Source organism: Gordonibacter pamelaeae (assembly GCF_003340385.1).
In the GTDB taxonomy this organism is placed as follows: domain Bacteria; phylum Actinomycetota; class Coriobacteriia; order Coriobacteriales; family Eggerthellaceae; genus Gordonibacter; species Gordonibacter pamelaeae.
On the sequence record NZ_PPTS01000001.1, the window covers coordinates 403227 to 517321 of the forward strand.

Genomic DNA, 114095 nt, shown 5'->3' on the forward strand with positions numbered 1-114095 from the left:
ACTATGATGCTGCAGCCTGGTCTGGGCGGGCACTTCACGTTGCCCGACGTGGTGGAGGGCCTGTTCGTGTCGCTGGCCTTGGCGCTGCTGACCACGTTCATCGGGGCGGTGATCGCCTTCGTCCTGGGGCTTCTGGCCGCGTCCAACCTGTCGAACCGCGCCGCGAGCAACGCCATCAAGGTGTTCATGAGCGTGGCGCGTGCCGTGCCCACCATCCTGTGGGTGCTCGTGTTCAGCGTAGCCATCGGGCTGGGGCCGGAGGCGGCCGTGATCGGCCTGCTCTTCCACAGCGTGGCGTACCTGGTGAAGGCGTACTCGGAGAGCTTCGAGGAAGTGGACCCCGGCGTGATCGAGGCCCTGCGCGCCAGCGGCGCATCGTGGTGGCAGGTGGTGTTTCAAGGCGTCGTGCCCGAGAAGGTGAACGAGATGCTGTCGTGGACGTTCATCCGCTTCGAGATCAACTTCGTGAACGCCGTGGCCGTGGGCGCCGTGGCGGGCGCGGGCGGCATTGGCTACCAGCTGTTCTTGGCAGGAAGCTTCTACTACAACATCCACGAGGTGGGGCTGATCGTGTACCTGTGCTTGGCGGTGGCCGTGGTGCTGGAAGTCGTGGCCACGAAGCTGCGGAAGCGGTACTTGGTGCAGCGTTAGCTCTGCCCGGACGTGACAAGGGGACGGTTCTCTTGTCACGGCGAACTAGAGAAGTTGGTTTTGCGACGGAGAGGATTGTTGTGAGCTTGAGACGATACGAGCGGACGCGGGCGTTGGTGGACGGGGACCCGTCGCTGGCGCGCGAGATCGTGCGGGAGGTGGAGGACGAGCTGGGCGCGGAGGCGCTCAAGGTGCTCGACGAGCCGCGCGAGGAGCTGGTGATGGTGCAGGTGCGCGAGACGGCGCAGGGCGGCTTGTTCTATCTGGGCGAGACGCTCATGACGTCGTGCCGGGTGCGCGTCGGCTCGTTCGTGGGGCTGGGGCTCGTGCTGGGCGGCGATCGCTGCCGCGCCTACGAGCTGGCCGTGGTGGATGCGGCGTTTGCGGGAGAGGCGGGCACGCCGCGTGCGGAGTGCTGGGACGGGCGGCTGCGGCAGGAGCTCGCGCACATCGAGGAGCGCGAGGCAGCCGAGGCGCGTCGCGTCGCGACGACGAAGGTGGACTTTTCGACGATGAAGGTGGAGGCATGATGATCAGGGAAGACGCAGGGCTGCACCGGGCGCAGCGGGCGTTCCGCAGCGTGCTGGACGCGTTCGCCCGCCCGGGCACCGTGCACGTTGTGGATCCGGCGGCGAACAGCCCGGCGCGGCCGGTGGCGCTCGGCGCCTCCCTCGAGGCGGTCGTGCGGCTGTTCGTGGACCAGGCGGTGACGTTTTGCGTGGCAGACGCCGAGTCCGACGCGACGGCGGCGTATCTGACGGGCGAGACGCATGCGCGCCGGTTCCCCGTGCGCGAGGCTGACTTCGTGGTGGTACCGGCGCGCGCGGACGCGCAGACGGCGGAAGAGGCTGTGGCGCAGGCGTGCCGCGGCACGCTCGTGTCGCCCGAGAAGGGCGCGACGGTGCTCGTGGGGTGCGCGCGCCTCGCCCCGGCCGACGAGGCGGCCGGGGAGTGCGGCGGCGAGCCCGCGCTCCACGTGGTGGAGGTGCGCGGGCCGGGCGTGGCCGACGTGAACCGCTTCGCCGTCGACCGTGTGGACTGGGTGCGCGCCCGCGACGCGCGGCGCGACGAGTTCCCCTGCGGCATCGAGATCGTGCTGGTGGACCCGGCCGGCCGCGTTGTGGCCGTGCCACGCAGCTCCAGGGTGACGTGCCCGAGCGCGCCCGCCGCGCCTGCCGCGAAGGGGGTGCGCTAGATGGGCTACGTAGCCGTCCGCGGCGGAGCCAGGGCCATCGAGGAGAGCCTCAAGCTGCTGGAATACGAGCGTGTGAGCGCGTCGTCGGCCTGGGGCACCGATGACATCGAGGGCACGTTCCCCGAGCTGGTGGACCAGGTGATGGGCGAGGCCTCGCTCTACGCGCCGCGCCTGGCCGCGCTTGCGCTCAAGCAGGCGCAGGGCTCGCCCGACGAGGCCGTGTTCCTGCTGCGCGCGTTCCGCTCCACGCTCGAGCGCCCCTACGTGTCGCGCCCCGTGGACACCGGGGAGATGCACGTTACCCGCCGCGTGTCGGCTGCGTTCAAGGACGTGCCCGGCGGCCAGCTGCTCGGCGCCACGCGCGACTACAGCCACCGCCTGCTCGCGTTCGATCTGGAAACGGAAGGCATTGGGGAGCTTGCCGAGAAGCGCGCCGAGCTGGCCCGCCACTTCGCCGACGCCGCTGACGCTCCTGCGCCAGCAACCACCCTCCCGCGCGTCCTCGACTACCTGCGCGCCCAGGGGCTCGTCGCGCACGTGCCCGCCGACGACGCGCAGCCCGTGGACGCCACCATGGTGCCGCTCACGTTCCCCGCGCCGCGCTCCGTGCGCCTGCAGACGCTCGCGCGCGGCATGACGCAGGCCGTGGAGGCGCTCGGCTACGCGGCCATCCGCGGCTTCGGCCCGGCGCATCCCACGGTGGGCGAGCTGCGGCAGGGCCGCGTGGCCGTGGCCGTGGACCATCCGGTCGAGCCGGGCGGCCCGGACGACGCCTACTACCTGGGCTCGCTTCCCGTCACCGAGGTGGAGAGCGTGTTCATGGACGAGGGCGGTTCCGGTGAGGACAGCCTCTCGCTCGCCGTGGGCTACGGTTGCGTGATCGGCCGCGCCGAGACGAAGGCCATCGCCATGAGCGTGCTCGACCGCTGCCTGGAGCTGGGCGACAAGAGGTTCCCCACCGAGGACGAGGAGTTCGTGCTCTACCACGTGGACGGCGTGGAGGCTACCGGCTTCATCTCGCACCTCAAGCTCCCGCACTACGTGACGTTCCAATCGAAGCTTTCCAGCGTGCGCGGTACGCGCGGCGGGACCCCTGACGACGACCGATCCGCCGACCAGGCCGCCGCTGCGGCGCTGGAAGCGAAGGAGGCGACCGATGCAGCAACGTTATAACTACGCCTTCTTCGACGAGGCGTCCAAGCGCGAGATCCGCCGCGCCATCGTGAAGGGCGTTTCCATCCCCGGCTACCAGGTGCCCTTCGCCTCCCGCGAGATGCCCATCGGCCGCGGCTGGGGCACGGGCGGCCTGCAGATCACGCTGGCCGTCATCGGGCGCGGCGACGTGCTCAAGGTGATCGACCAGGGCTCGGACGACAGCGTGAACGCCGTGAACATCAAGAAGCTCGTGGCCGACACCACCGACGTGGAGGTGACCGACGCCACCGAGGACGCCACGCTCATCCAGTCGCGCCACCGGATTCCCGAACGCCCCTTGCGCGCCGACCAGGTGCTCGTGCTGCAGGTGCCCACGCCCGAGCCGCTGCGCGGCTTCGAGCCGAGCGAGGCCGCCACGCGCCGCCTGCATGCCGAGGCGGACTACACGGGCGCGTGGCTGGAGCTGTTCGACCAAATCGTGCGCTTCGACGCCACTACCACCGGGGCCGACCACCCCGTGCTCGTGAACGGGCGCTACGTCATGGCCCCCTCTCCCATCCCGCGCTTCGACAACCTGAAGCTCAACCAGGCCGAGCACCTCACGCTCTTGGGCGCGGGCCGCGAGAAGAAGATCTACGCCGTGCCGCCCCACACCGACGTGGTTCCCCTCGATTTCGAGGACTATCCCTTCGCGGTGGAGCGCTTCGACGGCAAACGCTGCCGCCTGTGCGGCGCGACGGGCGTCTACCTGGACGAGCTGGTGGACGAGGCAACCGGCGAGACGTACTACCAATGCAACGACACCTCATGGTGCGCGCAACATGTCCCAAATGGGGACAGTCCCGATTTGGGACACTGGACTCTACGAACGACCGGCGACCCATCTTCTGACCGGGAAGGAGCCTCCCATGCTCGATGACCAGCGGTTCGGTGCGGACGAGGCGGCGTGCCTCTCCGTGCGGAACCTGTCGAAGCGCTTCGGCGCGGGCTGCCCGCACTGCCTTGAGCCCGACGCGCGGCTCGAGCGCAACGTGTGCCCGCGCTGCGGCACGGTGCACGCCGTGCGCGACGTGAGCCTGGACGTGTACCCGGCCGAGATCGTGGGCATTGTCGGGGAGTCGGGCAGCGGGAAGTCCTCGCTCATGAAGTGCCTGTTCTTCGACGAGGAGGCCACGTCCGGCGACGTGCGCGCCCGCCCGTTCGACGGGGGCGCGGCCAACCTGCTGGCGCTCTCGCCCCAGCAGCGGCGCGCCATCCGCAACACGGTGTTCGGCATGGTGTACCAGAACCCCTACCTGGGGCTGCGCATGGACTTCTCCAGCCTGTCGAACATCGCCGAGCAGATGATCGCCTCCGGCAGCCGCAACGTGGGCGCCATGCGCTCCCGCGGCGAGGACCTGCTGGGGCGCGTGAACATCCCGCTCTCGCGCGCCACCGAGCCGCCGCGCAACTTCTCCGGCGGCATGCAGCAGCGCGTCCAGATTGCCAAGGCCCTGTCGAACAACCCGCCCATCCTGCTGCTGGACGAGGTGACCACGGGCCTCGACCTGTCCGTGCAGGCCGCCGTGCTCGACCTCGTGCAGCAGATCAGGCGCGACTTCAACGTGAGCATGCTCGTGGTGAGCCACGACCTGGGCGTCATCCGCATGCTGGCCGACCGCACGCTGGTCATGCTGGACGGCCGCGTCATAGAAAGCGGCCTGACCGACCAGATATTGGAAGACCCCCAGCATTCTTATACCCAACAACTTGTCTATTCGCTCCTCTAGGCGTTCCGGCGGCCTGGCGGCCGTCGGAACTGCTCGACGCTGCGGGCTCTTCCGGCACCCGACCTTGGCGCTCCAAGCCCTCGTCGCGTACCAAAGTACGCCTCCTCGGTCTTTCACGCCAATCTCGGGCACCGGAAGAACCCTCGCTGACTTACTACGCCAACCTATGACTCCTCGAAAGGACCCTCCCGTGAACGACAACTCCTGCATCATCCGCGGCGGCACGGTGGTGTGCGCCGACCGGGTGCTTCCCGACCACGACGTCGTGGTCATCGACGGGCGCATCGCGGCCATCGAGCCGGCCGGCGCGCGCGAGTTCGACGCGCAGCCCGACGCCACGGTGGGCGTGCTGCCCGTGGTGGATGCGCGCGGCGCGTTCGTGGCCCCCGGCCTCATCGACATCCACTCGGACTACGTGGAGAACGTGGCCTCGCCGCGTCCGAGCGTGGTCATGGACCTGAACACATCGCTGTACAAGGCCGACCGCGAGCTCGTGTCGCATGGCATCACCACCATCTTCCACTCCCTGTCGGTGTACGGCGCGCACATCTTCGATCACAAGCCCATCCGCGACTTCGGCAACGTGAGCGGCCTCATCGAACGCGTGGCCGGCCTGCGCGCGGGCGAGGAGCGCGACCACCTCATCCGTCATCGCCTGCACATGCGCGTGGAGCTGGACTCGGTCGACCTCTACGACGACATCGAGGAGTTCCTGCGCTCCGGCAAGGTGGACCTCGTGTCGTTCATGGACCACACGCCCGGCCAGGGCCAGTACCGCGATCTCCTGCTGTTCGGCGACACGCTCAAGGGGTATCGCGACGTCACGGACGAGGAGGTGCGCGACATCGTCCGCATGCAGCAGGAGAGCAGTAAGATGACGTACGCCCAGATCGCAGCGCTGGCGTCCATCGCGCGCGAACGTGGCATCTCCATCGCGTCGCACGACGACGACAGCGCGGAGAAGCTCGCGTTCATGGACGGCCTCGAGGCGTCCATCTCCGAGTTCCCCATCTCGCTCGACGTGGCCCGCGAGGCGCGCGCCCGCGGCCTGCACACGGTGGCCGGCGCGCCGAACGTGATGTTGGGCCACAGCCATTCCGGCAACTTGAGCGCACGCGAGGCCGTGGAGGCGGGGGCCATCGACGTGCTGTGCAGCGACTACTACCCGGCGGCGCTGCTCGACGCCGTGTTCACGCTGCGCGACGAATGCGGGCTCGACATCGCGCGGGCCTTCGCGCTCGTGTCCGTGAACCCGGCGAAGGCCGCCGGCATCGCCGACGAGGTGGGCTCGCTTGCGGTGGGAAAGCGCGCCGACGTGCTGCTCGTGCGCGAGATCGCCTGTGGCGAGGCGGGCACGCGCACGATGCCCGTGGTCACGCGCGCGTTCGTGGGCGGGCATTCCGTGTTCCGTTCGCACTACCCCGACCAGCCCCTCGGCTACGCCCGCGACCTGGGCGAGCGGATCGACGCCGCCCGAGCCGACGCCGCCCGAGCCGACGCCGCCCGCGCTCTCTTTCCCGAGGCGGTGTAGCATGGCGCTCCTGGAAATCGACGATCTCTCGAAGTCGTTTTTGCTGCACCGCGTGGACCGGCGCATCCAAGGATGCCAGCACGTGAGCTTCGCCCTTGAACCGGGGCAGTTCGTGGGCATCACGGGCCGAAGCGGCAGCGGGAAGTCCACCATCCTGCGCTGCATCTGGCGCACGAACCTTCCCGAGCAGGGACGCATCCTGTACGATTCCGCGCGCTTCGGCCTGCTCGACCTGGCGCAGGCCACCCAGCGCCAAATGCTCTACCTGCGCGCCTACGAGCTGGGCTACGTCTCCCAGTTCCTCAACGCCCTGCCGCGCCAAACGGCCCGCGACATCGTGCTGAAAAGCGCGCTCGAAGCCTACGGCCCCGACGAGCGAGCCCGCGCCGAGGCGGAGACCGAGCGCATGCTGCGCCACTTCGACCTGGACGAGGGCCTGTGGGAGCTCTACCCGCGCACGTTCTCCGGCGGCGAGAAGCTGCGCCTGAACATCGCCGCCGCCATGATCAAGCGCCCGCGCCTGCTGCTTCTGGACGAGCCGACCGCCTCGCTCGACAACGCGTCGAAGCTCAAGGTGCGCACCCTCATCGAGCAGCTGAAGGCCGAGGGCACCACCATGCTCGGCATCTTCCACGACCTCGAATTCATGGAAGGGTTGTGCGATCATGAGTTCAACATGCAGGAAGGGATGATGGCGTGAGGAACGGGCAGGCGAGCTCCAAACAAAAGGGAACGGATGTTTCACGTGAAACATCCGGAGACGCGGCGGCGACCCCAAAGCGGGCAGACGCCGTCGCGCCCGTCGCCGACCTCCACGTGCACACCACTTTGTCGGACGGTTCGGACACCTTCGAGGAAGTGCTCGCCCAGGCCCGCGAGCGCGGCATCGGGCGCGTCGCGTTCACGAACCACGACACCACGCGCGGCCTGGACGGTGCCGTTGTGCTCGGCGAGCGCTTCGGGGTGCAGGTGACGGGCGGCATCGAGGTGAGCGCCTACGACTTCAAGCGCGACCGCAAGGTGCACGTGCTCGGCCTCGGCCTCTGCGAGGACGCCCCCGCGCTCGTCGCCCTCTGTGGCCCGCTCCTCGAGCGCCGCAACGCGAACAGCCTCTGGCAGCTCGACCGCCTGGTGGAGGCCGGCTACCCCGTCGACGCCGAGCGCGCCCTCGCGCTCGGCCGCGCCTCCACCTGCCTCTACAAGCAGCATCTCATGGCCGCGCTCACCGACGAGCCCTACGTGAGCCCCGCCTACCGCGCGCTGTACCGCAGCCTGTTCAAGGACGGCGGCATCTGCGATCGCGACATCGCCTATGTGGACGTCCGCGATGCCGTGCGCGCCATTGCGGAAGACGGCGGCATGCCCGTGCTCGCGCATCCGGGCCAACAGGACAGCTACGATCTGGTGCCCTCGCTGGCAGCCTGCGGCCTCGCCGGCATCGAGCGCCATCACCCCGACCATACGCCCGCCGACCACGCGCGCTGCACCCAGCTGGCCGAGCGCTACAACCTGGTTTGCACCTCCGGCTCGGATTACCACGGTCGCTTCGGCTCCATCCCCCACGTGGGCTACCGCGTTCCCCAAGCCTGACCGCGGCGCCGTCGAGCTTTGCCGGTGCAGGTTTGCCTCCCGCCCGGATGCCGGTTCGTCGGAAAAGCCGTCTTGCGGCGAAAAGTTGAATCGTCGTGGCCGGCCTGCGCCTGCCGTTCGCGCTACACTTACCACCTATGGAAAAGCAAACCTCGCATATTGCTCGGCGCGCCCGGCCCCGCGGCCCTGTCGGCCGCCTTCCCGACGATCCCGTCATCCTCGGACTCGACGTGGGCGGAACGCATACGAAGATGGCGGCGTTCGATTTCGACGGCGAGCTGCTGGGCGCCCACGCGTTCGACTCGCAGCGCGTGCTGGCCGCCGGCTCGCAGGGGAGCATCGCGCACGAGGCCGAGGCGGCGCTGGCACGCGCGGGCGTCGAAGCCGGCCAGGTGGCCGCCGTGGGCCTGGCGATTCCGGGATCGGTTTCCGAGGGCGGCTCTCTCGAGCTGTGCCCGAACATCGACCTCGACCTGGAGGCCTGCACGTCCCTCCTGCGCGCTCGGTTCCCGCAGGCGCGCCTTGCGGTGCTGAACGACGCCGACGCCGCCGTGCTGGGCGATTGCTGGCGCGGCTCTGCGAGCGAGCATGCCGGCGGCAACGTCGCGCTCGTCACGCTGGGCACGGGCGTGGGGGCCGGCTTCGTCTTCCGGGGCGTGCTCTACGGCAGCGCGCACGGTGCGGCGGGGGAGGTGGGCCATCTGTGCGTCGACCCGCGCGAGCAGGAGCCCTGCTCGTGCGGCAGGGCGGGCTGCCTTGAGCAGTACGCCTCGGCCAAGGGCCTCGTGCACACCGCCCGCCGCGAGCACGCCGCCCGCCGCGAGCTGGCTTCCCGTACTGCTGCGTCGCCCTCTCTCGAAGACGCTGCCCGCGCCGCCGCCGAGGCGTTCCCCGACGCGCGGGCCGTCCTCGATGCCGCGGCACGCCGCGATCCGTCGGCCTGCGCGGCGCTCGAGCGCTTCTCCGAAGCGCTCGGCTTCGGGCTGTCCCAGATAGCCTGCGTCGTCGACCCGGACGTGCTCGTGCTGGGAGGCGGCCTGTCCGAGCGCGCCGACCTGTTCCTGGGCGCCGTGCGCGCCCGCTACCGTGCCTGCGCGCTGCCACCGTGCCGCAACACGCCTATCGTCGTCTCGAAGCTGGGCAACGCCTGCGGTATGTACGGCGCGGCATCCCGCGCGCTCGACCTGCTTGCGCGCGGCGAGTGCTCCGGCACGGGGGAGCGCCTGCTATGACGAGCGCACGCCGCGGGCGCGCTTCCGTGCGCCCGCTTGCCTCGCGGATCGCCCGGTTCGCGCGCGAGCGCACGGTGCTGCTCGTGTCGGCCCTGGCCGCCTTGGCAACCGTGGCCTTCGTTCCGCCCGACGAGGCGTACCTCGGCTATTTCGACGTGAAGACGCTCGCCTGCCTGTTCGGCATCCTCGCCGTGGTGGGCGCGCTGCGCGGCATCGGCCTGTTCGAGCACGCGGCGCGCCTCATCGTGGCGCGCTTCGCCACCTGCCGGTCCGCCGTGGCGGCGCTTGTGGGGTCAACGCTCGTGCTGTCGATGTTCGCCACGAACGATCTGGCGCTCATCATGATGCTGCCGCTGTCCGCCGCCACGCTGCTCAAGGCCGGGTGGGAGCGCTCGCTCCCGTTCGCGTTCATCATGCAGAACCTCGCGGCGAACCTCGGCGGCATGATCCTGCCGTTCGGCAACCCGCAGAACCTCTACCTGTACGAGTGCTTCTCCATCCCGCTGGGCGATTTCCTCTCCGTCATGACGCTGCCCTTCGCCGTCTCGGTCGCGCTCATCGCGCTCTGCTGCGCCCTGTTCGCGAAGCCCGAGCCCCCGCAGCCAGCGAAAAAACGAGCAGCAGAGAAGGGGGCGGCGGAAAAAGGGGAGATGAAAGAACGAATGCAGGAAGAGCGAATTCGGGGGAAGCGGTCGGCGGTAAAAGGAGCAACGGGTATACGGGCAACGGAAGAGGGAGCGGCGGGAAAGCAGGTAGCGGGAACACGGGCAACGGAAAATTCGCTTGTGGACGAGGGCCGGCAGCAGGTAGCCTTCCCCGCATCCGGCGAGCCCCTCCAACGAACGGATGTTTCACGTGAAACATTCGGGCCCTTCGCCGTTTCCAGTGGGTCGCCTCGGCAAACCGCTAGAAACGGCGAAGGACCAACATCCGCCTTCGAACAAGGGAGAGGTGCCGATACCGCCGCGCCACGCATCGTCTCGGCGCGGCGGGCGCGGGCGCTCGGCTATGCGGCGCTCCTGGTGCTGGTCATTGCCTCGGTGTTTCGGGTCGTGCCCTATCCGGTGGCGGTGGGCGCCGTCGTTGCCGTGCTCGGCGTGCTGGACCGCCGCGCGCTGCGCACGGTGGACTGGGGGCTGCTGCTCACGTTCGCCTGCTTCTTCGTGTTCGCGGGCAACCTGGCGCGCATCCCGGCCGTGGAGGGCTTCTTCTCGTTCTGGATGGGCGAGAGCGCCCTGCTCGTTGCCGCCGGTGCCAGCCAGATCATCAGCAACGTCCCCGCCGCCGTGCTGCTGTCGCATTTTGCAGACGGCTACCAGGCGCTGCTCGTGGGCGTGAACATAGGCGGCGCCGGCACGCTCGTGGCATCGCTTGCCAGCCTCATCACGTTCAACGAGTACCGCCTCGTCCGCCGCGGTTTCCCCAGCCGCCCCGCGCTCGCCCGCGTCACGCCCGGCGCCTACCTCGCGCGCTTCACCGCGTACAACGCGGCCTTCCTCGTCGTGCTCCTGCTCGTGTGCGCCCCCTTCGTGTAGGGCCCCGGCGTTCGCTCTCGAAGCCCCTCCCGTCGCTCCACCGCTTTAGCGCGCTAAACCACACGCACGCCAAAACACCCCGTTCGCGGGGGCCCATTCATCGAAAACGTCGGTCGGCGACGGATAACTGTTTGAAAAGAGGGGGCCGGCGCTTTATAGTAGTGCGACTGCATCATACTTCATGACGTGAAAGCGAGATGCAGAGGAAAGGGGAGAGACCAATGAACATCAAGAAAATGGTTGCGCTCGTTGCAACCGGCGCCCTCGCGGCATCGCTCGCGCTGTTCGGCTGCTCGTCGGGCGACGGGCAGGACTCCGGCGCGAAGGACGACAAGGCGGCCGGCAACGAGTCCGGCTACACGCTGGTGAACGACGGCAAGCTGACGGTGGCGGCTTCGCTCGACTTCCCGCCGTTCGAGAACCTGAACGGCGACACGCCCGAGGGCTTCGAGGTGGAGCTCATGGGCCTTCTGGCCGAGGAGATGGGCCTGGAGATCAACTACCTGCCGTCCACGAAGTTCGACACCATCGTTCCGCTCATCCAGACCGGCGGCAAGGCCGATGTGGGTGTTTCGGGCATCACCATCACCGACGAGCGCCTGGACCAGGTCGACTTCACCGACGCCGTGTGCGACGTGAACCAGAGCATCACCGTGCTCAAGGATTCGGGCGTCACCGACGTGGCGCAGCTCGAGGGCAAGAAGGTGGGCGCCCAGACCGGCACCACGGGCTACGAGTGGGCTGCCGAGAACATCAAGGACGTGGAGATGGTGGGCTTCGACGAGATGACCGCCGTGTTCCTGGCGCTGCAGTCCGGCCAGATCGACGCCATTGCGGTGGACCTGCCGGTGGCGAACTACTACGTGAAGACGGCCTACACCGACTGCCAGGTCATCAAGGAGATCCCCACGGGCGAGCAGTACGCCATCGCGGTGAGCAAGGACAGCCCCGAGCTGACCAAGGCGCTCAACACGGCGCTCAAGGCCGTGCGCGAGAACGGGAAGTACGACGAGCTTGCCGCCAAGTGGTTGCAGTAACGCACAGATAGGGTGAGCATGCAGATCGCATTCGCATTTGCGCGGAAACACCTCGCAGGCGCCGCGGCGGTTCTCTTCGCCGCGGCGCTGGCGGTCTCGTTCGTCTTGCCGGTCCAAGCGCACGCGCTCGACGTGGAGCGCTGGACCGCCAAGCCGAACAAGGACGGCGACAACACCACGGTTCTGGGAGCCACGGCGACGCGCGTCACGTGGCAGGGCCAGACGGCGGAGGACGAGTCCCTTGCCTCCGTGACCATCGAGATGCCCGAGGGCACCACCGTCGGGGCCGAGAACGTGAAGACCACCGTGCTCGTGGGGCTCGATCGCCTGGATGCGGCGTCCGAGGCCGTCGTGGACGGCAACGACGTCACGGTGACGCTCGCCGAGCCTGCGCCGGCCGGTGCGCTCGTCATGGTGGAGTGCAACCGCACGCTCCTGCCGGGCGGCGGCGGGTCGTTCGGCCTGGCGGGCAGTTACACCACGGCCGACGGGCAGCGCCACGACATGCCGGCCACGGACCAGGTCATCAACGTGACGGGCACCTCGCCCGCCGAGCAGCTGTCCAGCTGGCTCAACCAGCAGGACTGGGTGAAGGCGTGGAACTCCAACAAGTTCCTGCACCTGTTCTTCGACCCGGCCATCATCGTCACGTCCGTGCCGGCGCTGTTCGCCGGCTGGCTCGTGTCGATCGGCGTGGTGGTGGTGAGCTTCCCGCTGGCCATCCCCCTGGGCCTTCTGCTGTCGTTTTTACGCATGGCGAAGCACCGCCTTCCGCGCGCCATCGGCGCCACGTACATCAACATCGTGCGCGGAACGCCGCTGTTCCTGCAGCTCTACATCGCGTTCTTCGGCCTGCCGCTCATGGGCGTGCAGATGGACAACTTCACCATGGGCGCCATCGTGCTGGTCATGAACTCCAGCGCGTACCTGGCCGAGATATTCCGCGCGGGCATCCAGTCCATCAGCCAAGGGCAGTTCGAGGCGGCGCGGTCGCTGGGCATGAACGGTGCGCAGACCATGTTCTTCGTTATCATCCCGCAGACGGTACGGCGTGTGATTCCCACTATGACCAGCGAGTTCATCCTCATGTACAAGGACACCTCGCTCCTGGCCGCCGTGGGCGTGACCGAGCTCATGATGTACGCGAAGACCATCACGGCCGCCACGGGCAACGTGACGCCCTATATCGTGGCCGCCGGGTTCTACCTCATCGTCACCATTCCGCTCACGAAGCTCATCAACACCATGGAAGCGCGCATGTCCAACGGGCGCCGCAAGCATAAGAAGGGCCCCGCCGACCGCAGCATCACGTCGGCCGCCTCGGTGGTGCCTGATTCCGACGCCGGCGTGGCGCGCAGCATCCGCCTGTCCGAGACGTTCGCCGGGCCCGCCTCGCAGACCGACGCGGCAACGCGCATCTACGAGGATGCGAAGCGCAACGGCAACCATATCAGCCATTAAGGAGGTGCGGATCATGAGCGAAGCGAACAACGGCGCGGCGGGTATCGGGGCGGCAGACATCGCCGGCGCGGACGCTGCGGACGAGACGGTCATCCGCATCGAGGACCTGCGCAAGACGTTCGGCGACAACGAGGTGCTGCGCGGCATCGACCTCGACGTGCGCCGCGGCGAGGTAGTGGTGATCCTGGGCCCGTCCGGCTCGGGCAAGTCCACGCTGCTGCGCTGCGTGAACCTGCTGGAGAAGCCCACGGGCGGCCGCATCTTCTTCGAGGACACCGAGATCACCGCGAAGAAGACTGACATCAACAAGGTGCGTGCCAAGGTGGGCATGGTGTTCCAGAACTTCAACCTGTTCCCACACCTCACGGCCAAGAAGAACGTTATGCTGGCGCAGCAGAAGGTGCTGCACCGCAACAAGGAGGAGGCCGCGCGCATCGCCGAGGAGCAGCTAGAGAAGGTGGGCCTGGGCGAGCGTATAGACTACCGGCCCTCCGAGCTCTCCGGCGGCCAGCAGCAGCGCGTGGCCATCGCCCGCGCGCTCGCCATGGACCCGCACGTCATGCTGTTCGACGAGGCCACGAGCGCGCTCGACCCCGAGCTCGTGCGCGACGTGCTGAGCGTGATGAAGGAGCTCGCCCGCGGCGGCATGACCATGATCGTGGTGACGCACGAGATGGGCTTCGCCCGCGACGTAGCCGACCGCGTCATCTTCATGGACGGCGGCCACATCGTGGAGCAGGGCACCCCCGAAGAGGTGTTCGACCATCCGACGTCCGACCGCACGAAGGACTTCCTGGGCCATATCTCGTAGGGGCTCCTCTTTCAGCCGGCCAAAGGCGCGTCACCTGCATAGCCGGCCGAAGATGTGTCGCCGCATAACCGGCCGAAGGCGTGCCGCCGCATAGAGCCGGCTGGGGGCATGCGTATCGGGGGAGCCGTCCGGCGCATGGAGAAACCTCCGAGGTTGACCACATGCGCCGGACGGCCTCCCCTGCACGCGTGGTCCCTGCCGGCTGGATGGAAAGGCGGCATTGCCGGCGAATGGAAGAGCGGCGTATGGCCCGCCGGAAGGAAGAGCGGTGCAGGGGCTGGAGGGGAGCGTTGCGCGGCCGACTGAATGGAAGCGGCGGCGGATGCTTGCAGGGGGAGGGGGTCGATGAGCGGCAAGATATGTTTTTTCCCGCCCCCTCTATCCCGGCGATTCTTCGGAGCCCCTCGTTTTGTGCAAAACGCCGCTGTTTTTCCTACGGCAACCGCGGGCAGCCCCCCCTGCATGAGGTTACGATTTGATTCCTTTTTATGCAGAACTATGGAAACAAAGAAGAAGAATATCCAATATGGTCATGATCTCGTTTCGCGCAAAGCTTCACCAAACCGTAATATTTTTGTGCATATGAACAAGATCATTGTTTTTTTGTTAAAAATCATTCGAAAATTTGTGTTGCAGGTGAACAAAAAAGATGGTATAACTTCCTCAACGGCAAATCTGGTAAGCATGCGACGGTAGGAAAACCGGGAGCGTCATGAACCACCAGTCTCCCAGCACTCTGAGTTGCAGCGCAAAAACCAGCAAGCTGCAGTAGTATGTAGTGTGCCACCCAACGGTAGCGAAGAGCGCTGCCACAGAAAGGAGACTGTCATGGCGAAGATAGTCAATTCTTGGAACGACTGGGATCCGCTGAAGCGCGTCATCGTGGGTCGTTGCGACAACTCGATGATCCCCCCCGAGGAGCCCGCGACTTCCGAGAAGGTGCCTGTCGACTCCGAGATGCGCGGCATGTGGGGCCTGCGTCCCCTCGCCACCGTCGAGCGTGGCAACGAGTGCCTCGAGAACCTCGTGAAGATCCTCGAGGACCGCGGCGTCGTCGTCGACCGTCCTACCCCGCTGCAGTGGAACCAGGCCATCGGCACGCCGGACTTCCGCAACGACTCCATGATGACCTGCATGCCTCCGCGTGACATCCTGCTCACCGTCGGCAACGAGATCATGGCCTCCGCGAACTCCTTCCGCTGCCGCTACTTCGAGTACCTGGCCTACTGGCCCCTCATGAAGCAGTACTTCGACGAGGATCCCGACTTCCTGTGGACCCAGGCCCCCCGTCCCCGCCTGACGGACGCCTCCTACAAGCACAACTACTACGACGAGAAGATCACGCTGGAAGAGCGCCTCGTCCGCACGGCCAACAAGGACTTCGTGACCACCGAGGTCGAGCCGATGTGGGATGCCGCCGACGTGATGCGCATGGGCAAGGACCTGTTCATCCAGCACGGCCTGACCACGAACCGCACGGCCATGGACTGGTTCCAGCGCTACTACCCCGAGTACCGCGTGCACGCCGTGAACTTCCCCGGCGACCCGTACCCGATCCACATCGACGCCACCTTCGTGCCGCTGCGTCCGGGCCTGATCATCAACAACCCGCACCGCAAGCTCCCCGAAGAGCAGCGCGCCATCTTCGAGGCCAACGATTGGCAGATCGTCGAAGCCGCCCAGCCGGCCCACGACGAGCCGCCGGCGCTGTGCTACAGCTCCGTCTGGCTGTCCATGAACTGCCTCGTGCTCGACCCGAAGACGGTCATCGTGGAGGCTTCCGAGGTTCACCAGCAGGAGCAGATGGACAAGCTCGGCATGAACGTCATCCCCTGCGACCTGCGCGACGCCTATCCGTTCGGCGGCGGCCTGCACTGCTCCACGGCTGACGTCTACCGCGAGGGCGACTGCCTCGACTACTTCCCGAACCGCGTCAAGGATCCCACCCTGGTGCGCCCGGAGATGTGGAACGACTAGTCGCTTAGCCGCCTAGCACAACAAGCCACTTGCTGAAAGCAAGCGTCGATTAACAGAAGAAAGGGGATCTGGCAGGGTTTATCGCTCCAGATCCCCTTTCCTGCTCTTCAACCTATACCACCGCATGCACGATTCGGCCCTGTGAGGCCGACTAGGTACCCGTATACCCATTCGGCCTCACAGGGCCCGATTTGCGGCTGGCAAAGGGGATTTCCTTTTTCTTGCTACTGGTTTTAAGGAGGACCAATGGCAGATACCAACAAAACCACCAACACGCCGGATCTGGGTGACAAGCCCGAGCTCGGCAACGGCAAGGACGGCTCCGGCAGCTACCAGATGAGGGTGGGCTTCGGCACCATCGCCATGCTCATCTCGGCGACCGGCATGGGCCTCGTGCCGCTGTTCAGCCGCTGGGCTACGCGCACCGACATGTTCAACGGGGCGGCGGGCCTGAACGCCGGCGATTCCATCGGCGCCCTCATGGCCGTGGGGCGCATGGGCATGGGCGTCCTCTTCTTCGTCGTCCTGCTTCTTGCCACGCACAAGGTGCATGTGTTCAAGAAGCTCAAGCTCACGCCGGCTATCGCGCTCGGCGGCCTCATGATCGGCATGTCGCTGGCGTGCTACGTCACGTCCACGCTGCTCACCACCGTGTCGAACGCGGTTCTGTTCATCTACATAGGCCCGGTGGTCTGCGTATTGCTCGCGCGCATCTTCCGCAAGGAGCCTATGTCCAAGCTGCAGTGGATCTGCCTGGGGGCGGTGTTCATCGGCATGCTGTTCGGCAACAACCTCATGGGCTTCGGCGACAACGGCTTCTTCGTGGACTTCAACCTCGTGCCGTCCACGCCCGAGTTCCCGCAGAAGGGCATCGGCGATGCGTTCGGCCTCGCTTCCGGCTTCTTCTACGGCGCCTCGATGTTCTTCAACGGCTATCGCAAGGACGCCGACACCACGGCGCGCGGCGTGTGGAACTTCATCTTCGCCGTCATCGGCGCCGGCTCCATCACCATCGTGCTGAACTCGCTCGGCAGCATCGACCCGAGCATGGCCAACTGGGCGCTCAACATCCACTTCACGCCGTTCAACTGGATTGGCACCGTGCTCCTGTGGATCATCTGCGGTCCCATCGCGCTCGGATTCCTGCTGGTTGCCGGCCGTAACCTGCCTGCCGCAGACTACGGCACCATCGCGTACTGGGAGGTGCCCGTCGCCATCTTCGTGGGCCTCGTGGTGTTCGGCGAGGCGCTCACCATCAACACCATCATCGGCGGCCTGCTCATCATCGGCGGCGGCGCAGTGCCCTCCATCAGGGGCATGATCGTCGGCCGCAAGCAGAAGCAGCAGGAGGAGATCAGCGAGAACCTGGCTGCCCGCCTGGAAAAGGCCGAGGAAGACGAGCATCTGCAGTAGGCCGAGCGAGAAGAAAGGAACGGTGTGTCATATGAAGATCACGACCAATCTGACCCACATCGCCACCGAGGTCGAGTTCGAGCCTGCCCTGACCGAGGAGCAGCTCAAGGAGGCGTTCGGGGCAGTCGGCCTCAAGGGCTTCCCCGCCGAGCTGGACATTGCAGAACGCACGGAAGAGCATGTGCAGATGATGGCGCTGGACTCGTTCCTCGGGTTCGCCCAGACGTCGGGCGTGGCGGCCGTCACCTACGATGTGACGTATTTCCCGCATGCCGATGACGCCGAGGTGACCTACCAGCTCAAGCAGCTTGCACGCGAGCTGGAGATCAGCGCCGACGTTATCCGCGACGTATGCGCCGACGAGATCCGCGAGTACCTGGAGCTCGACGCGAAGCGCGATGCCAACGCCCCCGTGCACAGCATCGTGGAATGCTACGTGGGCGGCACGGCGTTCGCCTGGTACGGCATGAACGAGTACCCGCGCTTGAAGCGCATCATCCTGCGCAAGCTGGCCCAGGGCGGTCAACGGGCCAAGCACAACTTCATCATGCGTGCGAGCAAGGAGCAGGTCGACCTGCTCGAAGATTACTGATAGCCGACTGGGCACGACAGGGGTTCTGAAAACGCGGCGGCTCGGTTCTGCCGGCCGCCGCGCCTCGGGCATCGCAGCGTCGGGGTTCTCGCTGCGATCTTCCCTTGCCGCCGCTTGCTCCAGCTGGTTTCCGCGCGTTCCGCGCCTTCTCCCAGACCCCGGTCGCGGAGCGCTGCCTGCCGGGTAAACGTTACATCTTGGTGGTAGGCCGAGTTTTGGCGTTATCATAACGGTTGCTGGAAGCGTATCTCCCCATTTTTGTCAGGAGGGCTCCACATGAAGCGAAGGCTTGCCAAGCGGTTTTGTCCCCGGCTCCACAAAGCCGCGCATTTCTTAGGGGGCTATCATGAATGTTGAAAGCGGTACTGCCAACGCTGTTCCTCCCCGGTCGTTCTCGGAAGAAGAGCAGCATAAAACCCTGAAAAAGGTCACGTTCTCGTCGTTCCTGGGCAATTTCATCGAATGGTTCGACTACGCGAGTTATTCCTACCTGGCCACGGTCATCGCGCTCGTGTTCTTCCCGGGCGAGGACCGCTTCGTGGCGGTGATGAGCACGTTCGCCGTGTTCGCGCTCTCGTTCCTCGTGCGCCCCATCGGTGCGGTGTTCTGGGGGAACATGGGCGACAAGAAGGGCCGCAAGTGGGCCTTGTCCATCTCCATCCTCATGATGAGCGGTGCGACGTTCCTCATCGGCTGTCTGCCCGGCTACGCCCTCCTCGGCGTGGGCGCGCCGCTGCTGCTGCTTGCGCTGCGCATGGTGCAGAGCTTCTCGGCCGCCGGCGAGTATGCGGGTGCGGCCACGTTCATCGCCGAGTACGCGCCGAAGAACCACCGCGGCTTCTACTGCTCCATGGTGCCGGCGTCCACGGCCACGGGCCTGCTCGTGGGCTCGCTGTTCGCCACGTTCATGTTCAACACCTGGGGCGCCACGTCGGACTTCGTCGTGGACTGGGGCTGGCGCATACCGTTCTTGCTCGCGCTGCCGCTGGGCTACATCACGCACTACATCCGAACGTATCTCGAGGATTCCCCGGTGTACGAGGAGATGCAGGAGCACCTGAAGCAGCAGGGTTCCAGCGTGAAGCATCCCATCCGCACGCTGTTCAAGAAGCACCTGCGCGTGCTCATCATCTCGTTCGGCGCCTGCGTGTTGAACGCCGTGGGCTTCTATGCGGTGCTCACCTACCTGCCGAACTACCTCGAGACCACGCTGAACTACGATCCGAGCGCGGCATCCATCATCACCACTATCGTGCTGGTGGCCTACATCGGGTTCATCTTCGTGTCCGGCCGCATCTCCGACCGCTTCGGCCGCAAGAAGATGCTCATCATCGCCTGCGTCGGGTTCATCGTGCTCACCATCCCGGCGTTCATGCTGCTGGGTACGAAGAACTTCTGGATCATCCTGCTGGTCGAGCTGGTCATGTGCCTCATACTCACCATCAACGACGGCACGCTGTCCAGCTACCTGACCGAGACGTTCCCCACCGACGTGCGCTACTCCGGGTTCGCGTTGAGCTTCAACCTGGCCAATGCCATCTTCGGCGGCTCGGCGTCGTTCATCTCGTTCTGGTTGATCGATATGACGGGCAACGACATCGCGCCCGGGTTCTACATGGTGTTCATCGCCGCGCTGGCGCTGGTGGCCATGATCCTGTCGCACGAGCACACGGGCAAGGACTTGTCCGAGGTGTAGGCGGGGTGCGTGCGCCGCGCGCTGCGAGGCCTGCCGGGAGCCGCTCCGTTGGGGCGGCTCCTTCTTTCGGCGGCCGTCCGGGCCGCGGCGGCGGGCCGTCTCGGCACCGGCGCGTATTTCATCGTATAATGGGGCGGTTGCAACAGCGGCAGGGAGCAGGTTGGAGGGGTCTATGAGCGAATCGTCAACGCCGAAGTCATTGAAGGCTCAGATCACGCGCACGTCGCTCGTGCTCGCCGCCGCCGCGCTCCTGCGCGAGGAGGGTCCCAAGGCCGTCACGTACCGCAAGGTGGCGAAGTGGGCCGGGGCGGCGTCCTCGTCGGTGGGCTACTACTTCGACTCCGTCACCGAGCTCTTGCACGAGGCGGGCATGTACAACATCCAGCTGTGGGCGCAGCGCGCCGAGCGGGTGGCGGATTTGTGCGAGAAGCTGGAGCCCGAGGAATGCCGCGCGCGCATTACCGAGCTTCTGACGCGCGCGTGCCTGCCGGACGACTCCATCGTGCCCAAGGCGCACTACGCGCAGCTCATCGGCGCGGCTGATTCGAGCGTGGTCACGGAGGCCTACCGCAAGGGCCGCGTTCTGCTGGATGCCGCCATCGCGCGCATCCTCGAGCGGGCGGGCGTTCCCATGACGCCGCGCATCGTGGTGGCCATCGTCGATGGTGCCGCCGTGACCTCTATCTCCGAGGGTCTGGACGTGCGCGAGACCACCGGCAAACTGCTCGACGAGGCTATCGAGGCCTACACGAAGGCCGCTGGCTGCTAGCTGCCTGCGTTCCGCTTCGGGGCGTCCGCGCCCTCTTTCATATCCCGAACCTCACGCTTAAGCGACGGGAGGGTGAACCTTCTCCCCTCCGTCGTTCTCCCTTTCCTGCGTCTGATAGAACGGACGGACGCAAGCAAACGCGACGGCATCCATCTGCCTTTTGGGATGGCGGCGTCGCCCGTCTAGGAAAGGAGTTGGAGCATGAGCGAAACCCGTCAGCAGGCGGTCGCGCCCTCGGCCGATCCCGGCCCCGTGGGCAAGGTGAGCCGTCCGTCTTTCAAGCGGTCTTTGACGTTCTTCGGGTTCTTCGCCATCACCGCGTCCATGGTGATGACGGTGTACGAGTATCCCTCGTTCGCCTCGTCCGGGTTCCAGCTGGTGTTCTTCTTGATCATCGGCGGTATCCTGTGGTTCTTGCCCGTCGCCATGTGCGCGGCGGAGATGGCCACGGTGAAGGGGTGGGAGTCCGGCGGCATCTTCTCGTGGGTTGGCAACACGCTGGGGAGGCGCTGGGGTTTCGCCGCGCTGTTCTTCCAGTGGTTCCAGATCACGGTGGGCTTCGTGACCATGGCGTTCTTCATCTTGGCGGCGTTCGCCTACGTGGTGAAGTGGGACGCGCTGTACAACAACCCGCTCGTGATGTTCTTCGGCGTGGCCGCCATCGTGTGGATCCTCACGCTCACGCAGCTCGGCGGCACGAAGTACACGGCGCGCATCTCGAAGGTGGGCTTCGTGGGAGGCATCATCCTGCCCGTCATCGTGCTGCTGGTTGGCCTGGTCTACTACTTCGCCACGGGCGGCGTGTCGCAGATCAACATGACGCCGGCCACGTTCGTGCCCGACTTCGGCAAGGTGGATACGCTCGTGATCTTCGCGTCGTTCATCCTGGCGTACATGGGCGTGGAGGCATCCGCCTCGCACGTGAACGAGCTGAAGAACCCGAACCGCAACTACCCGCTGGCCATGATCATCCTGGCAGTGCTCACCATCGCGCTCGATGCGCTGGGCGGCCTGGCCGTGGCCACGACGCTGCCGGCGTCGGTGCTCGACGGCAACCTGTCGTTCGGCGTGATCGAGGCGTTCCGCGCCATCTTCGTGCAGCATATCGGCCCCGGCCTCAGCTGGATCGTGTTCGCGGTGGCGCTGCTTCTGGCGCTGGGTGTGCTGGCCGAGATCTCGGCCTGGATCGTGGGCCCGTCCCGCGCGCTGCTCGACACGGCGCACGACGGCATCCTGCCCCCCTCCTTCAAGAAGGTCAACAAGCACGGCGTGTCGGTGAAGACCGTGGTCATCCAGGCCTGCATCGTCACGGTGTGGGATGCGGTGCTCTGCGGCTCCATCGCGCTGTCCGGCGGGTCCAGCTCGTCGGTGGGCTACCTCACGGCCATCGGCCTGACGGTGGTCATCTACCTGGTGGGCTACGTGCTGTTCTTCCTCGGGTACTTCTACCTCATCTTCAAGAAGAAGGACCTGCCCCGTTCGTTCCAGCTGCCGGGCGGCACGCCGTTCAAGGCCATCGTGGCGGGCGCCGGCCTGTTCATGACCGTGGCAACGCTCATCATCTCGTTCTTCCCGTCGTCGAACCTCGATGCGCAGTCGAACATGGTGTACCAGGCCACGCTCGGCATCGCGTTCGTGATATCCGTGGCCATCCCGTTCGTCATCTACGCGCTGCGGCATAGGTGGGCTCCCCAGGGCCCGACCAACCGTGCGGCGGTCGGCGCGGCAGCTGGCGCGGGTGTCGGCACTGCGAGCGGCGCGCACGTTGCCGGCGCGCATGCCGGCAAGGGCGCCCCGGTGGGCACGGCGGCGCGTGCGGTGCCCCTGGGCCCGAATGCGCGCAAGGCGGCCCAGCCGTCCGACCCGGTGGCGGTTGACCCGAAGAAGGGCGCGGCCCCGGCGGCGAAGTCCAGCACGCTCGGCGACAGCGGGCCCATCAACAAGCGCACGCGGGCGACGGACAACCTCCGTGGCGGCGCGAAGCCGAGCGGCGCGGGAGCGGCCGGCATGTCGGCCGGGGGCGGGCCCGGCTCCGATTTCGGCGCCACGGTCGCGCGCGGCATCTCGGCGGCGGTGGTCAGCGTGACCAGCCGTCCCTCGGGCCCCATGGCGGTTGACTCCGGTCCCACGGTCAGCACGGACGACGTGCCGGCCGAGCCCCAGCCCGTCATGCGCGACGAGGTGGCGGTGCGCGAGATCGACCTCGACACGGGCGCGGGCGCCCATGAGGCACCGCCTGCCTGCGAGGCTCCCGTCGCGGCGCATGCGCGCAAGGACGACGTCAAGGACGCGGGCGAGGTGCGCGACGATCTGCTCGACCGCACGGCCGAGGGCGACCCCTCGCTGCGTGCGAGCGTCACCGAGGCCGTGGTGGGCGAGGGCGTTCCCCGCGCCGACCCGGATACGCCCGACCCGCGGCGCGAGACGGGCGTCGACACCAACAAGCCCGCTCGGTAGCGCGCGGCGACAACGTAGGTATCACACTTCGAAACAGGAGGTTTTCATGAAGGAACAGACATCTACCAGCAAGATCCTCGATAGCATGGACGAAGGCACCAAGTACTCGACGCCCATCTTCGGCTCCGAGGCATCCGATGTGGCCATGCCGCGCCTCAAGATGAACGACCAGCCGGTCGAGCCGCGCATCGCCTACGAGATGATCAAGGAGTACCTGTCCATCGAGGGCAACGCCACGCAGAACCTCACCACGTTCTGCCAGACCTACATGGAGCCCATGGCCACGAAGATCATGGCCGAGACGATGGAGAAGAACGCCATCGACAAGGACGAGTACCCCATGACGGCCGACCTCGAGAACCGCTGCGTCGCCATGATCGGCGATCTGTGGCATGCCGACCCGGCCGAGGAGCCCATGGGCACGTCCACCGTCGGCTCGTCCGAGGCCTGCATGCTGGGCGGCCTCGGCATGCTGTTCCGCTGGAAGAAGCTGGCGAAGGACGCCGGCATCGACATCTACACCGAGCAGCGCCCGAACCTGGTGATCTCCGCAGGCTACCAGGTGTGCTGGGAGAAGTTCTGCCGCTATTGGGACATCGAGATGCGCCTCGTGCCGCTTGAGAAGGACCATCTGTCGCTGAACATGGACACGGTCATGGACTACGTGGACGACCACACCATCGGCATTACGGCCATCCTCGGCATCACCTACACCGGCAAGTTCGACGACGTGCAGAAGCTCGACGAGCTGGTGGAAGCGTACAACCAGGAGCATCCGAAGCTGCCGATCCGCATCCACGTCGACGGCGCGTCGGGCGGCATGTTCGCCCCGTTCGTGGAGCCCGACCTGGTGTGGGACTTCCAGCTGAAGAACGTGTGGTCCATCAACTGCTCCGGCCATAAGTACGGCCTCGTGTACCCCGGCATCGGCTGGGTGGTGTGGCGCAGCAAGGAAGCGCTGCCCGAGGACCTGATCTTCTGGGTGAGCTACCTGGGCGGCGAGGAGGCCACGATGGCCATCAACTTCTCGCGCAGCGCCTCGCAGATCGTGGGCCAGTACTACGTGCTCATGCGCAACGGCTTCGAGGGCTTCAAGGAGATCCAGGAGCGCACGCTCGACGTGGCGCGCTACCTGGCCGCCGAGCTCAAGGAGATGGGCATCTTCGAGATCTACGAGGATGCGTCGCACATTCCGATCGTGTGCTGGGGCCTGAAGGACGACGCCGACGTGGAGTGGTCGCTGTACGACCTGTCCGACCGCCTGCGCATGAGCGGCTGGCTGGTGCCCGCGTACCCGATGCCCGCCGATATGCAGGACACCACCGTCCAGCGCGTCGTGGCGCGCGCCGACTTCTCGATGCAGCTGTGTATCAAGCTGGTCGAGGATATGAAGAAGGAGATGGACACGCTGAACAAGGCGAAGTTCGTCACCGGCAACACCCAGGGCGTCATCCAGACCGGCTTCAACCACGGCGGCCGCTCTGCCGTCGACAAGGGCGAGAAGGTCCAGACGAAGGCGAAGACCACGCAGAAGTAAGTGCGCCGACCCCACCCCGACCTCCCCGGTCGGGGCGCTTTTTCGGTGCTGGAGGAAAGCAGAAGGGCCTCTTATTTAGATTACGGTAATAGAATTGAAAAGAATTTCTGATATTTTACCGTAACGGGCAATCAGGCCCCCGAAATCCCCTCCGAAGGCGAGAAAACCGCCCAAAACAGCGGGAAGAGCCGCACGTTGGATGCCCAAAAGCGGGCTTCGGACAAGAATTCCCGCGATTCGGTAATATATCGATAAAAAATTCCAAATCCATTACCGTAGCCGAATATTCGATATCGTGAACGCGATCAACTTGCTTCTGATCGACACACGACGTGCGTTTTGCTCGCTGCGACTCTACCCGAAGAGCTGGTAGCCGAAGTAGCCTAGAACGGCGCCTACCGCGGCGGCTGCGAGGGTGAGGAGCACGCCTCTGAGCACGGGATGCCGCCGTGCGCGCAGGCTTTTGGCGTTGTTGCGGTCGATGGGCTCACCTTTCGAGAAGGCCACCAGCTCGCGGTACGTCACCACGTCGTGCTGCTTCTTCAGGTGCTCGACCACCGTGAGCATGACCAGGCCGATGCCCCACACCAGCAGCCCGATGATGGCGGACGGCACGAGCCCCCAATCCCAGAAGGTGAACCCTCCGATGAAGAGCGCACATCCGACGACCACGACTGCGGTCCCTCCCCACGCCAGGTAGATCATCTTCCGGTAGTCGTTCTCGATTGCTTCCTTCATGGCTTCCACGTCTCCTTTGATCAGTTCGTCGACCGTTACGTCGAAGAGGACGCTAAGGAGCAGCAGGCTTTCCACGTCAGGGTAGGTCTTGTCGTTCTCCCAGCTTGAGACGGTCTGGCGCGAGACGTAGATCTTCGCGGCGAGGTCGTCTTGCGAGAGTCCGCGTTCCGTTCGGTGGCGTTTGATCTGGCTGCCGAGCTCCATGCGTTTCCCTTCGTTGATCCAAGGTTGCCATGACGCAGGGAAGTGTACCATCAAAGGGCTTTGACACGTCTCGCTTCGCGACCCTTTTCTGTGTCAAAAGTGCTTTACAATACGTTTGAACAGGTGTTATTTAGAATGACGCAGGACGTTGCCGGGAGTGCGCATGCGGGGCGGCGTCTCCAGCTGTACAGAGAGAACGCCCCCTGCGCTGAATCCGGTTCTCGTTCGCCATTTGGGACCGGATTCAGCGCAGGGGGCGCAGGGGGAAGAGGTGGCCACGCGGAGCGCGTCGCGCGCGACCACCGGTGATAGCGGAAGAGCTTAGTCCTCGCGCTCGATGGGCATGCTCATGCAGCGCGGGCCGCCACGGCCGCGGGACAGCTCGGCGGAGGGCACGATGATGAGGTCGAGGCCCTTGTCGCGCAGCACCTTGTTCGTGACGTCGTTGCGCTCGTACACCACGATCTTGCCCGGGGCGATGCACAGCGTGTTCGAGCCGTCGTTCCACTGCTCGCGCTCGGCCGCGATGCGGTCGCCGCCGCCGCAGGGGATGAGCTCCACGGGATGGCCGACGTAGGTCTCCAGGATGCTCTCCAGCGTGCCGTTCACTTCCTTGACCTTGATGCCGTCGCCTTCGGCGGTGATCTCGAACACCGTCAGCGGGCCCATGATGCCGGGGTGGATGGTGAACTTGTCCGTGTCGATCTGCGTGAACACGGTGTCGAGGTGCATGAAGGCGCGGGAGTTCGGGATGTTGAACGCCAGGATGGTCTCGATGGGGCTCGTCGGATCGCCGAAGATGTTCTTCGCGATAGCGTCGATGGCATCGGGCTCGGTGCGCTGGGAAATGCCGATGGCCAGCACCTTGTCGTTGATGTTGAGGATGTCGCCGCCCTCGATGTGGAACGTGTTGTAGCGGCTGTAGTACTCAGGCGTGCCCTTGAGCATCGGATGGTACTTGAAGATGTACTCGCCGTAGATGGTCTCGCGGTTGCGGGTCTCGGAGTACATGCGGTTGATGGACACGCCGTTGCCGATCATCGCGAACGGGTCGCGGGTGAAGTACAGGTTCGGCATGGGCTTGACGACCATCTTGGAGGACTCGGACACCAGGTCCACCAGCGAGTTGGACTTGTCGGTGTGGAGCTCGGTGAGGTTGATGCCCTCCATCGTCTTCAGCACGAGGTCCTTGGCGCCGGGGTAGTTCTCCTGCAGGTAGTCGAAGATGATCTTCTGGTAGCGATCCGTGCGGATGCCGGCTTCTTCGATCCACTGCTTGAGGAACTGCTCGCGCAGCTCGGGGTTGGCCTCGAGAACCTCAGCCATGAGGTCTTCCAGGTAAAACACTTCGACGCCGTTGTCGCGCAGAGCCTGCGCGAACGCGTCATGCTCCTCCTGGGCGACCTTCAAGAACGGGATGTCGTCGAACAGCAGCTCTTCGAGCGTGTTCGGCGTCAGGTTCAGAAGCTCTTTGCCCGGGCGGTGCAGCAGGACTTTCTTCAAGGGCTTGATCTCGCTCTTGACGTTCACTCCTGACATGTGCAACCCTCCTTCGGTTTGTCGGCCCGCGCGTCCTTTAAGCGCGCCGGCCTTTCTTCGCCAAGTGCGTCCGCGGCGCGATGCCGTGACGCGTTGGTCTCACCATGCGCCCTCCGCTGCGTGAAGGAAAGATGTAAAGCGGGTTTACCGGTGCATCGATCGGGGTGTACCCGGCCGGGAAAGACGCTAAACCTCAAATAAACCGCAGGTGGGAGCAGTGCGCATCCTGCAACCATACACTGCGGCCGCGCGCGTTCGGCTCGGATGCCGCAGCCTTTTCCGAAACGATGCCGATTCGTGTATCATGGGTCATGTTGCAGGCGGCCGTGCGCAAGCGAGGAAAGAGGTGCTCCTTCGTGGGATTCGTGCTCTTCCACTACACGCTCTTCGTGCTGTTGGGTTCTATCATGGCATCGGCAGCATGCCTTTCCGCCTACCTGGTATCGCGCAAGCGCGCCATGCGGTACGCCTTCGCTGGCTTCCTGTTCTACTTCTTCGACGTGGCGTGGGTGTTCCAAGACGACTTCTTCACCGGCGCCGACGCGGGGCTGGGCGCGGCGTACGCGGTGGTCATGTCGCTGGTGCTCGTGGTGACGGGCGGCGGGTTCCTCACGTCGTTCTGGCTTTTGGTATGCGATTACCTGGGCGAGGAGCGCCGTGTGTTCAAGGTGGCGCCGGCCGTGCTGTTCGTGGCGGCGAGCGTGGCCGTGCTGGCGCTGCTGCCCGAGGGCGATTTGCGCAGCTTCCTGTTCTACTTCCCGCGCGAGCTGTACCTGTTCTGGATGCTGCTGTTCGCCGGGTTCCGCTTCCTCGTGACGAAGGACGAGTCCGGGCGCAACCGCCTGCGCCGCCACCGCTTGCTCTACGTGTTGCTGTGGGTGTTGGGCCTGATGATCGTTGCGGAGGACGTCTGCGTGTTCCTGCTGCCCGACCCCGTCCTGCTCGGGCCGCGCGCCTATGCACCCGAGCGCAACTTCGCCGAGAACGTGCTCATGCTGTGCTGCGCGTTCTTCGCCTGCCGCGATGCCTTCCGCGTGCTGTCGCTGCGCTTCGAGCGGCCTCCCATGCACGAGGGCGGCCGGCAGGAGGAGCTCATCGACGACAACCTGCTCCTGTACGGCAAGCGCTACCGCCTGTCCGAGCGCGAGTGCGAGGTGCTGCGCTACGTGCTGGTGGGCAAGGACAACCAGAACATCGCCTCCGCTATGCACCTGGCCTTGAGCACCGTGAAGGTGCACGTGCACAACATCCTGCAGAAAACGGGCCAGCCGAACCGCCAGGCCCTCGTCCAGGATTTCTGGAAGACATCGTAGAACGGCCTAGAGCGTGCCAAAAGCCCGGGGGTAATGGCGCATCGGAAAATGTGCCATTACCCCCGGGCTTTTGGCACGCTCCCCTGTTGCGTTCGCTCTACTGCTCCGCCAGCCATCTTCTCAACATGATCACGATGCCGCTGACCAGGAAGTCGAACTGGTGCACAGCGCCTCGCCCAGGGCGGAGTCCGCGCGCGAGCGGCCTTGGCCGATCCCGCTTCGATGCCGGATTCGATAGCGATGGCGATGCAGGCGTGCGTTCGGCGCGGTGTCGCTGCCAACCGGCGACACCGCGCCGTTCTTCCATATACGCGTGTCCTCCGTTCTGCTAAAGTAGACGAATCTGCGCGGCGCACCGCGCCGCAGGTTTCGCGCAACCGAGGCGAAACATGCAAGGGGGATCATTGGGGAGGCAAGAAGGTCGGCCCCAACGTGAGAAGGGAAAGGAGAGGGTATGAGCAGTACATTGGTACAGAAATTCAAGAACGTGGGCCCCGGCGCGCTCGTGGCGGCCGGCTTCATCGGGCCCGGCACCGTCACCACGTGCACGGTTTCGGGTGCGAGCTACGGCTACACCATGCTGTGGGCGCTGTTGTTCGCCACGGTGGCCACCATCATCTTCCAGGAGATGGCGTCGCGCGTGGGCATCGTCTCGGGCAAGGGACTGGGTGAAAACATCCGCGATCGTATTCCCAACAAGGCGCTGATGTGGATTGCGATCGTGATTGTTATCATCGCCATCTTCGTGGGCAACATCGCATACGAGACGGGCAACATCACGGGCGGCATCCTGGGCATCCAGGCGGTCCTGCCCGACGTGCCGATGATCCCCATCGTCATCGTGCTGGGCGTGCTGGCGTTCATCGCCATGTGGATCGGCTCGTACAAGGTGGTCGAGGTCATCCTCACGGCCATCGTGGTGTTCATGGGCGTGGTGTTCTTCGTCACGGCCATCGCGTCGTCGCCCGACTGGGGCGCCATCGCCACGGGCCTCTTCGTGCCGACGTTGCCCGAAGAAGGCTCGAAGGGCATCCTCACGGCTGTGGGCCTCATCGGCACCACCATCGTGCCGTATAACCTGTTCCTGCATGCGTCCGGTGCCTCCGAGCGCTTCAAGGACCCCGAGCAGGTTTCCGACGCCCGCTTTGACACCATCCTGAGCATCGGCCTGGGCGGCATCATCTCCATGGCCATCCTCATCTGCGCCGCCGCCAACATCTACGGCACCGATGCCGTGGTGGCGAACGGCAAGGACATGGCGTTGGCGCTGCAGCCGCTGCTGGGCTCGTGGGCCACGTGGATGATCGGCCTGGGGCTTCTGTGCGCTGGCTTCTCGAGCGCCATTACGGCTTCGTTCTCCGCCGCGTATGCCGTGAACGGCGTGCTGGGCTGGAAGAAGACGACGAAGGACCTGCGCTTCAAGCTCATCTGGATCATCGTGCTGGTGGCCGGCTGCGTGATGGCCGTGGCGCTGGGCAAGAGCCCCACCGAGCTGATCCTGGTGGCGCAGGCGGCGAACGCCATCCTGCTGCCCATCATGGCGTTCTTCGTCATCTACTGCGCGAACGGCAAGGACCTGGGCAAGTGGCGCAACCACCTCTTCGCGAACTGCGCGGGCGTGGTGATCATCGTGATCACGCTGTTCATGTGCTACCGCAACATGTCCAGCTTCTTGGCATCGCTCCAGGCGCTCATCGGGGGCTAGGGCTTTCGCTATTGCAGAAGCGCCCGTTTCGCTCCAACGCAAGACGCCCGCCGTTTCGGCGGGCGTCTTGCGTTGGAGGGGGCGGCGGGGCGCAGTCAGGCAGAGCGTCGAGCCCCTGCGTCGCGAACGGGCAGCGCGGCTGCTGCCTAGCGCGCGCTCACGGGCTTGATGGCAATGCTGTCCTGCTCCAGGGCCTCGCGGATGCGGCGCACGAAGGCAAGGGCGGAAGGGGAGTCGCCGTGCACGCAGATCGTGTCGGCATGCAGGTCGATGAGCTTGCCGTTCACGGAGAGGATGGCGCCGTCGCGGATGGCGTTCTTCACCCGCTCGATAGCCTCCTCCTCGTTGCGGATGAGCGCGGCGGGGTCGTTGCGGCTCACCAGCTTGCCCTCGTCCGTATAGTTGCGGTCGGTGAAGAACTCCTCGGCGGTGACCAGGCCGATCTTGCGCCCCTCGTCCACGAGCGCGCTGTTCGCCAGGCCCACCAGCACCAAACGGTCGTCCACGTCGCGCACCGCCTGGGCGAGCGCGGCGGCCAGCTCCGGGTCCACGGCGGCGTGGTTGTACAGCTGGCCATGCGGCTTCACGTGCCGAAGCGGGACGCCGGCGGCGGCGCAGAACGCCTGCAGCGCGCCTATCTGGTACAGCATGTACGAGTAGGCTTCGTCGGGCGACAGGTTCATGTCGCGGCGGCCGAAGCCCTGCAGGTCGGGGTAGCCGGGATGCGCGCCGATGGCGATGCCGGCATCCGCTGCCATGCGCACGGTGTCGCGCATGACCATCGGGTCGCCCGCATGCTGCCCGCACGCAACGTTCGCGCTGGAAACGAGCGGGATGATCTGGTCGTCGAGCCCGAGCGTATAGCGCCCGAAGCTCTCGCCCAGGTCGCTGTTGAGATCGATACGGTACAATCCACTACTCCTTCAGGTCGATGTTCTTCGTGTCGGTGATGAGCATGCAGCCCGGCGCGTGGGTGATGGCGAACGGCGGCTTGCTGTTCATGACGATGGACTGGGGCGTGACGCCGCAGGCCCAGAACACAGGCACTTCGCCCTCGCGGATCTCGACGGGGTCGCCGAACTCGGGGTGGGCCAGGTCGCGCACGCCGATAGCCGCCGGATCGCCGATGTGGAGGGGCGCGCCGTGCACCTTGGGGATGGCGCCGGAGATCTGCACCGCCTTCACCACCTGGTCGTACGGGATGGGGCGCATCGACATGACCATGTTGCCGGACATGCTGCCCGCCGGGGTGCATGGCACGCCGGTCAGATACATGGGCACGTTGCAGCCCATGGTGTTGTGGCGGATTTCGATGCCGGCCTCGATGAGCTCGCTCTCGAACGAGAACGAGCACCCGATGACGAACGAAACCAGGTCGTCGCGCCAGTAGTCCTCGACGTTGTCCACCTCGGCCACCAGCTGGCCGTGCTCGTAGATGCGGTAGCGAGGGAAGTCGGTGGCGATGTCGCAGTCGGTCGCGCAGATGGTCGCCTGCCGCGCGCCCACCTCGGTCACTTCCAGCAGCGGGCACGGCTTGGGGTTGCGCTGCGCGAACAGCAGGAAGTCGTAGGCCTGCTCGCGCGGCAGCACGATGAGGTTCGCCTGCGCGTAGCCGGGGCACAGGCCGCTTGTGGGCGCCGTGAAATCGCCCGAGCGGATGAGCCGACGCGCCTCCACCGGCGACGCGGCAAGCATCTGCGCCCACACCTCGTCGGCGACGCCCTCGGGCTTGGCGGGTTCCGGAACATCGATCATGATTACACCTCGCCCTTCATGAAGCGGTCGATGAAGCTGGTGTCGGCTGCGCCGGCGGCGAACGTCTCGTTCTCCATGATGGCGTACTGGAAGTCCAGGTTCGTCTTCACACCCACCACCACCATTTCCTCCAGCGCGGTGCGCATCTTGGCGATGGCCTCGGTGCGGTCGCGACCGTGCACGATGATCTTGGCTATCATGGAGTCGTAGTAGGGCGAGATCTCGTAGCCGTCGAAGGCGGCCGTATCCACGCGCACGCCGTTGCCGCCGGGCAGGTGCATCTGCGAGATGGTGCCGGGCGACGGCAGGAACCCGCGCTCGGGCTGCTCGGCGTTCACGCGGCACTCGATGGCGTGGCCGCGATACGTTATGTCGTCCTGCGTGAACGTGAGCGGGTCGCCCGCCGCCACGCGGATCATCTCCTGCACGATGTCGGTGCCCGTGACCATCTCGGTCACGGAATGCTCCACCTGCACGCGTGTGTTCATCTCCATGAAGTAGTAGTTCATCTGGTCGTCCAGCAGGAACTCAATCGTGCCGGCCGACGTGTAGCCCACGGCCTGCGCCGCGCGCACGGCGGCATCCAGCATTTCGGCGCGCACCTCCTCGGACAGCGCGGGGGAGGGGCTTTCCTCGATCATCTTCTGATGGTTGCGCTGCACGGAGCAGTCGCGCTCGCCGAGCGCCACCACGGTGCCGTACGTGTCGGCGATGACCTGCACCTCCACGTGGCGCGGGTTCATGACGCAGCGCTCCAGGTACATGGTGTTGTCGCCGAACGCGCCCACGCTCTCGCGCTGCGCGATGCTGAACTGCTCGCAGAAGTCGTCCTCGGACAGGCTCACGCGCATGCCCTTGCCGCCGCCGCCCGACGACGCCTTGATCATGATGGGCCAGCCTACGTCGCGCGCCTTCGCAAGCGCCTCCTCCGGGGCATGCACCGGCTCCTTCGTGCCGGGCACCACGGGCACGCCGGCCTCCATCATGGTCTTGCGCGCTTGGCTCTTGTTGCCCATGCGGTCGATGACCTCGGGCGCGGGGCCTATGAACACGATGTCGTTCTCGCGGCAGAGCTTCGCGAACGTGGAGTTCTCGGACAGGAAGCCGTAGCCGGGGTGGATGGCCTGCGCGCCGGTGCCCTTCGCGGCGGACAGGATGGCCGCGATGTTCAGGTACGAGTCGCGCGCGGCGGGCGGACCGATGCACACGCTCTCGTCGGCCAGGTACACGTGCAGCGCGTGCTTGTCGGCCGTGGAGTACACGGCCACGGTCTTGATGTTCATGGCGCGGCACGCGCGGATGATGCGCACCGCTATCTCGCCGCGGTTGGCGATGAGGATCTTCTCGAACATGGCAGCCCCCGCGCCCTAGCGCGCTTCGGCGGTGGCGATGCGGAACAGCGGCTGGTCGTATTCCACCTGCGTCCCGTTGGCGGCCAGCACCTCCACCACTACGCCGGGGGTGGGCGCCGTGATCTCGTTCATCATCTTCATGGCCTCCACGATGGCCATGGTCTGGCCCGACAGCACCTCCTGGCCTACCTTGACGAACGGGTCCTCGTCGGGGCTCGGCGACAGGTAGAACATGCCCACCATGGGGCTGCGCACCAGAAGCGAGTCCTTGTCCACGTCCTCGAGCGCGGCGGCCTCGTGGCTCTCCGTCTTGCCGGCCAGAAGCGCGCTCACCCGGTCGGCCATGAGCGGCAGGGCCGACGACGGGAGCGGGCCGTGGCTTCGCTCCAGCTCTATCTTCGTCTCGCCGTCGTCCACGCGCAGGGCCGTGAGCTCGGCCTTGTCCATGATGGCGATGAGTTCTTCGATGGCTTTCGTGTCCATGGCGCTTCTCCTTGCACTTCTCTAGGCGGTGCGGCCGTTGCCGCGGCTCGCATTCTGCGGGGCGTCGTTGGCGCCCGCCTTCTTGTCGGGGGCTTCGTCGTACTGCAGCGCGTTGCGGCTCCCCACCCGCTCGGCGCGGTTCGCGCGGTCGATCCACAGCGTGTCGGCCTGCGTCTTCGCCGCCTGGCGCTCCAAGATGGGCGTGAGGCGGCGGGCCGTGCGGCGGGGCGAGATGCCGTCGGCGCTGGGCCGGCGCACTTTCAGCGCCAGCATCTCGAACTGGCGCGCTTCGGCGCGCAGCAATTCCTGGGCCTGCTGGACCGTCACGGGCTCGAAGCGCACGCGGCTGCCCGGCGGGCGCTGCACGAGCTTGGGGATGTCCACGGTGGCGATGGTGCCGATCTTCGCGTAGCCGCCCGTGGTCTGGCGGTCGGCCAGCATGATGATGGGCCGCCCGTGCGAGGGCACCTGCACGGCGCCGAACGCGATGCCGTCCGATATGATGTCCGACCCGTGCCTCGTCTCGATCTCCGGGCCGTCCAGGCGGTATCCCATGCGGTCGCACTTCGCGGTGGTGGTGTAGGTTTGGCCGTAGAAGGTCTCGATGCCCTGGTTGGTGAACAGATCCTCCTGCGGGCCGGGTACCACGCGCACGCGCACCTCGCCTTCCTCGAACCCGTAGAACGGGTCGGGGTCGATGCGGTGCGAGCCCAGGTTCGGCAGGAAGTCCAGGCTCTTCGTCACGAACGGGAGGTAGTCGCCCGTCATGAGCGTCCGCCCCTTCCAGCCGCCGAACTCGCACTTCAGGTTCGTGGAACGGCTGCCCATGACCTCGGGCACGCGCACGCTGCCGCCTGCGATGGCCAGGTAGCCGTAGCAGCCCGTCTTCGCGGCGCCGAAGCGCAGGATGGAGCCGCGCTTCACCATGAGGGCGGTGTAGCGCGGGGCGGGCTCGCCGTCGATGGTGGCGCCGAAGTCAGCGCCCGTGAGGGCGATGATCGTCTTCGTGGTGAAGCGCAGCATAGGCCCGGCCAGCGCAAACTCAAGCACCGGCGCGTTCGGCTCGTTCTCTACCAGCAGGTTCGCTATCGTGTAGGCCCGGTGGTCCATGACGCCGTTCGTGGAGAAGCCGCTGCCCTGGTAACCGAAGCGGCCGTTGTCCTGGATCGACGTGTACACGCCGGGTTTTCTGACGACGAGGCCCATGTTATTCGTCCTCCACGAAGATCTGGTACTCGTAGGTGCTCGCGGCCAGCTGCTGCTCGATGGCGGCGTACTCGTCGGTCGTGATGGGCACGAAGCGCAGGTACTCGCCGGCCGCGTACAGGATGGGCTCGGCGCGGTCCGGGTCGTAGGGGCGCAGCGGCGTGCGGCCGATGATCTGCCAGCCGCCGGGTGAGGCCAGCGGGTAGATGCCCGTCTGCGCGCCGCCTATCCCGACGCTGCCCGGCTCGATGCGCGTGCGCGGCGTGGCAAGGCGCGGCGTGTGCAGGCGCTCGTCGAGGCCGCCCAGGTAGGCGAAGCCGGGCAGGAATCCCAGCATGTCAATGAGGTAATCGTGCGCGGTGTGGATGTCCACGACCTCCTGCGGGGTGAGCCCGGCGTGCTCGGCCACGTTGGCCAGGTCGGGGCCGTACTCGCCGCCGTAGCACACGGGTATCTGCACGATCTTGCGCACTGAGAGGTCGGCCTCGCCCACGTCGCGCAGCTTCCCGCGCAGGCGTGCGGACAGCTCGTCGAACGTGACGACCAAGGGGTTGTAGTACACCATGAGCGAGCAGAACGTGGGCACGAGCTCGGTGATGCCCTCGATGGGGTCGGCGGTGAGGTTCTCCGCAGCCAGGCGGATCATCGCGCCCGTCTCCGGGGAGATCGAATGAGCGAACTCCAGGTTGAGCGCCGAATCGCCGGCGATGGTGATGCTGAATCCCGCCATGTGGTTCCGTTCCTCGTCCGTTGGGCCGCTGGTGCGTGATCGCAGGGGTTCGGCCGCGTCGCCGTGCGACCGCAGGGGCCCGGTACCGGCATCGTCCACCGGTACGCATCGATGGCTCTGCCCATCAATGCTACACTTATATATTGGTTATCTCGATAGGATTGTAGCATATATGGAAAAAGCACTGTTTCTTGCGGCGTTCTTCTTCGCTTACACCGTCCAGGCCATCACCGGCTTCGCCGGCAACATATTCGCCATGCCCGTGGGCGCCACGCTCCTGGGGTTGAGCCCCACCGTGTCCATCCTGAACGCGATGGGCTTCTTCGCGTGCGGCCTTTTGGCCGTGCTGAACATCAAGCACGTGAACTGGCGTGAGTTCGGCAAGATCATCGCCGTCATGATCGTGTTCATGGTGGTGGGCATCTGGCTGGACACGCTCATGCCGCTGCACGTGCTGCTGAAGATCTACGGTGCCGTGATCGTGTTCATCGGCGCGAAGAACCTCATCTTCACCCGTCAGAAGTTCCTGCCGGAGTGGGCGCTGTGGATCATCCTGGCGCTGGCGGGCCTCATCCAGGGCATGTTCGTGTCGGGCGGCGCGCTGCTGGTGATCTACGCGGTGCAGAAGCTGCGCGACCAGCAGGAGTTCCGCATCACGCTCTCGCTTATCTGGACGGTGCTGAACTTCATCTACGCGTGCATCGCGTTCCAGCAAGGCCACTTCACGGGCGACGTCGTGCAGATCATCGTCATGTGCATCCCGCTGGCCGTCGTGGCCACCGTGCTGGGCAGCAAGCTGCAGAAGAAGATCAGCCAGGAGAAGTTCCTGAAGCTCACCTACGTCCTGCTGCTGTTCATCGGCATGGTGCTGTTGGTGACGTCGTAGGCTCGCTGTGGCTCTGGGCCGACGGGCTCCCTTTTGGGCGGACGGGGGAGCGCTTGGCTTGCTTTTTCGCTAGCTAGGGTATGAATCATCTTTCGTTATATTATTCATGAATAATATACTTATGCGTATTCACCTCGTATAACTATTGTTCTTTGAACATTATGTGAATAACAGGTTGCATGCGGGGAACAGGGCTATAGTGTCAACGTCAACCGACGAGAGAGACGAAGAACCGGAAGAAGGAACCCCTCATGACCGAAGCAACCAAGACTTTGGCGCAGCTGAAGAAGGCCAGCAAGCTCACGCGCCTCGCGTTCCACAAGAACGGCCCGAAAAGCTACAAGCGCGGCCAGGGCGCCCTGTTGAACGCCTTGCTGGCGAACGACGGCACCACGCAGCGCGAGCTGGTGAAGACCATGGGCATGGACCGCAGCGACCTCAAGGGCATCGTGAAGAAGGCCGAGCGCAACGGCTACGTGACCATCGAGGATTGCGATGCGAAGCACACCTACGCCGTGAAGCTGACCGACGAGGGCCGCAAGGTGGCCGAGAAGCGCGTGGCCGCCAACGACAAGACGGCCGAGAGCATCCTCGACTGCCTGTCTGCGGACGAGGTGGCCCAGCTGAACGCCCTCACCGAGAAGCTCATCCTGTCCTGCAAGGACAAGGGTATCAACGGCAAGAAAAAGGGCCGCAAGGCGCACAGCTGCCACTGCTGCTAGCCTGCCGACTACGCGTACCGGATGCTTTTGGAGGGGGTCGACGCTGAACGCGCGTCGGCCCCTTTCTTGTTGCAAGGCTCACGTCGCCCCCGCGCCCTCTGCTGCGACCGCTCGTCATACCCTCTGCTGCGTCTGGCTATCGCGACCGTTCACCGTGCCCGCAGGCGACGCGCAGCGCGCTGGGCGCCGCGGCAGCCAGCCAGCGGTTCCGTTGCCGAAACGGCGCGCGCCGGGGGTTCACGGGCGCGCCTTGGAACCGGTACAATAGGGGCAGGGCGAGGCAAGGAGCATCTTATGGCGCAGTACCAACGCATCTTCGCAGCACTCGACGGCGCATCCACGCAGGAGGCGGTGGCCCAGCGGGCTGCGGCGCTCGCGGCCGACAACGGGGCACGGCTTTTGTTCGGCCACGTGATCGACTCGGTTCCCAACGAGGCGAACGGGGCCGACTTCGACGCCCTGTGCGCGGAAGGCGTCGCGCGCATCGAGGACGAGCTTGCCGACGAGCTCCGCGCGGTGCGCGACAATCCCGCCATCCCGTCCGTCGAGGTGCGGGTTCGTGCAGGCCGCGTGGCCGAGACGCTGGCCGAGCAGCTCATCGAGCCCTTCGCGCCCGACTTGGTCGTGTGCGGCGAGCGCGGGCTCTCCAACATCAAGTACGTGTTCGTGGGCAGCGTGTCCACCTACCTCATCCGCAACCTGCGCTGCGACGTCCTGGTGGTCAAGCAGGCGTGAGCTTCATCCAGGTCGGTTCCGGCCTGGGTTCCCCTTGTTTTGCGCCGCGGTGCGCGCTAGGCGCGCGCAGCGGCCGCCTTGCGGTCGACGACCCGCTTGAACATGATCACGAGCAGCACCAGCCCCACGCCCACCATGATGTGCCCGATGCCCGCGATGCCCGAGAGCGCCGCGTCGGGCAGCGGCAGCACCGTGCCCGTGACCTGCGCCACTCTGCGCACGAGCATCATGCCGGCCGTGACGGCCACCCCGATGTTGTACACGATGAAGAACGGCTTGAACAGCCGGTCGCCCGTGAAATCGCTGGCGAGGGCGAACAGCGTGGCAATGAGGAACACCAGGAACCCGAGCGCCAGCAGATGCGGGTGCATGAACCCGAGCACGGTCTGCCCGGAGAAGCCGGAGAGCTTCGTGAACTCGCGGAAGAACACGCCGGCGGCCGCGCCGGCAATGAGGTAGACGAGGGCGGTGTTGATGAGGCGCTTCATATGTTTCCTTTCGAATAACAATATATGAACGACGTTCATTATGAGCCTTCGCCCGCGGGGGTGCAAGGGGTTCGGGCAAACTGTTCCGAAGATGCGAACGAGCGCGCATGCCCGGCCGCGCCGGACGGAAGCGTGGCCGGGCATGCGTGCCCTCGGCCGGGCGGCGCGTGCGTCGTTGGCCCGGCGCGCTGCCCGTTGTGCTACCCTGTTCATCATCTAAAGCAGGCGGGAAGACGAGGACGTGGTGCACATGGTGAACGAGAGAATGTACGGGCTGGGAGCGGAGCCGAGCGCGATTCGCGAGCTGTTCGCGTACGGCATGGCGCGCAAGGCGGAGATCGGCGCCGACAGCGTGTTCGACTTCAGCATCGGGAACCCCAGCGTGCCCGCGCCCGACGCCGTGAAGCAGGCGGTGCTCGAGCTCATGGAGGAGGAGCCGAGCGCGCTGCACGGCTACTCGCCGGCGGCTGGCGACCCGCGCGTGCGGGCCGCGGTGGCCGACCATATCCGCCGCCGCTTCGACGTGCCGGCCTCGCCCGACCAGGTGTACCTGACGGCGGGTGCCGCGGCGGGCCTGGCCATCTCCATCTGCGCCGTCACGGAGCCGGGCGACGAGGTGGTCGTCATCGCGCCGTTCTTCCCCGAGTACCAGGTGTGGATAGAGACCGCCGGCTGCACGCGCGTGGAAGTGCCGGCGCATGTGCCCGACTTCCAGCTTGACATCGATGCGCTGGACGCGGCCATCGGGCCCGCGACGGCCGCCGTCATCATCAACTCGCCGAACAACCCGGTGGGCGCCGTGTACACGCGCGAGAACCTGGAGGCCCTCGCCGCGCTGCTGGCGCGCAAGGAGGCCGAGCTGGGACGCAAGATCTACGTCATCAGCGACGAGCCGTACCGAGAGATCACCTACGGCGCCGAGGTTCCCTACGTGCCGTGCGTGTGGCCGCGCACCATCGTATGCTACTCGTACTCGAAGTCGTTCTCGTTGCCGGGCGAGCGTATCGGCTATATCTACGTGTCCGACCTCATGGACGATGCGGCCGAGGTGTCCACGGCTGTGGCAGGCGCGGGACGCGCGCTCGGGTTCATCTGCGCGCCGGTGCTGTTCCAGCGCGTGATTGCCGCCTGTATCGACGAGCCGAGCGACGTGGCGTCCTACGCCGAGAACCGCCGCCTGCTTACCGAGGGCCTGGGCGCGCTGGGCTACGAGTTCGTGGAGCCCGACGGCGCGTTCTACCTGTGGGTGCGCGCGCTTGAGGACGACGCCCAGGCGTTCAGCGACCGCGCGAAGGCCCATGAGCTCCTGCTGGTGCCCTCCGACAGCTTCGGCGTTCCCGGCTGGGTGCGCGTGAGCTACTGCGTTTCGCGCGCCACCATCGAGCGCTCGATGCCCGCGTTCAAGGCGCTCATGGAGGAGTACCGGGGGTAGGGGCTCCCAACTTCGCGCGCAACGAAGCGACGGCGGCCGGAGGGCCGCCGTCGCTTCGTTGCGGGGTATGCCGCCACGGCATAGAGCGTTCGGCAAAACCGCATTTCCCCTATGCGCTGGTCAGAACCTACACTGCGAGCAACGTCAAGTAGGCGGCGATCGACAGGAGGAGAACATGCTGACGGTATCGGAGCACGTGTACGACGAGGCGACGGGCATCGACCACTACGTATTCGAGCCTGGGGCCATGAAGGCGCAGGTAAAGGTGACTGAAACGAACGGCGAGCCCCAGGTGCTCCTCGGTGTGGAGGGCATGGCCGTCCAGCAAAGCGTTTCGGAGCCCACGTGGACGGTTTGCATGAACAAGGAGATTGTCGAGAGGGCGCTTGCCGATTACCGCGAACGCCGGATGTGAGAATCTGGCTGTTGGATCTTTAGAGCAAGGGGCGCGCCGTTATCGCAACGGCGCGCCCCTTGTCATAGTGCTCGGCTTTCGCCATTCGCGCGGAGCGCTTCCTGGGCCGTGTAATAGTCGGATGCTCCCTGTGGCTTGCCGATAGCCCCGCGCCTCATGTTGTGCAAATAGGGTTCATGGCACGAAGGGCACGCGGCTGCGCCTGGCTTGACGGGTTCGCCGCATGAGGAGCAGGTGAGCTCAAGTTTGAGGGAGAATATCCCGCATTTGTTGCAGTGGTTGCACGGGTAGCAGGGCATGGCGATTCCTAACAGTGTTCGCGCTCGGCAAGGTCGGCTTCCATGAAGTCGATGAAGCGATCGAGCGCCGGGTTGAGGTTCCCTATGTGGTACAGGGCCGAAAGGGGAAACGAGGTCGCCTCGCCGGTGAGCTCGATCACGCGGCATGACGAGGGGAGCCCCGCTTCGATGCGCTTCACGAAGTTGACCCCGGCGATGAGCACGTCGTTGCCGATGGTCGACGAGAGCGTGAGAAGATCGGTCAGGCGCATGGAGTACCTTCGCCGTGTTTTCGGTGCGAACCCGTTGAGCAGGCAGGCCCGCTCGATAAACCGCCATGCCTCGCTGACGTGCGCGCCCTCTATCCTGACCAGCGTCTCGTGGCGAAGATCCTCGATGTCGATGGATGCGCGGTTTGCGAAGGGGTGGCCGGCGTCGACGATGGCGGCCCATGGGCAACGGCCCACGATCACGGCCCCCACGGTGTCGTCATCGAGCTCGCTGGGTTCGAAGTAATCGAAGGCGACGTCGATGGAGCCGGCCTTGACGAAGTCGATGGGCCGTTTATGGTGGCAGCTTCGAACCTGGATGAAGCCGGTGCCGTACTCGCTTTCCGCAGAGGTGATGAAGCGTCCGAGCAGGGCCATCACGACCGTCTCGTCGGTGAGTCCCGTCACGGAAAGGCGTGCCGGCGCCTCGCTCTTTATGCGGCGTGCCTCCTCGTAGAACATGCTCTGCGCATCGAGGATCTTGTATGCAAAGGGGAGCAGCGCATTGCCGGCCTCGGTGAGGCGCATGGCAGATCCCGTCCGCTCGAACAGCGACAAGCGCAGTTCCTTCTCGAACGAGATGATGTGCTTGCTCAGCGTTGGCTGGGACATGTTGAGCATGCGGGCTGTTTCCGTGATGTTCAGCCTCTTGGCCAGCTCGACGAACTCGTTGAAGGCGCTGATATCCAAAGCCGACTCGCCCCCTGTTATAACCACCGAGGTCAACGATGTGTTTTCGATCTATGAGATTCCCTTTTCCACCTCTCGCTCGAACCAACATACCACATTCGCCCGGCATGGTTCGAATTCCCGGGCGGCATGGGCGGCAGGCATAAAAAGAATCCATCGCGGAGCTTTTTATCATTATTTCCATGCGGCATGCCCTTCCTATAATGCGCCCCATCCGATGCCGGACCGAACGGGGAAGCGGGCCGAATTCGGCAGAACAGCCGAGAGGAAGGGGAATTCTATGAGTTCCGCACAGGTTAAAGAGGGGTTCAACAAGGCGATCATTCCCATCATGGCGATCTTCGCGCTCGGCGCCTCCCAAGGAGGCGTCAACGCCGGCCTGGCCACCATGGGGGCGGCGTTTCCGGAGGCGGGGCCGAACATCGGCTACGTGATCAGCATGGTGGCGCTCGGCATGATTCCGTCGGGCATCATCTCGGGCGCGGTCACGGGCCGGTTCATCAAGTACCGTACCTCCATCATAGCCGCCATCGTCCTGTACATCGTTTCAGGTTGCTGGCCGTTCTTCATGGGGAGTGGCGAATCGTTCGGCATGCTGCTGGTCTCGCGCTTCGTGTTCGGCTTCGCGGTAGGGTGGTCGTACCCGCTCGCCCAGGCGCTCACGTTCAAGACGTTCGACAACGAGAACAAGCGCGCGAGCATCCTCGGCGCCGGCATGGCGTTCTTCAATCTGGGAAGCCTGATCATGGAGCTTGCCGGCGGGTACCTTGCGCTTGTGAGCTGGCAGGCGTGCTTCCTGGTCTACCTGATCGGCATCATCCCGCTCGTCATCGTCATCTTCATGCTGAAAGAGCCCGAGCGTGATTCCGAGCAGGCGGCCGAGCTCGCTGCCGAGACGGGCGGCGAGGTGAAGACGAAGATACCGCCCATCGCCTTTTTGTACATGCTCATGCTCACGCTTATCGTTGCGTTCGCCATGCCCACGATCCTGTACTGCTCGTTCGTGCTGCCCGACTCGGCCATCTCCGGTTGGGTGCTCTCGGCCATGACGCTTGTGGGCGCCGTCACGGGCTTCACGCTGGGGCCGGTGTACAAGAAGCTCAAGAAGTGGACGCTGCCGGTAGCGGGGCTGTTCCTGGGCGTGCTGTACGTCGTCTGCGCCCTCAACGCGCAGCCGGGCAGCTTCAACCTCGTGGTGTACATCGCGACGTTCCTCGTGGGGCATTGGGGCTTCGCCATCGTGATCCCCGCCACGGGCAACATGATCACGAACCTGGTGCCCATTGGCGCAGCCACGCGCGCCATGGGGTTCAACACGGCGTTCCATCAGGCCGGCTGCTTCCTTGCGACTCCGGTGGCAACGCTGGTCATGGGATTGCTGGGCGCGCAGGCGGTCACCGACCTGCTGCTTCCCTGCAGCATCGTCATCGTGGTGCTGGGCGTGCTCCAGTTCGTGCTGGCGGGCTTCACCGATATGTCCAAATACGATGACGGCTACGGCAAGGTCGAGCTGCATCACGACGCCTAAGCGAGACGGCGCGCCAAGCGCACGGCATTCCAGGAGGATTGCCTGCTTCCCCTGTTCGGTTCGCACATCGAAGCAACAAAGAGAGGAGACATCCATGTCGAACGATTACTACGAAAGCCACCGAGGCGAATGGCAGTGGCAGGACGGCGAGTACACCGTCACGCGCACGACCGCCTGGTCGGGGCCCGGTTGCCACGACGGCTGCGGCGTGCTGTACTACACGAAGGACGGCAAGCTGGAGAAGGTGGAGGGCGACCCCGACAACCCGTTCAACCAGGGCGCGCTGTGCATGCGCTGCCTGGAGATGCCCGAGTTCGTGAACAACCCCACGCGCCTCGGCCACCCCATGAAGCGTGCCGGCGAGCGGGGCGAGAACAAATGGGAGCGCGTGTCCTGGGAGGAGGCGCTCGACCTCATCGAGGAAAAGGTACGCGCCATCTGGAAGGACTACGGCCCCGAGTCCATCGTCTGTCATATCGGCACCGGGCGCAACAACTGCGACCAGATACCGTACCTGTGCTACGCGGCGTTCGGATCGCCGAACTTCTCCATGGGCTATCTGGCCGGCGACTCCTGCTTCTGCCCGCGCTCCGCGTCGATGGCGTCGCAGAACGGCGACTTCATGATCGCCGACTGCTCGCAGCAGTTCGAGAAGCGCTACGACGAGAGCACGGGCTGGCGCTGCCCCGAAGTCATCGTGAACTGGGGCTGCAACGCGGTCGTCTCGAACTCCGACAACTTCTTCGGCGGCTGGATCGTGGACTGCATGCAGCGCGGCTCCAAGATGATCACCATCGACCCGTCGCTCACCTGGCTGGCCTCCCGCTCGGCGTACTGGCTGCGCGTGCGGCCGGGCACCGACGCGGCTTTGGCCATGGCCATGCTCAACGTCATCATCTCCGAGGACCTCTACGACCACGATTTCGTGGCCAAGTGGTGCTACGGCTTCGACGAGCTTGCCGAGCGCGTGCGCGACTGGACGCCCGAGCGGGCTGCGGAGGTTTGCTGGGTCGAGGCCGAGGACATCGTGGGCGCCGCCCGCCTGTACGCCCAGGCCGACCCCGCCGCCATCCAGTGGGGGCTCAAGCTCGACCAGACCACCAACGCCACCGCCACCGCGTGCGCCGTCAACTCGCTGTGGGCCATCACGGGCAACGTGGACAATCCCGGCGGCAACATCATCATCCGCAACGCCTTCGACCAGAACCTCTCGTACGGCTACGGGTACCACCTGCTGCCGCCCGAGGTGCAGGCGAAGCGCCTGGGGGCCGAGTTCCCGCTGATGAGCCGTGCGGGCTACAGCTCCTCCGCCCATGCGGACTCCGTGCTGAAGGCCATCGAGACCGGCGAGCCGTATCCTATCCGCATGGTGTGGATGACGTCCACGAACCCCATCGCCAACATGGGCGCCGACGCGCCGCGCCTGTTCCGCGCCTTGAAGAGCGTCGATTTCGTGGTGGTGAACGACCTGTTCATGACGCCAACCGCCATCGCCTTCGCCGATCTGGTGCTGCCCGCCGCCATGTCTCCCGAACGCAACTCGCAGCGCTGCTGGTGGGTTCCGAACCGCACGCTCACCAAGGTCACCCAGTACGAGGAGTGCGTTTCGGACGACGACCTGGTCACCATGGTGGGCAAACGCCTGCACCCCGAGAACTTCCCCTGGGACGACAACGTGGGATGGATCAACCACATCTTCGAGCACGAGACGAACGACGAGCTGCCCTACAAGAGCTTCGAGGAGGCGCAGAAGGTCGTGTGGTCCTACCCGGCGTTCACCTACCTCAAGCACGAGAAGGGCCTGCTGCGCCCCGACGGGCAGCCCGGGTTCAACACGCCGTCCGGTCGCATCGAGCTGTACAACACGAACCTCATGCTGTGGGGCTACGATCCGCTGCCCGACTTCAAGGAGCCCAGCTGCTCTCCGGTGAGCAGCCCCGAGCTCGCCGAGAAGTACCCGCTCGTCCTGACCACCGGCGCGCGGTCCTTCGAGTTCTTCCATTCCGAGCATCGCCAGGAGGGCACGACGTCGCGCGAGCTGCACCCCGACCCGCTGTTCGAGATGAGCCCTGCCGCCGCCGAGGCCGCGGGCCTCTCCGAGGGCGATTGGGCCTGGATCGAGAACCAGCGCGGCCGCTGCCGCCAGAAGCTGCACGTGAACCCCTCGCTCGACGACCGCGTGGTGCGCGCCGAGCACGGCTGGTGGTTCCCCGAGACCGAGGGGGCGGAGCCGAACCTGTACGGCGTGTTCGACTCCAACATCAACAACCTCACCCCGCAGTGCGAGAACGGCGACACCGGCTTCGGCGCCCCGTACGCGAACCAGCTGTGCCGCGTGTACCCGTGCACTGAGGAGAACAGCCGTGTCCTGCCGGGCGAGCAGGTCACCAGGCGCGGGGGCTATTCCAAGGTAATCGACGAGTCCAACGGCGACGTGAAGGTGGGTGCTATCTATGGCTAACGCATTGATGATCGACTACGGGTTCTGCACGGGCTGCCACGCCTGCGAGGTGGCCTGCAAGAAGCATCTGGGCCTGCCCGCGGGCCAGCACGGCATCCGCGTGCTCCAGGACGGCCCCCGCGAGCTCGCGGGCGGAGGGTGGGAGTACAACTTCCTGCCCATGCCCACGTCGCTCTGCGACCTGTGCGCCTCCCGCCTGGCCGAGGGCAAGGACGCCGCCTGCGTCCACCACTGCCCGGCCCACTGCATGGCGCTCGGGCCGGCCGAGGAGCTGGCGGCACGGTTCGACGGGAAGGTCAACCGCGCACTGTTCGTTCCCGCGCAGTAACGACGGTTCGCGCCGGGCGCCCTGCCGCCCGGCGCGGTTATGGAAGGAGAAGCAATGGATCAGGCCAATAGCTACTACGAGGCCCATAAGGGCGAGGTGGAGTGGCGCGACGGCGACTACACGGTGACGCGCACGACGGTGTGGTCGGGGCCCGGTTGCCACGACGGCTGCGGCGTGCTGTACTACACGAAGGACGGCAAGCTGGAGAAGGTGGAGGGCGACCCCGACTGCCCCTTCAACCAGGGCACGCTGTGCATGCGCTGCCTGGAGATGCCCGAAGCCGTGAACCATCCCGACCGGCCGACCGGTCCGCTCAAGCGGGCGGGCGAGCGCGGCGAGAACAAGTGGGAGTCCGTCACCTGGGACGAGGCCTACGACATTATCGAGGAGAAGGTGCGCGCCATCTGGAAGGACTACGGCGCCGAGTCCATCGCGTGCATGATCGGCACCGGTCGCAACAACTGCTGGCAGATCCCGTACCTGTGCTATGCGGCGTTCGGCTCGCCGAACTTCTGCCTGGGATTCCTCTCGGGCGAGTCGTGCTTCCAGCCACGCTCGGCGGCCATGGCCTCCATGAACGGCGACTTCCTCATCGCCGACATGTCACAGCAGTTCGAGAGCCGCTACGACACCGAGAACACCGAGTGGGTTCCGCCTGAGATGATCGTGGTCTGGGGGTGCAACCCCATCGCCTCGAACTCCGACAACTTCTACGGAGGCTGGGTCGTCGACTGCATGCAGCGCGGCAGCCGGTTGATCACCGTCGACCCGTCGCTCACCTGGTTGGCGGCCCGTTCCGACTATTGGCTGCGCCTGCGCCCCGGCACCGACGGCGCGCTCGCCCTGGCCATGCTCAACGTCATCATCTCCGAGGACCTCTACGACCGCGAGTTCGTCGAGAAGTGGTGCTACGGCTTCGACGAGCTTGCCGAGCGCGTCAAGGAATGGACGCCGGAGCGGGCGGAGGCGGTGTGCTGGGTTCCGAAGGACACCATAATCGGGGCGGCGCGCGCCTACGCGAAGGCCAAGCCCGCCACCATCCACTGGGGCCTGCCCATTGACCAGGCGGTTGTCGGCATCCCCACGGCGCAGGCCATCAACGCGCTGTGGGCCGTCACCGGCAACACGGACGTGCCGGGCGGCAACATCATCATCCGCAACGCGTTCGAGCAGAACGTGTCGTACAACTACGGATACCAGACCCTTCCCGCCGAGGTGCAGGCCAAGCGCATCGGCGCGGAGTACCCGCTCATGTCCAAGGCCGGGTTCAGCTCCACGGCCCACTCGGACTCCATCCTGCAGGCCATCGAGACCGGCAAGCCGTATCCCATCCGCATGCTCTGGCTTTCCTCCACGAACCCTATCGCCAACATGGCGTCCGACGCGCCGCGCGTCTACCGGGCGGTGCGCACCCTCGACTTCGTCGTGGTGTCCGACCCGTTCCTCACCCCCACGGCCGTGGCGTTCGCCGACGTGTTCCTGCCGGCGTCCATGAGCTGCGAGCGCAACACGCAGCGCGTATGGTGGGTGCCGCTGCGCGGCATGAAGAAGGTGACGCAGTTCGCCGACGTGCGTTCCGACGACACCATCGTCACGGACCTCGGACGCCGCCTGCATCCCGAGAACTTCCCCTGGACCGATGACATCGGCTGGACGAACGATATCCTCGTCAACGACACGCCAGGTTACGACGGCGACTTCGAGCAGCTGTGCAAGGACGTGTACGTCTATCCCGCGTTCGAGTACCGCAAGCACGAGAAGGGCCTGCTGCGCCCCGACGGGCAGCCCGGTTTCAACACGCCGTCCGGCCGCATCGAGCTCTACAACAGCATCTTCGCGCTGTGGGGCTACGACCCGCTGCCGCAGTGGGAGGAGCCATCCTGCTCGCCGTACGCCTCGCCGGAGCTGTACGAGCAGTACCCCTTCGTGCTGACGACGGGCGCGCGCTCGGTGGAGTTCTTCCATTCCGAGCATCGCCAGCTGGAGACGAGCCGCGAGTTCCACCCCGATCCGCTGTTCGAGATGAGCCCGAAGGCCGCCGAGGCCGCAGGGCTGTCCGAGGGGGATTGGTGCTGGCTGGAGAACCATCGCGGCCGCTGCCGCCAGAAGCTGCACGTGAACCCCTCGCTCGACGACCGCGTGGTGCGCGCCGAGCACGGCTGGTGGTTCCCGGAGCAGGAGGCCGCGGAACCTGTCCTGTTCGGAGTGTTCGACTCCAACATCAACAACCTGCTGCCGCAGTGCGAGAACGGGCCGACCGGTTACGGTGCCCCGTACAAGAACCAGCTGTGCCGTGTGTACGCCTGCACGGAGGAGAACAGCGCCGAGCTGCCCACGGCATGCGTGACGAGGAAGGACGGGTACTCGAAATGAGCGCTAACGCATTGATGATCGACTACGGGTTCTGCACGGGCTGCCACGCCTGCGAGGTGGCCTGCAAGAAGCATCTGGGCCTGCCCGCGGGCCAGCACGGCATCCGCGTGCTCCAGGACGGCCCCCGCGAGCTCGCGGGCGGAGGGTGGGAGTACAACTTCCTGCCCATGCCCACGTCGCTCTGCGACCTGTGCGCCTCCCGCCTGGCCGAGGGCAAGGACGCCGCCTGCGTCCACCACTGCCCGGCCCACTGCATGGCGCTCGGGCCGGCCGAGGAGCTGGCGGCGAGGGCTGCCGAGAAGACGCGGTGCGTGGTCTTCTCCTAGGCTCCCGGATAGAGGCGGCCGGCACCCAGCGATGCGTGGTGCCGGCCGAGGACAACGCAAACGTTTCGACAGACAAGGAGAATCCTATGTGCTTCAGACCAGCCACGGTCGCCCCCGACAAGACCTGCCCTGCGTGCGGCGCAACCTGTGCCGGGGACGCCCCGACGTGCTCCGCGTGCGGCGCCGACCTGCCCCAGGCCGCAATGCCCCCCATGCCGGGCGCTCCCGGCGCGCCCGGTGCTCCGGGAGCGCCGAAGCCGCCGGCGGCGCCGGGAATGCCCGGGGCACCCGCGAAGCCGGGGGCCCCGCAGCCTCCCGGTTCGGCCAGCTAGCGCGAGGCGGGCGTCCATGAGGCGCGAAGGCGCCGTGCGCCGGCACTATGCGCGGGTGGCGTTGCCGCTCATGCTGGTCGCGCTGTCCGTGACGGTTATCCAGTACCAGATACCCACCATCATGGAACGCGTCATGGACGAGTTCTCTATGGATGCCGGCAGCGCTTCGTGGCTCATGTCGGTGTTCACGCTCGTCGGGATTGTCGCCGCCCTGCCCGTCGGGGGCCTTGCCGGACGGGTCGGGGCGAAACGACTCATGGTGGGCGCGGCGTTCCTGGCCAGCCTTGCCACCTTGGCCTCGGCGTTCGCCGACGGGGCGCCCATGCTGCTCGCCCTGCGGGCCCTCGAGGGCCTGGGCTTGGTCGCCATCGTCGCGAGCGGGCCGTTGGTCATGCAGCGCTGCGTCGATCCTCGCTGCATCGGATCGGCCACGGGCATCTGGATGCTCGGGGGCATGCTCGGGGCGACGCTGGCGGGCATCTCGACGCCCGTGCTGTACGAGGCGGTGGGTTTTCGCGGGCTTTGCCTCGCCTATGCGGGCCTGGCGGCGCTCTCGGGGGTGGTTTTGCAGGTGGCGGTGAAGGTGCCGCAGGACGATGCGGCGGGCGGTCTTGTTGACGAGTGCGTTCCTTCTGCGACCACCTCGCGCTGCCCGAAGCTGGCCGAAGGGAGGCTGCGTGTGTTCCTCGCGCGCGACACATGGTGCTTCCTGGTGCCGTTTGCGCTGTTCCAGATGCTTTTGCTGGGCGTGCTGTCGTTCGCGCCGACGGCGATGCAGCAGCGGGGCGTGGGGGTGGTGGAATCGGGGTTCGCCAGCACGCTCCCCATGCTGCTGGCCATCGTGTCGTCGTTGGCGTTCGGCCGGCTCTCCGACCGTTTCGGGCGGAACAAGCCGCTCTACCTTGCGGGGATGCTCGCCATGGCGCCGTGCACGTGGCTGCTCTTGACGACGACGGGCCCGGTCATGTGGGTGGCGGCCGTGGTCATGGGACTGTTCGCGATGGGCGCGCCGACCGTGGTCGTGGCTGCGTACCCGCGCGTGCTCGGCAAGCCGGGGCTTCTTGGCGTCGGGATGGGCGTGCTGCTGCTCGTGCAGTCGCTTGGCCAGTTCCTCGGGTCGTTCGTTCCGTCGCTTCTGCTCGGACCCGACCTGACGCAGTGGGCGCTCTGCGGTGCGGTGCTGTGTGCGGCGGGTTTGGTGGGAGCGGCCCTGGTCGCCGCGTGCAGGTTCGATTGAGGGGAGGTGCGGCGAGAGGATAACGGAAAGATCGACGCGTGCAAGGGGAAATTCGAAGATGAGGAGGAAGCTATGGACGAGACGATGGTAAACCGGAGGAGCTTCGTGAAGGGGCTCGGCCTGATGGGAGGCGTGGCGGCCATGGGGATGATTGCCGGTTGCTCGTCGGAGCCGGCGGCGGCGAACGATGCCGATCCGAAGGAGCAGCCGCAAGCGGAGGCCCAGCCGTCGGTTCTGGCGGAGGGCGCCAGCTGGGAGCTGGTGGCGCATGTGGAGGACGGCGGCCTGATCGAGGGCCTCAACTTCTCGCAAGATGGGACGCTGTGGTTCATCGACGTGGTCAAGGGCCGCATCCACAAGGTGGTGGACGGCGAGGCCGTGACCGTTCACGACAACGAGGGGAAGTCGATGCCGAACGGTGCCAAGTTCATCGACGGCACCACCATGCTCATCACCGACCGTTCCCAGGGGCTCTGCCGGTACGACACCGAGACGGGGGAGTATTCCGTTTGGGTTCCCAACTTCAACGGCACCCCGTTCAACGGCTTGAACGACCTCGTGCTCGACGGCCAGGGCGGCGCCTACTTCACCGACCCTGGGCAGTCGGACTATTTCAAGAGGATCGGTTGCGTCTACTATGTGAAGTACGACGAGGGCGAGCCCGTGCTGCAGCTCATCCAAGACGGCATCGCCTACCCGAACGGAATCACGCTCTCGCCCGACGGGCAGTTCATCTACGTTGCCGAGTTCAACACGAACTCGCTCGTATGCATCCCGTCGGCGGCGTACACGCTGGGCCGCGCCACGCCCTACGTGTTCGCGCGCATGGACGGCGGCCATGGCCCCGACGGCATCACCGTCGATGCTGACGGCAACATCTACGTGGCGCACCTCGAGGCGAAGGAAGTGCTGGTGTTCGACAAGAACGGCTTCCAGATAGAGCGCATACCCGCCCCGGAGGACGCCGACATCTTCGTCGACAACCTCTGCATCCACAACGGGGACCTCTACATCTGCGAGTTCGGAAGCAGCAACATCTACCGCATAGCCGTGACGGCTGAAACAGGAGAGAAGTAAAGGAAGAAGGAGCTCTCCCCGGCAGCGGCTCGGCATGCGTTTTTGTGACGGCTGGCCGCGCGAAGTCGTTTTGCTGCCGGGAGAGCTTATCCGCGCCTCATACGTAGGAGAGAGGCAGTGCCCAGGCGTCGTTGGGGAGCGGTAGAGGGTTGCGCGTTTGGCAGATCACCGTTCCCGGCTGACGCTCGTAGCCTTTGAAGATATCGAGCAGGTGAAATGCTTTGGCATCGTCTGGACGTGCGAGTTCGGCCTTCTTGACCTCGACGGGGTAGAGCCGCATGCCCTGCTCGATGATCAGGTCGATTTCGCGTCCATTGGAATCCCGGTAATAATAGAGCGCAGGCATCATCCCGCTGGTGTTCAGGAAGCTCTTGGCGATTTCCGCGATGACGAACCCCTCGAAGAACGCCCCCGCTTGCGTGCCGGCTTCAAGATCGGCTGCCGAGCTGTACCCGCAGAGGCGTGCAGCGAGCCCCGAGTTGAGGAAGTACAGCTTGGGAGACTTCACCAGCCTCTTGGTGGTGCTGGCGGTGAAAGGTTTGAGCAGGTAGATGATGCTCGACGCCTCGAGTACCGAAAGCCAACGGTCGACGGTTTGGAAGCTTGCGTCTGTTTTGTCGGCGAGATCCGATTTGTTGAGCACCTGGCCATGCGCTTGTGCGACGATTCCCATGAACCGGTTGAATTTCGCGAGGTCTCCCACATGGGCCAGATCGCGCACATCGCGCCGAAGGTACGTTTCGATGTAGGAGTCGTAGTAACGGGTGACGCTCATGGCGGAATCAGCGTTGAGCTCGGGCAAATCACCGCGGAGCATCACCTCCCAAATGTTTGCATCGGCTTTGACCGGGTTGCGCTTCTCGCGGTATGCGGCGGTGGGAACGAACGGCGCGTTGAAAGGGTCGCGCCGTATCTCGCGAAGGGAAAGTCCGAGCATCTCCACGATGCCAGCTCTTCCAGCAAGCGACTCGTCGACGCCCTGCATCATTTGGTAACGCTGAGATCCGGTGAGGAATAGTCGCCCTTTGGCCCGTGGGTGAGCATCAGACTGAATTTTTACGTAGCGAAACAGATCGGGGGCGTACTGCACCTCGTCGACGATTGCTGGTTTCTCCAACGCTTCTAGGAAGCGCTCGGGTTGGTTCTCCGCTGCATCGAGTACGTCGAGGCGGTCGAGCGTCGCGTAAGACGCATGGGGGAACTCTTCGCACAGCATGGTGGTTTTACCCACTTGGCGTGGCCCGGTCACCAAGGTCACGGGGAAGGTTCGCGCGGTTTCCGCAACGACCGAGATGATGTGGCGAGGTATGTAGTCCATGGTGACTCTTTTCTTGCAAGTTATGCAAATCCTAAAGTCGATATTATGATTATCATAAAGTATAGCTTAGGAATTGCATAACAAGCAAGTTTGTGAACTGCCTGTTGCCGTGCCTTGCGGGGCTTAGGCGTTTGATCGGCGCTCGGGGAGGACGCGGCGTTTGGGGATGAGGATCTCCTGGGGGTCGAGGGCGAAGAGCTCGGCGGCGGTGAGGGTCTCCTCGCAGGTGAGCGCGGCGTAGCGGCAGGTGGCCTCGCAGACGCCGCAGTTGCGGCAGCGGGCGGGGTCGAACTCGAGCAGGGTTCGGCCGCCGGGTGCCCGGCCGATTCTCCGCAGGGCCTCGGTGGGGCAGAACAGGGCGCACTGGGCGCAACCCGAGCATCGCTCCACGTCGATGCTCACGCGCGGGGCGAGCGCGCGCGGGACGACCGCGGCGTCGTCGGTGAGCCCGGCGGCGTGCAGGTCGTCGAGCAGCTGCCAGCGGCGGGTGTCGGGCTCGATCGGGGCGTCGTCGCTCACAGGGGCGCCCGCGAGCGATTCCAGCTGGCGGGCGGCCTCTTCCCGCGCGGTGTCGAGCAGCGAGGCTCCTGCCTGGGTGAACAGGCTGCGACGGGAAAGCTCGCCGGTGGCATCGGCCTCGGGCGCGGCTTCGAGGTCGCGCAGGCCGGCGCCGTCGGTTGTCTCGAAGGCGGCGTCGATTCCCGCCACGGCGCAGATGCGCCGGGCGTTTTCGACGGCAGCGCGCACGAGCTCCGCGGCATCGGCCAGTTCGCACGACGGGCAGGCGTCAAGCGGCACGGCGATGCGCTCGGCGCCGTTGCAGGCCAGGTGGACGAGCAGCGCCACGTCGACCCACGCGAGGCATGGCAGCACGACGATGCGGTCGCCCTCGAGGCGCAGGGTCTGCGCCAGCCGCTCGCAGGCGAAGCCGGCGGTCGGCGGCTCGACGGGCGTCGCGGCTTCTTCCCCGGTGCTGTTCGATGTGCCCGCGGCCGCCGTTCCCGCATCCGCCCGCTCCCGCGCCGCAGTCCCCGCAGCGTCCACCTGCGCGAACAGCCCTCCATCATCGAGCGGCGGCAGAGCCAGCAGCGCGTTCGTGGGGCAGGCGGCCACGCAGGCGCCGCAGCGCACGCACGCCTCGTCGTCGATGCGCGGGCCAGCGTCCCTCACTGCATCCACCGAGCCGTAGGGCGCGGCCTCCTCCACGGCCGCCGCGCGCACGGCGACGGCCCCGACGGGACACGCCTCGGCGCAGGCGGCGCACGAGGACTCGCGGTCGCGCACGCGCAGGCAGCGCCCGCCGTCGAGCGCTGCCACCGGCGGGCGCTCGGCCAGGCGCTCGGCTATCGCGATCAGATCGGGCACGGCAGCCCCCTCCTCCTACAGCAGCGCCAGCAGCTCGTCCACGGCCTCGGGCCGCGTGGCCCAACTGGTCGCGAAGCGCACGACGGTGCGGCCGTCCGGCGCGAGCTCCCAGAAGCCGAACGACGCGTGCTCTGCCAGGCGCGCCTTGGCGTCGTCGTCCAGCACGACGAACTGCTGGTTGGTGGGCGAGTCGAGGTGCAGGTCGTAGCCCTTCGCGCGGAAGCCCTCGGCCAGGCGCTGCGCGAGCGCCACGGCGTGGCGGCCGGCGTTCTCGTAGCGCAGCCCGCCGTCTTCCTCCTCGAACAGCACGTCGAACTGCAGCCCCAGGAAGCGCCCCTTCGCCAAGAGCGCCCCACGCTTCTTCATGAGCGTGAAGAAGTGGTCGTCGAGCCCCGGCTTCGTGAACACCACAGCCTCGCCGCACAGCGCGCCCACCTTCGTGCCGCCGATGTAGAACGCGTCGCACAAACGCGCGATGTCGGGCAGCGCGACATCGGCTCCCACGGCGGCCAGGCCGTAGCCCAGGCGCGCGCCGTCCATGAACAGCCGCATGCCGAAGTCGCGGCACACCTGCGAGAGCGCCTCGAGCTCGACGAGCGAGTACACGGTGCCGTACTCGGTAGGATGCGAGATATACACCGCGCCCGGCGCCACGATGTGCTCGCGGTTCTCGTCGGCCCAGTACGCCTCGCAGTACGCGCGCACCTCGGCCGCGTCCAGCTTGCCGTCGTGCTGCGGCAGCGGCAGCGTCTTGCGCCCGCACGCCTCCACCGCGCCCGCCTCGTGCGCGGTGATGTGGCCGGTCGTGGCTGACACGATGCCCTCCCACGGCCGGAGGATCTGGTCGGCCACCGCGGCGTTCGCCTGCGTGCCTCCCACCAGGAAGTACACGGCCGCCTCTGGGCACGCGCACGCCTCCCGGATGCGCTGGCGGGCGCGCTCGCACACCTCGTCGGTGCCGTAGCCGCTCGTCTGGTCGAGGTTCGTGGCCGCCAGCCGCTCGATAATGGCCGGATGCGCGCCCTCCATATAGTCGCTGTCGAAGTGCAGCATGATATTCGTTCCGTTCCTTCCTGCTCTGTGCGTATGAGTTAACCGATCTTTTTGACGTACTTATCGTCGTATGCGAAGTCGATGTAGTAGCGGTTGTCAATGGGCAGCGTATCGAATATCGTCTTGCCTTCTTGGATGATCCCCTTGATTTTGTCATCGTGCATGCCCAGCTGGCGGAGGAAGAAGCGTATGCCGAACTCGGCAGCGTCTTCCCAGGTATACTCGTCGGGATCGTTTGCCGTAGCCAAGAGAAGGGCATCAGACATTCCCAACTGGGCCGGTACGAGAAGATTGAGCTCACGGTCGTCAATGCCCTCGATGCCCTGGTCGTCGATCACGCATTGGTAATAGTATTTCACGGTGTCGAGGGCCGAGAACGAGGGCAGGCGCTCGGTGGAGATATCGAGCAGGAAGCGCCTGAGGTTATCATCTTCGAAGTTGCGCTTCCACATATGGAAGTTCTCGATGGCCATGAGCGTGGTCTTATCGTAGGCTTTGCCGCACATCTTCTCGATATATATTTTGTTCTGGGCCTCGTATTCCGCATCGATGACCGCTGCGATGTCCCGTTTGCCGCGGAAATGGTAAGTGATACTTCCCGGCGGGATGTCTGCCTTCTTGCAGATATCGTCGTATGTGGTGTTTGCATAGCCCTTACGGTAGAACAGCTTCTTGCACACGTCGATAATCAGGTTCTTCTTTTTCTCGCCCGCTTTGAGCTTGACCATACGAATCTCCATCCCTCGTCTATGCGAGACACATTATCGCCCATCGCGACATGAAAACCGACGTGAATCGGCTTAAAGCCCAACCGGCGCGCGTGGAGGCCCGTGAAGCAAAATATGAGTATACTCAAATTTTGAGAAACGATTAAATTCGGTATTTACATCTCCGCATGAGGAGCGTAATATTAGGCACATAGAAATTGAGTACGCTCAATTTTTGGAACAACCATTCGAACGGGGAGGGGTAGGAATGGCAGTGATTGCAAGCGTTGCAATGGACTTGGCTCGCGACAAGGCGGAAAACAAGGCGAAAATGACGACGTTCATCGAGGAGGCGGCAGAAAAGGACGTCGATCTGATCCTTTTTCCCGAGCTCGCGTTGGGCGGTTTGCCAGAGAAGCCCATGTTCGTGTTCGATCCGCAGGATGCCTTCTATCAGCATGAGACGGCCGAGCTGGTGCCGGAGGGCGACTCGGTGCATTACTTCGCAGAACTGGCTGTGAGGCACGATATATACATCGCCTGGGGCATGACCGAGCAGAGCCACGAGAGTTGGGACATGATCTACAACACGCTCGTGCTCGTGGGTCCCGAGGGTTACGTGGGCAAGTACCGCAAGGTGCATCTGCCCCTGACGGAGCGCATCATGATGTACCCAGGAGAGGGCGATTATCCGGTGTTCGACACGCGGATCGGAAAGGTCGGCCTTATGATCTGCTTCGACAAGGCCTACCCCGAAGTGGCGCGAACCTTGGCCCTCAAGGGCGCCGACATCCTCCTATGTCCCACCGCATGGCCCTCAATCGAAACCAGCGAGGACGACAACGACTACAAGGCCGGTAACGTGTTCAGTTTCGCCCGCGCGCTCGAAAACATGTGCTTCTTCGTGGACTCCTGCGTGAGCGGCCCCTTCGAAATGGGGCACAGCCGCATCATCGGCCCCAATCCCATGCAGGTATGTGCGACTACCGGTTTCGAGGAGGGTATGGCCGTGGCCGACGTGGACGTGCACGGCGAGATTGCGAAGGCGCGCATCGCCTCTATGGCGGGCTCCGACTTGCTGAAGGATCGCAAGCCAGCTACCTATGGTGAGCTGGTCAAGCCGAACCGGCGCAACCCTATCTCTGGCGATATCGGCCAGTTCACCGAGTAAACGCTTCGCCTGATACGTCTAATCGAAAGGAGCGGATTATGAATCCCCTCAAAGGCCCCAGCGGCTTTGGCCGTATCGTCAACGGTGTCATGAACATTATCATGTGCGCGATCTTGAGCATTTACGTTCTCTGGACTGTGCAGAACCTGCCCGGCAACGAGGCTCTGCCCATCTTCACGCCGCTCGGCTTCCTCGTGTCATTCGTCACCAGCTTCTGCGTCGGCGAGTTTGTGGGCGACCATGTTCCCGGTTTGGCTTGGGGGCAAAAACTTGCAGGTGCGTTGGGGGTGAAAAGCAAGGTGGGCGTGCACTTCATCAGCGTGGCCGTGCTTGCCCTCGTCATGATCACGTCCATCAGCTTCATCTGCACGTGGATCAACAACATTCAGGTGGCGGGCTGGGACGGGACGTTTGCTGCTTGGATCATGGTATACCCGTTCCTGCTGGCAAGTGGGTATGTGGTCGAGCTGATCATGCTGCCCCTTGCCATGAAGATGGCTGCCGCTATCAGCGGATTCGATCCCTCGAAGGCTCCGAGCCCCGAGTCGTAGGAACGGAACTTGTCTCTATCCCGAAACGCCCGCGCATAGGCGGGCGTTTCCATGTCGGGAGCACAGGCCGCTTCGCTTCAGAGCGCGGTGCCCCCCAGCAGTCGAAAGGAGGAGGACTCGTGCCTCGAAACGCTCCAAGGGCCGAACAACATATCCGCATGAACTACCTCGTTTTGAGCCTCGTGCTACTGTTGGTAGGAACATCCATAGCCATCGTGCAGTACAAAGTTCCGAGTATCTTCGAAAGCATCATGGCCGCCCACGACATGACGACGTCCACCGGCTCGTGGCTTATGTCGGTATTTACGGCCATGGGTATCTTTCTGTCGCTCCCAACGGGTGCGTTGGCCAAGAAACTCGGGCCGAGGAGCGTCTTGCTGCTCGGATGTGCCATCGTTATCTTGGGAAGCTTTCTCGGTGCGTGGGCGACATCAGCGTGGCTCATGATAGCGTCACGTGCGGTAGAGGGGGTGGCCTTCGTTTTCATCTCCGTTGCCGGCCCGCTGGCTATCGAGCAGTATGTGGACGCCGAGCATCAGGGCACGGTCAACGGTGTTTGGGCGCTCTGGATATGCTTCGGCTCGGTTATCGGATCGACTGCAACCCCGATGGTGTTCGAGGCGTTGGGCCTTACAGGAACATGGCTCGCCTACGCGGCCATCGTGGCGGGGGCTGCCGTCCTCCTCGCAGCTGTCGTACGCGTGCCGGGCAGAGACGCCGCATCGGAAGACACCGGTAATTTGCAGGCAGCCATCCCCGAAGCGTCACAGGTTGCTTGGCGCGATTACCGAGTACTCGTGCGGCCCAGCGCCCTGCTGGTCTTCTTCGCCTATGTCGTGTTCAACGCCGAGATTTTGGCAGTGCTCAGCTATGCGCCGACGTTTCTGCAGGGGCAGGGCATGAACGCCTCCCTGTCGGGGTTCGCCAGTTCGTTGCCCGGTTTGCTGGCGGCGGCATCTTCCCCGATCGCTGGGCGGTTGATAGATCGGACAGGCCGGACCAAACCGTTTCTCATGGTAGCTTTGGCGGTCAGCGGGCCGGCCACGTTCCTGATGCTTACGCAGTCGGACGCGCTCCTTTGGGTGGGGGCTGCGCTTATGGGCTTTATCGGGTACGGTGTTCCCGTGGCGAGCCTCACGGCGCTGCCCCAGATTGCCGGGCGGCGCGAGCTGCTTGGCGTTGCGACGGGCATGCTCATGTTGGCCATGTGCTTGGGCGAGTTCCTCGGTTCGCTTGTCACGCCGATGCTGCTGGGCCCCGCTATGACGAACTGGTTGTTCTGCGGCTCTGTGCTACTCACAGCAGGTTTGGCGGCCACGGCTGCCATGGCGTTCTGCCGGATCAGGTGACGTTCCGGTTAAGCAAGCTGCCGCGACCGACCGCTTGCTTGCCGCAGGATGCTACGATGTGTACTGCTGCATATAGTCTAGGATTTCCTGCCGCGAGTGCAAGCCGGTCTTCGCGTAGATGCGCTTGATATGCGCATGGGCGGTGCCCGGCGTGATGTAGAGCTCCTCTGCCACGCGTTTCTGGGTGTAGCCGAGCGCGTAGAGCGCGAGCACCTCCATCTCGCGGTCGGACAGCAGGAACTGCCGCCCCATCTCCTCGGCGTTGTGCCTCATGGACGCCTGGCGCACGTCGGCCAGGCTCTCGTGCTCGTCCAGTCCCATGATCTTCACGAGGACGCTTTCCTGCCGGGCGTTCTGCTGCTCGTGCTCCTGCACGTCGCGTCGGGAGATGTTCAGAAATTGCACGAATATGACCTGGGCCGACACGACAATGCACGACCCCATGAGCGCGTTCATGAGCGTCTCGTTCGGCACGAGGTCGAACGACCCCAGCAGCGCGACGCGCGCGATGGCGCGGCATCCCAGCCACACGAGCCAGCCGGCGATGGCGTAGTAGTACGGGTCTCGCCAGCCATAGCTCATGAACGCGATGACAACGTACCAGGTGAACGCCACCATGAGCGCGTTGAGCGTGGTGGCGAACACGGCGCCGATGTCCAGCATGTCGGGGAAGGCCGCATAGGCAATGAGCGCGAGGCAGGCCAGAAGCTCCATGACGATGAAGATGCCCACGGTGAGCACCCGCTGGCGGCCGTGCAGGACCAGCGCGATGACGGCGCCGCTGATGCCAATGGTGAGCAGGCCGTACGCTGCGCGCGTCACCGGCGTGAACGCGATGGCCTCGCCGCTGGGATAGCCGCGCAGCAAACCGATCACGACAGAGAGGACGCCTATACCGATGGCCGTGGCCGCGAGGAACTGCTTGCTCTGGATCATGGTCTTCGTGAAGCCGAAATAGTCGTTGGACTGCGATGCCCCTGCTGCTATGTCGTGCGGCTGCGTGCGCTTCCTGGCCCACAGCATGCACGGGTACTGCACCAGCACGAGCACCGTGGCGGCCAGGTTCCCCACGGCAACGGGCAGCAGCGTGCACAGGTAGATCTCAACCTCGCTCAAGATGAGGGCCGAGAACACGAACAGGGCCGCGACGATGGTGCCGGTGCCGCGGGCGCGGCGCAGCCAGTAGTAGATGGTGGCCGACGACACGAGCGTGCACAATGCGTTCAAGGCGAACCGCGCGGCCGGGTTGTTGGTTTCGGCCAGGTCGAGCGCTGCCAAGGCCACGAGCGTGAAGGCCTCCAGCGCAATGCAGATGCGCATTGCCGCGTTCGTGAAGCGCTTGTCGAGGGAGACCTTGCCCACCGAGATGACCACGAAGAACACGGCCAGCACGCTCAAGGCCACGAGCATGGCGCCGTCGGTGAAGATGCCCTCGTCCGTGCTGGTGTAGCTGCCGTAGCTGGCCACGATAAGCCCTGCCCGCCCGAACGCAAGGCCCACCACGAGCGGCCAGAGCTGTGCGCAGGTGCGCAGGAGGTCGCCCGGCGTCTGCCGGGCGCCGCTCTCGTTTCCCGTGTGCTTTGCAGCGGTGCCGGCATGGCCGTCTGCAGTCGGCTCATGGGGCGCTTGATATGCCAAAACCGATCCTCCCCGTTCGCATAATGGCAACATGGTAACGCTTCGGCCGCCGTACGTATCCGGCGTCGGCTTTTTGTAAACAAAATGGGTCAACGATACCCGCGCTCCCGTCCTCGCGCGGTGCAGAGATCAGGATAGCAGGACTTTCCCCCGTGAAACCGAATTTTATCCCTAAAGAGGGTAGGCCGGCGCGGGGGTAACGTGCATCATTGAACCATTCGGTGAAGCTTTCCGCTGCCGCCCGCCCGCGCCTCCGCGCCCGGGCGGCCGGTCGAACGACGAGAAGGAGCAGGGCGATGGGAGAGTCGAGGAACGTGTACGTGGAGCCGGACGAGCGCGCCGTCATCCGCACGGCCGACGTGTACCAGACGGAGGTCGAGGCGGGGACGGGCGGCTATTCGGACACGCTTTTGGCCGTGGTGGCGAACTTCAGGAACAGCGGCGCCCCCGAGGGCTTCAACGCGCAGAGCATGGTGGGCAAGTCGAAGCGCGGCGAGGTGGCCCTGCGCCTGTTCGCCGTCATCGACCCTGCCACCGAGACGTTCGTGCGCATGGGCTTCAAGTCCCGCGGCTGCCTGGCCATGACGGCGTGCGCGAGCACGATCTGCTCGATGGTGGAGGGCAAGTCGTTCGCCGAGGCGCTGGCCATCAGGCCCGAGGACGTGAAGGCGGCGCTCGACGGCGTGCCGTCCGACAAGCTGCACACGACGTACTTCGCCACGGAGGGCGTGCGCGCCCTCGTGGGCGACTTCCTCATCCGCCGCGGCGCCTCCATCGAGGAGCTGGACCGCGTGGTGCCGTGCGACGAGCTGTCCATCCCCTGCGCCATGTGCGAGCACTGCTCGCTGCGCGACGCGCGGGTTGAGCTGCTGTTCGGCGGCGAGGACGAGGATGCGGAAGAGGTGCGCGCATGAGCGGCGACGCGATGGAGCCGGCGGCTGCGGACGGCCGGGCGCGAGAGGCTGCGGACGCGACGGCGGCCGAGGGGCCGCTCGGCGAAGCCGCAGCCGACGACGCGGCCGCACGCGAGCTGGCCGAGCACAACGCGCTGGCGGACGTGTTCGACGACGTGCGCGCGCAGTCGGCGCAGAGCGCGCTGGTGGAGCCTACTCGCTGGCCGGAGATCGGCCTCGTGCCCGGGCATCTGGATGCCGAGGAGTTCGAGATGCTCGTGTACGAGTACCTCGAGGACGAGCGCGCGGCCGAGGCCCAGGCCGAGGCGGCCGCCGCGCCCGTGTACCGCACGGCCACGCGGGCGGTGGGCGTGCCGCGGGCGTTCGGAGGCGCCGCGCGCACCGAGGCGGAGGACGGCGGGTCCGCGGATGCCGAGGTGAAGGACGCCGAGGAGGCAAGCGCCGGGGCGGCAGACACCGAGGCGACGGTTTGCGGCGAGGCGTCGTTCGATCCGGCAGCTGCCGATGCGACGGGCGACGCAGCAAAGGGCGCGCCGTCGGCTGCGGAGGCGGTTGCTGCCGGCGAGACGGTGAAGGATGCGCCGCCGGCCGCGGCGCCGCCCGAGGGCGACGACCCCTTCGCAGGCTTGGAGCTTCCCCCCGGCTACCGCCTGGTGGAGATGGAGGGCGAATTCGTGCTCGTGCCCGACGAGGAAGCCGGGCCCGTGGAACGCGTCGTCGACTGCTCGGGCATCGTGGCGCTGGTGGGCGCGCACAGCTACTACCTGTACGACCGCACCGCCATGACCGACGCCTACGCGCACTGGGCGTTCTTGGCGGCTGAGGACGACAACGTGGTGACGTTCGTGGACTGCGTGCGCGAGGACTCCCGCGTGTACCCGCGCCCGCTCGCCGCATCCAGCCTGGGCAACCCGCCGTTCAACCTGGCACAGGACGTGGTCGCTCAGACGTGGGACATCGTGCGCGAGTCGGGCGCCTATCCCGACATCCAGCAGACGACCGCCTCGAACGGCGACGTCTACTACTTCTCGACGGAGCACCTGAGCCCGGCGTATGCCGCCTCGCTGGCCGAATGGGACGCGGTGGAACGCAAGATGCATTTATAGGCGACGGGAGAGGGGCATTTCCACCTCCCCGTCGCCTCGGTTATACGGTTTGGTTCCTATTCGTGCGTTGGAGCCGCTTTGCCGGAAGCCTTCTCAACGAAGCCCTCGGCGTAGGCGCTCGGCACCACGAGGGAGCCGCTCGATTCCCGCAGACTTTGATTTACCAGGTGCATCTGGCGCAGCTTGAAAGCGAGTTCGTCTTCCTTGTAGATGTCGGTGGCGTCGTGCAGCATGGCGGCCACATCCTTTTCCACTTCCGCCAGCACAATGCGCGCGTCCTTCTCGCGTTCCGCCTTTGCCGCTGCGGCCATGGTATCCTGGAGGTCCTTCGGGATGACGATGTCGCGGATTTCCACCGACATGATGGATACGCCCCACGAGCTCGTCTTCTCTTCGATCTTCTCACGCAATTCCTGGTCCAATTTGTCGCGATGAACCGTCACGTCGGATAGGCTGTTTCGTCCGATAGCGTCGCGCAAGGCGGTTTGCGCTGCCATGGATACGGCGTCGTAATAGTTCTCAACTTCCATGCATGCCTTTTCGGCATCCCAGATCATCCAGAATATGGCGGCATCTACGTTGACGGGGACGAGGTCGGAGGTCAGGATCTCTTCCGCACTGAAGCCCGTCAGCATGGTGCGCAAGTCAGCCTTCAGGGCAACGTGCTCGATGAAAGGAATGGTGAGGTAGAGGCCAGGGCCCGCCATACGGTTGTATGCGCCGAACCGCAGGATGACATCCCGTTCCCACTGCGAGGCAATATGCACCGTGAAGATGGCGATGGTTGCGAAAACGAGCCCTGCGCACAGCACCCAGATGCTCATCTCTCCTGTCAACTGTAATCCGATAGCGACGACGGCTGCGAATACGGCAACAAAGACGAAGGCTGAGAAAACATTTGAGGCATTGTCGTCAACGTGCCTGGTGCTTGGGGAATTGAGAAATTCGATTTCGCCGGATCGAGCATTCGTGTTGCTCGCGGCTCCGGATTTCGCCCTGTTATTGAACAATCCCATATTCGCTCTTCTCCTCTTCCGCTTCTCGGGCCTTACGTTCCAGCTCGTCGATAATCGAAAGCATGTGCCCACGCACCTCGCGGTACGTCATGCCTTTCGACCGGTATTGCCTGATGCAGTTTTCAAGCAGCGCGTCGATGGCGTCTTCTTCGGATTCTTCCAACGAAATGTTCCTTTGGACGAACATGCCACGTCCTCGTGCGGATACGGCTAATCCAGAAAGCTCGAGATCGCGGTACGCTTTTGTCACGGTGTTGTAGTTGATCTTGGCTTCGGCGGCCATGCTGCGCACGCTTGGAAGCTGTTCGCCGGGTTTGAAAAATCCCGTGCGAATCAGATAGGCGAAGCGGTTCCGCAACTGTGCCCAGATGGGCAGGTCGGATGTCTCGTCCACGCGAAACAGCGGGTTGTTGTCGTTACTTTGCAATCTGTCACCTTTTTGATCGGGCTGGATAGAACTGGCGAAGTCCATGTATCAGGTATGATGCCTCCATCAATGGGCTCCGCAGGTAATGAGGCAATAACGCAAGCATAACCCGCCGAGTAAGCAAACGAAGTCCGAGACGGGTATGGCACGGCATTCCTTACGAGTAATCGAGTAGGTTTCGAGCGTAAAGGGCAGCGCAATTCCCATGCCGATCACGCCTATGCCCGCAATGGCCAGCATCTCGGGTGTCATCAAGAGGTCAAGGGATGCATCCGCCGAAGGGTTTCGAAAAGCTGCGCTGACGAATAGGGTCAAGAATACCGCCTCTGCAACAAGGCAAGCCACATGGCATACTTGGAGCGGCTTGGTTGCGCGCAACAAAAGGGATTGACCATGCGTGAACCAATCGATGAGCAGCACGACGGATACGCCCGATGAAAGAGAGGAGAACAGGAACAAGGCGACAATAGACCAATGGTTCCATAGAGGGATGCTGCCTTGGAAAAGGAATACTCCCGTATAGGCCATCGTCGCTAGGGCTCCGATGCAGCAAAGGGCTTCGACGATATCCAGCCAACGCTCCCGAAAAACAAGGGGGCTGTTGGGCAGCGATGCCGTCAGTAGAAGCGCTGCCAAGAAGGACTCGATGGCGAGCGTATAGGCGCCGAAGGTGATCACGGTAGGATGGGGAAGGAAAAACACCATCAAGGCACGCCCGGGGTTACCTAAGTCTCCGAGCAGGCAGACCATAGCGAACGCAAGCAGCAAGAAGCCCACCGTGTATGCACGGCTGCGCAGCGATTCGAATGCCGCGCGCAAGCGGACAGGATGCTCGGCGTGGCGAAAGGCGAAACTCCATGCAGACACGACGAAAAGCGCGCCTGCGGCCGCGCCACCCAAGAATAAATACGCTATGATCAATGATCCGTACAAAGCACCTCGCGTCGAATTCGATCGAGTCTTCCGCCATTATCCCACGAAATGATTCTTTAGGGAAATACCTATTGACTGAACCAGTGAATCGCAATACTATGACACCAGTGAATGAATACGGTATCTTCCGTCGGCCGCGGAGGGGACGGCGTGTTTTCATTCTGTGGGTGAACCATGGCAAAGGACAGGTTGCTCACATTCTGTTGGGGGCTGTTCGAAGGTGGACGGCGTGGCGCGCGAACGCCTGCTTATCTTCGACACCGAAGCTGATAGCGAGGTGTTGCGATGATTTCGGAATTTCCGTTGTTCCTGTTTACGACATTGGCCGGCCTAGCCGCCGGTGCCTACGCGGTAAGCGCTGTGTTTCCGGTGGGTAAGGACCCCAAGAAGGCGTGGTTGTTCCCGCTGGTGTGCGGCATTCTTCTGGCCGTGGGCTTGGTGGGCCTGCCGCTGCACTTGGGTCGTCCCGAGCGCATGCTCATCGCGCTCACGCAGCCCGGCGCCATGATTGCTCAGGAGGCGTACTGGTCCATGGCGTTCGGCGTCATCCTGATCGTTGACGTGGTGGTTTCCAAGGTTAAGGGCTCCGCACCGCGCACGCTGCACATCGTGGGCGCTATCGCTGCGCTCGGCCTCACGTTCGTGATGGCCAACGCGTACTTCGTGTCTGCCGGCATTCCGGCTTGGGCCTCGTGGCAGACGTTCCTGCTGTTCATTCTAGGTAACCTTGCTATGGGAGCAGCGCTGTTGACGCTGTTTGAGCCCAGCTTGGCGAAGAACGGCACGTACCTGATCACTGCCGCCGCGCTCGGCGTTCTGGCCATCGTCGCCATTGCTCTCGAGGCCGTGCACTTCGCGGGCGTCGGTGCGAACATGATACTTCTGGCCATTGGTGCCGTGGTTGTGGCCGCAGCCGCTATGCTGCAGTCCATGGCGAAATCGGGCAAGATGGCGCCGAAGACCGCTGCCCTGGTCGCGTTAGCCTGCGCATTCATCGGCGTCGCCCTGGCTCGTTACGGTTTCTACGCTGCGTACGCTCTGTAAGGTAAGGGGAGAGACATGACTGAAACCACGTCCGATAAAAATAATCGCGGCTTTACCCGCCGCTCGTTCATCGCTGGCGCTGCGACCCTCACTGCTGCTGGGGCTCTGTCCGGTTGCTCAGCTACTGCCAAGGGGCTCGCCCCGCATGCGGCCGACTCGTCGAAAGCCGGTACCGAGGAGATCTTATCTGGTGCATGCCGCTCTCAGTGCATTCAGGGGTGTTATCTGAACGTGCACGTGCGTGACGGTCAGATTGTGCGCACTACGGCTGGCCGTATCGAGGAAGAGCCGTTCTTCGAGCACATCTGTCCGAAGGGGTTAAGTCATCCTGCTCGCGTATACAGCGCCGGGCGCCTGCAGTACCCGATGCGCCGTGTGGGCGAGCGCGGTGCTGGCGAATTCGAGCGCATTTCCTGGGATGAGGCTATCAAGGAGATCGCTGAGAAATGGAAAAACTATCGTGAGGAGTTCGGTCCGGAATCCATCGCCTTCTTCATGGGCAGCGGCAACACGGCCGTGCTGGGCGGCGGCACAGCCGACGGGTCGGTCATGCAGCACCTACAGACCGTCATGGGCGCTTGCAGCGTGCTTCCCGATCGCGACATCGCGTTCCAGTCGGCTATGTCGAAGATGTTCGGTCCTGGCGGAGCGTTCGTGTCCCCCAAAGAATGGAGTGGCGCCAACCATATTGTCATCTGGGGCTGCAATCCTGCCGTTTCCTGCAAGCGCATGATGCACCTCTACCTTGATGCGAAGGAGGCGGGTGCACAGCTTACCACCATCGATATCCAGTACAACACCAACGTAGCGAAGTCCGATTGGTATGTTCCCGTCTATCCTGCAACCGACGGTGCGCTTGTGTTCGGCATCTTGAGCGAAGTTATTGCCCAAGGCTGGCAGGACTCCGAGTTTTTGCGGGCCCATACCGAGGCTCCTTTCCTGGTGAAAGAAGACAACACGTTCTTGCGCATGAGCGATTTGGGTGTTCCGGCTACGGAGGGCCCGGTGAATGCTATGACGGGCAAACCGACCGTCATTGATCCTGAAGTGGTATGGGACGAGGCGACACGGTCCGCCAAGCCCTATTCGGAAGCCGAAATGCCTGCGCTGGAGGGTATCCCCGAAGAGATAGAAGGTTTTAGAATCCGTCCGGTGTGGAGCATGATTCTCGAAGCTATTTCTGCTTGGACGCCCGAGCGCGCCTCTGAGACCTGTGGCGTGCCTGTCGAAGACATCAAGCGCCTTGCACGCATGTACGGTCAGGAGGGCCCCGTACTCACCGGCATGAACCAAGGCTTGAACCATTACTTCAATGCCATCTACACGTACGATTCCATTTTTACCCTATTGCTCATCACGGGTAACATAGGCAAGCCTTCCGCAGGCGTCATTTCCGGCGGTGGTAGCTTCGGCATCAGCAATTCAAAGGGCTGCATAAACCAGCCCAGCTCTAAAGGCGAGAAACCCGCGGGTCCCGGTCGTAACATCAACTGGACTGCGCTGTATGGCATCGTCCACGACCAGGAACTTCTTGGCAAACCGTTCCCGCTAAAGAGCCTGTACTGCTCGTGCACCAACATTGTTTCGAACCAGACCGAGCAGAACGAAACCATCAAATCGCTGCAGGAGATAGAGTTTTTGGTTGTCCAGGAGATGACCATGAGCGACACGGCCCTGTATGCCGATATCCTGCTGCCAGCTTGCCATTGGTTCGAGTGCGAAGATGTGCGCGTTCGTTCGTACAACATGCCGTACCTTTTGTACAACGACAAGGCGATCGAGCCCCTGTACGAAAGCAAGCCCGACTTCGACATTTATAAGATGATCGGCACCGCTATGGGCTTCGGTGATTTCTTCGACTTCACTGAAAAAGACTACATTTCCCTGTGGCTCGACAGCCCCGTGGCAAAGAAGGAGGGCGTCACATACGAATCGCTGCGCGAGACGAAGATTGCCCGCAACCATCAACTCAAGGACAATCCGCTCCTAGGCGGTAAATTCTTCTTCCAAAACGGCCGTGCCAAGTTTTGGACGGAAAAGGTCGTTCCCGAGTACAACCTGGGCCAAAAAGTCGACGAGAGCAAGGAGCATCTGCTTCTGTACTGGGAGCCGGCGCGCGAGGCAAATCTGGAAGCGCCCATTCGCAAGAAGTATCCGTACTCCGTTCTTGGCGAGCATATGCGCACGCGCAACCACACGCAGTGGTGGGATGTGGGCTATATGAAGGAATACGAGAGGCAGCCAGTTGCGCGTTTCAATCCTCATGACGCCAAGGAGCTGGGGATCGGCGAGGGCGATACCGTGCGCCTCTACAATGACCGGGGCTCGGTAACGCTGCTGGCCACCATCAATGCCGGCCAAGCGCCCAAGACCATCAACTGCCCGCGCAGTTTCCTTACGCGCGAGCACATCGATGGCGATTTTGCAACCATCTCGTTCAATGACTACAACCAGGTGACGCGCAACCAGTGCTACTTCGACCAGGCTGTTGCCGTCGAGAAGCTATAGGAGGACTGATACTATGACCCGATATGGTATGGCTATCGACCTCGAGCGCTGCGTAGGCTGCCAAGCGTGCGCCACGGCATGCAAGATCGCCAACAATCTGCCCAAGGATATAACCTACAACACGGTGTACACGAGGTCTAGCGCCGATCAGGACGATTTCGGCACGGCAGTCGTGCACGGCGCCACGGCCAACGACAATGCGTTCGGCGAGTTCCCGAACTGCGTGTTGGAATTCCTGCCGGTGCAATGCCAGCACTGCGGCAATCCTCCGTGCCTGGGCGTGTGCCCTACAGGTGCGACGAAGAAGCGCGATGACGGCATTGTATATGTCGACAACTCGCTGTGCATCGGTTGCCGCGCATGTGTGATGGCGTGTCCGTACGATCACGTGCGGTCGATGAACGGCGGTGCACCCGAGTACTATCTCGATGTGGTGGTGGGCGAGGCCGATGCGCCGACGCACGAGGCTGGCACGGTGGAAAAGTGCACGTTCTGCCATAACCTGATCGACCGAGGTGAAGTGCCGGCATGCATGCAGCTGTGCATGGGGCGCGCCCGCTTCTGGGGTGATTTGGACGACCCGGAGTCCGAGGTGTCGAAAGCCATCGAAGGGCGCAACTACTACAAGTTGCGTGAATCGGCGGGAACCAGCCCCAATGTGTTCTATCTGACGAAGTAGTCTTTTGAGCCGTCGCATCCTGCTGCGCGCGACGGCTCCCCGATAGATGGAGTGGTTCATATGGGTGAAGGCATCGATTGGAGGCTTCATCGGGCTGTGGGGTTGTCCGACCTCGCATCGCTTCTGGCGACTGGTTTCTCCTTTCCGGACGGCAAGCTCGCCCAAGCGCTTTCCAATGGGGCATTTCTCGATGATTGGCGTGCGAGCATCGTCGATGCGTGCGGCGGGGAATCGGCGGGCGATGTGCACTTGTCAAGCCGCTGTGCTGCGGCTTTCGCCGAAACCGACGAAGGGTTGCTGCGGCGCGAGTACAGCCGCCTTTTCCTGGCGCCTGGCGTCGATGTGCCGATTTGGCCCTACGAGAGTCCTTTTTTGCATCGTATGGTGGGCGCCCAAGGGGCTCCGTCGCTGTTCCGAACCCGCATTTCGATGGACGTCGAGCGTTGCATGGCAGCAGCGGGCGTGGCCACCGTCGACCTGCGTCGAGAGCCCGTCGACAGCGTGTTCCACGAGTTGGAGTTCCTAGCGTATTTGCACGCGTGTATCGGCGAGGCGCTTCGGGTTGGAAACGGCGACGCCGAGAGGGAATGGCGCGACCGTCTGTGCTCGTTTGCCAACGATCATGCTTTGAAGTGGCTTCCTGCTTTTATGCAAAAAGTGGCGGTTTTCAGCCATTTGGAAGAATATCGTGCCTTTGCCCGTTTGGGTGCGCGCTATTTAGGCGAACTGGCGACCGAAACGGGAGCCGATATTGGAATTGTGAGCCCTGCGTCCTGCAAGGGGTGATTGCATGACGTTTCTGATCGTGTTCGCATGCACGGTGGTGGCGGTGTTCCTGATGAAGCCGGCTATCAAGAAGGCGCCGGCGGCGTGGTACGTGGCGGCGACTGTGTTGATGGCGCTCTACGTTTCAGGGCTGCAGGGCTGGCTGCCGTTGCCGGTTCCGGTTCGCAGCACGCTGTTCCTGCTGCTGCAAAAGGGTTTCCTTGCGGTTGCGCTGTTCGCGGTGGCGATGTTTATTGGCGCATTTCCGCGCGATGGGAGGCCGCGCAAGCATCTTATGGCCATCCGCGCCGAGCTTTCCATCATCGCATGTATCTTGGTGTGCGGGCATATCGTCGTGTACTGCCTGTCGTATGTGCCGCTCGTGCTGGAGGCGGGCATCATCAATCCGTTCGTGGCCGTCGGGCTGGCGGTGGCGGCGGCTATCACCGTGTTATTGATCGTGCTGGGTGTCACGTCGTTCGGCTCTGTGAAGGTGCGTATGAGCAAACAGGCATGGGTCAAGGTGCAGAAGTGGGCTTACGTGTTCTTCAGCCTGACATACGCGCACGTGCTGGCCATGCTACTGCCGAGTGCTCTCGGCGGTGGTACCGCAGCCGTGCAGAGCGTAGCGGCCTACACGGTCGTGTTCGGTGTCTATGCAGTGCTGCGCGTAGCTCGTGCCTTGCGAGAATCAGAGGGGGCTGTGTCAAAAGTTTCGGCTCATCGCTTCTGACAGGTTCGTGGGGCAAGGGCAGAGCCCTTACCCCACGGGGCGATCCTCTGGCGCGTTTGCGTATTGGGACTTCATATACGGCCCCTTGCCCCTGTCTTATCCCCGTTTCTCAGGCAGAACGCTGTATCAAAAGCCCCTCCCATGAAAAGAGCCGAAGCCTGAGTGGGTTTCGGCTCTTTTCATGGGAGGACGAAAGAAAGGATGGGACCCTACGCCCGCGCCATCGCCTGCTTGGCAGCGTTCCCCCCGCTCACCGCCTCGTGGAGCTTCCTCATGTTGTGTCCGAGGGCTGCGAGCCCCCATTCGAGCGACGCCTTCTCCAGTCCTCGCAGGGTGAAGCGCTTGAAGCCCCAGTTGCTCTTGATATCGCCGAAGACCGTCTCGACGTCGGTCGCCCTCCTGCGTCTAAGGACGACCCCCGCACGTCCACTCGTCGGCCAGCTCGTCGAAGGCCCAGTTCTTCGGCTGCGTCGGGTCCTTCTTGAAGGCGCGCTTCTGCTCCTTGTGGAACAGGTTGTACTTCACGAAGGCCCTCACGTCGTTGCGCTCCAGGTAGGCGTAGTTCTCCTCGCTGCCGTATCCCGCGTCGGCGACGAGGACGTGCGGCAGGGCCTTGAAGCGGCGCCGGACCGAACACGGGGCGGATCCTCTCGCCCCTGAAAGCGCAGGTCGTGATCGCGCCGTCTCCGCCCTCGAGGGGTTTCCCCTATAAACAGGTGCGTTCGCCCCTCCCGGGGTTGACGGATCGAAGCCGCCCGGTCATAATTGCCCGAATGATTTGACCGGCGACGGCGCGGGGGGCGGAAACGCCCCTTCGCCGAACGAGAAGGGAGGAAGGCATGGCCCGGATGCTCTCGAAAGCCCGCGAGGCCGCCGCCTCCCCGGCTCCGGCCTCCCCGTCGGGGGGGGGGGCTTCCTCCCGAAGCCTGAACGCCTAGTCTCTGACCCGTCCGGCCCCCGGCCTTCCGGAAGCGGGGGGGGGTCCGCAGCGCCCCTCACAACCCTCTGCCCCGAGCGCGATAGCCTCACCGGGCTCGAGACGCGCAACGGATTCCTCGCGCATGTAGGGGCTCTCGTCGCGGCGCACCCCTCGGTCCCGTACGCCCTCGCGTGCGTCGACGTGGACCGCTTCTGCGCCTACAACGCCCGCTTCGGGCATGCGGCCGGCGACGCCCTGCTCATCGACCTTGGCAGCGCCATCTCGCGCGTGCTCTCCCCGGAGAGCGCCGGCGCGCGCCTCCACGCGGACCGGTTCGCCCTGCTTGTGCCCCGACCGTTGCTGGACGAGGCCGTGTTCCTCACCCGTTTCTCGCACCGCCCCGAGGGCGCATTCTGCAGCGTCCGGTCGGGCGTGTACGAGATCGGGGACGTCGCCCCCCGCCCCGCCGACATGCTCGACAACGCGCTCCTCGCCCTCCGCGCCGCGAAGCGCGGCGCGGGCGAGCGCCGGACGCTGACCTACCACCGTGGGCTGCGCGAAGAGGCCCTCTTCTTCCAGGACGTCGTCCGCGAGTTCGCGCCCGCGTTGCGAGACGGCCTGATAGGCCCCCGGTTCCAGCCCATCGTCTCGTATCCCGGCGGCAGCGTGGCGGGGGTCGAGGTCCTCGCGCGCTGGAAGCATGCGGAGGGTGGCCGCACGGACCCCTCCCGCTTCGTCCCCGTGCTCGAGGAGGCGGGGTTCGCCGCCGAGCTCGACATGCACATGGTCGTGCGCGCGCTCGTCCACCTCAAGGGCTGGGTCGACCGGGGGCTCGGGACGGTTCCCGTCTCGGTCAACCTGTCCCGCTCATCACTGCGGGCCCCCGGGCTGCCGGACAGGATGACGGCCCTGCTCGACGCGTACCGCCTCCCGTCCAGCCTGATCTGCCTCGAGGTTTCCGAGGAGGCGTGGAGCTCCGACCCGGCGCAGCTCAAGGCGGCGCTCTCCCGGCTCCGCGACGCCGGGTTCTCCATCGCGGTCGACGACTTCGGCGCGGGCGCCACGTCGCTCGAGGACCTGGCCGGCTCCCCCGTGGACGTCATAAAGATCGACAAGTCCTTCCTCCGCTCGCAAATGTCGGAGCGCGATGGGATGGTAGTCAAATCCCTCGTGCGGCTCGCCCACGACCTGGGCCTGGCCGTCGTCGTCGAGGGCGTCGAGACCGAGGAGCAGGCCCTGTTCCTGAAAGAGGCGGGGGTCGATCGCGCGCAAGGGTACCTGTACGCGCCGCCGCTGGACAGAGCCTCGTTCGAGGCGCTGCTTGGGGGGGGGGGGTCTGAGCGCGGAGGGGGCTCCCCCCCCCTGCGAATCGGGCTGATACCGAAGCCCCGAGGGGGCCGGAAGGGAGCAGGGGGCGGAAAGCGCCCGGAGCGCGCGGATGAAGTGGGCGTCGAGAGGTTCTTTCATGAAGAAGGCAAAGGTTGAGAAAAGCGGCGCCAAGCGCAAGATCGGGCGCGTGAGAAGTAGCGCGAGGGCGTGCGTCGGCGTGATGTGCGCGGCGCTCCTGCTGGTGGGGGCGATGCCGACGGCCTCGGGCGCGTTCGGAGAGGATGCGCCGGAAGGCACGGGCGCGCCAGAAGCCACGGAGACCGTTCCCTGCGTGCTGGCCGCGGGGAATCCTACCAAGGAAGGGCCCGCCCCCGAGCCCGCCTTCGATGCAGGAGCGCAGGAAGACCCTGAGGACGGGCCCGAAGCGGCCCCCCTGCCCGACGGGGATTCAGATGCGGAGGGCGACCCGGTCCCCGGAGGGGACGCGCAGAATGACCTCGAGGTCCCCGGCTTGGGAACTCCGGAGGATCCCTGCGCCGTCCAGAGCGGCCTTGGCGCTGCGGAGGCGGTACCCGTTCCCGCAACGGCTGAAGAGGGGCCCCTGTCGGCTGCGCCCCGGGCGGGTACCGACCCTGCCGGGTTCAGTTGGAAATACGCGGATATCGGCGATACCAACACCTGCAAGATAGTCGGATACAACGACAAGGTGATCACGTCGGGAACCGTACACGTGCCGGCTAGGAACCCCGTGAACAACAAGAAGGTCGTCGCGCTCGAAGGAGCGAGGAATTCCTCGGGAGTTGAAGTAGGTTACACGTACCAAAATCTGAAGTGCGGCATCGACTTCTCCTCCGCGACCAACCTGGAGCGCATTGGCAACAGGGCTTTTCAGGGTTCGGGCTTGTCTGGGGTGATCAATTTCTCCGGTTGCACAAGCCTTGAGAAGATTGAAACGCAGGCTTTCCAGGACTCTTCGGGCGTAACGAGCGTAGTGCTTCCCCCCAATATCGTGAAGATCGTGAGCTATGCCTTTGCGGGATGCACGGGTATCACGGGGCCGCTGACTCTTCCGAAGTCGCTTGAAGTTCTCGGAGAATCAGTGTTCGACGGCTGCAAGCTCACCAGACTCTCGATCCCTTCGGACATCGCCCTGACGTCGATCCCCAAATACGCGTTTCGCAATAACAGCCTGACAGGCAAAATCGTGTTCCCCTCTCAGATCACGTCCTTCGGGTCCTTTGCTTTCGGCGGAGATGACGACAGCAAGAACAGTCTTACATCCGTCGAGTTCCAGGCAACAGGGTTGCTGTCCGTGGGGGCAAGTGCGTTCAAGAACAATCAGATAGCGAACGATCCGATAACCGGCAAGAGCTTCTCGATGCTGGGCGAGTTCGCCTTCGCGAATAACAATCTTTCGAGGAGGATCTCTTTCGAAGGAGATTGGAGCGGCTATCCCGGAAACGGCATCATCGCAGGCAACGAGATGGTGGAGGAAGTGGTCTTGTCCCCGCATTGGTTGCTTGTCCCGGATCGGATGTTCGATGGGGTAAGCCATCTGAAAAGCGTCCAGTTTCCTACCGGAGAAAAAAGATCTCTCACATAGGGAGTCAGGCATTCCGCGGATGCACAGGCATCGAGGAGATCGACTTCAAAGACGCGCCCCTAGCCGACTCTGAACCGAACAGTATCGCGATAGGCGCATCGGCTTTCGAGGGATGCACCTCGCTGCGCGCGGTTCATGTTGGCAACGGCGTCTTCGGGAGCCAGAGTCGCGTCACCCTGACGATAGGTGACTCCGCGTTCAAGGGCTGCACGGCCCTCTCCTTCATCGACATCCCCGAGCCGACCAGCGGGGTGACGACGTTCAGCGTCAACATCGGGAACCGGGCGTTCATGGACACCAACCTCGGCGCGTTCCCCGGCCCCGACAACACCGCCCTCGGCTTCCTCCCGTTCGACCGCCGAAGAGTCCTCTCGATCGGCGCGTCCGCCTTCGAGAACGCCGGGCTCAAGGGCGTCACGCTGCCCGACACCCTTGGATCCGTCGGGGATCGGGCCTTCGCGGGCAACCACATGACGAACCTGGAGCTGCCGAGGAACAAGAGCCTGGACGAGCCGGGCAAGGTCGGGTCGGACATCCTGGCGGACCAGACGGTCAAGACGCCCGCCGTCTGGGGCGACTCGATCAAGGGCGGCCCGGGCAAGGCCGACATAATCCTCGAGGCCCTCCACGGGCTGGGAGTGGTCCACGGGAGGGTGGACTCGGTGTCCCTGAACGTGCCGAACACTGCTGGCGGCTTCGATCACCTCACGCCTGAAAATAGCGAAACGTGGCCGGAGGACGACAGGGCCACGTACGACAGGGGCCTCGTCACGACCCCGAGCGCCACGTTCACGTACGGCTACCAGGTGTGGAGGGAGGGGGGCGAAAGAGCGCTCTCGCACGGCACCGTGACGCAGGGATCGGTGAAGAAGGGCATCCCGTTCGAATTCTATTACTACGACAACGAGGAATTCTCGGGAACGCCCGACACCCACACTCAGTGGGTGGGGGAGGACTTCTTCCCCGTAGAGAACATGCACGGCTTGGGGAACTTCGGCTTGGAGAAGCCCGGATACCGCACGTTCCCGGGCGCCTACGAACCTCGCTATAACGCCGGATGGAGGGACGGCTCCGGGCCGGGCGACACGGGCCAGCCGGTGGACCCGGAGATCATTCCGGCGGTCGACGGACAGAAACCCAAGTTCTACAACCGATGGATCGCGAACTCCTACAGCGTGTCGTTCGACGACAACTGGGAGGAGATGGTGGCGAAGAGCCCCGAGCTCGGCAAAGACGACGGCTCGGGCACGATCGTGCGCAACGACAGGTGGGTGTCGGGGTCGACGGCGAACATGACGGGGCTGGTCTACGGCGAGTCCGCCCCGCTTCCCGAGAACGGGTTCAAGATGGGGGCCTACGTGTTCGACGGCTGGGCGACGTCCCCGGACCTCGCAGAAGGCGATCGCATGGAGGGTTCGAACTTCTTCTCGCCGGGCGCCTCGATCGCGACGCCGAGCCCCGCGCCCGCACACGAGGCCACCCTCGTGCTCTACGCGCAGTGGAAGGCCGTGGACTACGGCGCGGACGATCCCGCGCTGCTCGGCTTCCTCTCGATCCCGCAGCACATCTCCCTGGAGCCCCACGGAGGCTATCTCTACTCGAAGCCGACCGATCCCGCAGCGGATGCGGACAACCATGCGGTCGTCGTCTCCGCCAAGGAGGAGGGCCCCGGCGCGACCTGGCCCTCCGGTACGTCGTACAAGGTGTCGGTGGTGCGGCCGGGCGCCGGCGCGCCCCTGCTCGCGCTCTCGGGGGACGGCGGCGACGCCAAGGAGATCGACGTGCTCATGGCCGACGGGAGCCTGTACGACCCCGGCCCCAACGGCATCCTCGGCTCCGGGGCCGTGCCCGATCCGCTCATGGTGATCGACCCGCACGACGACGCCCGGAGCAAAGGGTCGTTCTCGCTTAAAAGCGTCGATCCCGCCAGCTCCTTTATGGCCAACGTCCGCTACGCGGGGACGATGACGTTTCGCGTCGACGCCGTCCAGACGGGGGTGGCCCCATGACGCGCGCGCCGCGCCGCCTCCGCGCGGCCATCGCAGCCATCGCGGCCCTCGCCGTGCTCGCGATGGCCTGCGCGCCGGGGACGCCGCCCCCTTCGGCGTGGGCGGCCGACCGGTCGGGAAGCGCGGTCGTCGAGTACGAGCCCTGGTCCTGGCCCTTCGCGATCTCGGCGAGCGGGAGCGGCCAGATAGAGCTGGTCGGGGTGCGCCTGGCGCGGGCGAGCCCGCACCAGGCGGCTCCGGGCGTCGTCGTGCGCGACGGGACGGCCGAGATCGAGGTCGCCCGCGGCCAGGTGCTCGACTTCCGCCTGGAGCCCGACGAGGGGGTCTCCGTCGAGTCCGTGTCCGTCGGGGGAGAGGACGCCGCGGGCAGGCTCGGCGCCGACGGCGTGCTGACGCTGGCGGCGGAGGACGCCCGGGTCGAGCTGGAGGTCGTGTTCGGCCCTGCGGCCCCCGCCGGCGGCTCCGCCGGGGCCGCAGGGCCCCGGGGCGGCCTGGCGCGGACGGGCGACCTCCCCTGGGTCGGCGCCGGCGCGCTGGCGCTGGCGGCCCTCTGTGCCTACGGCGCCGCGCGATGCGCGTCCCGCAGCGACGCGGGCGGCAAGGCGAAGGTTCAACCGCGCGAAAGCGCGTGAACGCATAGGCAGGGGTCCGGCGAAGAGCCGGCCCCCGAGGCAAGCAACGTGCATGCCCGTGGGCATGCGAGCGAAAGGAAGTGAAGCATGAGAATCAAGACGAACCGCAACATGGGCAGGATCCTGCTGGCGGGAGCCTGCGCCGCCGCGCTGGCCGCCGGCTCCGCCGTCCCGGCGTTCGCCGTCGACGAAAAAACCGGGACGACGAACGTGACGTACTCGTCCTCGCAGCAGGTGCCCGGCACCAACGGCTGGGGCTTCGAGATCCCCACCGCCATCCCCTTCGGCCACGACAAGAGCGTGACGGTGGACGCGTCGGTGAACCTGTGCAACATGACCCCCGGCGGCTCGGTCGACCAGATCCCGGAGGCGGACTTCCCCACAGGCGGCGTGGAGCTCAGCCTCCAGTCCGCCAACGGCTTCCAGCTCCAGAAGGCTGCGGCGCCCCTCGACCCGGTCGCCTACAAGATCTCCTACGAAGGCGCGGCGGTGACGAAGCAGTTGTTCGACACGAACGTGGGCCAGACTAAAACCGTCATCGGCAAGTTCACCAAGACGGACCACACGGCTGTGGGCACGGCCGAGCGCGTCGGCGACGCCGGCGAGAGCGGCTCGCACACCGACACGCTCACCTTCAGCTACGATGCCTCCAACACGACCCCCATTCCGTAGGCCCGTTCCCCGACCGACCCGCCATCCCGCCGCGTTCGCGGAGGGATGGCGGCGCTCCGACCCAGAAAGGCGAAACCGAAGTTGAACGACGCCCTTACCACAGACCAACGGCATTCAAAGTGGAGGAAGAGGCGGGTATTGGCCCTCCTCGTCTTCCTGGCGCTCGCCGCCGCAGCGGTGGCGGCAGCGGTCTTCCTGGCGCAGCCGGAAGGCGACGGCGACGGCATCGACCCCTCGGCCACCTCGTACAGCATCCCCGGGTACGACAACCCCGGGGGAGAGCGGGGGAGGATCCGCATACCCACCTACTCCGACTGGGACATGAAGGCGGGAACGGACACCGTGGAGGTGCCCCTCATCAACACGGAGGGGAACCCCTGCTACATGCGGTTCACCGTGAAGCTGTCCGACGGCGGGGAGGTCCTGTACCAATCCGGGCTGGTGCCGCCCGGGCAGGCCATCCCGAGCATCCGCCTGAACCGCACGCTCGACGCCGGCACGTACCCGATCACGGTCGAGATAGCCACGTTCAGCCTGGACGACCCCTCGCAGCCCCTGAACGGGGCCGAGCTGGGAACCGATATAGTGGCCTCGTGACAGACCCTTCTGCCTGTATAAGTGAGTGCAGGCGCCGGAAAAGGGGAGGGGAGAGAAGGCCGGCGCCTGCCGGGGTAGGTCAGCTTACGGCAGCAGGTTGAGCGACTGGAGCTCTTCCTTCACGTCGGCCATGCCGTATTCGTCGAGGCAGGCGGCCGTGGGGCAGCCCAGCTTCTCGTCCCAGCCGAACTTGCCGTACACCATGCCGAGCGCCGTCTGGAAGTCGTCGCGATCCATCTTGTCGGTGCCCTCCGTGAACGGCTGCTTGTCCGGGTCCTTGTCGAAGGCCCAGGCGGTGATCACGTCGTGGTCGGCGCGCAGGTCGTTGTTGCCGAGCGTACCGTCGGCCTTCGTCATGCCGCGCACCGTGTTCGCGCGCTGCAGCGTCATGATCTTGGCGCCGGCCTGGTACAGGTCGTCGGTGGTCAGGTCCTCGCCGGTCACGGCCTTGAAGAACTTGGCCTCCAGGTCAAGGTCGCCGCGGTAGTTGCGGGCCTTCGTGGGGCTCATGGTCATGGGCCACACCCAGTTGCACAGCGTCAGCGAGTCGTGCAGCACGTCGGTCACGAGGCTCCACCAGGCGAAGTTCGCCTTGTGGTCGTTCATGGGCGTGTAGTTCTTGTCCTGGTCGATGGCGTCGGCGCCGCCCCAGACCTCCTCGGCGATCTGCTGCTTCAGCTCGAAGGGCAGGCCGCAGCCCTGGAAGTTCACGGCGGAGTGGATCATGTCGTCGCGGTTGAACATCATGTTGTACACGGCGCCCACCTGGCCGAAGCACTCGATGGAGTGGTGCACGGGCCAGCCGCGGTAGTTTACCAGCGTGGACTTCGCGTTGTCGAACCACGCCTGCTCGTTCCAGCGCTCGCACCACACGTACGGGCCGTGCGCCAAATACGAGATCTCGGAGTCGTTCTGCGCGATCTTCGTGAGGATCTCGATCATGACCGTGGGGTCGCGGCGGTCGGCGTCGAACTTGCCCCAGTCGATGGAAGCGTACTCGGCCTCGGGCAGCACGCGCTTGAACACGCCGTTGGCATGGCAGTAGGCGATGTCGCGGTACAGCTGGGCGTAGTTGCACCACAGGCCCAGGTTGTCCATCGTGTTGGACGTGGTGGTGTCCCACAGGATGGAGAGGTCGCCGTCGTCCTTCAGGCCCATCTTCAGGAAGGGCTCCATGTACACGCTCACGGGGAAGTTCGCGGCGCAGGTGTTGCCGGCAGTCTCGTAGCCCGTGGTCTCCTTCGTGCCCTCCACGCGCAGGTCGGAGTAGCAGTGGATGGGGCAGCTGTGGCAGCCGTTCATCTTGATGGTGTACTTCGAGGCGGCCTCGCCCAGGTCCTTCGTGGACTTCATGCAGCGGTAGCCCACGGTGTTGATCTCGCCGGGCTTCGGCTCGCCCGTCTCGATGGGCTCGCCCTCGGCGGCCTCCCAGAACAGGCCCTTGCGCGCCGTCCAGCGGGAGCCCTTGTCGTAGTACTCGGCCCACTCCTGCTGGGTGGACGGCACCACGTGGTTGTTGTTCGAGCCGATGATCTCGCGCAGCATGTAGTCGGACAGGTCGGCCACCGTCTGCGGGTCCTTCACATTCACGGAGCCGTCGCCTTCCACCACGAGGGCCTTGAGCATCTTCGAGCCCATGACCGCGCCCGTGCCGGCGCCGGCGGAGTGGTTGCGCGAGTTGATGATGCAGGAGTACGGCGTGAGGTTCTCGCCCGAGGGGCCGATGGCGGCCACGCAGGCTTGCACGCTCTCCTTGCGGCAGAGCGCCTCGGTGGCGGCGCGGGTACCCAGGCCCCACACGCCGGCGGCGTCCTTGATGGACACCTGGTCGTTCTTGATGTTCAGGTACACGGGCTTGCTGGAGGCGCCCTCCACCACGATGGCGTCGTAGCCGGCCAGCTTTATCTTCGCGCCCAGCATGCCGCCGCAGTGGGCGTCGACGATGAGGTGGTCCTTCGAGAATGTGGACAGCGAGCAGATGGTGGTACGGCCGGCCAGCGGCACGCCGGAGGCCGTGAGGGGGCCCACGGCGAAGACGATCTTGTTCTCGGGGGAGAAGGGATCGGTGCCGGCGGGAACCTCGTCGAACATGATCTTGTTCGCCAGGCCCATGCCGCCGATATACTCTTTGTAGGGGTCGGTCGGTTGCGTCGTGATCGAGCCGGTGCTCAGATTGACGCGGAGGATCTTACCGGCCCATCCGTACGATGTTTCGTCAGCCATGTTGCATCTCCAAATCTTGGATAGACTACTGGTTCGTGTTGTGTGGGAACCGTCGGCCGCGATGCGAGCGCTGACAACAATCGTCGTGCCGCCAGTATGCCGACCCGCGCGCCCAGGGTATACCCTCTTTGGGGGTAATTCCGCAAAATCGCCGTTCAGGAAGCAGAATTCCCTCAAAGAGGGGAGGGCGCCAACCGCGCGCACGGCATACTTCCAAGCGTTGTGTGGTACCGCGAATCGGAAGCGAGCCGAGCGCAGCCACCCCGAGGGCGCACGCCCGCCGCGCGAAGGCGACGGCGGCAAGACGAGCGAGCACGAGCGCGTCGGCGGGGGAGGCATACGGAAACGACACTCACGGAACTCTCGTGAGGGAGGGAGCACCAGGCTATGTCAGATTCCAATCTGCACCAGAACACCTCAGAGGACCAGGGCGTTCCGAGCGGCGCGCCTGCAACGACCGGAACCGCGCCCGCGCCCGAGAACGTGCCAGGCGAGGGGGAGCACAAGAGCAAGACGTTCACGCGACGCAGCGTGCTGGCCATGGCGGGCTGCGGCGTGGCCGGCCTTGTGGTGGGCGGCGTGCTGGCCTCGTGGGGCGTCACGTCGAAGTCCATCGCCTCCGGGCGCATAGAGATCCGCACGACCCCGACGAAGATGATCGTGACCGACCGCGCCCGCTGCTCGGGCTGCCAGCGCTGCGAGATGGCCTGCACGCTGAAGAACGACGGTCGCGTCTGCCAGCACATCGCGCGCGTGCGCGTGTGGCCCAACTACAACTTCGGCACGAACGTGGGCAGCACCGACGGCGCCTACGGCAACTGCGAGTTCACCGTGGAGCACTGCAAGCAGTGCGAGGACCCCGCGTGCATGAACTATTGCCCGGTCCATGCCATCTACGCCGACGAGAAGTCCGGCGCGCGCAAGGTGGACGCCGACCGCTGCATCGGCTGCGGCATGTGCAGCCAGGCGTGCCCGTGGAACATGCCGGTGGTGGACTCCGAGACGGGCGTGTCCACGAAGTGCATCTCGTGCGGCCGCTGCGCCGAGCAGTGCCCGAACGGCGCCATCAAGTTCATCGACTGGGAGGATATCGCGCAGAAGGTCATCGATCAGGGCGTTGTGAGGACGACGACCCTCGTGCAGGCGTGATGACGCCCGGTGCAGCCCCCGCGCGCCGCGCAGGCGGCGCAGGGAGCGGAGAGAGCGGAAAGGAGGAAGGGCGATGATGGAGGACGAGGCCGTGTTCTCGGTGCTCGCGCAGTGCTTCGGCCCGGTGGACGAGAGCTCGTGGAACCAGCTGGCCGGCAGCTCGCTGTGGTCGGACTTCCTCGACGGAGCGCGCCGCGCCATGCAGGATGCGGAGCTGGGCGTGCAGGCGGCCCCTGCCGCACGGGCGCGCAAGCGCTGCCCGCTACAGGAGTTCCTGTCGTCGGGCGAGGTGAACGCGCTGTTCGCACCGCCGACGTACGAAGAGAAGCAGGCCTTCGCCGCCCGCCACTTCACGGGAGGGCTCCCCGAGTCCGCCGTGCCGGTGGAGTCGCTCTACCGCACGTGGTCCGCAGGGGCCGCGCCCGCCCCGTTCTCGCAGCAACAGGGGCTGTACCTGGGAGATTCGGCACACTACCTGCGCGAGCTGGTGGAGCGGCTGGGCATGGAGGTACCGCCCGCGTTCGCGGCGTGCCCCGACCACCTGGCGCTCGAGCTCGATCTCGTGGCCGTGATGCTGCGGTCCGGCATGCGGGAGGAGGCCCGGCAGTTCCTCGCGGAGCGCTTCGCCTGGCTCACCGCGTACCGCATGCGGCTCTTGGCCCTGGAGGACGACGCCCGCTTCTACATCGGGCTCGTCGACGTGATCCTGGCCATCCGCGCGCAGCAGACGACCGCCGATGCGGTGGTCGCATGAGTGCCGACGATAAGAGAACTCACGTGCATGCATACAGAGAGGAAACAGCTATGTCAGAAAACGCTATAACCAGGCGAAGCTTCCTGGCTGGCAGCGCTGGGGCGGTTGCGCTCACGGCAGCGGCCGGCTATATGGGCTTCGACGCTTGGGAGCAGGCGCATGCTGATGACGCATCGGGAGGCGGCGAGACCAAGACCGTCCACACGCTGTGCAACGCCTGCTCGAGCAAATGCGGCTACACGGCCTACGTGGTCAACGGCCGCTTGACGAAGCTCATCGGCGATACGGACCACCCCTACTCCAAGGGCAAGCTCTGCGCCCGCGGCTACGGCTACTCGCAGATCGCCTACTCGGAGGACCGCCTCACCGACCCGCTGAAGAAGAACGGCCAGGGCAAGTTCGAGGCCATCTCGTGGGACCAGGCTTACAGCGAGATCGCCGAGAAGGTGCGCGCCATCATCGACGCCGACGGCCCCCAGGCGCTCGCGATGGTGCAGGATCCGCGTCCCAGCGGCAAGTACTACACGAAGCGCTTCATGAACGCGCTGGGGTCGGCGAACGTGTACACGCACGGCGCCGCCTGCAACCTGTCCAAGGAAAGCGGCATGACGCAGGCCATCGGCACGGGCAGCTACTCGTCCGACGTGGCGAACTCCAAGATGACCATGTTCATCGGCCGCAACTACGCCGACGCCATCCGCCCCAGCTCCGTGGTCGCGCTGCAGAAGGCCCACGAGAAGGGCGCGCACATCGTGCTGGTGGACCCGCGCTGCAACAACAGCCGCGTGTTCGCCGACGAATGGGTGCCCATCAACCCGGGCACCGACCTGGCGCTCGTGCTGGCCATGAGCAACGTGCTGGTGACGCATGGCCGCTACGACAAGGAGTTCGTGGCTGCGAACACCGTCGGCTTCGACGAGTGGGCCAAGGAGCTCGCGGAGTACCCGCCCGAGTGGGCCGAGGGCGTCACGGGCATCCCGGCCGACACCATCGCGCGTTTGGCGATGGAGTTCGCCGAGGCGGCCCCCGCGGCCTCCATCGAGCCCAGCTGGCGCGGCGCGTTCGGCTGCTCGTACGAGAACTCGGGCGAGACGGCGCGCGCCATCTGCCTGTTCAACACGCTGCTGGGCTGCTGGAACCAGAAGGGCGGCGCGCTCTTCACGCCCAGCGTGTCGGCCGGCAAGCTCTCCGACGAGCGCTTCGCCGACCCGAAGAAGCCCGAGGGCAAGCAGGTGGGCGCGGCCGAGTACCCGCTCGCGCTGTCGAGCATGGGCACGAACCTCGCCGCCGCCCAGGCCGCGGAGGACGGCACCGTGAAGGGCATGTTCTTCTACAATTCGAACATGGCCGCCGGCTACTCGAACACGGCGAAGCTGGCCGAGCTTTTGGGTAAGCTGGACCTCATGGTGGTCGTGGACGTGCAGATGTCCGAGACGGCGATGCTCGCCGACTACGTGCTGCCCGACACGAGCTACCTGGAGCGCCTGGAGCTGCCCGAGTTCATCGGCGGCAAGGTTCCGGCCGTGGCGCTGCGCGACCAGGTGATCGACGTGGTGCACCCGAACACGAGGCCGGTCGACCGGATCTTCTCCGAGCTGGCCGAGGCGTGCGGCGTGGGCGAGTACTTCCGCTTCGGCGTGGACGAGCTGGCCGACGCGCAGCTGCAGACGGTGGGCCTCTCGCTCGACGCGCTCAAGCAGACGGGCACGGCGCACTTCCTCGAGAAGGAGTTCGCCTACGGCACGGCGCCGAAGTTCAAGACGCCTACCGAGAAGGTGCAGTTCACGAGCGAGGCATGCGAGAAGGCGGGCCTGTCGGCCGCGCCCGTGTGGGTGGAGCCGGCCGTCATGCCCATGGGCGACGAGCTGCGGCTCATCGGCGGCAAGCAGGCCATCCACAGCCACACGCAGACCGCGAACATCGAAGACCTCATGCAGATCACGAAGGATTACGACCTGACCCGCGTGTGGATCAACGCCGACGTGGCCCGACGCCTGGGCATCGAGGACGGCGACGAGGTGGAGGTGTCGAACACCCAGCACACGGGCCGCGTCCGCGCGAAGGTGACGCAGCGCATGAACCCCACGGCGCTGTACATGCCCAGCCACTACGGGTGCTCGTCGCCCGACCAGCACACCGCCTACGAGGTGGGCCTGCGCCAGATGGACTTCGTGCCGTTCCATTTGGAGCCGGCCTACGGGGGCGCATGCACGCAGGAGGCGGTCGTGACCGTTAAGAAGGTAGGTGCGTAATGGCCCGTTACGGAATGCTCATCAACACCAAGAAATGCATCGGCTGCTACGCGTGCCGCGTGGCCTGCCAGCGCCAGAACGACCTCCTGCCCACGCAGGACTTCATCCGCTACGAGGAGCACGAGACGGGCACGTACCCGAACGTGGCCATCGAGACGGTGCCGCTGCAGTGCATGCACTGCGAGGACGCCCCCTGCGCGGCCGTGTGCCCCACGGGCGCGGCCTACATCGGCGCCGACGGCATCGTGGGCGTGGACGAGGGGCGCTGCATCGGCTGCAAGTACTGCATGGCCGCCTGCCCCTACCAGGTGCGCGTGCACAACGAGAAGACGGGCACGGTGGACAAGTGCCGCTTCTGCACCGTGTCGGCCGAGACGAGCGGCACGAAGATGTGCTCGTGCGTGGAGGCGTGCCTCACGGGAGCGCGCATCTTCGGCGACCTGGACGATCCCGCCAGCGACATCTCGAAGGAGATCGCCGCGACGAACGCCCAGCCTATCGCAGGCGACCTGACCAAATCCAAAGTATTCTACGTGAGGTGATGAGCGATGTCATTCGAACCTATCTGGGGCGCCATCATCGCATGGTACCTGTTCCTCGCCGGTTTGGGCGGCGGTGCGTTCATCACGTCCGCCTTCCTGGGCTGGCGCCATCCCGAGGCCGTGTCGATGCGCAAGGTGGGGCACCTCATCGCCCCCATCGCGGTCATCGTGGGCCTGGTGCTGCTCATGTTCGACGCCGAGGGCGGCCTGCACAACCCGCTGCGCTTCGCGCTGCTGCTCACCAACTTCGGCTCCGTGATGACGTGGGGCGTCGTGTTTTTGGGCGGCTTCACCGTGGTGGCCCTGGTCGTGGTGGTGCTGGACTTCCTGAAGAAGTCGGTGCCGGTGTGGCTGGACATCGTGGGCGTGGTGTTCGCGGTGTGCGTGGGCGCCTACACGGGCGCGCTCCTGGGCGTGTGCAAGACGTTCCCCTTGTGGAACAACGCGCTTCTGCCCATCCTGTTCTTGGTGTCGGCCGTGTCGGCGGGTGCCGCCAGCGTGCTCTTGGTGGCCGTCATCCGGCATGCTGACGAGTTCAACCGCGTGGGCGTGCTGAAGAAATTCCACTTCTGCCTGCCTATCATCGAGCTGGTGCTGGTGGCCGCGCTCATGTTCATCACCAGCTCCAACTCCGTGGCCGGCTGGAACTCGGTCATGAGCCTGCTGGTGGGCTCCTACGCGCCGCTGTTCTGGATCGGCCTGGTGCTCATCGGCCTGGTGCTGCCCACGGCGCTGGAGACGTGGCTTCTGTTCTTCAGCCCGAAGGAGTTCGAGGAGAGCCGCAAGGCGCACTGGATCAGCTTCGGCTCCGACGCCGGCGTGCTGGTGGGCGGCTTCCTGCTGCGCTTCCTGGTAGTCATGGCCGCGCTGCCGGTGACCATCACGGTGCCCATGCTGTAAGGAGAAGGCACCGTGCCCCGCGCCCCAGCTGAAAGCCGTTTGCGGAGAAAAGGTGCTCGTTCGTAAACAAGCGCGGCGTCCCAGGTAGGGGCGCCGCGCTTGTTGTGTATAGAGGTAGGGGAGAGATTCATCCGCAAGTTGAAGCGTTCTGCAATCGAGGAATAACGTCAGCCAGGAGTATAATTGGTCAATCATTCGGAAAAGGGGTAGCAGCACGGGAGCTAACGTGAGGAACGTCAGCCGAAAAGAGAAGAAGTTCCTCGTCGACATGGCGAGCGCGAAGCAGCTCGAGGGGTTGCTGTCGCAGGTGGTGCCCGGCGATCTGCACAACGGCTCGCACGGCTACCCGGTGCGCTCGCTCTACTTCGACACGCTGCACGACCGTGACTTCGCCGAAAAGCTGTTCGGCACCGATCCCCGCCGCAAGGTGCGGCTGCGCGTATACGATCCCACGGCCGATTTCGCGCTCTTGGAGCTCAAGCAGAAGCAAGGCGAGAACCAGCGCAAACGCTCGCTGCCCTTGATGCGGGCCGAGGCGCGCCGGCTCATCGAGGGCGATTTCGACGGGCTGCTCGACCGACCTGAGCCCTTCGCAGCCGAGATCCACGCGCTCATGAGCATCAACGGCTACCGGCCGAAAGCCATCGTGGAGTACGACCGCACCGCGTTCATCGCGAAGGAGAACAAGACGCGCGTGACGTTCGACCGCAACATCCGCGCGACGGAGCTGAACCAGGGCCTGTTCGACCCCAAACTGCCCCTGTATCCGGTGTTCGACCCGTTCAACGTGGTGCTGGAAGTGAAGTTCGACGGCTTTTTGCTCAGCTACATCCGGTCGATGCTGAACATGGTGGACAAGAGCGAGCTGTCGGTGAGCAAATACTGCCTCGCCCGCAGCGTGCGCATGGCGTACCAGTTTTAAAGAGGAGAGACCGTGAAAGAGCAACTGTACCAACTGTTCCAGGGAACCACAGGCGCGCCCACGGTGGAGGACCTTCTGCTGCGCGTGGGCGTGTCGGTGGTGATAGGCCTGGCCATCTTCGTGTCGTACTGGATCTCTCACGCGGGCACCATCTACTCGCAGAAGTTCAACATCAACCTCATCACGCTCACCATCCTCACGGCCACGGTGATGACGGTCATCGGCAACAACATCGCGCTATCGCTCGGCATGGTGGGCGCGCTGTCCATCGTGCGCTTCCGCACGGCCATCAAGGACCCGCGCGACACCACCTACATCTTCTGGGCCATCATCTGCGGCATCTGCTGCGGCGTGGGCATGTTCATGGCGGCGGCCATCGGCAGCGTGGCCGTGTTCGTGGTGATGCTTATCCTGGGGCGCGTGCGCAACGACGTGCGCACGCTGCTGGTGGTGCGCGCCGCGCGCACGCAGGAGCTGCCCGTCGAGGGCAAGGTGTACGAGTACTTCGGCGGCCGTGCCGTGCAGCGCGTGAAGAACACCACCGAGGACGCCGTCGAATTCATGTTCGAATTGTCGCGCGGCATGCTGGAGCGCGCGCAGAAGAAGGTCGAGCACCCCATCACCGAGGAGCTGTACGCGCTCGGCGGCGTGGAGTATGTGAACGTCGTGGCCCAAAACGACGAGATCGGCAGCTAGCGCGCAGGGCATGGAGGCGTTGCGAGGGCGGAAATACCAGATCATAGCCATGGCGGCCATCGTGGCCGTCGTGGCGGCGGGCGTCGTGGGCACGTTGACGGACAGCGGCGGCACCGACCTTCCCGAGCGCTACCACCAGCATGAGAAGGCCCAGCAACTGGCCGACCTTCCCGAAGCCGACCGAGTTGCGGCATCCGGCACGAACATCGACGCGGCAACGTTCGCCTCGCATTTGCCGGTGGTGAGCATCGACACCGGCGAGCAGGAGATTCCTGGCGAGCGGGTAATCTCCACCGAAGACGCCGCAGTCGAGGCCGAAGCTGCAGACGCAACGGTTGCGGAAGACGAGCATGCGGGCCCCGTGACGCTCGCTGCGGACGGCAGTACCACCATTCCTACTTCGTTTTCGCTGTTCAGCAACGATGGTGCTGCGAACCGCTTGAGCGATGCCGCCGTGCTCTCCACGCAGGCCGAGCTGCGCATCCGCGGACACTCGTCGCGTTTGTTCGATAAGAAAAGTTATCTTGTCCACTTCACTGAACAAGACCGCCTCACCGCGCGCAACCTCGATGTGCTCGACATGGGTGCTGACAACGAGTGGGTGCTCAACGGCCCCTTCCTCGACAAAACCATGATACGCAACTACCTTTCCATGAACATCGCGGGCGAGATCATGCCCTACACGCCAGACGTACGCTTTTGCGAGCTCTTCATCGACGGGAAGTACCAGGGCGTCTACTTGCTTATGGAGTCGGTCAAGCACGATGACGATCGCGTGGCGCTTACCGATTCCGATCCGAAGTCCGCTGCCACAAGCTACATCGTGAGCCGCGACTGGGAGGATGCCACGAACGCGACGAACGTCTATGACTTCCTGAACGTGATTCGCATCACCCGGGGAGCTCCGCTCGAGGTGACCTACCCTTCGCAGCGCATCATCACGGAGGAGCAGTTTGCGTGGATCGAGCAAGACATCAACGCGTTCGAGAAAGCGCTGTATTCCTACGACTACGACACTTCATCCTACGGATACTGGAACTTCATCGACGTGGGAACGTTCGTCGATTACGCGGTCATCAACGAGTTCACCGGCAATATCGATGCAGGCTCCTACTCTACCTACTTCTATAAGGATGTGCGCGGCAAGCTCAGCGCCGGCCCCGTGTGGGATTTCAACAACGCGTTCAACAACTATATGGACAGCGATCTGTCCGACATGGGGTTCTTCGTTAATACGAAGCCCGTCTTTTACATGTTGTACAAAGATGAAGCGTTCGTTCATCGAGTGATCGCCCGTTACCGCGAGCTGCGCGAAGACTCGCTTTCCGACGAGCGGATGCTGACGATGATCGACGAGACTATCGATTATTTGGGACCCGCTATCGAGCGGAATTACACGGTGTGGGGATACTCGTTCGACGCGCGAGCGGTCCATGACGACGAGAAGCTCTTCCCCGAAGAGCGCAACCCTGGTTCATTTGACGAGGCGGTCGGGCAGCTGAAAAGCTATATCGTCGAGCGCGGGGCTTGGATGGACCGCAACATCGAGAACCTGCGCCAGCTCTCGCATGAGTCGGTCAACAAGAAGTACAACCATTAGGAAGGGGGCTGTGTGAAGAAGTTCATCGTGGCATGCTGTTGCATCTTCGTTGTTGCGGCCCTCGGGCTGTACGCCTACTTCTACGAAGGAGTGTTCATCGATCTTGATCCCGACAAGCCGGTCGAAACCTGGACGGTGCAAGACGGGAAAACCATCTACGTCAACCAAGGAGACGGACTCGAGGAGTTCGAGATTCGCGGCGTGGATCTAGGTGCGGGCATCCCCGGCCACTTCGCCACCGACTACGCCATCGACAAGGAGACGTACCTGCGGTGGTTCCAGCAGATCAAGGACATGGGCGCCAATACCATCCGCGTGTACATCCTCTTGGGAACGGACTTCTACGAGGCGTTCTACGAGTTCAACAAGGACAATCCCGATCCGCTTTACCTCATTCATGGCGTATGGATCGACGACTACGTGCAGAATTCCCACATGGACGCTTTCAACGCAGAGTACCTTACACGTTTCAAAGAAGATATCCGTACGGTGATCGACGTCATTCATGGACAGCGTCTGATCGAACTGGGGCATCTGTCCGGTACGGGCAGCTACACGAAGGACGTTTCGCCGTGGGTACTCGGGTACCTGCTGGGCGTCGAGTGGGAAGCGCGCACGGTTGCCTACACCGACCTCGAAGAAGTCGGGCGCAGCGTGTACGAGGGCGCGTACCTTAAGACGACGGCCGATGCGACTCCTTTCGAGGCTATGCTCGCCGAGGCGGGCGACGAGGCGTTCCAGTACGAGTCAACGCGGTACAAAGAGCAGCGTCTGGTGGCTTTCAGCAACTGGCCCACCACAGATCCCTTCGACTATCCCGAGGCCCTCAAAACGTTCTACGAGAAGTATGCAAGCGTCAATGTGGAGAACATTGTTGCCAGCGACGCGGTGTTGTCGGGCATGTTCGCTTCATACCATATCTATCCATACTATCCCGATTACCTGCGCAACCTGGCTGAATACTACACCAGTACCGATCCGCAAGGAGAGGTGAACACCTACTACACCTACCTGAAGCTCATCAACGAGCATCATTCGATTCCCGTTGTCATCTCCGAGTTCGGCGTACCCACCTCGCGCGGTGTGGCACAGATCGACGCGAACACGAATCGCAACCAAGGGGCCATGAGCGAGTTGGAGCAGGGGGAGGCTATCGCACGCTGCTACCAGAACATCATGGATGCCGGATGCGCGGGCAGCATCATATTCTCATGGCAGGACGAGTGGTTCAAGCGAACGTGGAACACCATGGCCAACGTCGACCTATTGAAAACGCCGTATTGGAGCGACTACCAGACGAACGAGCAATTCTTCGGCTTGCTGTCGTTCGATCCAGGCAACGAGCGCAGCGTGAGCTACGTTGACGGCGACGACGAGGAGTGGGCGGACGACGATGTGATAGGCGAATCCGAAGGCCGTACCCTATCCATGAAGTATGACGAGAAGTTCCTCTACTTCATGGTACGTGGAGACGACGTCGGACCGGGTTCCAAGCTGTACCTGCCCATTGACACGACCCAGAAGACGGGTTCCACGGCCAGCGCCGACCCTGCCGTGTCGTTCGAGCGTGCCTCGGATTTCCTTGTCGTCCTCGATGGGCAAGACGACAGCCGCGTGCTCGTGCAGGAGCGTTATGAGGTCATGCGCGCCACGTCGCTGCTGGCGACGACGGGAGAGGACCCTTATGTCTCCCCGCCTGCCCCCGACACGGACACGTTCAAGCACATCGATCTGGTCCTGCAGACGCTCACCGACTACACGCAGCTCGAACAGGCCATCGTCGAGGACATGAACCTGGGCGAGAACGAGTTCTTCTTCCAAACCTACGAGACCGGCAAGCTCACCTACGGCGATGCGAACCCCTCGCACGAGGCCTTCGACTCGATGGCCGACTTCTGCTATGGCGACGGGTTCGTGGAGATCAAGCTGCCGTGGCAGCTGCTAAACTTCTCGAACCCCTCCGAGATGCAGATCCACGATGACTATTACGAGCATTACGGCGTGGAGAACATGCAGATCGATCGCATGTACGTGGGCGTGGGCGACGGTTCCGACGGGCAGGCCATCCCGTTGTTCGAGAAGCCGCTCAAGGGCTGGGGCACGAAGGTGACGTACCACGAGCGCTTGAAAGAGAGCTATTACGTCGTGCAGCGCATGTGGGCCGAGGGCGTGGCGCCCGAGGATCTGTGGCGCGTGGACGCGGGGGCCGACGAAGCGGTCCCCGCCGGGGCGGACGGCGCGTTGTGAAGATCGAGTGGCTTATAGCGTTCTACCTGTTCATCAGCGTGATGATGACCGTGTTCAACTTCGGCTACCTAGCCTACGAGAAGGTGCACGCGAAGCGGTTCGACGCCCGGACGAAGCGCTTCGCGGTGCTCCTGGGCCAGGAGATCGAGCGCAACGCGGAGTTTCCCACCGAGGATCACAAGCGCACGCTCGAGCGCGCGATGCGCCGAATGGCCGGCATGGAGTCGTTCGACCTGACCATGGGGCACCTGCTGCGCGAAGATCCCGACAAGAGCGAGCGCTACCTGCACGGCATCGCCACGGTGTTCGACCATCTCACGTACCTCTTCGCGAAAAAGGACGACCTGCACCGCGCCTACTTTGCTTACATCGTGAAGCGCTGGTACCGTGAACGCCCGGCCGGCAACACCGTGGAGCAGGCGCTCCTGCGCTACGTGCGCGAAGGGTCGTTCTATGCGCGGCAGAACGCGCTGGAGGCGCTTTCGCAAATGGGAAGCGCCCGTGCGCTGGCCGAGGCTATTTCCACGCTCGAGCGCGACGGCGAGTTCCACAGCCCCAAGCTGGTCACGGAGGCGGCGCTCGCGTTCGCGGGCGAGGCGGCGGAGCTGGAGGCCGAGCTCAAGGAGCGCGTCGGGCGCTTCAGCCCCCATACCGTCGCGGCCCTCGTCAACTACCTGCGCATGGCGGACCTCGGTGACCTCGACGTCGTCCTCTCCCTCATGCGCGACGAGCGGGAGGACCTTGAGGTGCGCCTCGCGTGCATCCGCTACTTCATGCGCCGGCGCTGGCCGGCCGCCGAGGCCGACCTGCTCAAGCTCGCCTCCGATAACGATCCGGCGCGCTGGGAATACCAGGCCATCGCGGCTACGGCGTTGTCGAACTATCCCGGCATGGAAGCTGTCGAGGTGCTGAAAGGGTGCCTGTCCAGCCCGTCGTGGTTCGTACGCAACAACGCGGCGAGGACGCTGTACGACTACGGCCTCACGCTCGAGGACCTGGACGACGTCGTGAACGGGTCCGATGCCTATGCGCGCGACATGCTCGCCTACCATTGGGAGCTCAGGCGCGTAGAGGCGGAGGAGCGCAAGCGGAAGGAGGCGGGGCCGGCATGATCGCCACCACCGTGACAGCGGCGTCCTTCGTGCAGGGGTTCCTGTACTTCGTAGGCGTGTTCTTCGTGCTGTACCTCATCGGGTACTCGACGTTCCTGTTCCTGTCGGTGACGGTGGGATCGTCCATCCTGTACCGTCGCAAACGCGAGGCGCACTACAAGAGCACGCTTGAGGTGGACTGCTACGTGCCCATCACCATCATCGTGCCCGCGCACAACGAGAGCGTGACGGTGGAGAGCTCGCTGCGTTCGCTGCTCAACCTCGATTACACGCTGTACGAGGTCATCGTCGTGGACGACGGCTCCACCGACGATACCGCGCAGGTGGTGGTGGACGCCTTCGGCCTGCATCCCATCGAACGGCCCATCCGCCGGCAGGTGCCCTGCGCACCCGAGCTTGGCGTATGGTACGGGCGTGTGGGGCGCGTGCCGGTCACGCTCATCTCCAAGGAGAACGGCGGCAAGGCCGATGCCCTGAACATGGGCATCAACGCCTCGCAGTACCCCTACTTCATCTGCATCGACGCCGACTCCGTGCTGCAGTACGACTCGCTGCGCGAAGTGTCCGCGCCGCTCGTGGAGCACGAGAACGTGGTGGCCGTGGGCGGGCTCGTGCGCATCTCGAACGGCATCCGCATCAAGGACGGCCGCCTGACCAACTACTCGCTGCCGAAGAAGATCATCCCCGCCATGCAGGTGCTGGAGTACGACCGCTCGTTTTTGTCGGCGCGCATCCTGTTCGACCAGTTCAATGGTAACCTGATCATCTCGGGGGCGTTCGGCCTGTTCCGCAAGGACCTGGCCATCGCGTGCGGCGGCTACGACCTGGACACGGTGGGCGAGGACATGGAGCTGGTCACGAAGCTGCACGTGTTCTGCCGCACCAACGGCCACGACTACCTGATAAAGTACGCACCCGACGCCATCTGCTGGAGCCAGGCGCCCGAGACCCTGCGCGACCTCGTGCGGCAGCGCCGCCGCTGGCACGCGGGCCTGTTCGAGACCATGACGAAGCACTGGCGCATGTTCGCCAACCTGCGCTTCGGGCTGGTGAGCTTCTTCTCGTACACGTACTTCCTGATCTACGAGCTGCTCTCGCCGGCCATCGAGCTGTTCGGGCTGCTCACGGTGGTGCTGGCCGTGGCATTCAACTTCATCAACATCCCGTTCATGCTCATGTTCTTCGGCATCTACGCGGTGTTCGGGGCGGTGATGTCGCTCACGGCGTTCTTCTCGCGCGTGCAGACCCGCGACCTCAAGCTCTCGCTGCGCGACGTGGCGAAGGCGCTCCTGCTGTCGCTCTTCGAGGTGACGGTGCTGCGGTTCGTCCTGGCCACCACTCGTATGTTCGCGCTGCTGGGCTACCGTAGGAGCGACCGCCGCTGGGGCAGCATCAAGCGCCAGAAGATCGACGCCGAGAACTGAGCGTGTGTGCGGCCGCCGCCTTCGCATCGAGCAGCACGCCCAGGTAGTCCAGCATCATGTTGGGCGTCCACACCGCCCCCGATGCCGTGCTGAAAGCGCGCGAGCTGGGGCTGTTTTGAACCGAGTGCCTGCTGCTCTCTGTTTGTTGGTGGCCCCGTGCCCTCCAGTCGGGATTCCCAGATGGCGGGATTAGTCAGTTGTTCTCTCGCGCTACGCGACAAGGGTTGCCATAAGCAACCATGTTCGCGGGGATGTCGCACGTGACCACGCTGCCGGCCCCAACGACCACGTTGTCGCCGATGGTCACCCCGGGTAGGATAATGGCTCCGCCGCCAATCCACACGTTGTTCCCTATGGTCACCGGCGCGCTCTGCGTTTTGCAGAACGCGATGCCGCCATCCGCATGCAGAGCGCCGAATCGTTCGCGGGCGTTTGTGGGATGGAAGGCAGTGTAAATCTGCACGTTCGGCGCTATGAGCGCGTTGTCGCCGATGCGAATGACATTGGCATCAAGAAACGTGCAGTTCAGGTTCACTTCGCAATTATCGCCGAAGAAGATGTTCTCGCCGTAATCGACGAAAAACGGCGGCGTGATCCACAGGCCTTCGCCGAAGCCGCCCAGAAGCTTGCGCAGCAAGGCCTCTTTGCGCGCAGTATCCTCCGAAGCTGTTTCGGCGAAGGCGCGCGTGAGATCCTTGGCGCGATGCCACCGCGCGAGCAACGCCGGATCTCCGCAATCGTACAGCTCCCCGGCTAGCATGCGATCGTGCTCGTTCCGGGCTTCGTTCTGGCTTGCCATGCGAGAGCTCCTTTCTCCGAAGAGGGGGAGGGCGACTCCAAGCCGCCCTCCTGTCAGCTACTCGCTTCTCAGCGCCTCCACAGGGTCTTTCCTGCTGGCGGCGCTCGAGGGGATGAGGCCGGCCAGGAACGTGAGGAACACGCTGATGGCGATGAGGATGAGGGCCGCCTGCCACGGCAGGGAGGCCACGTTCGCCACGTCGAACAGCGAGTACACGATGGCGTTGGCGGGTATGCAGGCCAGCGTGGTCAGCCCGATGCCGATGACGCCGGCCGTGAAGCCCACGATGATGGTCTCCGCGTTGAACACGCGGCTGATGTCGCCCTTGCTGGCGCCGATGGAGCGCAGGATGCCGATCTCCTTCTTGCGCTCGAGCACGCTGATGTAGGTGATGACGCCGATCATGATGGACGACACCACGAGCGAGATGGCCACGAACGCCACCAGCACGTAGCTGATCATGTTCACGATGTCGGTGACCGAGGACATGAGCGTGCCCACGAAGTCGGTGTAGGTGATGACCTTGTCCTCCTGGCCGTCGGCGGTCATACGCTCGTTGTAGCCGTCGAGGATCTGGATGACCTTCTCCTTGCTCTCGAAGTCGATGGGGTAGATGTCGATGCCGCCCGGCTTGTTGAGGTCGGCGTAGCCCAGCTTCTTGAGGTTGTTGTCGTAGGAGGCCTCCTCGGTGCTCATGAGCGACATCATCAGCTCGCCGAGGTCTTCCTCGCTCATGTTCATCTGGAAGGCGTCTTTGAACTTGTCGGGATCGATGGACATGGCGGAGGCCATGTTGTTCGCCATCTGGTTCATCGACTGCTGCAATGCAGTGGTGACCTGGGCTTGCAGTTCGTTCGCCATGGCCGTCATGTAGGTGGTCATGGTGGTTTGCACGTAACTTTGCAGGGCGGTTGCCAGCTGAGCCTTGAGGGCGTCTTGATCGATCATGCCCTGTACGCCGGCCATGATCTGGGCTTGAATTTCGGGCTGGCTCATCCATTCCTGGGCGCTCTTCGGCGTGGCGTTAGGATCGTATGATGGATTGGCGCTGCCATCGGGCAGCAAGGGGGAATTGTTTTCATAAAAGCCTTTTAGGTAGCCCGCATAACCCTCCATAAGGTTGGACATGAGGGTGCTGACCTGATCGACCGGCAGATCGATATTGAGCGAACCGGCTATCTCGTCCATGTTCGGCTCGGGGACGGCGGGCATGTTCTGCAGGCTGCCCTGGAGGTTCAGGGCGTTGGACATGTCCACGGACAGCTTGCTCTGGTCGATGGTGAACGCGGCCTGGATGGCGTCGCCGTCGATGGTGAACAGCGACTCCATGTTGAAGCCGCTCTCGTCGGCCTCCTCGTCGTCGAAGGACTTGCCGGTGAACACGTTGGTGTCCGGATGCGCCAGCTGGTCCTTCACGATGGCGCTGTTCGCGGCCTGGTCGATCACGTACGTGGTCAGCGAGGCGGGGTAGTTCAGGCCCGAGCTCAGCATGGTGGCCGTCGCGTCGTCGCGCGGCTGCACCACGCCCACCACGTTGATGTCCTCGCCGTTCTTCACCAGCTCGCGCATGTAGTCGGTGTCGTCGGTCTTGTCCTTCCACACGTTGAACTCGTCGTCGCGCTGGTAGTAGTCGACGGCGTTCACCAGCTTGAACGAGACGTCCAGGATGTCCTCGTAGGAGGGGTCCTGTATATCGGCGGGGGCCTCGATCTCCTCCTCGGCGGCGAACTTCTTCACCATATCGTCCAGCTCGGCGGGATCGCGCAGGCCCAGCGTGTACAGCATGAGGTCGCTCATGCCGCCGTTGCCGGTGAGCACGAGCACCACCTCGTTCGGGCTCTCGGGCCAGCGCCCGGCCTTCACGTCGTACTGGTTCTGGTAGAGGTCCGGATCGCTCGGCATCTCGTAGAACGTGTCGGTGCTCATGGACATGGACATGAGGCTGTTCGAGCTGGTGGACGATCCCAGGCCCAGCGCCGAGAACGACTTGTCGGGGTTCACTTGGCGCAGCTTCCCGGTGTTGGAGCTGTAGATCTGCGGAGCCACGTTGTAGGTGTACTCGATGGCGTTCGTGTACTGGTCGATGTCGCTTTCGCCGGAATCGAGGTACTTCTTGAGCGAGGCCAGGTCGTTCGAACCGATGCTCGACACTATGTTCGACACCATCTCCACCACGTGGACGGAGTCCTCGGGCTTGTCCGCGGCGTCGCCCGATGCCTCGCTGCTTTCGCCTGCCGCGCCGAACATCATCGACGTCATGTCGAAGCCGGTGCTCTGGATCTGCAGCGGGTACTCGGAGAGCGTCTCCTCCTCCACCGACTTGATGTAGTTGTTCACGCCGTTGGCCAGCGCCAGGATGGCGGCGATGCCGATGATGCCGATGGAGCCTGCGAACGCCGTCATGAGCGTGCGGCCCTTCTTCGTCATGAGGTTCTTGAACGAGAGCGCGAGTGCGGTGAAAAACGACATCCTCGTACGGCGCGCGGGTTTCTCGCTTTCGCGCAGGTCCTCGGCGGTGGGGACGAACGGGTCGGTGTCGCTGCGGATGACGCCGTCGGAGAGGTTCACGATGCGCGTGGCGTACTGCTCGGCGAGTTCGGGGTTGTGCGTGACCATGATGACCAGGCGATCGTTCGCGATCTCGGTGAGCAGGTCCATGATCTGGACGCTGGTTTTGGAGTCGAGCGCGCCGGTGGGCTCGTCGGCCAGCAGGATCTCGGGGTCGTTGATGAGGGCGCGGGCGATGGCCACGCGCTGCATCTGGCCGCCGGAGAGCTGGCTCGGCTTCTTGTTCACGTGGTCGCCCAGGCCCACCTTCTTCAGGGCCTCGATCGCGCGCTCGCGCCGCTCGGCGCGCGACACGCCCGACAGCGTGAGCGCCAGCTCCACGTTGGAGAGCACCGTCTGGTGGGGGATGAGGTTGTAGCTTTGGAACACGAAGCCGATGCGGTTGTTGCGGTAGGCGTCCCAGTCGCGGTCCTTGTACTCGTCGGTGGAGATGCCGTCGATGACGAGGTTGCCCGAGTCGTAATGGTCGAGGCCGCCCACGATGTTGAGCAGCGTGGTCTTGCCCGAGCCCGAGGGGCCGAGGATGGCCACGAACTCGTTGTCGCGGAACGACACGGACACGTTGTCGAGAGCGGTCTGGGTGAAATCGGCGGTGGTGTAGGACTTGCATATATTGAGCAGTTGCAGCATGAGGTGCCTTTCGGGCGCGCTTCGCCAAGGAAGCGCAGGTGTAACGCAATGGTTGATGGTTCGTCAATCATGGTCGATTCTCCTGCTTCCTTGCGGCGAGAATCCTCAATCTTCACCGAGTTTACCGAACGGTTACCTTTGACGAGCGGTTTCTGCCGGGCCTATTTCGGAATGCCCCCGGGCGCGTTGCCGCTTTGCCTTATAATGTGTGGTTCGAATGGAGGAAGGAAAACGTCACGATGAAGGCACTCGCGCGCGCATGGTCACCAGTGAGCCTTGCGCTGTCCTGCGTCCTTGCGAGCATCGCCCTGTGCCTGCATGCCGACAACATCCTGCTGTTCGCGCTTGAGAAGACCGGCGCCGCCGACTTGTTCGTCTGCGCGTTCCTTGGCGGGGCGGCGGCGCTTTGCCTGGCCGTGGCCGTGTCGGCGCACGACGATGAGCAGCGAAGGTGGTCTATCGGCGTGGGATTGGCGAGCGCCGGGGCGGGCATCGTCTTCGCGCTGCTGCTGGACGCGCTGCCGGCGCCGATGGTGTCCGTGTGCTCGGGCGCGCTGCTGGGCTTCGGCCTGACGTGCCTGTTGCGACAATGGGGGCGCTTCTACCGTTCTTTCACGTTCCAAGGCGCGCTGCTGAACACGGGACTGTCGTTTCTGCTGTCGTCGCTGTGGTGGTTCGCCATGGTGCACGCCGGGACGCCCTTCCTGTTCTGCCTGGGGCTCATCGTGCTGGTGCTGAGCGGCGGCCTGCCGCTTCTGGCCAGCGACATCGTGCGCGCGGACGAGGTGAGGGCCGGGCTGCGCGACCGCGAGGAGCGGTGGGTGCCGTACGTGTCCATCTGGCAGGTCATGCGCCAGGGATGGGCGGCCGTGGTGGGCCTCATGTTCAACTTCTTCGTCATCGGGCTGACGTTCTGGTCGCTGGCCGCGGGCCTGGGCTCCGGCATTGTGCCGAAGCCCTTGGCGTACGTGCTGGTGGCCGTGGTGGTATGGCGCGTCGCCGTGCGGGTGCGCGAGCCCCAAGGCGGCATGCTGGAGGCGTTCTACCGCGTGGCGCTCCCCGTGGCGGCGACCTTGATGCTGGCCAGCCCCCTGTTGTCGGGGCTGTTCCCCGGCGTGGACGGCATGGTGCTCTCGGTGCTGTCGTACGTGGGCGTTGCGACGATCAACGTCTTGGGTCTCGTGGTGCTGTTCTGGTCGGCGAAGAGCTCCGAGGTGGGGTTCTCGAAGATGTTCGCCGCGTTCTGCGCCAGCTGTGCGGCCAGCTTGGCGCTGGGCATGCTGACGTTCCAGCTCTTGGGGCCGGAGGCCTCGCGCGGGTTCGCGCTGGTGCTGCTCGTGGCCTACCTGGCGGCGGTGCTGCTGGGCGAGGTTTGGCGGGCCGCCACGCGCGCGCGGGCGGCGGAGCCAAGCGAGCCGGCCGGCGAGCCCGCGTGCGACTGCGAGGCGGTCGATGCCCTGGAGGGCGGTGACTGACGGCTGCGCGACGACCGGGTGCCGAAGCCTCCCGAGCCGTGCGGTGCGATGGCTCGGCGCCGGACGATCCTGTGCTGATTCTGGGAGTCCTTCCCCGGCGGTTCCCCCTTATCGCGAAGGGGGAGTATCATTGACGCCGACAATGATGGTTGCTGCGGCGCCGGTGGGCGCGCGGCGGGACTCCAAGGAGGAATCGTGGACGAGCGAGTGTACGAGCTGCTGAACGACCAGATCAACAAGGAACTGTATTCCGCCTACCTTTATATGTCGTTCGCTGACTACTACGAGGACGAGGGGCTGTCCGGCTTCGCCAACTGGTACATGATCCAGGCGGCCGAGGAGCGCGACCACGCCCTGATCTTCCGCAAGTACCTGCTGGACAACGGCAAGTCCGTGCAGCTGAAGGGCATCGACCAGCCCGACAAGACGTTCTCGTCGTACCTGGGGCCGCTGGAGGCCGCGCTCGAGCACGAGAAGTACGTGACGAGCCTGATCAACGACATCTACGGAGCCGCCCACGACGTGAAGGACTACCGTACGATGAAGTTCCTGGACTGGTTCATCGAGGAGCAGCTGGAGGAAGAGACGAACGCCGAGGACATGATCACGAAGATGAAGCTGTTCGGCACCGACGCCAAGGCGCTTTACGACTTGGACCAGGAGTATGCGGCGCGCGCGTACTCGATGCCTACGCCGCTCGCGAACGCGTAGCGCGCGGGCACGCCTCCCGGCAAACGGGCGGGGTGCATGATTGAGGGTCGGGCCCTGTTAAGGGGCTCGTGGGGGCTCCCTGCGGGGAGCTGACGAAAAAGGGTCGCAGGCTTTATGGCTTGCGACCCTTTTGCTTTTGGTGGGCGATAACGGATTCGAACCGCTGACCTTGTGCGTGTAAAGCACCTGCGCTCCCGCTGCGCCAATCGCCCTTGGCCGCGTCGTCTCGGATGACGGCGGGTCACTCATTCTCCCACAGAATGCTGGTTCGCGCAATGCGGCACGCGTCTTGGGGGGCGTGCCGCCGGAACTGGCGGGCGCTTCCCCGCGTCCGGCCGCCAGCGGTCGCGCTGCGGGTTTTCCACCGTCGGCTATCGGCGCGGAGAGCCCGCGCGGCTGCGCCTTAATCTGGGGCGTTAGGTTTCCGCTTGATCCGTGCTTGATCCATGTTGGAACCGTGCATGGTTCCAACGGTCGGGGTGCTGGAAACGTGCAAGGTCGGGGCGGTTTCGCGCGGGGTGCCCTGACGGTTCCCCGGCAAGGTTGCGGATGCATACTGGAGGCACGGAATCCCGGATGCGGAGGTAACGATGAGACGAAGGAAAACCATGGTGGCGGGCATCGCCTGCGGCGTGCTGTGCGCGGCGTGCGTCCTCGCCTATCTGACCAGCGTGCGCGGCGAGGCGGATGCCGCCCGTGCAGAGGCGCTCGCCCGGTACGGGGGCGAGCAGGTCGAGGTGTGCGTGGCGCGGCGCGACGTGGCCGCGGGCGAGAAGGTGGACGCGGCGGCGGTGGAGACGAGGCTATGGGTGGCCGACCTGCTGCCCGCCGATGCCGTGCGTGCTGCGGGCGACGTGGTGGGGCGCACGGCGACGTCGTCCATCCTGGCGGGCGAGGTGCTGTCGACGAGACGGTTCGGCGAGGCATCGACCTCGATCGACGTGCCGGCAGGGTTCGCCGCGCTGAGCGTTCCGGCCAAGACGGTGCAGGCCGTGGGCGGCGCGTTGGCGCCGGGCTCGCGGGCCGACCTGTACGCGTCGGGCGACACGGCGACCGCGGCGGTGGCGCGCGACGTGCTGGTGCTGGCCACGAGCGCGGGCGGAGCCGACGGTGCGGCCGCGGCCGACGTGACCTGGGTGACGGTGGCCGTGAAGCCGGAATCGGTTCAGGAGGTCATCGCGGCGTCGCGGAAGGCGGAGCTGTACTTCGCGCTGCCGGCTGCGGGCGAGGGCGCGGGCCTCGACGCGAGGGAGGGGTCGCTATGATGCCGACGATGGCGCTGTGCGCGGATGCGGAGAGCATCAGGCGGCCCGACCTCATCGGGCTTGCGGGCGAGAACCTGGCGCGGCAGGAATGGCTGCGGCTGTTCTCGTCGGGCGAGGAGGCGCGGCGGTTCCTGCGCGCGGATCGCAGCGTGGCCGAGGCGTGGATTGCGAGCTGCGACGACGTGGAGCCCATCAACCTGGCGGCCGCGCTCAAGCGCGACCGGGCAGACCTGCGCGTGTGCCTGCTGGCCTTCCAGGGAACCGGCTCGCTCATGAGCCGGGCCACGGCTGCCGGGATCGACGCGTCGCTCACGCGCCAGGCGTTCGTCGAGCGCTATGCGGCGGCGAAGCGCCGGCATGTGCCGACGGGCGACACGGCAGGGACAGGACCGGGAGCAGGGGCCGGTGCTCCGCGTTCGGCCGTGCGGTTCGCGCCGGCTCCGGCGCTGACTTCCCGGCCGCCGGTTTCGGGGCATCCGGCCTTCGTGCTGCCGGTGGTGAGCGGCTCGGGCGGTGCGGGCAAGAGCACGGTGGCCGTGCTGTCGGCGCTGTTCTCCCAAGGCTTGGGGTACCGCACGCTGCTGCTCGACTTCGACCTGCGCTTCGGCGACGCGCACGAGCTGGTGGGCGTGCCCGGTGCGCTTGCCGTGGACGAGGCGCTGGCGTCGCCCGCGCGGCTGGAGGGGCTGGCGCCCGACGGGCTGGTGCCCGCGGTGCTCGCCGCACCGAAGCGGTTGGAGGATGCGGAGGCGGTGGTGCGCGAGGCGCCGCGGTTGCTGGACGATCTGCGGGGCCGCTTCGACGTGGTGGTGGCGAACACGGGCGCGTCGTGGGCGGAGGAGCACGCGCTGCTGCTGGAGCGCTGCTCGAAGGCGCTGTTCCTGGTGGACCAGCGGCCCTCGTCGCTGCGTGCCTGCCGGCACGCGCTGGAGCTATGCTCCCGCTGCGGCATTGCCACGGGGCCGTTCCTGTTTGCGGCGAACCGCTGCGCAAAGGGCGCGCCGCTCACGTCCATCGACGTGTCGTGCGCCCTGCGCGGCGCGCCGGCGGTGGAGCTGCGCGACGGCGGGGGCGAGGTGGAGGAGCTTCTGGGAGCCGGGCAGCCGCTCGATCTCATCGCGGCGAAGAACGACCTGTGCACGAGCTTGGAGCACGTGCTCGTTGACCTGCTGCCCGGCTGCGAGGGGCGCACGCTCTCCCTGGCCGAGCCGAGCGGAGCACGCAGGGAGCGCCGGTTCGGCCGCGGCAGGCGCCGCGTGGGAAGGAGGGGTGCGCCATGTCCCTGCTAGAGAGGGTGGAGCGCGCGGGCAACGGTGCATGCCTACGCGAGGGGACGGAGGCCGCCTTGGGCCTTGATGCGCTGAAGGAGCAGGTGCAGGCGATCGTGTCCGCCGACGAGGTGGCGGCCCTGCAGGCGGAGAACCCCGGCCGCGCGCGCAGCGAGGTGCGCAGCGCCTGCCGCCGCGTGTTCGAAGGTCTGGCCTGGGCGGGGGTAGCGGTGGAGCAGCGTGCGCGGCTGGAGGGCGAGCTCTTGGACGCCGTGTTCGGCTTCGGCCCGCTGGAAGGGCTGCTCGCTGACGACGCCGTGACCGAGATCATGGTGAACGGCCCGCAGAGCGTGTTCTTCGAGCGCGACGGCCGGCTGTTCCGCAGCGAGCAGCGCTTCGCCGACGAGGGCCAGCTGCGCGCACTCGTGGACCGCGTGCTGGGGCCGCTCGGCCGCCGCATCGACGAGTCGTCGCCCATGGTGAACGCGCGCCTGCCGCAGGGCCACCGGGTGCACGTGGTCATCCCGCCGCTGGCGCTGGACGGGCCCGTGCTCACCATCAGGAAGTTCGCGCGGCGCGTGATGACCCTCGCTGACATGCAGGCGCTCGGGTCGTTCGACGGGGCCATGCGCCAGTTCCTGACTTGGGCGGTGCGGGCGCGCAAGAGCGTGGCCGTGTCGGGCGGCACGGGATCGGGGAAGACCACGCTGCTGAACGCGCTGTCGTGCGCCATCCCGCACGAGGAGCGCATCATCACGATAGAGGACTCGGCCGAGCTGCGGTTTCTGGAGCATCCGCACGTGGTGCGCCTGGAAGCGCGCCCGCGCAACGCGGAGGGACTCGGCGAGGTGACGATCCGCGACCTGGTGACGAACGCGCTGCGCATGCGGCCCGACCGCATCGTGGTGGGCGAGTGCCGCGGCGCGGAGGCGCTGGACATGCTGCAGGCCATGAACACGGGGCACGACGGCTCGCTCACCACGCTGCACGCGAACTCGCCGGAGGAATCGGTAGCGCGCCTGATGACCATGGTGCGCTACGGGGCGGACCTGCCTGTGGACGTGATCGAGGCGAACATCGCCAGCGCCATCGACCTGGTGGTGCAGACGGCGCGCGCCTTGGACGGCTCGCGGCGCATCGCGGAGGTGGTGGCGCTGTCCTACGATCGCGAGCGGCGGCGCTGTGTCGTGGAGCCCCTGTTCAAGTGCGGGGAAACGGAGGCGTGCGGGACATGGGCGGGCGCGCCGGCATGGGTTGCCGACCTGCCGTCGCGCGGGTGCGCCGGGCGGGAGGAGGTGGATGCATGGATGCGCGCATGCTGCTCGGCGGCCTGAGCGTCGGGCTGGCGTTCGCGTCGGCGGCGTTGCTGGCCTCGGGCGCGCGCGTGGCCGTGCCGCGCCGCCGCGACGCAGCGGGGCTGGCGCGCGGGGCCGAGGACGCGCCGCGTGCCGGGAGGTTGGCGTGGCGGCTCCGCAACGGCTTCGCGGCGGCGAACCCGGTTGCCGGGCGACTGTTGGCGAGCACCCGCGTGCGGCGTCTCGTGGACGAGGCCGTGCGGCTGTTGGCCGAGCGCCGCTACGTCACCACCGACCGGGCGCTGCTCTCCTGCGCCGTGGCCGCGTGCGCGGCGCTGGCCGTCGCGGCCTTCGCGGCGACGCGGAGCGCGGCGGGGGCGCTCGCCGTCGCAGCCTGCGCGCTTGCGGTGGCGGCCGGGTACGTGCGCGCGGCGTCCGACCGGAGCCGCGACGCTGCGCGCGACGCCGTGCCCGATGTGCTGCGGTCGATGGGGACGTGCTTCGATGCCGGCCTCACGCTGCAGCAGACGCTGGTCCAGGTGGCGGGTGAGACGGGCGGGCCCTTGCGCAGCCTGTTCGCGCATGCGGCCCATGTGCTGGACACCGGCGGGAGCGCGACGGAGGCGCTCGCAGGCCTGCGGCAAGGCTCCGGAGCCTCGGAGCTCGCGTTCGTCGCAGTGGCCCTGGACGTGCAGCACCAGACGGGCGGCAGCATGAGGCAGGTGCTCGACGCGGCGCGTGACTCCGTGGAGGGCGAGCTGTCGCTGCGGCGCGCGCTCAAGGTGCAGACGGCGCAGGCAAAGCTGTCGGCACAGGTGGTGAGCGTGATGCCGTTCGCGCTGGTGGCCGTGTTCTCGCTGGTGAGCGAGGACTTCCTGGCACCGTTTTTCGCCAGCGCGTCCGGCTGGGCGCTCTTGGCCCTGGCGCTGGGCATGCAGGCGGCGGGTGTGGGCATGGTGCGGCGCGTGCTGGCGGTAGGGGCGGCGTCGTGAGCGGGGCGGAGGGTTTGGCGGCCCTCGCCTGCGCGTTCGCCGGCGTGGCCGGCGCATGCCTGGCGCAGGAGGCGCAGCGTCGCCGCCAGGCGGCCGGGCGGCGGCGGGCGGCGCTCGGCCGGGCCGGCGCCGATGAGGCGCGCGGGGTGACGGCGGGCGGGTGCGCCGGGGCCGTCGTGCGCTATGCGGCGGGGCTGAGCCGACGGCTCGCATTCGGCGCGGCGCGGCCTATTGCCCTGCCGGGCCTGCCGGGAGGAGGCGGCCGACGGGCTGCGGCCCCGGCAATGCCGACGGCAGGCGGCGCGGAGGCGTCGACGGCCGCGAGCCGCGCCGGCTGGTTCGCGGCGCATGCGCGCAAGGCGGGCCTTGCCGACGAGGTGAGCCCCGAGGGCTTCCGCGAGTGCCGCGTGCGGCTGGCCCTGGGGTCCGCCGTCGTCGGTGGCCTGGTGGGGGCGGTGCTGTCGAACGAGCTCATGGTGCTGCTCGGCGGGGTGGGACTCGCAGCGGGCGCGCTGGCGCCGCGCTGGGCCGTGAGTGATGCGGAGCGGCGGCGTGCGCGGGAGGTGGAACGGCATCTGTCCGAGATGCTGGAGGTGACGGCCCTGGGCCTGCGCAGCGGCCTGTCGTTCGACCGCAGCTTCGAGCTGTACGGCACGCACTTCGAAACGCCGTTCGCGGAAGCCTGCGCGTCGGCGCGGCGCCGCTGGTCGCTGGGGCTCACGACGCGTGACGAGGCGCTGCGCGACCTGGCTGCGACGTACGACTCGGAGCAGCTCGCCCGCGTGGTGGAGAACATGGTGCGGTCGCTTAGGTTCGGCTCCTCGCTGGCCGAGAGCCTGGAGTCGGCCGCCGCGGAGGCGCGCGCCGAGCATCGGGCACGCCTGGAGGAGCGGGTGGCGAAGGCCCCGGTGAAGATGATGATGCCCACGGGCGCCCTCATCCTCCCGGCCATGCTGCTGCTGGTGCTGGGCCCGGTGCTGCTGGAGCTGGCAAACGGGTTCTGACGGCGGCGCGGCGGCGGGCGGGACGGGTGCGAAGGCTGCCCCGGGGGCCGGACTTGTTGAGACGAGAGGAGCGTTCGATGGAGAAGCGGATGGAAGCGGGGCGGATGGCGTGGGAGCGCTGGAACGAGCGGTTCCGGGCAGACCTCCTGCGTTGGGCGGCCGCCTGCCGGACGAGGCTCGTGCAGGCGAAGGGGCAGGGCACCACCGAGTACGCCATATTGGTGGGCGTGCTGGTGGTGATAGCCATCCTGGCCATCACGGTGTTCCGCCCGAAGCTGCAGGAGCTGTGGGATGCCATAGCCAGCGGCATCAACGGGCTGTGAGCGGCGGTCGCGCTTGGCCCCAGGCGGGGCCCGGCGACGAGCAAGGGCAGGGAACGGTGGAGTTCGCGCTGGTCACGGCCGGGCTGCTCGCGGTGATCGTGGCATGCGGGGCGCTTTGGCGCTCCTTTGAGGGAGGCCTGTTCGTGGGGCACGCGCTCATGGCGGCGTCGCATCACGTGCAGGGCGCCGCCCTTGGCGCGGTGGCGGACGTGTTCCTGTACTGACGGAAGCGGAGGAAAGGGAAAGGAGGCGGCATGGCAGGCCAGAATCCTCGGTTCGGGGGCGGGGCGCTGCGGGCAAGGCGAACGTGGCGGGCAAGGCGGAGCTTCGCGGGACGCGAGCGCGGGCAGGCGACGGTGGAGGCGGCGGTGCTCATCCCGGTGCTGTTCACGGCGTTGCTGCTGCTGTTGCAGCCGGGCATCCTGCTGTACGACCGCATGGTCATGCAGGGCGCGGCGGCGGAGGGCTGCCGGCTGCTCGCCACCAAGACCGCCGCACAGGGCGACATGGACGGCAGCTGCGAGGCGTTCGTGCGCCACCGCTTGGGCGCGGTGCCCCCGCACGACTGCTTCCACGTGCACCGCGGAGGCTGCAGCTGGGACATCGTGCTGGCGGGCGACGAAGGATCCCAGACGGTGAGCGTGACCGTGGGCACCGACGTGTGTCCGCTGCCGCTGCTGGATGCGGGAGCGGCGCTGCTCGGCATGACCGACGCGGCGGGCAACCTGCATCTGGAGACGACGGTGTCGCTTCCCGCGCAGCCCGCCTGGGTCGACGGTGCCGAGGCCGGCCGCGACCCGGCCGGGTGGATCGGGGCGTGGCTGCGATGAGCGGGAAGCTGTTGGAGAGAGGCGCGCACAAGCGCGGTCGGCGGCCATTCGGCCTGTTTCGCGACGAGGATGGGTTCACCACGGTGGGCGTGGCGTTGGCGCTGCTCGTCACGCTGGCGCTGGTGTTCACGTCGGCGCAGGTATACCGCGTGAGCTCGGCCTCGGCCGACGTGCAGGACGTGGCGGACGCGGCTGCGCTCGCGGCCGAGAACGAGGTGGCCGAGTTCATGATCGCCGTGAGGGTGTGCGATGCCGTGGTGCTCTCGCTCTCGCTCACGGGGGCGGCAACGGCCGGCCTGGGCGTGGCCGCGCTGTGCACGCCTGCGACGGCGGGCGCGTCCGAGGTGCTGCTGAAGGCCGCGCGCAAGGTGGTGGAGGCACGCGACGAGTTCGCCGAGAAGGCTGCCGCAGGGCTGAACCGCCTGCAGAAAGCGTTGCCCTTCCTGGCGGCCGCCAACGCGGCATCGACCGCCTCGGCGAACGACGGCGGCCCGATGGGCGCGTCGTACGTGGCGCTCGCCGTGCTGGTGCCGGCCGACGGCGAGGAGCTGGGCGTGGGCGCCGTGGAGGGCGCAGAGGGCTTGGTGGACGATGCCGAGCGCGAGGCGGACGGTATCCGCCAGGCCGCTGCGGACGCCGAGGAGGCGGCTCGGGAGGCGAATGCCTGGAAGGAGCGTGCGTTCCTGCGCGACTGCGGCGACGACCCGTCGTACTGCATGAGCGAGCGCGCCCGCACGCTGGCCGGCATGGCCGGGGCGGACAACCCGCGCTATGCGAGCGTCGATGCCTGGTCGTTCTCGGTGGCGCTCGACCGCGCCCGCGCGTACTATGCGCGCCGCCTGGCCGTGGAGGCCCCCGAGGGCTCGTCGACGGAGGAGCGGGCCCGGTCGGCCTTGCGCCAGCGCTTCTACGCCTATGCGGCCGACGAAGCGGGGCGCGGCTACGTGCGCGAGAGCGCCGACTCGTTCGACGCGCGCTTCCCGCACCTGCCGAAGAACACGGACGAGATGCGCGGGACGGCGCTGTACACGGAGGCGGTCTACCCGACGACGGTCGACGGGTCCGGGAACCTGGTCGTGCACGCCTGGCCCGGATGCCCCGGGGCGGGCGGTGCGGCGGGTGCGGCCTCCATCGCCCAGATGGAGGCAGGCGGGAACGCCCCATGCCCCGCCTGCGGTTTCACCGCCGCGAGCATGGGGAAGGTGGCCGCCGCCTCCACGTCCATCGAGAACGGCTTCGAGTATCACTACGAGGCCGTGGCGCAGGCCGCCGAGGAGTACCAGAGGGCGCGCGCGAAACTGGGCCCGCTCACGGCCGAGGTGAAGGGCAGGGCCGGCGGCCTGCTCGACCGCTGTCGGGATGTGCTGGGGCGTGCGGGCGGCATGCGCATCGACGCCGCCCCGCCGGGCCGGTTCGGCGTGGTGGCCTTCGTGGCGAACACGGCCGCGGCCGCCGCCTCCACCGGGTTTGCGAGCGGCTACGTGCACGAGGCCGGCTCGTTGGGCGCGCGGGCCGCCGTGTCGGCCGCAACGCTCCTGGCCGAGCCGTCGGACGAGGGCCGCAACGTGGTCTCGTCGCTGCTCGACGGCCTGCGGGAGAAGGGCGGTGCGGCGGTGGGCGCGCTCGGCGTGGTGCTCGATTGCTGGTCGGGGCTGCTGGGAGCCTACCTGGAAGGGCAGGAGGCCTTGGAGGAGGCGGTTGGGAACGCCGTGGATGCGCTGCCGTTCGCCAGCGCGAGCGGGTTGGGGACGTGGGCGGCAGGCGCCTTCAAGGCGGCGGTGGAGGCGCTGGGCCTCGAACCGGCAAAGCTCGACGCGCTCAAACCGGTCCTCGTGAACTCGGCGCACGTGGCAGGTGCGGACGGCTCGTCGTTCTCGGCGCGGTTCCTTGCCGTGAAGGCGCAGGCCGTGGCGCATCCTCTGGCGTCGACCGATTTGTTCTCGTCGGCCATCACGGCGGCGGAGGCGGCCGCCGTGGAGGCGATCGCGGGACTCGACGGCACCATCGAGATCGCCTCGGTGCGGCTGCTCGGCGACGAGGGGCCGGCCATCCCGGTGACCGTCGCGTTGCCGCAGGCGGCTCGCCAGGCCGCAGCGGGGTTCGCGAGCAGTGCGGCCGACGCGCTGCGCTCGTTGTACGCCCAGGTGACGGGGGTGAGGACATGGGAGTAGCCCGATCGGATGCACGCGAGCGCGGGCAGATGACGGTGGAGCTGGCCGTGGTGTTCCCGGTGCTCTTGGCGGTGGCGGTGATCGCGGTGAACGCGCTCCTTTTCTTCTCGGAGTGCGCGGCGTTCGACCGGGTGGCCCGCGAGGCGGTGCGCGTGCACGCGGCATCGCCGGCATGCGGGCAGGGGCTCGAGCAGAGCTGCGCGCTGGTCTCGCAGACGGTGGAGCAGGCGTTCGACCGCCCCTACGTGGGAACGCGCGTGGCGGTTGAGGGCACGGCTGGCGGCCATGCCCGCTTCACCGCGACGATCGAGTTCTCGCCGACGCTGTTCGGCCTGGGTTTGAAGTCGTCGGTGTTCGGGGTGGCCCTGCCGCACCTTGAGCATGCGGTGTCCCTGACGGTGGACCCGTACAAGCCGGGGGTGCTGCTGTGAGCGCGCCCGCGCGCCGCAGGCGCCGGGCGGTGGCAGCGCTTGTTCTGCTGCTGGCCGCGGCGCTGGCCGTGGACGTTGCGGGGAGGGCGGCCCGCCCGGGCGTGCTGAGCGAGGCGGCTGCCCTGGCAGTGGACGGTGCGCCTGCATCGCGGGAGTCGCTTCGGCTGCCCGAAGGCTTCGCCCAGGAGGTGGTGCCTGCGGAAGGCTGCGCCGGCCTGCGGGTGGGGGCCGGCGGATCGGTGGTGGGGTTCGAGGTGGAAGAGGAGCCCCTGCAGGCGTTCGACGAGATGGCGTGCCTGCTGGGCGATCGCGGGTGGACGGCGGTGCCCTCGGGCACCGGCACGGGCGGCTCGTTCGTGAAGGAGGCGGGGCGGTACCGATGGGCCTATGTCTCGTGCGTCAAGGCGGGGGATACGACGTGCGTCGTCGTGCAGTGCGCGGCGGCCGATGGGAAGGGATAGACATGGTTGAGGAAGCGAAGAGCGGGGCGCGGCACCGCGCTCCGGGCGGAAGGGCTGCCAGGGGCAGCGTGCCGAAGCCGGGACGCGACGCGTGCGAACGTGCGCGCATCCTGGTCTCTCCGAACGCGGGCGAGGGTGATCGGAGCGAGGCGCGCACGGCGCTCATGCTGGCTACGCGCACGCGGAGCAAGGCGGCGGGCCTGCTGCTCAGCGGCCCGAGCGACAAGGCGCTGCTGCTGGTGTCGTGCAACGACGTGCACACGGTGGGCATGCGCCATGCCATTGACGTGGCGTTCGTGGATCGCCTGGGGAGGGTGGTGGAGGCCCATCGCTCGGTCGGGCCGCTGCGCCGGCTGCGCAACGCCAAGGCCGTGGCCGTCGTGGAGCGCTTCGCCTCGTGCGATGCGCCGTGGTTTGCGGAAGGCGACCAGGTAGTGATATCCGGCGGAAGGGAGGTCGCCCGATGAAGACGTGTCCTGTGTGCCGGGCGCGCGCCTTCGAAGACGCCGAGGTGTGCTACGGCTGCCTGCACCGGTTCGATGGCGATGGCCGGGACTCTGCTGTGGCGGAGGAAACGGCCTGGGAGCCCGCCGATGCCGTGCAGCGCGCCGCATCGGCGCCACCGAGCGCGCAAGCGCAGCTCCAGGTGCCGTCAAATGTGCAGATGCAATCCCGGGTGCCGGTAAGCGCGCGGGCGCAATCCCACGTGCCGGCAGTTCCGCGCACGCGGCCTGCGATGCCGTCGGGCGCTGCTCCTGCCGCAGGAGATCCCTCCGCTGCGGACGTTGTCCCCTTTGCGGGAGACAGCGCCTGCAGTGCGGGCGAGCCGCCTGCCCGCCTCCCGTCGGCCTCGCGGCCGAGCGCGGCGGGATCCGCCTGTGGAACCGGCGGTCCTCTCGTCCCGGGAGACGCGAAGCGCTCCGAAGGCGCCGCACTCCACGCGCGACCCGCCTTCGGGCTTCCCGCGCAGCCGTTCGACCGCGCCGGCTGGATCGTGCGCTTCGAGCTGCCCGGCGGCGTTGCGCATGCGTCCGCAGCACCTGGCGAAGGCGCCCTGCCGGCGGAGGCGTGCGGAACCCTCCCGCTTGGCGGGGAGGCGGGCTCCGGGCCGCTGTCGTTGGTGGTCAGCATCTGCCCGCTGCTCGAAGGGGAGGGGGCTGCCGCCGTGCCGGCTCCGCGCGATGCACCGATGGCGGGCGGCCGCCTGCTCGGCGGGGACGTGCCGGCCGACGATCCTGCATCTGCGGCCCTCGCCGGCAGGCGGGGCAGGCATGCCGGCCTCCCCCTGGCGGCGGCTGCCGAAGGGGCAAGGCCATGAGCGCACCGTACGTCATTGCGGCGTCCATGATCGGCTGCGCGTTCGGTTGGCTTCTCGTCCCCTGGGCGAGCGATGTGCTGCTGCACCGGGTACGGGATCGGGCGGACGCCTGGTGGGCCGAATCGCTGGAGGCCTACCGCGCGTTCAAGCGCGATCATCCCGAGGACGAGCCGTCCAGCTCGGCATCGGGCACCGAGGGGGCTGTCGGCATATGGCGCGACGAGGCGTTCGTCGCAGGCTTGGCGGGATCGCTCACCGAGGAGCGCTTGCAGGCGCTCGCCGCAGCCGGGTTCAAGGTCGGGGGCCTGGAAGCGGCGGGGACCGCCGACGAGCGTCGCCGACGCTACTCGTTCGAGCCTCGCCCTCGATCCCGCATGCTCTGCGCGGCGGCCCTCGGCACCGCGTTCGCCGTCGTGGCGACCATCGTCCCGGGCGTGCCCGCCGCCGCGATGCTGGGCATCTGCGCGTCGGCCATGGCCGTGTCGGTCGTCTGCGACCTGCGAGCGCGCGTCATCCCGCTCGAGGCGTGCGGGTTGGTGGCGGTTGCGGGCACGGCGTTCCAGCTGCTCGCCTGCGGCCCCGCGGGCGCGGCGGCCGGCTTGGGAACCGCGCTCTTCGTGGCAGCGGGCTCGGCGCTGGCGAACCGCCTGCTGGGAGCGCGCTGTCCCGGCGGGGCGGTGGGGAGGGGCGACGTGCGCTGCATGGGGGCGCTGTCCTTGGCGACGGGCGCCGGCGCCCTGTGCGGGTTCGCGGCCTGCTATACGCTTGCGGGCCTCGCAGCCTTGGCCGGGTGTGCGGTGGGGAAGCTGAAGCTGGGCGACGGCATGCCCATGGCGCCGTTCCTCTCGGCATGGCTTGCCTGCGGCGCGGCGGTTGGCGCGGCATGGGCGTGAGCGCGCGATTGTGAGAAGGCAGGACCCGAACGGGCCTGCGAAAACGTGAGAGAAGGGAAGCTCCATCATGAAACAGGGAAAGAACCGGTCCTATCGGTGCTGCAAGCTTAGGGCGCTCGTCGTGCGCGGCGAGGAGAACGGCGGGTCCGAGATCGTGCAGACGGTCATCGTGCTCGGCTTCGCCGTCGGCCTGGGGGCGGCGCTCATGCTGCTGCAGGGCAACATCCAAACGGCCATCACCACCGCCGGCACGAACATCACCGACCTGTTCTCGAAGGTGACGAACGGTGCGGCGAAGTAGGAGTGCCAGCCGATCCGAGCGCGGCGGCAGCGTCGTGGTGGCCGTGGCGGCCATGCCGCTGCTGCTCGCGTTCCTGTTCGCGGCCATCGACCTGGGACGCGTCGCGTTCTTGGGCGCCGAGGCGAGCACGGCGGCCCATGCCGTTTGCCGGTGCGTGGAGGCGGCCCCTTCTGCGGCGGGCTCCCCGGACCGGTTGCGGGAGGCCGCCCTCGAGGCGGCGCCGTCGCTGGGCGCTGCGGAGCTGGAGCTGTCCGCGGCCGCCGAGGTGGGCGATGCCGTGGAGCGGGAGATCGCCTACCGGTTGCACGACGATGAGGACGGCTCGTTCGCCGTCCGTACCCTTCGTGCGCGCACGCGCTCGGTGGCGGTGGAACTCACCGTGCGAGCGCGCTACCTGACGCCGCTCGGCTCGCTGCTCTCCGAAAAGGGGGCCGATCCGGCGTTCGCGTGCACGGCCAGGGCGTGCGGGTCTATCGACGAGACGGCGCGGGGGGAGGCGGCATGAGGGCTTGGGGGGACGTTGGGAAGAGCGTTCGGTTCAAAGCCGGCGCCTCGGCAAGAGGCGGTTTGCGGGGGCGGCGCGCACCCGAGCGCGGGAGCGAGATCGTGCAGTCCGTGGTTGCGGTGCCGCTCGTGCTGCTCGTGGTGTTCGCGACCGTGCAGGCGGGCGGCATGATGCTCTCCGTCAACCGCCTGACGGCCGACCTCGCGCGCGCCTGCCGGCAGATGGACACGGCCGGGCTCGCCTTTGCCGTCGACCGCGAGCGGTTTGTGGCGGACGAGGTGCTGGGTGCGGCGACGCAGCTAAAGCCCGATCTGCTGACGGTTTCGAACGTGCGGAGCGAGGCGCTGGGCGCGGTGCAGGGCGCGCGCCTTGCACCGGGGGCGACGAGCAGGGCGGCTGGCGAGGAGGGCGCCGGGGCAGGCGCGGGAATCGTGCAGCGCACGGATGCCGTGCGCGTGTCGTTCGACGTGCGCTACGAGCTGCCCTCCCTGATGGCGGTGCCGGGGCTGGCCCACCGCACGATCGCACGGCACGTCGAGTGCGAGCAGCTGGCAGGGAGGATCGTGGAAGTGGAGGTGGGGGCATGAGCCGTGGCGTCCTTCGGCGGCGCCGCATGCCGGGGGCGTCCGAGCGCGGCACCATCGCGCCGCTGGCGTTGACGGCGGTGCTGCTCCTGTTCGCCGTGCTCGCGTTCTCGGTCGACCAGGGCATCGCGTGCGCGGCGAAGGTGCGGCAGGAGAATGCGGTCGATGCCGCGCGCGATGCCTGCTTCGACGCCTCGTTCGCCCTGATGGCGAAGAACGCCGACGACCCGGGGCTTGCGGTTGCGCGCAGGATTGCCGAGTCGCTGCGCTCGGCGGGGTTCTCCGGCGCGGCCACCGTGTGGTTCTTCGAGGTGCCGAAGGAGGACCTGCTGGCCTCCCGCCGCGTCTGGGGCGTGGCGGTGCAGCTGCAGGAGCAGGCTCCCACGGTGTTCGCGCGCGGGT

The 114095-nt window shown here is 65.7% G+C and carries 104 protein-coding genes, 1 tRNA gene and 3 pseudogenes (2 of these 108 cut by a window edge); 84 read left to right on the forward strand and 24 right to left on the reverse strand.

The window, feature by feature from the left end:
• The 22 genes from C1877_RS01705 to gad form a co-directional block, all read left to right on the forward strand.
• On the forward strand, positions 1-651 hold the 3' portion of the coding sequence (locus C1877_RS01705; RefSeq protein WP_114568200.1) for a PhnE/PtxC family ABC transporter permease. Its footprint begins 315 nt before the window's first position; 651 of the gene's 966 nt are visible here — the last part of the coding sequence; its start codon lies beyond the left edge, outside the window; the stop codon is at positions 649-651.
• Positions 652-731: 80 nt separating this feature from the next.
• The gene (gene phnG / locus C1877_RS01710; protein WP_227154964.1) at positions 732-1181 is read left to right on the forward strand and encodes a phosphonate C-P lyase system protein PhnG; all 450 of its coding nucleotides are present in this window, start codon (positions 732-734) and stop codon (positions 1179-1181) included.
• On the forward strand, positions 1178-1846 hold the full coding sequence (gene phnH / locus C1877_RS01715; RefSeq protein WP_244909765.1) for a phosphonate C-P lyase system protein PhnH: 669 nt from the start codon (positions 1178-1180) through the stop codon (positions 1844-1846). The genes phnG and phnH overlap by 4 nt, the downstream gene beginning before the upstream one ends.
• On the forward strand, positions 1847-3019 hold the full coding sequence (locus C1877_RS01720; protein WP_114568201.1) for a carbon-phosphorus lyase complex subunit PhnI: 1173 nt from the start codon (positions 1847-1849) through the stop codon (positions 3017-3019).
• Positions 3003-3920: an alpha-D-ribose 1-methylphosphonate 5-phosphate C-P-lyase PhnJ gene (locus C1877_RS01725; protein ID WP_015540050.1), complete on the forward strand. Its 918-nt coding sequence runs from the start codon at positions 3003-3005 to the stop codon at positions 3918-3920. The genes C1877_RS01720 and C1877_RS01725 overlap by 17 nt, the downstream gene beginning before the upstream one ends.
• A complete protein-coding gene (locus C1877_RS01730; RefSeq protein ID WP_015540049.1) occupies positions 3910-4770 on the forward strand; it encodes an ATP-binding cassette domain-containing protein in 861 nt (286 codons plus the stop codon). Before C1877_RS01725 ends, C1877_RS01730 begins: the two co-directional genes overlap by 11 nt.
• Positions 4771-4960: 190 nt before the next feature.
• On the forward strand, positions 4961-6301 hold the full coding sequence (locus C1877_RS01735; RefSeq protein ID WP_114568202.1) for an alpha-D-ribose 1-methylphosphonate 5-triphosphate diphosphatase: 1341 nt from the start codon (positions 4961-4963) through the stop codon (positions 6299-6301).
• Position 6302: 1 nt separating this feature from the next.
• Positions 6303-7001, forward strand: a complete 699-nt coding sequence (locus tag C1877_RS01740) for a phosphonate C-P lyase system protein PhnL (protein WP_015540048.1) — start codon at positions 6303-6305, stop codon at positions 6999-7001.
• A complete protein-coding gene (phnPP, locus tag C1877_RS01745; RefSeq protein ID WP_220149882.1) occupies positions 6998-7891 on the forward strand; it encodes a phosphoribosyl 1,2-cyclic phosphate 1,2-diphosphodiesterase in 894 nt (297 codons plus the stop codon). Before C1877_RS01740 ends, phnPP begins: the two co-directional genes overlap by 4 nt.
• Positions 7892-8121: 230 nt before the next feature.
• On the forward strand, positions 8122-9123 hold the full coding sequence (locus tag C1877_RS01750) for an ROK family protein (RefSeq protein WP_181813769.1): 1002 nt from the start codon (positions 8122-8124) through the stop codon (positions 9121-9123).
• Complete coding sequence (locus C1877_RS01755; protein WP_114568204.1) at positions 9120-10658, forward strand: SLC13 family permease; 1539 nt, start codon at positions 9120-9122, stop codon at positions 10656-10658. The genes C1877_RS01750 and C1877_RS01755 overlap by 4 nt, the downstream gene beginning before the upstream one ends.
• Before the next feature lie 221 nt (positions 10659-10879).
• Positions 10880-11695: an ABC transporter substrate-binding protein gene (locus tag C1877_RS01760; protein WP_015540047.1), complete on the forward strand. Its 816-nt coding sequence runs from the start codon at positions 10880-10882 to the stop codon at positions 11693-11695.
• A gap of 18 nt (positions 11696-11713) precedes the next feature.
• Positions 11714-13156 carry an amino acid ABC transporter permease gene (locus tag C1877_RS01765; protein WP_015540046.1) on the forward strand — a complete coding sequence of 481 codons (1443 nt, stop codon included), beginning with the start codon at positions 11714-11716 and terminating at the stop codon, positions 13154-13156.
• A gap of 13 nt (positions 13157-13169) precedes the next feature.
• A complete protein-coding gene (locus tag C1877_RS01770) occupies positions 13170-13967 on the forward strand; it encodes an amino acid ABC transporter ATP-binding protein (protein WP_015540045.1) in 798 nt (265 codons plus the stop codon).
• Between the two features lie 345 nt (positions 13968-14312).
• A complete protein-coding gene (locus tag C1877_RS15100; RefSeq protein ID WP_147274493.1) occupies positions 14313-14663 on the forward strand; it encodes a hypothetical protein in 351 nt (116 codons plus the stop codon).
• A 132-nt stretch (positions 14664-14795) separates the two neighbouring features.
• Positions 14796-15944 (forward strand): N-dimethylarginine dimethylaminohydrolase, encoded by a 1149-nt coding sequence (locus C1877_RS01775; RefSeq protein ID WP_015540044.1) that lies wholly within the window; start codon positions 14796-14798, stop codon positions 15942-15944.
• 246 nt (positions 15945-16190) lie between these two features.
• Positions 16191-17357 carry a DMT family transporter gene (locus tag C1877_RS01780; protein ID WP_015540043.1) on the forward strand — a complete coding sequence of 389 codons (1167 nt, stop codon included), beginning with the start codon at positions 16191-16193 and terminating at the stop codon, positions 17355-17357.
• A 31-nt stretch (positions 17358-17388) separates the two neighbouring features.
• Positions 17389-17949 (forward strand): hypothetical protein, encoded by a 561-nt coding sequence (locus C1877_RS01785; RefSeq protein WP_114568205.1) that lies wholly within the window; start codon positions 17389-17391, stop codon positions 17947-17949.
• 346 nt (positions 17950-18295) lie between these two features.
• Positions 18296-19645, forward strand: coding sequence for an MFS transporter (locus tag C1877_RS01790; protein WP_015540041.1), 1350 nt, complete (start codon positions 18296-18298; stop codon positions 19643-19645).
• 172 nt (positions 19646-19817) lie between these two features.
• The gene (locus C1877_RS01795) at positions 19818-20414 is read left to right on the forward strand and encodes a TetR/AcrR family transcriptional regulator (protein ID WP_041239578.1); all 597 of its coding nucleotides are present in this window, start codon (positions 19818-19820) and stop codon (positions 20412-20414) included.
• Positions 20415-20615: 201 nt separating this feature from the next.
• Positions 20616-22871 carry an amino acid permease gene (locus tag C1877_RS01800; protein WP_114568206.1) on the forward strand — a complete coding sequence of 752 codons (2256 nt, stop codon included), beginning with the start codon at positions 20616-20618 and terminating at the stop codon, positions 22869-22871.
• Positions 22872-22917: 46 nt separating this feature from the next.
• Complete coding sequence (gad, locus tag C1877_RS01805) at positions 22918-24408, forward strand: glutamate decarboxylase (protein ID WP_015540040.1); 1491 nt, start codon at positions 22918-22920, stop codon at positions 24406-24408.
• Between the two features lie 354 nt (positions 24409-24762).
• On the opposite strand, the gene C1877_RS01810 is transcribed toward gad, so the two are convergent.
• Both C1877_RS01810 and arcA read right to left on the reverse strand, forming a co-directional pair.
• On the reverse strand, positions 24763-25350 hold the full coding sequence (locus C1877_RS01810) for a helix-turn-helix transcriptional regulator (protein ID WP_114568207.1): 588 nt from the start codon (positions 25348-25350) through the stop codon (positions 24763-24765).
• Positions 25351-25671: 321 nt separating this feature from the next.
• Positions 25672-26889: an arginine deiminase gene (gene arcA, locus C1877_RS01815; RefSeq protein WP_041239576.1), complete on the reverse strand. Its 1218-nt coding sequence runs from the start codon at positions 26887-26889 to the stop codon at positions 25672-25674.
• 356 nt (positions 26890-27245) lie between these two features.
• On the opposite strand from arcA, the gene C1877_RS01820 reads away from it, so the two are divergent.
• Positions 27246-28202 (forward strand): helix-turn-helix transcriptional regulator, encoded by a 957-nt coding sequence (locus tag C1877_RS01820; RefSeq protein ID WP_114568284.1) that lies wholly within the window; start codon positions 27246-27248, stop codon positions 28200-28202.
• 454 nt (positions 28203-28656) lie between these two features.
• On the forward strand, positions 28657-29907 hold the full coding sequence (locus C1877_RS01825; RefSeq protein WP_041239575.1) for an Nramp family divalent metal transporter: 1251 nt from the start codon (positions 28657-28659) through the stop codon (positions 29905-29907).
• Between the two features lie 146 nt (positions 29908-30053).
• Here C1877_RS01825 and C1877_RS01830 read toward each other — a convergent pair whose 3' ends face one another.
• The 6 genes from C1877_RS01830 to pxpB are packed head-to-tail and all read right to left on the reverse strand — an operon-like array spanning position 30054 to position 35433.
• Positions 30054-30818 (reverse strand): LamB/YcsF family protein, encoded by a 765-nt coding sequence (locus C1877_RS01830; RefSeq protein ID WP_015540037.1) that lies wholly within the window; start codon positions 30816-30818, stop codon positions 30054-30056.
• Between the two features lie 4 nt (positions 30819-30822).
• On the reverse strand, positions 30823-31662 hold the full coding sequence (locus C1877_RS01835) for a putative hydro-lyase (RefSeq protein WP_015540035.1): 840 nt from the start codon (positions 31660-31662) through the stop codon (positions 30823-30825).
• Between the two features lie 2 nt (positions 31663-31664).
• Entirely contained in the window at positions 31665-33014 is a 1350-nt protein-coding gene (accC, locus tag C1877_RS01840; protein WP_015540034.1) for an acetyl-CoA carboxylase biotin carboxylase subunit, read from the reverse strand.
• Positions 33015-33029: 15 nt separating this feature from the next.
• Positions 33030-33497, reverse strand: a complete 468-nt coding sequence (accB, locus tag C1877_RS01845; protein ID WP_015540033.1) for an acetyl-CoA carboxylase biotin carboxyl carrier protein — start codon at positions 33495-33497, stop codon at positions 33030-33032.
• A 21-nt stretch (positions 33498-33518) separates the two neighbouring features.
• A complete protein-coding gene (locus C1877_RS01850) occupies positions 33519-34703 on the reverse strand; it encodes a 5-oxoprolinase subunit C family protein (RefSeq protein WP_015540032.1) in 1185 nt (394 codons plus the stop codon).
• A 1-nt stretch (position 34704) separates the two neighbouring features.
• Positions 34705-35433, reverse strand: a complete 729-nt coding sequence (gene pxpB, locus C1877_RS01855) for a 5-oxoprolinase subunit PxpB (RefSeq protein WP_114568208.1) — start codon at positions 35431-35433, stop codon at positions 34705-34707.
• Positions 35434-35605: 172 nt separating this feature from the next.
• Here pxpB and C1877_RS01860 point away from each other — a divergent pair, with 172 nt between their 5' ends.
• The 3 genes from C1877_RS01860 (at position 35606) to C1877_RS01870 (ending at position 37776) form a co-directional block, all read left to right on the forward strand.
• The gene (locus tag C1877_RS01860; protein ID WP_015540030.1) at positions 35606-36319 is read left to right on the forward strand and encodes a sulfite exporter TauE/SafE family protein; all 714 of its coding nucleotides are present in this window, start codon (positions 35606-35608) and stop codon (positions 36317-36319) included.
• A 251-nt stretch (positions 36320-36570) separates the two neighbouring features.
• On the forward strand, positions 36571-37041 hold the full coding sequence (locus tag C1877_RS01865; protein ID WP_015540029.1) for a MarR family winged helix-turn-helix transcriptional regulator: 471 nt from the start codon (positions 36571-36573) through the stop codon (positions 37039-37041).
• Between the two features lie 294 nt (positions 37042-37335).
• Positions 37336-37776 (forward strand): universal stress protein, encoded by a 441-nt coding sequence (locus C1877_RS01870; RefSeq protein WP_015540028.1) that lies wholly within the window; start codon positions 37336-37338, stop codon positions 37774-37776.
• A gap of 56 nt (positions 37777-37832) precedes the next feature.
• Here C1877_RS01870 and C1877_RS01875 read toward each other — a convergent pair whose 3' ends face one another.
• A complete protein-coding gene (locus C1877_RS01875) occupies positions 37833-38264 on the reverse strand; it encodes a DUF2871 domain-containing protein (protein WP_015540027.1) in 432 nt (143 codons plus the stop codon).
• 250 nt (positions 38265-38514) lie between these two features.
• On the opposite strand from C1877_RS01875, the gene C1877_RS01880 reads away from it, so the two are divergent.
• Both C1877_RS01880 and C1877_RS01885 read left to right on the forward strand, forming a co-directional pair.
• On the forward strand, positions 38515-39696 hold the full coding sequence (locus C1877_RS01880; protein WP_015540026.1) for a pyridoxal phosphate-dependent aminotransferase: 1182 nt from the start codon (positions 38515-38517) through the stop codon (positions 39694-39696).
• A gap of 175 nt (positions 39697-39871) precedes the next feature.
• On the forward strand, positions 39872-40111 hold the full coding sequence (locus tag C1877_RS01885) for a hypothetical protein (protein ID WP_015540025.1): 240 nt from the start codon (positions 39872-39874) through the stop codon (positions 40109-40111).
• Between the two features lie 307 nt (positions 40112-40418).
• On the opposite strand, the gene C1877_RS01890 is transcribed toward C1877_RS01885, so the two are convergent.
• On the reverse strand, positions 40419-41348 hold the full coding sequence (locus tag C1877_RS01890; RefSeq protein WP_049784142.1) for a LysR family transcriptional regulator: 930 nt from the start codon (positions 41346-41348) through the stop codon (positions 40419-40421).
• 280 nt (positions 41349-41628) lie between these two features.
• Here C1877_RS01890 and C1877_RS01895 point away from each other — a divergent pair, with 280 nt between their 5' ends.
• The 7 genes from C1877_RS01895 (at position 41629) to C1877_RS01930 (ending at position 51010) form a co-directional block, all read left to right on the forward strand.
• Positions 41629-42876 carry an MFS transporter gene (locus tag C1877_RS01895; RefSeq protein ID WP_015540024.1) on the forward strand — a complete coding sequence of 416 codons (1248 nt, stop codon included), beginning with the start codon at positions 41629-41631 and terminating at the stop codon, positions 42874-42876.
• Between the two features lie 94 nt (positions 42877-42970).
• The gene (locus C1877_RS01900; protein ID WP_015540023.1) at positions 42971-45337 is read left to right on the forward strand and encodes a molybdopterin-dependent oxidoreductase; all 2367 of its coding nucleotides are present in this window, start codon (positions 42971-42973) and stop codon (positions 45335-45337) included.
• Positions 45330-45665, forward strand: a complete 336-nt coding sequence (locus C1877_RS01905) for a 4Fe-4S dicluster domain-containing protein (protein ID WP_114568210.1) — start codon at positions 45330-45332, stop codon at positions 45663-45665. The genes C1877_RS01900 and C1877_RS01905 overlap by 8 nt, the downstream gene beginning before the upstream one ends.
• A 54-nt stretch (positions 45666-45719) precedes the next feature.
• Positions 45720-48038, forward strand: coding sequence for a molybdopterin-dependent oxidoreductase (locus C1877_RS01910; RefSeq protein WP_015540022.1), 2319 nt, complete (start codon positions 45720-45722; stop codon positions 48036-48038).
• On the forward strand, positions 48035-48364 hold the full coding sequence (locus C1877_RS01915; protein WP_114568211.1) for a 4Fe-4S dicluster domain-containing protein: 330 nt from the start codon (positions 48035-48037) through the stop codon (positions 48362-48364). The genes C1877_RS01910 and C1877_RS01915 overlap by 4 nt, the downstream gene beginning before the upstream one ends.
• Positions 48365-48712: 348 nt before the next feature.
• The gene (locus tag C1877_RS01925; protein WP_114568213.1) at positions 48713-49933 is read left to right on the forward strand and encodes an MFS transporter; all 1221 of its coding nucleotides are present in this window, start codon (positions 48713-48715) and stop codon (positions 49931-49933) included.
• A gap of 72 nt (positions 49934-50005) precedes the next feature.
• Positions 50006-51010, forward strand: a complete 1005-nt coding sequence (locus C1877_RS01930) for an SMP-30/gluconolactonase/LRE family protein (protein WP_049784140.1) — start codon at positions 50006-50008, stop codon at positions 51008-51010.
• A gap of 97 nt (positions 51011-51107) precedes the next feature.
• Here the strand turns inward: C1877_RS01930 and C1877_RS01935 are convergent, their stop codons facing one another.
• From C1877_RS01935 to C1877_RS01950, 4 genes are all read right to left on the reverse strand, one after another.
• Complete coding sequence (locus C1877_RS01935; RefSeq protein ID WP_015540021.1) at positions 51108-52328, reverse strand: ATP-binding protein; 1221 nt, start codon at positions 52326-52328, stop codon at positions 51108-51110.
• Positions 52329-52451: 123 nt separating this feature from the next.
• On the reverse strand, positions 52452-53693 hold the full coding sequence (locus tag C1877_RS01940) for a 4Fe-4S binding protein (protein WP_114568214.1): 1242 nt from the start codon (positions 53691-53693) through the stop codon (positions 52452-52454).
• A 15-nt stretch (positions 53694-53708) separates the two neighbouring features.
• Positions 53709-54746 carry a threonine aldolase family protein gene (locus C1877_RS01945; protein ID WP_015540020.1) on the reverse strand — a complete coding sequence of 346 codons (1038 nt, stop codon included), beginning with the start codon at positions 54744-54746 and terminating at the stop codon, positions 53709-53711.
• Positions 54747-54784: 38 nt separating this feature from the next.
• Positions 54785-55474, reverse strand: a complete 690-nt coding sequence (locus C1877_RS01950) for a TetR/AcrR family transcriptional regulator (protein WP_172975244.1) — start codon at positions 55472-55474, stop codon at positions 54785-54787.
• Positions 55475-55721: 247 nt separating this feature from the next.
• On the opposite strand from C1877_RS01950, the gene C1877_RS01955 reads away from it, so the two are divergent.
• The 3 genes from C1877_RS01955 (at position 55722) to C1877_RS01965 (ending at position 58524) form a co-directional block, all read left to right on the forward strand.
• Positions 55722-56624, forward strand: coding sequence for a carbon-nitrogen hydrolase family protein (locus C1877_RS01955; RefSeq protein WP_083809111.1), 903 nt, complete (start codon positions 55722-55724; stop codon positions 56622-56624).
• A gap of 38 nt (positions 56625-56662) precedes the next feature.
• Complete coding sequence (locus C1877_RS01960; protein WP_227154951.1) at positions 56663-57175, forward strand: hypothetical protein; 513 nt, start codon at positions 56663-56665, stop codon at positions 57173-57175.
• A 158-nt stretch (positions 57176-57333) separates the two neighbouring features.
• A complete protein-coding gene (locus C1877_RS01965; protein ID WP_015540016.1) occupies positions 57334-58524 on the forward strand; it encodes an MFS transporter in 1191 nt (396 codons plus the stop codon).
• A 51-nt stretch (positions 58525-58575) separates the two neighbouring features.
• Here the strand turns inward: C1877_RS01965 and C1877_RS01970 are convergent, their stop codons facing one another.
• Complete coding sequence (locus tag C1877_RS01970) at positions 58576-60162, reverse strand: helix-turn-helix transcriptional regulator (RefSeq protein ID WP_227154950.1); 1587 nt, start codon at positions 60160-60162, stop codon at positions 58576-58578.
• A 296-nt stretch (positions 60163-60458) separates the two neighbouring features.
• Here C1877_RS01970 and C1877_RS01975 point away from each other — a divergent pair, with 296 nt between their 5' ends.
• The gene (locus C1877_RS01975; protein WP_114568217.1) at positions 60459-61076 is read left to right on the forward strand and encodes an iron-sulfur cluster assembly scaffold protein; all 618 of its coding nucleotides are present in this window, start codon (positions 60459-60461) and stop codon (positions 61074-61076) included.
• Complete coding sequence (locus tag C1877_RS01980; RefSeq protein WP_114568218.1) at positions 61073-62182, forward strand: hypothetical protein; 1110 nt, start codon at positions 61073-61075, stop codon at positions 62180-62182. The genes C1877_RS01975 and C1877_RS01980 overlap by 4 nt, the downstream gene beginning before the upstream one ends.
• 56 nt (positions 62183-62238) lie before the next feature.
• Here the strand turns inward: C1877_RS01980 and C1877_RS01985 are convergent, their stop codons facing one another.
• The 3 genes and pseudogenes from C1877_RS01985 to nrfD (C1877_RS01995) form a co-directional block, all read right to left on the reverse strand.
• On the reverse strand, positions 62239-63198 hold the full coding sequence (locus C1877_RS01985; RefSeq protein ID WP_049784135.1) for a slipin family protein: 960 nt from the start codon (positions 63196-63198) through the stop codon (positions 62239-62241).
• Positions 63182-63670 (reverse strand): GntR family transcriptional regulator, encoded by a 489-nt coding sequence (locus C1877_RS01990; RefSeq protein ID WP_015540014.1) that lies wholly within the window; start codon positions 63668-63670, stop codon positions 63182-63184. Before C1877_RS01990 ends, C1877_RS01985 begins: the two co-directional genes overlap by 17 nt.
• A 21-nt stretch (positions 63671-63691) precedes the next feature.
• A pseudogene (nrfD, locus tag C1877_RS01995) lies at positions 63692-64561 on the reverse strand (NrfD/PsrC family molybdoenzyme membrane anchor subunit); the annotation flags it as partial.
• A 282-nt stretch (positions 64562-64843) separates the two neighbouring features.
• Between nrfD (C1877_RS01995) and C1877_RS02000 the strand changes: the two are divergent.
• The 5 genes from C1877_RS02000 to C1877_RS02020 are packed head-to-tail and all read left to right on the forward strand — an operon-like array spanning position 64844 to position 70287.
• Positions 64844-65602 (forward strand): DmsC/YnfH family molybdoenzyme membrane anchor subunit, encoded by a 759-nt coding sequence (locus C1877_RS02000; RefSeq protein WP_041239569.1) that lies wholly within the window; start codon positions 64844-64846, stop codon positions 65600-65602.
• 15 nt (positions 65603-65617) lie between these two features.
• Positions 65618-68110, forward strand: a complete 2493-nt coding sequence (locus tag C1877_RS02005) for a molybdopterin-containing oxidoreductase family protein (protein ID WP_041239568.1) — start codon at positions 65618-65620, stop codon at positions 68108-68110.
• A 13-nt stretch (positions 68111-68123) separates the two neighbouring features.
• Positions 68124-68789, forward strand: a complete 666-nt coding sequence (locus tag C1877_RS02010; protein WP_041239567.1) for a 4Fe-4S dicluster domain-containing protein — start codon at positions 68124-68126, stop codon at positions 68787-68789.
• A 60-nt stretch (positions 68790-68849) separates the two neighbouring features.
• Positions 68850-69575 carry a TorD/DmsD family molecular chaperone gene (locus C1877_RS02015; RefSeq protein WP_015540012.1) on the forward strand — a complete coding sequence of 242 codons (726 nt, stop codon included), beginning with the start codon at positions 68850-68852 and terminating at the stop codon, positions 69573-69575.
• A gap of 4 nt (positions 69576-69579) precedes the next feature.
• Positions 69580-70287, forward strand: coding sequence for a ferric reductase-like transmembrane domain-containing protein (locus C1877_RS02020; RefSeq protein ID WP_114568219.1), 708 nt, complete (start codon positions 69580-69582; stop codon positions 70285-70287).
• 209 nt (positions 70288-70496) lie between these two features.
• Here C1877_RS02020 and C1877_RS15975 read toward each other — a convergent pair.
• Positions 70497-70688 (reverse strand): annotated as a pseudogene (locus C1877_RS15975) (transposase); the annotation flags it as partial.
• 4 nt (positions 70689-70692) lie between these two features.
• On the reverse strand, positions 70693-70824 hold the full coding sequence (locus C1877_RS15860; RefSeq protein WP_261798086.1) for a hypothetical protein: 132 nt from the start codon (positions 70822-70824) through the stop codon (positions 70693-70695).
• A gap of 241 nt (positions 70825-71065) precedes the next feature.
• Between C1877_RS15860 and C1877_RS02030 the strand changes: the two genes are divergently transcribed.
• From C1877_RS02030 to C1877_RS02055, 7 genes and pseudogenes are all read left to right on the forward strand, one after another.
• Complete coding sequence (locus tag C1877_RS02030) at positions 71066-72691, forward strand: bifunctional diguanylate cyclase/phosphodiesterase (RefSeq protein WP_114568220.1); 1626 nt, start codon at positions 71066-71068, stop codon at positions 72689-72691.
• Positions 72672-74138, forward strand: a complete 1467-nt coding sequence (locus C1877_RS02035; protein ID WP_181813771.1) for a leucine-rich repeat protein — start codon at positions 72672-72674, stop codon at positions 74136-74138. The genes C1877_RS02030 and C1877_RS02035 overlap by 20 nt, the downstream gene beginning before the upstream one ends.
• Positions 74048-74407, forward strand: a pseudogene (locus tag C1877_RS15980) (leucine-rich repeat protein); the annotation flags it as partial. The gene C1877_RS02035 and the pseudogene C1877_RS15980, both read left to right, overlap by 91 nt.
• A gap of 21 nt (positions 74408-74428) precedes the next feature.
• On the forward strand, positions 74429-76147 hold the full coding sequence (locus C1877_RS02040) for a leucine-rich repeat domain-containing protein (protein WP_244909766.1): 1719 nt from the start codon (positions 74429-74431) through the stop codon (positions 76145-76147).
• A 200-nt stretch (positions 76148-76347) separates the two neighbouring features.
• Entirely contained in the window at positions 76348-76779 is a 432-nt protein-coding gene (locus C1877_RS02045; protein WP_147274494.1) for a hypothetical protein, read from the forward strand.
• A gap of 87 nt (positions 76780-76866) precedes the next feature.
• Positions 76867-77451, forward strand: a complete 585-nt coding sequence (locus C1877_RS02050; RefSeq protein ID WP_015540010.1) for a hypothetical protein — start codon at positions 76867-76869, stop codon at positions 77449-77451.
• Positions 77452-77589: 138 nt separating this feature from the next.
• Positions 77590-78048, forward strand: coding sequence for a hypothetical protein (locus C1877_RS02055; protein ID WP_049784134.1), 459 nt, complete (start codon positions 77590-77592; stop codon positions 78046-78048).
• Positions 78049-78132: 84 nt separating this feature from the next.
• On the opposite strand, the gene C1877_RS02060 is transcribed toward C1877_RS02055, so the two are convergent.
• The gene (locus C1877_RS02060) at positions 78133-80271 is read right to left on the reverse strand and encodes an aldehyde ferredoxin oxidoreductase (RefSeq protein WP_015540009.1); all 2139 of its coding nucleotides are present in this window, start codon (positions 80269-80271) and stop codon (positions 78133-78135) included.
• 387 nt (positions 80272-80658) lie between these two features.
• Between C1877_RS02060 and C1877_RS02065 the strand changes: the two genes are divergently transcribed.
• The 11 genes from C1877_RS02065 (at position 80659) to C1877_RS02115 (ending at position 93869) form a co-directional block, all read left to right on the forward strand.
• The gene (locus tag C1877_RS02065) at positions 80659-81420 is read left to right on the forward strand and encodes a ferredoxin-like protein (RefSeq protein ID WP_015540008.1); all 762 of its coding nucleotides are present in this window, start codon (positions 80659-80661) and stop codon (positions 81418-81420) included.
• A 73-nt stretch (positions 81421-81493) separates the two neighbouring features.
• Positions 81494-82174 carry a molecular chaperone TorD family protein gene (locus tag C1877_RS02070; RefSeq protein ID WP_015540007.1) on the forward strand — a complete coding sequence of 227 codons (681 nt, stop codon included), beginning with the start codon at positions 81494-81496 and terminating at the stop codon, positions 82172-82174.
• A 50-nt stretch (positions 82175-82224) separates the two neighbouring features.
• Positions 82225-84426 carry a molybdopterin-containing oxidoreductase family protein gene (locus tag C1877_RS02075; protein WP_114568224.1) on the forward strand — a complete coding sequence of 734 codons (2202 nt, stop codon included), beginning with the start codon at positions 82225-82227 and terminating at the stop codon, positions 84424-84426.
• Positions 84426-84968, forward strand: a complete 543-nt coding sequence (locus C1877_RS02080) for a 4Fe-4S dicluster domain-containing protein (protein WP_041239563.1) — start codon at positions 84426-84428, stop codon at positions 84966-84968. Before C1877_RS02075 ends, C1877_RS02080 begins: the two co-directional genes overlap by 1 nt.
• A 6-nt stretch (positions 84969-84974) precedes the next feature.
• The gene (gene nrfD / locus C1877_RS02085; RefSeq protein WP_015540004.1) at positions 84975-85868 is read left to right on the forward strand and encodes an NrfD/PsrC family molybdoenzyme membrane anchor subunit; all 894 of its coding nucleotides are present in this window, start codon (positions 84975-84977) and stop codon (positions 85866-85868) included.
• Between the two features lie 226 nt (positions 85869-86094).
• Complete coding sequence (locus C1877_RS02090) at positions 86095-86790, forward strand: polyphosphate polymerase domain-containing protein (protein WP_041239562.1); 696 nt, start codon at positions 86095-86097, stop codon at positions 86788-86790.
• Between the two features lie 12 nt (positions 86791-86802).
• Positions 86803-87486: a DUF4956 domain-containing protein gene (locus C1877_RS02095; protein ID WP_114568225.1), complete on the forward strand. Its 684-nt coding sequence runs from the start codon at positions 86803-86805 to the stop codon at positions 87484-87486.
• A 10-nt stretch (positions 87487-87496) separates the two neighbouring features.
• Positions 87497-89086: a CotH kinase family protein gene (locus C1877_RS02100; protein WP_015540003.1), complete on the forward strand. Its 1590-nt coding sequence runs from the start codon at positions 87497-87499 to the stop codon at positions 89084-89086.
• Between the two features lie 12 nt (positions 89087-89098).
• Complete coding sequence (locus C1877_RS02105) at positions 89099-91333, forward strand: hypothetical protein (RefSeq protein WP_181813773.1); 2235 nt, start codon at positions 89099-89101, stop codon at positions 91331-91333.
• On the forward strand, positions 91330-92445 hold the full coding sequence (locus C1877_RS02110) for a HEAT repeat domain-containing protein (protein ID WP_041239560.1): 1116 nt from the start codon (positions 91330-91332) through the stop codon (positions 92443-92445). Before C1877_RS02105 ends, C1877_RS02110 begins: the two co-directional genes overlap by 4 nt.
• Entirely contained in the window at positions 92442-93869 is a 1428-nt protein-coding gene (locus C1877_RS02115; RefSeq protein WP_114568226.1) for a glycosyltransferase family 2 protein, read from the forward strand. The genes C1877_RS02110 and C1877_RS02115 overlap by 4 nt, the downstream gene beginning before the upstream one ends.
• A 193-nt stretch (positions 93870-94062) precedes the next feature.
• Here C1877_RS02115 and C1877_RS02120 read toward each other — a convergent pair whose 3' ends face one another.
• Both C1877_RS02120 and C1877_RS02125 read right to left on the reverse strand, forming a co-directional pair.
• On the reverse strand, positions 94063-94668 hold the full coding sequence (locus C1877_RS02120; protein WP_114568227.1) for a sugar O-acetyltransferase: 606 nt from the start codon (positions 94666-94668) through the stop codon (positions 94063-94065).
• A gap of 57 nt (positions 94669-94725) precedes the next feature.
• Positions 94726-97866 carry an ABC transporter ATP-binding protein/permease gene (locus tag C1877_RS02125; RefSeq protein WP_114568228.1) on the reverse strand — a complete coding sequence of 1047 codons (3141 nt, stop codon included), beginning with the start codon at positions 97864-97866 and terminating at the stop codon, positions 94726-94728.
• Positions 97867-98105: 239 nt separating this feature from the next.
• Here C1877_RS02125 and C1877_RS02130 point away from each other — a divergent pair, with 239 nt between their 5' ends.
• Positions 98106-99341: a hypothetical protein gene (locus C1877_RS02130; RefSeq protein WP_114568229.1), complete on the forward strand. Its 1236-nt coding sequence runs from the start codon at positions 98106-98108 to the stop codon at positions 99339-99341.
• Positions 99342-99536: 195 nt separating this feature from the next.
• Positions 99537-100052 (forward strand): ferritin, encoded by a 516-nt coding sequence (locus tag C1877_RS02135; RefSeq protein ID WP_114568230.1) that lies wholly within the window; start codon positions 99537-99539, stop codon positions 100050-100052.
• 137 nt (positions 100053-100189) lie between these two features.
• On the opposite strand, the gene C1877_RS02140 is transcribed toward C1877_RS02135, so the two are convergent.
• Positions 100190-100264, reverse strand: a tRNA-Val gene (locus C1877_RS02140).
• A 378-nt stretch (positions 100265-100642) separates the two neighbouring features.
• On the opposite strand from C1877_RS02140, the gene cpaB reads away from it, so the two are divergent.
• From cpaB to C1877_RS02230, 18 genes are all read left to right on the forward strand, one after another.
• Positions 100643-101317 carry a Flp pilus assembly protein CpaB gene (gene cpaB, locus C1877_RS02145; protein WP_114568231.1) on the forward strand — a complete coding sequence of 225 codons (675 nt, stop codon included), beginning with the start codon at positions 100643-100645 and terminating at the stop codon, positions 101315-101317.
• Positions 101314-102606, forward strand: a complete 1293-nt coding sequence (locus C1877_RS02150) for a CpaE/TadZ family protein (protein WP_114568232.1) — start codon at positions 101314-101316, stop codon at positions 102604-102606. Before cpaB ends, C1877_RS02150 begins: the two co-directional genes overlap by 4 nt.
• The gene (locus C1877_RS02155) at positions 102594-103919 is read left to right on the forward strand and encodes a TadA family conjugal transfer-associated ATPase (RefSeq protein ID WP_114568233.1); all 1326 of its coding nucleotides are present in this window, start codon (positions 102594-102596) and stop codon (positions 103917-103919) included. The genes C1877_RS02150 and C1877_RS02155 overlap by 13 nt, the downstream gene beginning before the upstream one ends.
• Positions 103889-104872 (forward strand): type II secretion system F family protein, encoded by a 984-nt coding sequence (locus C1877_RS02160; RefSeq protein WP_114568234.1) that lies wholly within the window; start codon positions 103889-103891, stop codon positions 104870-104872. The genes C1877_RS02155 and C1877_RS02160 overlap by 31 nt, the downstream gene beginning before the upstream one ends.
• On the forward strand, positions 104869-105876 hold the full coding sequence (locus tag C1877_RS02165) for a type II secretion system F family protein (RefSeq protein ID WP_227154944.1): 1008 nt from the start codon (positions 104869-104871) through the stop codon (positions 105874-105876). Before C1877_RS02160 ends, C1877_RS02165 begins: the two co-directional genes overlap by 4 nt.
• A gap of 77 nt (positions 105877-105953) precedes the next feature.
• Positions 105954-106199: a class III signal peptide-containing protein gene (locus C1877_RS02170; RefSeq protein WP_015539998.1), complete on the forward strand. Its 246-nt coding sequence runs from the start codon at positions 105954-105956 to the stop codon at positions 106197-106199.
• Between the two features lie 56 nt (positions 106200-106255).
• Positions 106256-106423: a hypothetical protein gene (locus C1877_RS02175; protein ID WP_227154943.1), complete on the forward strand. Its 168-nt coding sequence runs from the start codon at positions 106256-106258 to the stop codon at positions 106421-106423.
• A 30-nt stretch (positions 106424-106453) separates the two neighbouring features.
• Positions 106454-107029: a TadE/TadG family type IV pilus assembly protein gene (locus tag C1877_RS02180; protein ID WP_114568235.1), complete on the forward strand. Its 576-nt coding sequence runs from the start codon at positions 106454-106456 to the stop codon at positions 107027-107029.
• Positions 107026-109200 (forward strand): molybdenum cofactor biosynthesis enzyme, encoded by a 2175-nt coding sequence (locus tag C1877_RS02185; protein ID WP_227154978.1) that lies wholly within the window; start codon positions 107026-107028, stop codon positions 109198-109200. Before C1877_RS02180 ends, C1877_RS02185 begins: the two co-directional genes overlap by 4 nt.
• On the forward strand, positions 109191-109631 hold the full coding sequence (locus C1877_RS02190) for a TadE/TadG family type IV pilus assembly protein (RefSeq protein ID WP_227154942.1): 441 nt from the start codon (positions 109191-109193) through the stop codon (positions 109629-109631). Before C1877_RS02185 ends, C1877_RS02190 begins: the two co-directional genes overlap by 10 nt.
• A gap of 29 nt (positions 109632-109660) precedes the next feature.
• Positions 109661-110092 (forward strand): hypothetical protein, encoded by a 432-nt coding sequence (locus C1877_RS02195; protein WP_114568237.1) that lies wholly within the window; start codon positions 109661-109663, stop codon positions 110090-110092.
• Between the two features lie 2 nt (positions 110093-110094).
• Complete coding sequence (locus tag C1877_RS02200; protein WP_015539997.1) at positions 110095-110559, forward strand: DUF192 domain-containing protein; 465 nt, start codon at positions 110095-110097, stop codon at positions 110557-110559.
• On the forward strand, positions 110556-111410 hold the full coding sequence (locus tag C1877_RS02205; RefSeq protein WP_114568238.1) for a hypothetical protein: 855 nt from the start codon (positions 110556-110558) through the stop codon (positions 111408-111410). Before C1877_RS02200 ends, C1877_RS02205 begins: the two co-directional genes overlap by 4 nt.
• Positions 111407-112303 (forward strand): peptidase A24, encoded by an 897-nt coding sequence (locus C1877_RS02210; RefSeq protein ID WP_114568239.1) that lies wholly within the window; start codon positions 111407-111409, stop codon positions 112301-112303. Before C1877_RS02205 ends, C1877_RS02210 begins: the two co-directional genes overlap by 4 nt.
• A gap of 67 nt (positions 112304-112370) precedes the next feature.
• Positions 112371-112604 carry a hypothetical protein gene (locus C1877_RS02215; protein ID WP_015539996.1) on the forward strand — a complete coding sequence of 78 codons (234 nt, stop codon included), beginning with the start codon at positions 112371-112373 and terminating at the stop codon, positions 112602-112604.
• A complete protein-coding gene (locus C1877_RS02220; protein WP_147274495.1) occupies positions 112591-113109 on the forward strand; it encodes a hypothetical protein in 519 nt (172 codons plus the stop codon). The genes C1877_RS02215 and C1877_RS02220 overlap by 14 nt, the downstream gene beginning before the upstream one ends.
• 101 nt (positions 113110-113210) lie before the next feature.
• Positions 113211-113696: a hypothetical protein gene (locus C1877_RS02225; protein WP_147274496.1), complete on the forward strand. Its 486-nt coding sequence runs from the start codon at positions 113211-113213 to the stop codon at positions 113694-113696.
• Positions 113693-114095, forward strand: the 5' portion of a protein-coding gene (locus C1877_RS02230) for a hypothetical protein (protein WP_244909767.1). The gene runs 245 nt beyond the window's last position; 403 of the gene's 648 nt are visible here — the first part of the coding sequence; the start codon lies at positions 113693-113695; its stop codon lies off the right edge, out of view. The genes C1877_RS02225 and C1877_RS02230 overlap by 4 nt, the downstream gene beginning before the upstream one ends.

Excerpts from the sequence above, each read along its gene's own strand:
- gad (WP_015540040.1), top strand. The coding sequence starts at position 22,918 with ATGAAGGAACAGACATCTACCAGCAAGATCCTCGATAGCATGGACGAA.
- arcA (WP_041239576.1), bottom strand. The coding sequence starts at position 26,889 with ATGTCAGGAGTGAACGTCAAGAGCGAGATCAAGCCCTTGAAGAAAGTC.
- C1877_RS01915 (WP_114568211.1), top strand. The coding sequence starts at position 48,035 with ATGAGCGCTAACGCATTGATGATCGACTACGGGTTCTGCACGGGCTGC.
- C1877_RS01860 (WP_015540030.1), top strand. The coding sequence starts at position 35,606 with ATGGAAAAAGCACTGTTTCTTGCGGCGTTCTTCTTCGCTTACACCGTC.
- C1877_RS01930 (WP_049784140.1), top strand. The coding sequence starts at position 50,006 with ATGGACGAGACGATGGTAAACCGGAGGAGCTTCGTGAAGGGGCTCGGC.
- C1877_RS02210 (WP_114568239.1), top strand. The coding sequence starts at position 111,407 with ATGAGCGCACCGTACGTCATTGCGGCGTCCATGATCGGCTGCGCGTTC.
- C1877_RS01795 (WP_041239578.1), top strand. The coding sequence starts at position 19,818 with ATGAGCGAATCGTCAACGCCGAAGTCATTGAAGGCTCAGATCACGCGC.
- C1877_RS01870 (WP_015540028.1), top strand. The coding sequence starts at position 37,336 with ATGGCGCAGTACCAACGCATCTTCGCAGCACTCGACGGCGCATCCACG.
- C1877_RS01775 (WP_015540044.1), top strand. The coding sequence starts at position 14,796 with ATGGCGAAGATAGTCAATTCTTGGAACGACTGGGATCCGCTGAAGCGC.
- C1877_RS02010 (WP_041239567.1), top strand. The coding sequence starts at position 68,124 with ATGACCCGATATGGTATGGCTATCGACCTCGAGCGCTGCGTAGGCTGC.
- C1877_RS01985 (WP_049784135.1), bottom strand. The coding sequence starts at position 63,198 with ATGGGATTGTTCAATAACAGGGCGAAATCCGGAGCCGCGAGCAACACG.
- C1877_RS02170 (WP_015539998.1), top strand. The coding sequence starts at position 105,954 with ATGGAGAAGCGGATGGAAGCGGGGCGGATGGCGTGGGAGCGCTGGAAC.
- C1877_RS01900 (WP_015540023.1), top strand. The coding sequence starts at position 42,971 with ATGTCGAACGATTACTACGAAAGCCACCGAGGCGAATGGCAGTGGCAG.
- cpaB (WP_114568231.1), top strand. The coding sequence starts at position 100,643 with ATGAGACGAAGGAAAACCATGGTGGCGGGCATCGCCTGCGGCGTGCTG.
- C1877_RS02100 (WP_015540003.1), top strand. The coding sequence starts at position 87,497 with ATGGAGGCGTTGCGAGGGCGGAAATACCAGATCATAGCCATGGCGGCC.
- C1877_RS02020 (WP_114568219.1), top strand. The coding sequence starts at position 69,580 with ATGACGTTTCTGATCGTGTTCGCATGCACGGTGGTGGCGGTGTTCCTG.
- C1877_RS01895 (WP_015540024.1), top strand. The coding sequence starts at position 41,629 with ATGAGTTCCGCACAGGTTAAAGAGGGGTTCAACAAGGCGATCATTCCC.
- C1877_RS02185 (WP_227154978.1), top strand. The coding sequence starts at position 107,026 with ATGAGCGGGAAGCTGTTGGAGAGAGGCGCGCACAAGCGCGGTCGGCGG.
- pxpB (WP_114568208.1), bottom strand. The coding sequence starts at position 35,433 with ATGGCGGGATTCAGCATCACCATCGCCGGCGATTCGGCGCTCAACCTG.
- C1877_RS01760 (WP_015540047.1), top strand. The coding sequence starts at position 10,880 with ATGAACATCAAGAAAATGGTTGCGCTCGTTGCAACCGGCGCCCTCGCG.
- C1877_RS01865 (WP_015540029.1), top strand. The coding sequence starts at position 36,571 with ATGACCGAAGCAACCAAGACTTTGGCGCAGCTGAAGAAGGCCAGCAAG.
- C1877_RS01910 (WP_015540022.1), top strand. The coding sequence starts at position 45,720 with ATGGATCAGGCCAATAGCTACTACGAGGCCCATAAGGGCGAGGTGGAG.
- C1877_RS02205 (WP_114568238.1), top strand. The coding sequence starts at position 110,556 with ATGAAGACGTGTCCTGTGTGCCGGGCGCGCGCCTTCGAAGACGCCGAG.
- C1877_RS02035 (WP_181813771.1), top strand. The coding sequence starts at position 72,672 with ATGAAGAAGGCAAAGGTTGAGAAAAGCGGCGCCAAGCGCAAGATCGGG.
- C1877_RS01960 (WP_227154951.1), top strand. The coding sequence starts at position 56,663 with ATGAATCCCCTCAAAGGCCCCAGCGGCTTTGGCCGTATCGTCAACGGT.
- C1877_RS02065 (WP_015540008.1), top strand. The coding sequence starts at position 80,659 with ATGTCAGATTCCAATCTGCACCAGAACACCTCAGAGGACCAGGGCGTT.
- C1877_RS01770 (WP_015540045.1), top strand. The coding sequence starts at position 13,170 with ATGAGCGAAGCGAACAACGGCGCGGCGGGTATCGGGGCGGCAGACATC.
- nrfD (WP_015540004.1), top strand. The coding sequence starts at position 84,975 with ATGTCATTCGAACCTATCTGGGGCGCCATCATCGCATGGTACCTGTTC.
- C1877_RS02080 (WP_041239563.1), top strand. The coding sequence starts at position 84,426 with ATGGCCCGTTACGGAATGCTCATCAACACCAAGAAATGCATCGGCTGC.
- C1877_RS02215 (WP_015539996.1), top strand. The coding sequence starts at position 112,371 with ATGAAACAGGGAAAGAACCGGTCCTATCGGTGCTGCAAGCTTAGGGCG.
- C1877_RS01720 (WP_114568201.1), top strand. The coding sequence starts at position 1,847 with ATGGGCTACGTAGCCGTCCGCGGCGGAGCCAGGGCCATCGAGGAGAGC.
- C1877_RS02180 (WP_114568235.1), top strand. The coding sequence starts at position 106,454 with ATGGCAGGCCAGAATCCTCGGTTCGGGGGCGGGGCGCTGCGGGCAAGG.
- C1877_RS01730 (WP_015540049.1), top strand. The coding sequence starts at position 3,910 with ATGCTCGATGACCAGCGGTTCGGTGCGGACGAGGCGGCGTGCCTCTCC.
- C1877_RS01975 (WP_114568217.1), top strand. The coding sequence starts at position 60,459 with ATGGGAGAGTCGAGGAACGTGTACGTGGAGCCGGACGAGCGCGCCGTC.
- C1877_RS02120 (WP_114568227.1), bottom strand. The coding sequence starts at position 94,668 with ATGGCAAGCCAGAACGAAGCCCGGAACGAGCACGATCGCATGCTAGCC.
- phnH (WP_244909765.1), top strand. The coding sequence starts at position 1,178 with ATGATGATCAGGGAAGACGCAGGGCTGCACCGGGCGCAGCGGGCGTTC.
- C1877_RS01990 (WP_015540014.1), bottom strand. The coding sequence starts at position 63,670 with ATGGACTTCGCCAGTTCTATCCAGCCCGATCAAAAAGGTGACAGATTG.
- C1877_RS01835 (WP_015540035.1), bottom strand. The coding sequence starts at position 31,662 with ATGATCGATGTTCCGGAACCCGCCAAGCCCGAGGGCGTCGCCGACGAG.
- C1877_RS01785 (WP_114568205.1), top strand. The coding sequence starts at position 17,389 with ATGAAGATCACGACCAATCTGACCCACATCGCCACCGAGGTCGAGTTC.
- C1877_RS01935 (WP_015540021.1), bottom strand. The coding sequence starts at position 52,328 with ATGGACTACATACCTCGCCACATCATCTCGGTCGTTGCGGAAACCGCG.
- C1877_RS02125 (WP_114568228.1), bottom strand. The coding sequence starts at position 97,866 with ATGCTGCAACTGCTCAATATATGCAAGTCCTACACCACCGCCGATTTC.
- C1877_RS02005 (WP_041239568.1), top strand. The coding sequence starts at position 65,618 with ATGACTGAAACCACGTCCGATAAAAATAATCGCGGCTTTACCCGCCGC.
- C1877_RS02015 (WP_015540012.1), top strand. The coding sequence starts at position 68,850 with ATGGGTGAAGGCATCGATTGGAGGCTTCATCGGGCTGTGGGGTTGTCC.
- C1877_RS01885 (WP_015540025.1), top strand. The coding sequence starts at position 39,872 with ATGCTGACGGTATCGGAGCACGTGTACGACGAGGCGACGGGCATCGAC.
- C1877_RS02130 (WP_114568229.1), top strand. The coding sequence starts at position 98,106 with ATGAAGGCACTCGCGCGCGCATGGTCACCAGTGAGCCTTGCGCTGTCC.
- C1877_RS02150 (WP_114568232.1), top strand. The coding sequence starts at position 101,314 with ATGATGCCGACGATGGCGCTGTGCGCGGATGCGGAGAGCATCAGGCGG.
- C1877_RS01810 (WP_114568207.1), bottom strand. The coding sequence starts at position 25,350 with ATGGAGCTCGGCAGCCAGATCAAACGCCACCGAACGGAACGCGGACTC.
- C1877_RS01790 (WP_015540041.1), top strand. The coding sequence starts at position 18,296 with ATGAATGTTGAAAGCGGTACTGCCAACGCTGTTCCTCCCCGGTCGTTC.
- C1877_RS02070 (WP_015540007.1), top strand. The coding sequence starts at position 81,494 with ATGATGGAGGACGAGGCCGTGTTCTCGGTGCTCGCGCAGTGCTTCGGC.
- C1877_RS01875 (WP_015540027.1), bottom strand. The coding sequence starts at position 38,264 with ATGAAGCGCCTCATCAACACCGCCCTCGTCTACCTCATTGCCGGCGCG.
- C1877_RS01945 (WP_015540020.1), bottom strand. The coding sequence starts at position 54,746 with ATGCTGCACTTCGACAGCGACTATATGGAGGGCGCGCATCCGGCCATT.
- C1877_RS01765 (WP_015540046.1), top strand. The coding sequence starts at position 11,714 with ATGCAGATCGCATTCGCATTTGCGCGGAAACACCTCGCAGGCGCCGCG.
- C1877_RS01740 (WP_015540048.1), top strand. The coding sequence starts at position 6,303 with ATGGCGCTCCTGGAAATCGACGATCTCTCGAAGTCGTTTTTGCTGCAC.
- C1877_RS02190 (WP_227154942.1), top strand. The coding sequence starts at position 109,191 with ATGGGAGTAGCCCGATCGGATGCACGCGAGCGCGGGCAGATGACGGTG.
- accC (WP_015540034.1), bottom strand. The coding sequence starts at position 33,014 with ATGTTCGAGAAGATCCTCATCGCCAACCGCGGCGAGATAGCGGTGCGC.
- C1877_RS02000 (WP_041239569.1), top strand. The coding sequence starts at position 64,844 with ATGATTTCGGAATTTCCGTTGTTCCTGTTTACGACATTGGCCGGCCTA.
- C1877_RS02050 (WP_015540010.1), top strand. The coding sequence starts at position 76,867 with ATGAGAATCAAGACGAACCGCAACATGGGCAGGATCCTGCTGGCGGGA.
- C1877_RS01850 (WP_015540032.1), bottom strand. The coding sequence starts at position 34,703 with ATGGGCCTCGTCGTCAGAAAACCCGGCGTGTACACGTCGATCCAGGAC.
- accB (WP_015540033.1), bottom strand. The coding sequence starts at position 33,497 with ATGGACACGAAAGCCATCGAAGAACTCATCGCCATCATGGACAAGGCC.
- C1877_RS02115 (WP_114568226.1), top strand. The coding sequence starts at position 92,442 with ATGATCGCCACCACCGTGACAGCGGCGTCCTTCGTGCAGGGGTTCCTG.
- C1877_RS01725 (WP_015540050.1), top strand. The coding sequence starts at position 3,003 with ATGCAGCAACGTTATAACTACGCCTTCTTCGACGAGGCGTCCAAGCGC.
- C1877_RS02060 (WP_015540009.1), bottom strand. The coding sequence starts at position 80,271 with ATGGCTGACGAAACATCGTACGGATGGGCCGGTAAGATCCTCCGCGTC.
- C1877_RS02155 (WP_114568233.1), top strand. The coding sequence starts at position 102,594 with ATGTCCCTGCTAGAGAGGGTGGAGCGCGCGGGCAACGGTGCATGCCTA.
- C1877_RS02160 (WP_114568234.1), top strand. The coding sequence starts at position 103,889 with ATGGATGCGCGCATGCTGCTCGGCGGCCTGAGCGTCGGGCTGGCGTTC.
- C1877_RS02040 (WP_244909766.1), top strand. The coding sequence starts at position 74,429 with ATGGACACCAACCTCGGCGCGTTCCCCGGCCCCGACAACACCGCCCTC.
- C1877_RS01825 (WP_041239575.1), top strand. The coding sequence starts at position 28,657 with ATGAGCAGTACATTGGTACAGAAATTCAAGAACGTGGGCCCCGGCGCG.
- C1877_RS02075 (WP_114568224.1), top strand. The coding sequence starts at position 82,225 with ATGTCAGAAAACGCTATAACCAGGCGAAGCTTCCTGGCTGGCAGCGCT.
- C1877_RS15100 (WP_147274493.1), top strand. The coding sequence starts at position 14,313 with ATGAGCGGCAAGATATGTTTTTTCCCGCCCCCTCTATCCCGGCGATTC.
- C1877_RS01800 (WP_114568206.1), top strand. The coding sequence starts at position 20,616 with ATGAGCGAAACCCGTCAGCAGGCGGTCGCGCCCTCGGCCGATCCCGGC.
- C1877_RS01905 (WP_114568210.1), top strand. The coding sequence starts at position 45,330 with ATGGCTAACGCATTGATGATCGACTACGGGTTCTGCACGGGCTGCCAC.
- C1877_RS01980 (WP_114568218.1), top strand. The coding sequence starts at position 61,073 with ATGAGCGGCGACGCGATGGAGCCGGCGGCTGCGGACGGCCGGGCGCGA.
- C1877_RS01925 (WP_114568213.1), top strand. The coding sequence starts at position 48,713 with ATGAGGCGCGAAGGCGCCGTGCGCCGGCACTATGCGCGGGTGGCGTTG.
- C1877_RS01950 (WP_172975244.1), bottom strand. The coding sequence starts at position 55,474 with ATGGTCAAGCTCAAAGCGGGCGAGAAAAAGAAGAACCTGATTATCGAC.
- C1877_RS01755 (WP_114568204.1), top strand. The coding sequence starts at position 9,120 with ATGACGAGCGCACGCCGCGGGCGCGCTTCCGTGCGCCCGCTTGCCTCG.
- C1877_RS01955 (WP_083809111.1), top strand. The coding sequence starts at position 55,722 with ATGGCAGTGATTGCAAGCGTTGCAATGGACTTGGCTCGCGACAAGGCG.
- C1877_RS01965 (WP_015540016.1), top strand. The coding sequence starts at position 57,334 with ATGAACTACCTCGTTTTGAGCCTCGTGCTACTGTTGGTAGGAACATCC.
- C1877_RS02200 (WP_015539997.1), top strand. The coding sequence starts at position 110,095 with ATGGTTGAGGAAGCGAAGAGCGGGGCGCGGCACCGCGCTCCGGGCGGA.
- C1877_RS01880 (WP_015540026.1), top strand. The coding sequence starts at position 38,515 with ATGGTGAACGAGAGAATGTACGGGCTGGGAGCGGAGCCGAGCGCGATT.
- C1877_RS01780 (WP_015540043.1), top strand. The coding sequence starts at position 16,191 with ATGGCAGATACCAACAAAACCACCAACACGCCGGATCTGGGTGACAAG.